The organism is Streptomyces sp. NPDC002958, from assembly GCF_055563255.1.
This window is the reverse complement of the sequence record NZ_JBVHDS010000006.1, coordinates 1-112,054: the sequence shown is the minus strand read 5'-3', so window position 1 is coordinate 112,054 and position 112,054 is coordinate 1. Positions and strand designations below refer to the sequence as shown.

General features: G+C 69.4%; 111 protein-coding genes and 3 pseudogenes (1 of these 114 cut by a window edge). 82 read left to right on the top strand and 32 right to left on the bottom strand.

The features are described from left to right. Together ACZ3IC_RS13270 and ACZ3IC_RS13265 are read right to left on the bottom strand one after the other, a co-directional pair. Positions 1 to 1,266, bottom strand: partial view of a poly(A) polymerase gene (locus ACZ3IC_RS13270; RefSeq protein WP_467415613.1) — the 5' portion only. 975 nt of this gene lie to the left of the window's left edge; the window shows 1,266 of its 2,241 coding nt (coding positions 1-1,266); its start codon is at positions 1,264 to 1,266; its stop codon lies beyond the left edge, outside the window. Further along, positions 1,267 to 2,937, bottom strand: coding sequence for an RNA ligase family protein (locus ACZ3IC_RS13265; RefSeq protein ID WP_467415610.1), 1,671 nt, complete (start codon positions 2,935 to 2,937; stop codon positions 1,267 to 1,269). 508 nt (positions 2,938 to 3,445) lie between these two features. Between ACZ3IC_RS13265 and rpsJ the strand changes: the two genes are divergently transcribed. The 31 genes from rpsJ (at position 3,446) to truA (ending at position 20,894) form a co-directional block, all read left to right on the top strand. Further along, positions 3,446 to 3,754, top strand: a complete 309-nt coding sequence (gene rpsJ, locus ACZ3IC_RS13260) for a 30S ribosomal protein S10 (RefSeq protein ID WP_003948644.1) — start codon at positions 3,446 to 3,448, stop codon at positions 3,752 to 3,754. A 13-nt stretch (positions 3,755 to 3,767) separates the two neighbouring features. Then, complete coding sequence (gene rplC, locus ACZ3IC_RS13255; RefSeq protein ID WP_093897290.1) at positions 3,768 to 4,412, top strand: 50S ribosomal protein L3; 645 nt, start codon at positions 3,768 to 3,770, stop codon at positions 4,410 to 4,412. A gap of 4 nt (positions 4,413 to 4,416) precedes the next feature. Further along, positions 4,417 to 5,067 (top strand): 50S ribosomal protein L4, encoded by a 651-nt coding sequence (gene rplD, locus ACZ3IC_RS13250; RefSeq protein ID WP_467415608.1) that lies wholly within the window; start codon positions 4,417 to 4,419, stop codon positions 5,065 to 5,067. Further along, positions 5,067 to 5,390: a 50S ribosomal protein L23 gene (rplW, locus tag ACZ3IC_RS13245; protein WP_093897250.1), complete on the top strand. Its 324-nt coding sequence runs from the start codon at positions 5,067 to 5,069 to the stop codon at positions 5,388 to 5,390. The genes rplD and rplW overlap by 1 nt, the downstream gene beginning before the upstream one ends. Positions 5,391 to 5,430: 40 nt before the next feature. Further along, entirely contained in the window at positions 5,431 to 6,267 is an 837-nt protein-coding gene (gene rplB, locus ACZ3IC_RS13240; RefSeq protein WP_093773282.1) for a 50S ribosomal protein L2, read from the top strand. A 12-nt stretch (positions 6,268 to 6,279) separates the two neighbouring features. Then, entirely contained in the window at positions 6,280 to 6,561 is a 282-nt protein-coding gene (gene rpsS / locus ACZ3IC_RS13235) for a 30S ribosomal protein S19 (protein WP_003966956.1), read from the top strand. A 43-nt stretch (positions 6,562 to 6,604) separates the two neighbouring features. After that, positions 6,605 to 6,952 carry a 50S ribosomal protein L22 gene (gene rplV / locus ACZ3IC_RS13230; RefSeq protein WP_004571827.1) on the top strand — a complete coding sequence of 116 codons (348 nt, stop codon included), beginning with the start codon at positions 6,605 to 6,607 and terminating at the stop codon, positions 6,950 to 6,952. Beyond that, positions 6,952 to 7,794: a 30S ribosomal protein S3 gene (rpsC, locus tag ACZ3IC_RS13225; RefSeq protein ID WP_093540760.1), complete on the top strand. Its 843-nt coding sequence runs from the start codon at positions 6,952 to 6,954 to the stop codon at positions 7,792 to 7,794. The genes rplV and rpsC overlap by 1 nt, the downstream gene beginning before the upstream one ends. 5 nt (positions 7,795 to 7,799) lie before the next feature. Then, positions 7,800 to 8,219, top strand: coding sequence for a 50S ribosomal protein L16 (gene rplP, locus ACZ3IC_RS13220; protein ID WP_072485538.1), 420 nt, complete (start codon positions 7,800 to 7,802; stop codon positions 8,217 to 8,219). Next, positions 8,219 to 8,443: a 50S ribosomal protein L29 gene (gene rpmC, locus ACZ3IC_RS13215; protein WP_014047786.1), complete on the top strand. Its 225-nt coding sequence runs from the start codon at positions 8,219 to 8,221 to the stop codon at positions 8,441 to 8,443. Before rplP ends, rpmC begins: the two co-directional genes overlap by 1 nt. Then, entirely contained in the window at positions 8,443 to 8,727 is a 285-nt protein-coding gene (gene rpsQ / locus ACZ3IC_RS13210) for a 30S ribosomal protein S17 (RefSeq protein WP_030977953.1), read from the top strand. Before rpmC ends, rpsQ begins: the two co-directional genes overlap by 1 nt. A 107-nt stretch (positions 8,728 to 8,834) precedes the next feature. Continuing rightward, positions 8,835 to 9,203: a 50S ribosomal protein L14 gene (rplN, locus tag ACZ3IC_RS13205; protein ID WP_003966950.1), complete on the top strand. Its 369-nt coding sequence runs from the start codon at positions 8,835 to 8,837 to the stop codon at positions 9,201 to 9,203. A 2-nt stretch (positions 9,204 to 9,205) separates the two neighbouring features. Continuing rightward, entirely contained in the window at positions 9,206 to 9,529 is a 324-nt protein-coding gene (rplX, locus tag ACZ3IC_RS13200; protein ID WP_467415602.1) for a 50S ribosomal protein L24, read from the top strand. After that, positions 9,529 to 10,086 carry a 50S ribosomal protein L5 gene (rplE, locus tag ACZ3IC_RS13195; protein ID WP_189544134.1) on the top strand — a complete coding sequence of 186 codons (558 nt, stop codon included), beginning with the start codon at positions 9,529 to 9,531 and terminating at the stop codon, positions 10,084 to 10,086. The genes rplX and rplE overlap by 1 nt, the downstream gene beginning before the upstream one ends. 2 nt (positions 10,087 to 10,088) lie before the next feature. Continuing rightward, complete coding sequence (locus tag ACZ3IC_RS13190) at positions 10,089 to 10,274, top strand: type Z 30S ribosomal protein S14 (protein ID WP_003948630.1); 186 nt, start codon at positions 10,089 to 10,091, stop codon at positions 10,272 to 10,274. A 224-nt stretch (positions 10,275 to 10,498) separates the two neighbouring features. Continuing rightward, positions 10,499 to 10,897: a 30S ribosomal protein S8 gene (gene rpsH / locus ACZ3IC_RS13185; protein WP_037688013.1), complete on the top strand. Its 399-nt coding sequence runs from the start codon at positions 10,499 to 10,501 to the stop codon at positions 10,895 to 10,897. Between the two features lie 21 nt (positions 10,898 to 10,918). Next, positions 10,919 to 11,458, top strand: a complete 540-nt coding sequence (gene rplF / locus ACZ3IC_RS13180) for a 50S ribosomal protein L6 (RefSeq protein ID WP_467415598.1) — start codon at positions 10,919 to 10,921, stop codon at positions 11,456 to 11,458. Between the two features lie 2 nt (positions 11,459 to 11,460). Then, complete coding sequence (rplR, locus tag ACZ3IC_RS13175) at positions 11,461 to 11,844, top strand: 50S ribosomal protein L18 (protein ID WP_467415596.1); 384 nt, start codon at positions 11,461 to 11,463, stop codon at positions 11,842 to 11,844. Positions 11,845 to 11,891: 47 nt separating this feature from the next. Beyond that, positions 11,892 to 12,497, top strand: coding sequence for a 30S ribosomal protein S5 (gene rpsE, locus ACZ3IC_RS13170; protein WP_030914151.1), 606 nt, complete (start codon positions 11,892 to 11,894; stop codon positions 12,495 to 12,497). Beyond that, positions 12,497 to 12,679 carry a 50S ribosomal protein L30 gene (gene rpmD, locus ACZ3IC_RS13165; protein ID WP_030914154.1) on the top strand — a complete coding sequence of 61 codons (183 nt, stop codon included), beginning with the start codon at positions 12,497 to 12,499 and terminating at the stop codon, positions 12,677 to 12,679. The genes rpsE and rpmD overlap by 1 nt, the downstream gene beginning before the upstream one ends. Before the next feature lies 1 nt (position 12,680). After that, positions 12,681 to 13,136 (top strand): 50S ribosomal protein L15, encoded by a 456-nt coding sequence (gene rplO, locus ACZ3IC_RS13160; RefSeq protein WP_018550610.1) that lies wholly within the window; start codon positions 12,681 to 12,683, stop codon positions 13,134 to 13,136. Positions 13,137 to 13,351: 215 nt separating this feature from the next. Further along, entirely contained in the window at positions 13,352 to 14,671 is a 1,320-nt protein-coding gene (gene secY / locus ACZ3IC_RS13155) for a preprotein translocase subunit SecY (protein ID WP_467415592.1), read from the top strand. Continuing rightward, entirely contained in the window at positions 14,671 to 15,327 is a 657-nt protein-coding gene (locus ACZ3IC_RS13150; protein WP_467415590.1) for an adenylate kinase, read from the top strand. Before secY ends, ACZ3IC_RS13150 begins: the two co-directional genes overlap by 1 nt. Positions 15,328 to 15,450: 123 nt before the next feature. Further along, complete coding sequence (gene map / locus ACZ3IC_RS13145; RefSeq protein ID WP_467415588.1) at positions 15,451 to 16,287, top strand: type I methionyl aminopeptidase; 837 nt, start codon at positions 15,451 to 15,453, stop codon at positions 16,285 to 16,287. Positions 16,288 to 16,544: 257 nt separating this feature from the next. Beyond that, a complete protein-coding gene (infA, locus tag ACZ3IC_RS13140; protein ID WP_003956442.1) occupies positions 16,545 to 16,766 on the top strand; it encodes a translation initiation factor IF-1 in 222 nt (73 codons plus the stop codon). A gap of 60 nt (positions 16,767 to 16,826) precedes the next feature. Continuing rightward, entirely contained in the window at positions 16,827 to 16,940 is a 114-nt protein-coding gene (gene rpmJ, locus ACZ3IC_RS13135; RefSeq protein ID WP_003956441.1) for a 50S ribosomal protein L36, read from the top strand. 194 nt (positions 16,941 to 17,134) lie between these two features. Continuing rightward, complete coding sequence (gene rpsM / locus ACZ3IC_RS13130; RefSeq protein ID WP_018519286.1) at positions 17,135 to 17,515, top strand: 30S ribosomal protein S13; 381 nt, start codon at positions 17,135 to 17,137, stop codon at positions 17,513 to 17,515. 105 nt (positions 17,516 to 17,620) lie between these two features. After that, on the top strand, positions 17,621 to 18,025 hold the full coding sequence (gene rpsK, locus ACZ3IC_RS13125; protein ID WP_003956432.1) for a 30S ribosomal protein S11: 405 nt from the start codon (positions 17,621 to 17,623) through the stop codon (positions 18,023 to 18,025). 192 nt (positions 18,026 to 18,217) lie between these two features. Continuing rightward, positions 18,218 to 19,240, top strand: a complete 1,023-nt coding sequence (locus ACZ3IC_RS13120; RefSeq protein WP_003966937.1) for a DNA-directed RNA polymerase subunit alpha — start codon at positions 18,218 to 18,220, stop codon at positions 19,238 to 19,240. Positions 19,241 to 19,429: 189 nt separating this feature from the next. Next, positions 19,430 to 19,942 (top strand): 50S ribosomal protein L17, encoded by a 513-nt coding sequence (rplQ, locus tag ACZ3IC_RS13115; RefSeq protein WP_467415585.1) that lies wholly within the window; start codon positions 19,430 to 19,432, stop codon positions 19,940 to 19,942. Between the two features lie 97 nt (positions 19,943 to 20,039). Then, a complete protein-coding gene (gene truA / locus ACZ3IC_RS13110) occupies positions 20,040 to 20,894 on the top strand; it encodes a tRNA pseudouridine(38-40) synthase TruA (protein ID WP_467415583.1) in 855 nt (284 codons plus the stop codon). Between the two features lie 12 nt (positions 20,895 to 20,906). Here truA and ACZ3IC_RS13105 read toward each other — a convergent pair whose 3' ends face one another. Continuing rightward, on the bottom strand, positions 20,907 to 24,002 hold the full coding sequence (locus ACZ3IC_RS13105; protein WP_467415580.1) for a glycosyltransferase family 2 protein: 3,096 nt from the start codon (positions 24,000 to 24,002) through the stop codon (positions 20,907 to 20,909). A 137-nt stretch (positions 24,003 to 24,139) separates the two neighbouring features. Then, positions 24,140 to 24,994 (bottom strand): hypothetical protein, encoded by an 855-nt coding sequence (locus ACZ3IC_RS13100; RefSeq protein WP_467415578.1) that lies wholly within the window; start codon positions 24,992 to 24,994, stop codon positions 24,140 to 24,142. Between the two features lie 58 nt (positions 24,995 to 25,052). On the opposite strand from ACZ3IC_RS13100, the gene ACZ3IC_RS13095 reads away from it, so the two are divergent. The 4 genes from ACZ3IC_RS13095 to glmM all read left to right on the top strand — a co-directional run bounded on the left by ACZ3IC_RS13095 (position 25,053) and on the right by glmM (position 29,743). Next, a complete protein-coding gene (locus tag ACZ3IC_RS13095) occupies positions 25,053 to 26,681 on the top strand; it encodes an ABC-F family ATP-binding cassette domain-containing protein (protein ID WP_467416081.1) in 1,629 nt (542 codons plus the stop codon). Between the two features lie 442 nt (positions 26,682 to 27,123). Further along, on the top strand, positions 27,124 to 27,567 hold the full coding sequence (rplM, locus tag ACZ3IC_RS13090; RefSeq protein ID WP_072486702.1) for a 50S ribosomal protein L13: 444 nt from the start codon (positions 27,124 to 27,126) through the stop codon (positions 27,565 to 27,567). 44 nt (positions 27,568 to 27,611) lie between these two features. After that, positions 27,612 to 28,139: a 30S ribosomal protein S9 gene (gene rpsI / locus ACZ3IC_RS13085; protein ID WP_030914197.1), complete on the top strand. Its 528-nt coding sequence runs from the start codon at positions 27,612 to 27,614 to the stop codon at positions 28,137 to 28,139. Positions 28,140 to 28,384: 245 nt separating this feature from the next. Then, positions 28,385 to 29,743 carry a phosphoglucosamine mutase gene (glmM, locus tag ACZ3IC_RS13080; RefSeq protein ID WP_467415574.1) on the top strand — a complete coding sequence of 453 codons (1,359 nt, stop codon included), beginning with the start codon at positions 28,385 to 28,387 and terminating at the stop codon, positions 29,741 to 29,743. Between the two features lie 401 nt (positions 29,744 to 30,144). Here glmM and ACZ3IC_RS13075 read toward each other — a convergent pair whose 3' ends face one another. Together ACZ3IC_RS13075 and coaA are read right to left on the bottom strand one after the other, a co-directional pair. Continuing rightward, complete coding sequence (locus ACZ3IC_RS13075; protein WP_467415572.1) at positions 30,145 to 31,101, bottom strand: DUF389 domain-containing protein; 957 nt, start codon at positions 31,099 to 31,101, stop codon at positions 30,145 to 30,147. A gap of 43 nt (positions 31,102 to 31,144) precedes the next feature. Then, on the bottom strand, positions 31,145 to 32,140 hold the full coding sequence (gene coaA / locus ACZ3IC_RS13070) for a type I pantothenate kinase (RefSeq protein WP_467415570.1): 996 nt from the start codon (positions 32,138 to 32,140) through the stop codon (positions 31,145 to 31,147). 443 nt (positions 32,141 to 32,583) lie between these two features. Between coaA and ACZ3IC_RS13065 the strand changes: the two genes are divergently transcribed. Both ACZ3IC_RS13065 and ACZ3IC_RS13060 read left to right on the top strand, forming a co-directional pair. Beyond that, a complete protein-coding gene (locus ACZ3IC_RS13065; protein ID WP_467415568.1) occupies positions 32,584 to 33,471 on the top strand; it encodes a Bax inhibitor-1/YccA family protein in 888 nt (295 codons plus the stop codon). A 221-nt stretch (positions 33,472 to 33,692) separates the two neighbouring features. Beyond that, positions 33,693 to 34,010: a hypothetical protein gene (locus tag ACZ3IC_RS13060; RefSeq protein WP_467415566.1), complete on the top strand. Its 318-nt coding sequence runs from the start codon at positions 33,693 to 33,695 to the stop codon at positions 34,008 to 34,010. A gap of 88 nt (positions 34,011 to 34,098) precedes the next feature. Here the strand turns inward: ACZ3IC_RS13060 and ACZ3IC_RS13055 are convergent, their stop codons facing one another. The 3 genes and pseudogenes from ACZ3IC_RS13055 to ACZ3IC_RS13045 form a co-directional block, all read right to left on the bottom strand. Beyond that, positions 34,099 to 34,938: a hypothetical protein gene (locus tag ACZ3IC_RS13055; protein WP_467416079.1), complete on the bottom strand. Its 840-nt coding sequence runs from the start codon at positions 34,936 to 34,938 to the stop codon at positions 34,099 to 34,101. Positions 34,939 to 35,360: 422 nt separating this feature from the next. After that, positions 35,361 to 36,581 (bottom strand): acetyl-CoA C-acetyltransferase, encoded by a 1,221-nt coding sequence (locus tag ACZ3IC_RS13050; protein WP_467415564.1) that lies wholly within the window; start codon positions 36,579 to 36,581, stop codon positions 35,361 to 35,363. A gap of 325 nt (positions 36,582 to 36,906) precedes the next feature. Beyond that, a pseudogene (locus tag ACZ3IC_RS13045) lies at positions 36,907 to 37,914 on the bottom strand (SGNH/GDSL hydrolase family protein); the annotation flags it as partial. A gap of 155 nt (positions 37,915 to 38,069) precedes the next feature. Between ACZ3IC_RS13045 and ACZ3IC_RS13040 the strand changes: the two are divergent. From ACZ3IC_RS13040 to ACZ3IC_RS13030, 3 genes are all read left to right on the top strand, one after another. Then, the gene (locus ACZ3IC_RS13040) at positions 38,070 to 39,476 is read left to right on the top strand and encodes a cystathionine beta-synthase (protein ID WP_467415561.1); all 1,407 of its coding nucleotides are present in this window, start codon (positions 38,070 to 38,072) and stop codon (positions 39,474 to 39,476) included. Positions 39,477 to 39,877: 401 nt separating this feature from the next. Beyond that, a complete protein-coding gene (locus tag ACZ3IC_RS13035) occupies positions 39,878 to 40,723 on the top strand; it encodes a MurR/RpiR family transcriptional regulator (RefSeq protein ID WP_467415559.1) in 846 nt (281 codons plus the stop codon). Positions 40,724 to 40,927: 204 nt separating this feature from the next. Then, positions 40,928 to 41,464 carry a hypothetical protein gene (locus tag ACZ3IC_RS13030; protein ID WP_467416077.1) on the top strand — a complete coding sequence of 179 codons (537 nt, stop codon included), beginning with the start codon at positions 40,928 to 40,930 and terminating at the stop codon, positions 41,462 to 41,464. A gap of 12 nt (positions 41,465 to 41,476) precedes the next feature. Here the strand turns inward: ACZ3IC_RS13030 and ACZ3IC_RS13025 are convergent, their stop codons facing one another. The 4 genes from ACZ3IC_RS13025 to ACZ3IC_RS13010 form a co-directional block, all read right to left on the bottom strand. Beyond that, on the bottom strand, positions 41,477 to 41,851 hold the full coding sequence (locus ACZ3IC_RS13025) for a hypothetical protein (protein WP_467415557.1): 375 nt from the start codon (positions 41,849 to 41,851) through the stop codon (positions 41,477 to 41,479). 69 nt (positions 41,852 to 41,920) lie between these two features. Continuing rightward, the gene (locus ACZ3IC_RS13020) at positions 41,921 to 42,385 is read right to left on the bottom strand and encodes a roadblock/LC7 domain-containing protein (protein WP_467415556.1); all 465 of its coding nucleotides are present in this window, start codon (positions 42,383 to 42,385) and stop codon (positions 41,921 to 41,923) included. Between the two features lie 38 nt (positions 42,386 to 42,423). Beyond that, positions 42,424 to 43,203 carry a transcriptional regulator gene (locus ACZ3IC_RS13015; RefSeq protein ID WP_467415555.1) on the bottom strand — a complete coding sequence of 260 codons (780 nt, stop codon included), beginning with the start codon at positions 43,201 to 43,203 and terminating at the stop codon, positions 42,424 to 42,426. Beyond that, positions 43,200 to 43,622 (bottom strand): hypothetical protein, encoded by a 423-nt coding sequence (locus ACZ3IC_RS13010; protein WP_467415552.1) that lies wholly within the window; start codon positions 43,620 to 43,622, stop codon positions 43,200 to 43,202. Before ACZ3IC_RS13010 ends, ACZ3IC_RS13015 begins: the two co-directional genes overlap by 4 nt. Positions 43,623 to 43,881: 259 nt before the next feature. Here ACZ3IC_RS13010 and hutU point away from each other — a divergent pair, with 259 nt between their 5' ends. From hutU to hutI, 4 genes are all read left to right on the top strand, one after another. Next, complete coding sequence (gene hutU, locus ACZ3IC_RS13005) at positions 43,882 to 45,540, top strand: urocanate hydratase (protein ID WP_467415550.1); 1,659 nt, start codon at positions 43,882 to 43,884, stop codon at positions 45,538 to 45,540. Positions 45,541 to 45,587: 47 nt separating this feature from the next. Next, on the top strand, positions 45,588 to 46,802 hold the full coding sequence (locus tag ACZ3IC_RS13000; RefSeq protein WP_467416076.1) for an allantoate amidohydrolase: 1,215 nt from the start codon (positions 45,588 to 45,590) through the stop codon (positions 46,800 to 46,802). Beyond that, positions 46,793 to 48,178, top strand: a complete 1,386-nt coding sequence (locus ACZ3IC_RS12995; protein WP_467415549.1) for a formimidoylglutamate deiminase — start codon at positions 46,793 to 46,795, stop codon at positions 48,176 to 48,178. Before ACZ3IC_RS13000 ends, ACZ3IC_RS12995 begins: the two co-directional genes overlap by 10 nt. A 104-nt stretch (positions 48,179 to 48,282) precedes the next feature. Then, positions 48,283 to 49,482 carry an imidazolonepropionase gene (hutI, locus tag ACZ3IC_RS12990; protein ID WP_467415546.1) on the top strand — a complete coding sequence of 400 codons (1,200 nt, stop codon included), beginning with the start codon at positions 48,283 to 48,285 and terminating at the stop codon, positions 49,480 to 49,482. Positions 49,483 to 49,593: 111 nt separating this feature from the next. Here hutI and ACZ3IC_RS12985 read toward each other — a convergent pair whose 3' ends face one another. Continuing rightward, positions 49,594 to 50,583, bottom strand: coding sequence for an RNA polymerase sigma factor SigF (locus ACZ3IC_RS12985; protein ID WP_467415544.1), 990 nt, complete (start codon positions 50,581 to 50,583; stop codon positions 49,594 to 49,596). Positions 50,584 to 50,865: 282 nt separating this feature from the next. Between ACZ3IC_RS12985 and ACZ3IC_RS12980 the strand changes: the two genes are divergently transcribed. From ACZ3IC_RS12980 to ACZ3IC_RS12955, 6 genes are all read left to right on the top strand, one after another. After that, positions 50,866 to 51,234 (top strand): STAS domain-containing protein, encoded by a 369-nt coding sequence (locus ACZ3IC_RS12980; RefSeq protein ID WP_467415541.1) that lies wholly within the window; start codon positions 50,866 to 50,868, stop codon positions 51,232 to 51,234. A gap of 193 nt (positions 51,235 to 51,427) precedes the next feature. Further along, positions 51,428 to 51,949, top strand: a complete 522-nt coding sequence (locus ACZ3IC_RS12975) for an ATP-binding protein (RefSeq protein WP_467415539.1) — start codon at positions 51,428 to 51,430, stop codon at positions 51,947 to 51,949. Between the two features lie 305 nt (positions 51,950 to 52,254). Continuing rightward, a complete protein-coding gene (locus tag ACZ3IC_RS12970) occupies positions 52,255 to 52,923 on the top strand; it encodes a peptidase (protein WP_467415536.1) in 669 nt (222 codons plus the stop codon). 83 nt (positions 52,924 to 53,006) lie between these two features. Next, positions 53,007 to 54,014, top strand: coding sequence for a COG1470 family protein (locus tag ACZ3IC_RS12965; protein ID WP_467415535.1), 1,008 nt, complete (start codon positions 53,007 to 53,009; stop codon positions 54,012 to 54,014). Then, on the top strand, positions 54,011 to 55,111 hold the full coding sequence (locus ACZ3IC_RS12960) for a hypothetical protein (RefSeq protein ID WP_467415534.1): 1,101 nt from the start codon (positions 54,011 to 54,013) through the stop codon (positions 55,109 to 55,111). The genes ACZ3IC_RS12965 and ACZ3IC_RS12960 overlap by 4 nt, the downstream gene beginning before the upstream one ends. A gap of 38 nt (positions 55,112 to 55,149) precedes the next feature. Beyond that, positions 55,150 to 56,523 (top strand): hypothetical protein, encoded by a 1,374-nt coding sequence (locus tag ACZ3IC_RS12955; RefSeq protein ID WP_467416074.1) that lies wholly within the window; start codon positions 55,150 to 55,152, stop codon positions 56,521 to 56,523. Between the two features lie 102 nt (positions 56,524 to 56,625). Here ACZ3IC_RS12955 and ACZ3IC_RS12950 read toward each other — a convergent pair whose 3' ends face one another. Then, positions 56,626 to 58,116: a peptide MFS transporter gene (locus tag ACZ3IC_RS12950; RefSeq protein WP_467415531.1), complete on the bottom strand. Its 1,491-nt coding sequence runs from the start codon at positions 58,114 to 58,116 to the stop codon at positions 56,626 to 56,628. Between the two features lie 489 nt (positions 58,117 to 58,605). Here ACZ3IC_RS12950 and ACZ3IC_RS12945 point away from each other — a divergent pair, with 489 nt between their 5' ends. Both ACZ3IC_RS12945 and ACZ3IC_RS12940 read left to right on the top strand, forming a co-directional pair. After that, a complete protein-coding gene (locus tag ACZ3IC_RS12945) occupies positions 58,606 to 59,283 on the top strand; it encodes a response regulator transcription factor (RefSeq protein WP_467415529.1) in 678 nt (225 codons plus the stop codon). A 15-nt stretch (positions 59,284 to 59,298) separates the two neighbouring features. Continuing rightward, positions 59,299 to 60,564 (top strand): ATP-binding protein, encoded by a 1,266-nt coding sequence (locus tag ACZ3IC_RS12940; protein ID WP_467415526.1) that lies wholly within the window; start codon positions 59,299 to 59,301, stop codon positions 60,562 to 60,564. A gap of 22 nt (positions 60,565 to 60,586) precedes the next feature. Here ACZ3IC_RS12940 and ACZ3IC_RS12935 read toward each other — a convergent pair whose 3' ends face one another. Then, on the bottom strand, positions 60,587 to 61,111 hold the full coding sequence (locus tag ACZ3IC_RS12935; RefSeq protein WP_467415524.1) for a GtrA family protein: 525 nt from the start codon (positions 61,109 to 61,111) through the stop codon (positions 60,587 to 60,589). A 175-nt stretch (positions 61,112 to 61,286) separates the two neighbouring features. Here ACZ3IC_RS12935 and ACZ3IC_RS12930 point away from each other — a divergent pair, with 175 nt between their 5' ends. From ACZ3IC_RS12930 to ACZ3IC_RS12915, 4 genes and pseudogenes are all read left to right on the top strand, one after another. Beyond that, entirely contained in the window at positions 61,287 to 62,438 is a 1,152-nt protein-coding gene (locus tag ACZ3IC_RS12930) for a 5-(carboxyamino)imidazole ribonucleotide synthase (protein WP_467415521.1), read from the top strand. Beyond that, positions 62,435 to 62,974: a 5-(carboxyamino)imidazole ribonucleotide mutase gene (gene purE / locus ACZ3IC_RS12925; protein ID WP_467415520.1), complete on the top strand. Its 540-nt coding sequence runs from the start codon at positions 62,435 to 62,437 to the stop codon at positions 62,972 to 62,974. The genes ACZ3IC_RS12930 and purE overlap by 4 nt, the downstream gene beginning before the upstream one ends. A 7-nt stretch (positions 62,975 to 62,981) precedes the next feature. Next, the gene (locus ACZ3IC_RS12920) at positions 62,982 to 64,175 is read left to right on the top strand and encodes a dipeptidase (protein ID WP_467415519.1); all 1,194 of its coding nucleotides are present in this window, start codon (positions 62,982 to 62,984) and stop codon (positions 64,173 to 64,175) included. Between the two features lie 89 nt (positions 64,176 to 64,264). Next, positions 64,265 to 64,354, top strand: a pseudogene (locus ACZ3IC_RS12915) (CGNR zinc finger domain-containing protein); the annotation flags it as partial. Positions 64,355 to 64,377: 23 nt separating this feature from the next. Here the strand turns inward: ACZ3IC_RS12915 and ACZ3IC_RS12910 are convergent. Then, on the bottom strand, positions 64,378 to 65,721 hold the full coding sequence (locus ACZ3IC_RS12910; RefSeq protein WP_467415517.1) for a UDP-glucose dehydrogenase family protein: 1,344 nt from the start codon (positions 65,719 to 65,721) through the stop codon (positions 64,378 to 64,380). A 199-nt stretch (positions 65,722 to 65,920) separates the two neighbouring features. Between ACZ3IC_RS12910 and ACZ3IC_RS12905 the strand changes: the two genes are divergently transcribed. Then, the gene (locus ACZ3IC_RS12905) at positions 65,921 to 67,078 is read left to right on the top strand and encodes an acyl-CoA dehydrogenase (RefSeq protein WP_467415515.1); all 1,158 of its coding nucleotides are present in this window, start codon (positions 65,921 to 65,923) and stop codon (positions 67,076 to 67,078) included. 121 nt (positions 67,079 to 67,199) lie between these two features. On the opposite strand, the gene ACZ3IC_RS12900 is transcribed toward ACZ3IC_RS12905, so the two are convergent. Next, a complete protein-coding gene (locus ACZ3IC_RS12900) occupies positions 67,200 to 67,484 on the bottom strand; it encodes an SHOCT domain-containing protein (RefSeq protein ID WP_467415513.1) in 285 nt (94 codons plus the stop codon). Between the two features lie 309 nt (positions 67,485 to 67,793). Between ACZ3IC_RS12900 and ACZ3IC_RS12895 the strand changes: the two genes are divergently transcribed. The 5 genes and pseudogenes from ACZ3IC_RS12895 to ACZ3IC_RS12875 all read left to right on the top strand — a co-directional run bounded on the left by ACZ3IC_RS12895 (position 67,794) and on the right by ACZ3IC_RS12875 (position 70,835). Next, the gene (locus ACZ3IC_RS12895) at positions 67,794 to 68,159 is read left to right on the top strand and encodes a nuclear transport factor 2 family protein (protein WP_467415510.1); all 366 of its coding nucleotides are present in this window, start codon (positions 67,794 to 67,796) and stop codon (positions 68,157 to 68,159) included. A 131-nt stretch (positions 68,160 to 68,290) separates the two neighbouring features. Beyond that, on the top strand, positions 68,291 to 68,767 hold the full coding sequence (locus ACZ3IC_RS12890; RefSeq protein ID WP_467415508.1) for a hypothetical protein: 477 nt from the start codon (positions 68,291 to 68,293) through the stop codon (positions 68,765 to 68,767). Next, positions 68,764 to 69,561, top strand: a pseudogene (locus tag ACZ3IC_RS12885) (class I SAM-dependent methyltransferase); the annotation flags it as partial. The gene ACZ3IC_RS12890 and the pseudogene ACZ3IC_RS12885, both read left to right, overlap by 4 nt. A gap of 381 nt (positions 69,562 to 69,942) precedes the next feature. Continuing rightward, a complete protein-coding gene (locus ACZ3IC_RS12880; RefSeq protein WP_467415506.1) occupies positions 69,943 to 70,395 on the top strand; it encodes a Panacea domain-containing protein in 453 nt (150 codons plus the stop codon). Further along, positions 70,395 to 70,835 (top strand): hypothetical protein, encoded by a 441-nt coding sequence (locus tag ACZ3IC_RS12875; RefSeq protein ID WP_467415504.1) that lies wholly within the window; start codon positions 70,395 to 70,397, stop codon positions 70,833 to 70,835. Before ACZ3IC_RS12880 ends, ACZ3IC_RS12875 begins: the two co-directional genes overlap by 1 nt. A gap of 364 nt (positions 70,836 to 71,199) precedes the next feature. Here the strand turns inward: ACZ3IC_RS12875 and ACZ3IC_RS12870 are convergent, their stop codons facing one another. From ACZ3IC_RS12870 to ACZ3IC_RS12860, 3 genes are all read right to left on the bottom strand, one after another. Then, on the bottom strand, positions 71,200 to 72,084 hold the full coding sequence (locus ACZ3IC_RS12870) for an RpnC/YadD family protein (RefSeq protein WP_467415502.1): 885 nt from the start codon (positions 72,082 to 72,084) through the stop codon (positions 71,200 to 71,202). Between the two features lie 33 nt (positions 72,085 to 72,117). After that, positions 72,118 to 73,155, bottom strand: coding sequence for a helix-turn-helix domain-containing protein (locus tag ACZ3IC_RS12865; RefSeq protein ID WP_467415500.1), 1,038 nt, complete (start codon positions 73,153 to 73,155; stop codon positions 72,118 to 72,120). Between the two features lie 214 nt (positions 73,156 to 73,369). Continuing rightward, positions 73,370 to 73,873: an ATP-binding protein gene (locus ACZ3IC_RS12860; RefSeq protein WP_467415498.1), complete on the bottom strand. Its 504-nt coding sequence runs from the start codon at positions 73,871 to 73,873 to the stop codon at positions 73,370 to 73,372. Between the two features lie 162 nt (positions 73,874 to 74,035). Between ACZ3IC_RS12860 and ACZ3IC_RS12855 the strand changes: the two genes are divergently transcribed. Further along, the gene (locus ACZ3IC_RS12855; RefSeq protein WP_467416073.1) at positions 74,036 to 74,914 is read left to right on the top strand and encodes a helix-turn-helix domain-containing protein; all 879 of its coding nucleotides are present in this window, start codon (positions 74,036 to 74,038) and stop codon (positions 74,912 to 74,914) included. Continuing rightward, complete coding sequence (locus ACZ3IC_RS12850; protein ID WP_467415497.1) at positions 74,911 to 75,120, top strand: DUF397 domain-containing protein; 210 nt, start codon at positions 74,911 to 74,913, stop codon at positions 75,118 to 75,120. Before ACZ3IC_RS12855 ends, ACZ3IC_RS12850 begins: the two co-directional genes overlap by 4 nt. A 208-nt stretch (positions 75,121 to 75,328) precedes the next feature. Here the strand turns inward: ACZ3IC_RS12850 and ACZ3IC_RS12845 are convergent, their stop codons facing one another. Continuing rightward, positions 75,329 to 76,654 carry an LCP family protein gene (locus ACZ3IC_RS12845; RefSeq protein WP_467415494.1) on the bottom strand — a complete coding sequence of 442 codons (1,326 nt, stop codon included), beginning with the start codon at positions 76,652 to 76,654 and terminating at the stop codon, positions 75,329 to 75,331. A 119-nt stretch (positions 76,655 to 76,773) separates the two neighbouring features. Here ACZ3IC_RS12845 and ACZ3IC_RS12840 point away from each other — a divergent pair, with 119 nt between their 5' ends. Next, positions 76,774 to 77,322 carry an acyl-CoA thioesterase gene (locus ACZ3IC_RS12840; protein WP_467415493.1) on the top strand — a complete coding sequence of 183 codons (549 nt, stop codon included), beginning with the start codon at positions 76,774 to 76,776 and terminating at the stop codon, positions 77,320 to 77,322. 18 nt (positions 77,323 to 77,340) lie between these two features. Here ACZ3IC_RS12840 and ACZ3IC_RS12835 read toward each other — a convergent pair whose 3' ends face one another. Further along, entirely contained in the window at positions 77,341 to 78,801 is a 1,461-nt protein-coding gene (locus tag ACZ3IC_RS12835; protein WP_467415492.1) for an LCP family protein, read from the bottom strand. 180 nt (positions 78,802 to 78,981) lie between these two features. On the opposite strand from ACZ3IC_RS12835, the gene ACZ3IC_RS12830 reads away from it, so the two are divergent. Next, entirely contained in the window at positions 78,982 to 79,995 is a 1,014-nt protein-coding gene (locus tag ACZ3IC_RS12830) for a glycosyltransferase family 2 protein (RefSeq protein ID WP_467415490.1), read from the top strand. Positions 79,996 to 80,104: 109 nt separating this feature from the next. On the opposite strand, the gene ACZ3IC_RS12825 is transcribed toward ACZ3IC_RS12830, so the two are convergent. From ACZ3IC_RS12825 to ACZ3IC_RS12810, 4 genes are all read right to left on the bottom strand, one after another. Beyond that, positions 80,105 to 81,772 (bottom strand): LCP family protein, encoded by a 1,668-nt coding sequence (locus ACZ3IC_RS12825; protein ID WP_467415489.1) that lies wholly within the window; start codon positions 81,770 to 81,772, stop codon positions 80,105 to 80,107. Between the two features lie 49 nt (positions 81,773 to 81,821). Further along, entirely contained in the window at positions 81,822 to 83,708 is a 1,887-nt protein-coding gene (locus tag ACZ3IC_RS12820; protein ID WP_467415488.1) for an LCP family protein, read from the bottom strand. Positions 83,709 to 83,931: 223 nt separating this feature from the next. Further along, complete coding sequence (locus ACZ3IC_RS12815) at positions 83,932 to 85,305, bottom strand: LCP family protein (protein WP_467416071.1); 1,374 nt, start codon at positions 85,303 to 85,305, stop codon at positions 83,932 to 83,934. Between the two features lie 57 nt (positions 85,306 to 85,362). Continuing rightward, entirely contained in the window at positions 85,363 to 86,115 is a 753-nt protein-coding gene (locus tag ACZ3IC_RS12810) for a TIGR03089 family protein (protein WP_467415485.1), read from the bottom strand. 137 nt (positions 86,116 to 86,252) lie between these two features. Here ACZ3IC_RS12810 and ACZ3IC_RS12805 point away from each other — a divergent pair, with 137 nt between their 5' ends. The 3 genes from ACZ3IC_RS12805 (at position 86,253) to ACZ3IC_RS12795 (ending at position 90,031) form a co-directional block, all read left to right on the top strand. After that, positions 86,253 to 87,704, top strand: coding sequence for a peptidoglycan recognition protein family protein (locus ACZ3IC_RS12805; RefSeq protein ID WP_467415483.1), 1,452 nt, complete (start codon positions 86,253 to 86,255; stop codon positions 87,702 to 87,704). Between the two features lie 123 nt (positions 87,705 to 87,827). Next, complete coding sequence (gene manB, locus ACZ3IC_RS12800) at positions 87,828 to 88,919, top strand: mannose-1-phosphate guanylyltransferase (RefSeq protein WP_467415480.1); 1,092 nt, start codon at positions 87,828 to 87,830, stop codon at positions 88,917 to 88,919. 110 nt (positions 88,920 to 89,029) lie between these two features. Continuing rightward, entirely contained in the window at positions 89,030 to 90,031 is a 1,002-nt protein-coding gene (locus ACZ3IC_RS12795; protein WP_467415479.1) for a DNA-3-methyladenine glycosylase family protein, read from the top strand. A gap of 72 nt (positions 90,032 to 90,103) precedes the next feature. On the opposite strand, the gene ACZ3IC_RS12790 is transcribed toward ACZ3IC_RS12795, so the two are convergent. From ACZ3IC_RS12790 to ACZ3IC_RS12780, 3 genes are all read right to left on the bottom strand, one after another. Further along, complete coding sequence (locus ACZ3IC_RS12790; RefSeq protein ID WP_467415476.1) at positions 90,104 to 91,402, bottom strand: coenzyme F420-0:L-glutamate ligase; 1,299 nt, start codon at positions 91,400 to 91,402, stop codon at positions 90,104 to 90,106. Between the two features lie 98 nt (positions 91,403 to 91,500). Continuing rightward, positions 91,501 to 92,457, bottom strand: coding sequence for a 2-phospho-L-lactate transferase (gene cofD / locus ACZ3IC_RS12785; RefSeq protein ID WP_467415474.1), 957 nt, complete (start codon positions 92,455 to 92,457; stop codon positions 91,501 to 91,503). Between the two features lie 13 nt (positions 92,458 to 92,470). Beyond that, positions 92,471 to 93,010: a cysteine dioxygenase gene (locus ACZ3IC_RS12780; RefSeq protein WP_467415471.1), complete on the bottom strand. Its 540-nt coding sequence runs from the start codon at positions 93,008 to 93,010 to the stop codon at positions 92,471 to 92,473. A 698-nt stretch (positions 93,011 to 93,708) separates the two neighbouring features. Here ACZ3IC_RS12780 and ACZ3IC_RS12775 point away from each other — a divergent pair. The 3 genes from ACZ3IC_RS12775 (at position 93,709) to ACZ3IC_RS12765 (ending at position 99,753) form a co-directional block, all read left to right on the top strand. Next, positions 93,709 to 93,972, top strand: a complete 264-nt coding sequence (locus tag ACZ3IC_RS12775) for a WhiB family transcriptional regulator (RefSeq protein ID WP_030927001.1) — start codon at positions 93,709 to 93,711, stop codon at positions 93,970 to 93,972. A 409-nt stretch (positions 93,973 to 94,381) separates the two neighbouring features. After that, the gene (locus tag ACZ3IC_RS12770) at positions 94,382 to 98,218 is read left to right on the top strand and encodes a glycosyltransferase (protein WP_467415464.1); all 3,837 of its coding nucleotides are present in this window, start codon (positions 94,382 to 94,384) and stop codon (positions 98,216 to 98,218) included. After that, positions 98,215 to 99,753: a DUF5719 family protein gene (locus tag ACZ3IC_RS12765; RefSeq protein ID WP_467415463.1), complete on the top strand. Its 1,539-nt coding sequence runs from the start codon at positions 98,215 to 98,217 to the stop codon at positions 99,751 to 99,753. Before ACZ3IC_RS12770 ends, ACZ3IC_RS12765 begins: the two co-directional genes overlap by 4 nt. Positions 99,754 to 99,804: 51 nt before the next feature. Here ACZ3IC_RS12765 and ACZ3IC_RS12760 read toward each other — a convergent pair whose 3' ends face one another. Further along, the gene (locus tag ACZ3IC_RS12760; RefSeq protein ID WP_467416069.1) at positions 99,805 to 100,233 is read right to left on the bottom strand and encodes a metallopeptidase family protein; all 429 of its coding nucleotides are present in this window, start codon (positions 100,231 to 100,233) and stop codon (positions 99,805 to 99,807) included. Positions 100,234 to 100,555: 322 nt separating this feature from the next. Here ACZ3IC_RS12760 and ACZ3IC_RS12755 point away from each other — a divergent pair, with 322 nt between their 5' ends. The 9 genes from ACZ3IC_RS12755 (at position 100,556) to ACZ3IC_RS12715 (ending at position 109,497) form a co-directional block, all read left to right on the top strand. Next, a complete protein-coding gene (locus ACZ3IC_RS12755) occupies positions 100,556 to 100,933 on the top strand; it encodes a DUF3499 domain-containing protein (RefSeq protein WP_467415461.1) in 378 nt (125 codons plus the stop codon). Between the two features lie 180 nt (positions 100,934 to 101,113). Then, entirely contained in the window at positions 101,114 to 101,239 is a 126-nt protein-coding gene (locus ACZ3IC_RS12750) for a hypothetical protein (protein WP_467416109.1), read from the top strand. A 150-nt stretch (positions 101,240 to 101,389) separates the two neighbouring features. Next, entirely contained in the window at positions 101,390 to 102,763 is a 1,374-nt protein-coding gene (locus tag ACZ3IC_RS12745) for a phosphomannomutase/phosphoglucomutase (protein ID WP_467415459.1), read from the top strand. Between the two features lie 439 nt (positions 102,764 to 103,202). Next, positions 103,203 to 103,385 (top strand): Trm112 family protein, encoded by a 183-nt coding sequence (locus ACZ3IC_RS12740; protein ID WP_328894320.1) that lies wholly within the window; start codon positions 103,203 to 103,205, stop codon positions 103,383 to 103,385. A gap of 63 nt (positions 103,386 to 103,448) precedes the next feature. After that, a complete protein-coding gene (locus tag ACZ3IC_RS12735; protein ID WP_467415455.1) occupies positions 103,449 to 104,585 on the top strand; it encodes an SIS domain-containing protein in 1,137 nt (378 codons plus the stop codon). Between the two features lie 72 nt (positions 104,586 to 104,657). After that, positions 104,658 to 105,839: a mannose-6-phosphate isomerase, class I gene (manA, locus tag ACZ3IC_RS12730; protein WP_467415453.1), complete on the top strand. Its 1,182-nt coding sequence runs from the start codon at positions 104,658 to 104,660 to the stop codon at positions 105,837 to 105,839. An 87-nt stretch (positions 105,840 to 105,926) separates the two neighbouring features. Continuing rightward, a complete protein-coding gene (locus tag ACZ3IC_RS12725) occupies positions 105,927 to 106,937 on the top strand; it encodes a cation diffusion facilitator family transporter (RefSeq protein WP_467415451.1) in 1,011 nt (336 codons plus the stop codon). Between the two features lie 313 nt (positions 106,938 to 107,250). Next, positions 107,251 to 108,708: an adenosylhomocysteinase gene (gene ahcY, locus ACZ3IC_RS12720; RefSeq protein WP_467415449.1), complete on the top strand. Its 1,458-nt coding sequence runs from the start codon at positions 107,251 to 107,253 to the stop codon at positions 108,706 to 108,708. A 177-nt stretch (positions 108,709 to 108,885) separates the two neighbouring features. Further along, positions 108,886 to 109,497, top strand: a complete 612-nt coding sequence (locus ACZ3IC_RS12715) for a hypothetical protein (RefSeq protein ID WP_467415447.1) — start codon at positions 108,886 to 108,888, stop codon at positions 109,495 to 109,497. On the opposite strand, the gene ACZ3IC_RS12710 is transcribed toward ACZ3IC_RS12715, so the two are convergent. After that, on the bottom strand, positions 109,494 to 110,468 hold the full coding sequence (locus tag ACZ3IC_RS12710) for an RDD family protein (protein WP_467415446.1): 975 nt from the start codon (positions 110,466 to 110,468) through the stop codon (positions 109,494 to 109,496). The genes ACZ3IC_RS12715 and ACZ3IC_RS12710 overlap by 4 nt on opposite strands. A gap of 120 nt (positions 110,469 to 110,588) precedes the next feature. Between ACZ3IC_RS12710 and ACZ3IC_RS12705 the strand changes: the two genes are divergently transcribed. Beyond that, positions 110,589 to 111,596: a stage II sporulation protein M gene (locus ACZ3IC_RS12705; RefSeq protein ID WP_467415444.1), complete on the top strand. Its 1,008-nt coding sequence runs from the start codon at positions 110,589 to 110,591 to the stop codon at positions 111,594 to 111,596. Positions 111,597 to 112,054: the final 458 nt, after the last annotated feature.

Here is a 112,054-nt window from a genome sequence, read left to right as displayed (position 1 = left end):
GAGATCCCCGTCACCGGGCAGCGCCGCGACCAGATCCACATCGGCGCCGGGCAGCGCACAGCCCATCCGCCGCGAGCCGACCGGATGAACGCGGCCCTCGGGCAGGGCGGCGGCCACCCGGCGGACGATCTCCGCCGCGTCGGCGGCCGATCCGTCCTCCGCCGCCCCGGTCAGCTCCACCCGTACCCCGAAGTGGTCCGATACGTACAGCCCATCCGGCGTCGGTACGTCGCCCAGCAGCTCCGCCGACACGGGTCGCAGCCGCTCCGAGCGGACCAGCACCCGGTCCAGCCGGGACGCCCGCCCGCTGAGGGAGGAGACGGCGGCCAGCGGGTTGACCGACGGGTCGAACGTCGGCGTGCGGTCGTCCGCGCCGTGCACCCGGCTCCAGGCATCCGGCATCCCCAGCCGGTCCTGCGGAGTGTCCCCACCGTCGTTGAAGTCGCCGAGCAGCGCCACATCGCCCTCGACAGCGGCCAACCCCGTTGCCAGATCGGTCAGCTCGGCGTCGCGTCGACCCGCACCGTCCGCCGAGTGGTCGCTGCTGAGGTGGGTGACGGCGACCGTGACCGGTCCTTCCGCGGTTTCCACGACGACGGCCGCGACCGCCTTGTGCGGGCCGAGGGCATGCAGGCCCGCCTCCCGCATGGGGAGTCTGCTGAGCAGCAGCAGACCGCAGTCCCCGACGTCCCGGCCGGCGGGGTCGGCCCAGAGGGTGTAGCTCTCGCGGACCCAGGGCGTGGCCAACAGCAGGCCGAGCAGGGCGGGTTCGGCCTCCTGGAGGGCGATGACATCGGCGTCCGCCGCGCGCAGGGCGTCGAGGAGGAGGGGCCGTCGCCGGGCGGTGTCGATGCGGTCGCTGTCGTAGCGGTCCCAGAGGGTGTTCCAGGTCAGCAGGGTCAGAGGGCCGGAGGGGCCGGGCGAGGGCACGTCCCCCTCCACCGGCATCCAGGCGCCCTGCGGTGCGGAGAACGCGTGCGGCGTACGGGAGGTGAAGTACGGGGACGGCAACCGGCGCGGGGCGCGTATCCGTCCGGCGTCCGTCGCGTCGATCCGGTCCACGCCCGAGGACCGGTCCCACACCACCTCACCGTCCGCCTCGAAGAACAGCACCCGGTGCCAGGGGATGTCCCCGCCGGGCGTGAACCGGGGCAGCGGCACCCGCTTCGGCACCGTCCCGCGCTGCGCCACGCCCATCACGAAGCGCGCCGGGTCGAACCGGGCGTCCCAGCGGACCCGGTGGTAGATCTCCTCGCTGGTACGCATTTACGCGCTGTCCTCCACGGTTCCGCTCGCGCCGATGTACCAGGTCCGGTGCGCCTGGCCGGGGTACGGGGGCGCGAACCGGTGCAGTTGTGAGGTCAGCACCTCCGGGGGCACTGGATGGCTCCGGCGGCCGTTGCGGCGGATCAGTTCGGCCTCGTCGACCAGGGCCACGGCGTGGGTGAGCAGCGCGTCCCTGCGCCGGGCGACCGCGTGCACCAGGGAGCGCTGGTGCACGTTGAGCGAGGTGGCGTCCCAGACGACCGTGCCACCCGCGGAGAGTGCGACGTCCAGCCGGTCGAGCCCCTCGCGCAGCACGTCCCCGTTGGCCTTCTGATCGGCGCGCGACCCCCGGGCCAGGCGCAGATCGTCCAGCGACAGGTACGTGTCGACGCCGGGCAGCCCGCGCGCGAAGGTGCTTTTGCCGCTGCCGGAGGGGCCGACCAGATGGACCAGGCGCGGAAAGTCCCCGGTCCGCCACCGCCAAGTCGCGGCGACGGCCTCCTCGGCGGTGGTGACCCGGCCCAGGGCGTACGCCTCCCGGGCCTGCGCCCAGCAGCGGTCCGCGGCTTCGGGCTCCAGGGCGGCGAAGGCCTCCCGCAGCCCGGCCGGTTCCGCCACGTCCTCCGCGTGCAGCGCCGACCACTCCACCTGCTCGCGCGCCTCGGCGGTGTCCGCGACCGTGGCGGCCAGTGCGTGCAGCAGCGGCAGATCGGCGGCGAACGACATCCGGACCAGTCCGGTGCGGCGCTCCTCGTCCGGGTACGGGCGGTGCAGCCCGGGGTACAGCCCGACGAGGTCCGCGACGCGGCGGGCAAGCGGCATCCCGAGCGCGGGGGCCAGCGAGGGCGCGAGTGCGGGGCGGCGGGACCGGTGCAGCAGCGCGGCCAGCACCCCGGTCAGCCGGTCCTCGCCCGTCCGGCCCAGCGCGTCGAGGGCGTCGCCCATCGCTGCGGCAGCCCCGGCGTCCCCCGGTGCCGTGCCTGCCGCGTCGGCCAGTGCCGCCGCGTCGACCGGCGCCCCCGACCGTACGGCCCACAGGACGGCGGCCGGGCCGAGCCCGTTCTCCACGACGGCGGCGTGCATCCAGTGCGTATCGGTCCGTACGTGGCCGGGCCGCACCCACTTGGCCACCAGTCGCCCGAAGTCCCCCGCCCCGAAGCCGTCCGCGGGCCGTACGACGTACCCCTCCTGCCGTCCGGTGTCCAACTTCAGTGCCCGCAGCGCCCTTTCGGCGCGGGCGTCGAGGACCCCGCGCCACAGCACGGGCGGCACGGGTATCCCCAGCCCCCGCAGGAACTCCACGGTCCGGTCCCAGTCCAGGCAGCGCTCCCCGTCCCAGACGGAGAATCCGTAGAAGAAGCTCTCCAGGCCGTCGTACGGGATCGAGTGGCGCGCGAACATGTTCTCGCCGCAGACCCGCCACCCGTCGGGGATGCGCGCCCCGACCCGGCCCTGGAGCGCCTTCACCCAGCCCCGCGAGGGGTGGTGGGCGGAGTCGAGGGAGCGGGCGTGGAGCCCGTCGGCGTAGAGAGTGGTGTTCTCGCCGTCCAGCTTCTCGGTGACGACGATCTCGCGGCCGGTCAGCGCGGCGAGATCGGAGATCCGCACGTCGTCCGAGGTGGCCCCGGGGGACCAGGGCAGATGGGCGGTGCGCGGATAGTGCGTACGCATGATCGATGCCCCTGGTGACGACGGCCGGCCCGGCCGGTCACTGTAGGCACGGCGGTGCGCACCGCTCGACCCAATTACGATGGGGGCGCCCGGCACGGCTCCCGCTGAGCGTCCGCGTTTGACCGAGCGACCACGGCGGGTAAGATCCTCCGCCCGATTGGCCAGGCTCACGCCCCGTATGGCACACTGACCAGGTTGCTCGGTTGAGTGTCAATGCTGCGCGCCTCCCGCCGGGAGGACCGGAAGCGAGTCCCACAGTACTCGTCGACCCCCTGCGGGTCGGACGTACGGGAATCTTCCGGGAAGCGTCAGTGGGGCACCGACCAGGCACCCGGTGGGTGTTCCGCCCCCGGTCTCGCGGTCCTCGGGCCCGCACCCCCTTGGTTGGGAAATCCTTCGGGAGATCTGCGTAGAGGGGATGCGACACGCCCGACCGCGTGGGTCGGAGATGGAGTCCTTAGAACCCCCGGGTTCCAGAGCGTTACGAGAGACAGGACTACTAGTAGCCATGGCGGGACAGAAGATCCGCATCCGGCTCAAGGCCTACGACCACGAGGTCATCGACTCCTCGGCGAAGAAGATCGTCGAGACGGTGACCCGCACTGGTGCGTCGGTCGCGGGCCCGGTGCCGCTGCCCACTGAGAAGAACGTGTACTGCGTCATCAAGTCGCCGCACAAGTACAAGGACTCGCGCGAGCACTTCGAGATGCGCACGCACAAGCGCCTCATCGACATCCTCGACCCCACGCCGAAGACGGTTGACTCGCTGATGCGTCTCGACCTGCCGGCGGGCGTCGACATCGAGATCAAGCTCTGAGGTGACGCGCGAGATGGCTAAGAACATTAAGGGCGTCCTGGGCGAGAAGCTCGGCATGACCCAGGTCTGGGACGAGAACAACCGGGTCGTCCCGGTGACCGTCGTCAAGGCCGGGCCCTGCGTCGTCACCCAGGTCCGCACCAACGACAGCGACGGCTACGAGGCGGTCCAGATCGCCTTCGGCGAGATCGACCCGCGCAAGGTGAACAAGCCCCTCAAGGGCCACTTCGCCAAGGCCGACGTGACCCCGCGCCGCCACCTGGTGGAGCTCCGCACCCCTGACGCCAGCGAGTACACGCTGGGCCAGGAGGTCACTGCCGAGGTGTTCGAGTCCGGCGTCAAGGTTGACGTCACGGGCAAGAGTAAGGGCAAGGGCTTCGCCGGTGTGATGAAGCGTCACAACTTCAAGGGTGGCAAGGCGTCCCACGGTGCCCACCGTGTGCACCGCATGCCCGGCTCCATCGGTGGCTGTGCCACCCCCGGCCGTGTCTTCAAGGGCATGCGTATGGCGGGTCGCATGGGCAACGAGCGTGTCACCACCCAGAACCTGACCATCCACGCGGTTGACGCGGAGAAGGGTCTGCTCCTCATCAAGGGCGCAGTCCCCGGTCCGAACGGCGGCCTCGTCCTGGTCCGTACCGCGGCCAAGGGGGCTTGAGGTAATGAGCACCATTGACATCCTTTCGCCGGCAGGCGACAAGGCCGGTACCGTCGAGCTCCCCTCGGAGATCTTCGACGCGAAGACCAGCGTTCCGCTGATCCACCAGGTCGTTGTCGCGCAGCTGGCAGCTGCCCGTCAGGGCACGCACAAGACCAAGACCCGCGGCGAGGTCCGTGGCGGTGGCCGCAAGCCGTACCGCCAGAAGGGCACCGGCCGCGCGCGCCAGGGTTCGACCCGTGCGCCGCAGTTCGCCGGCGGTGGCGTCGTCCACGGCCCGCAGCCGCGTGACTACTCGCAGCGGACCCCGAAGAAGATGAAGGCCGCCGCCCTGCGCGGTGCCCTCTCGGACCGGGCCCGTCACTCCCGCATCCACGTCGTCACCGGCGTGGTCGAGGGTGCCGTCTCCACCAAGGCCGCCAAGACGCTGTTCGGCAAGATCTCGGAGCGCAAGAACCTGCTCCTGGTCGTCGACCGCGCCGACGAGGCCGCGTGGCTGTCCGCCCGCAACCTGCCCCAGGTGCACATCCTGGAGCCGGGCCAGCTGAACACGTACGACGTGATCGTCTCTGACGACGTGGTCTTCACCCAGGCCGCCTTCGAGTCCTTCGTGTCTGGCCCCCAGACCGCTGAGACCGAAGGGAGCGACGCCTGATGAGCGAGGCGACCGTTACCAGCAAGACCTACTCGGACCCGCGTGACGTTCTCGTCAAGCCGGTCGTTTCCGAGAAGAGCTACGCGCTGCTCGACGAGAACAAGTACACGTTCATCGTCGCGCCCGGCTCCAACAAGACCCAGATCAAGCAGGCCGTGGAAGCGGTCTTCTCGGTCAAGGTCACCGGGGTCAACACGATCAACCGGCAGGGTAAGCGCAAGCGCACCAAGACCGGTTTCGGCAAGCGCGCTGACACCAAGCGCGCCATCGTGACCCTCGCCGAGGGCGACCGTATCGACATCTTCGGCGGTCCGACCGCCTAAGGGCGGTCTGGATCGTCCGAAATCGGACGAGGACTGAGAAATGGGTATCCGCAAGTACAAGCCGACGACCCCGGGCCGTCGTGGCTCCAGCGTCGCCGACTTTGTCGAGATCACGCGGTCCACGCCGGAGAAGTCGCTGGTCCGCCCCCTGCACAGCAAGGGCGGCCGTAACAACGCCGGTCGTGTGACCGTTCGCCACCAGGGCGGTGGCCACAAGCGCGCCTACCGAGTGATCGACTTCCGTCGTCACGACAAGGACGGCGTGCCGGCCAAGGTCGCGCACATCGAGTACGACCCGAACCGCACCGCGCGCATCGCGCTCCTGCACTACGCGGACGGCGAGAAGCGCTACATCATCGCGCCGCGTGGCCTGACGCAGGGCGACCGTGTCGAGAACGGCCCGGCCGCCGACATCAAGCCCGGCAACAACCTGGCGCTGCGCAACATCCCGGTCGGTACGACCATCCACGCCATCGAGCTGCGGCCCGGCGGCGGCGCGAAGTTCGCCCGTTCCGCGGGTGCCTCCGTGCAGCTGCTGGCGAAGGAGGGCACCATGGCCCACCTTCGTATGCCGTCGGGTGAGATCCGCCTGGTCGACGCCCGCTGCCGCGCCACGATCGGCGAGGTCGGCAACGCCGAGCAGTCGAACATCAACTGGGGCAAGGCCGGCCGCATGCGCTGGAAGGGCGTCCGCCCGACCGTCCGCGGTGTCGCGATGAACCCGGTTGACCACCCGCACGGTGGTGGTGAGGGCAAGACCTCCGGTGGTCGCCACCCGGTCTCGCCGTGGGGTCAGAAGGAGGGTCGTACTCGCTCGCCGAAGAAGGCATCGAGCAAGTACATCGTCCGCCGCCGCAAGACGAACAAGAAGCGCTAGGAGCGGGTTTAGATGCCGCGCAGTCTCAAGAAGGGGCCCTTCGTCGACGGCCACCTCATCAAGAAGGTGGACGTTCAGAACGAGGCAGGCACCAAGAACGTCATCAAGACCTGGTCCCGTCGCTCGATGATCGTCCCGGCCATGCTGGGTCACACCATCGCGGTGCACAACGGCAAGATCCACGTCCCGGTGTTCGTCACCGAGTCGATGGTCGGCCACAAGCTCGGCGAGTTCTCGCCGACTCGCACCTTCCGCGGCCACGTCAAGGACGACCGGAAGTCGAAGCGCCGCTAACCGCGGGGTGGAAACGACTATGACTTACACCGAAGGGACAACCATGGAAGCCAGGGCCCAGGCGCGGTACATCCGCGTCACGCCCATGAAGGCCCGCCGCGTGGTGGACCTCATCCGTGGCATGGACGCCACGGAGGCTCAGGCGGTCCTGCGTTTCGCCCCGCAGGCCGCGAGCGTGCCGGTTGGCAAGGTGCTGGACAGCGCCATCGCCAACGCCGCACACAACTACGACCACACCGACGCCTCTTCGCTGGTCATCAGCGAGGCGTACGTGGACGAGGGCCCGACCCTGAAGCGGTTCCGTCCGCGTGCTCAGGGCCGTGCCTACCGGATCCGTAAGCGGACCAGCCACATCACCGTGGTCGTCAGCAGCAAGGAAGGAACCCGGTAATGGGCCAGAAGGTAAACCCGCACGGGTTCCGGCTCGGCATTACCACGGACTTCAAGTCCCGTTGGTACGCCGACAAGCTGTACAAGGACTACGTCAAGGAAGACGTCGCCATTCGTCGCATGATGACGAAGGGCATGGAGCGGGCCGGCATCTCGAAGGTCGAGATCGAGCGCACCCGCGACCGCGTCCGCGTTGACATCCACACCGCCCGCCCGGGCATCGTCATCGGTCGCCGTGGCGCCGAGGCCGACCGCATCCGTGGCGAGCTGGAGAAGCTGACCGGCAAGCAGGTCCAGCTGAACATCCTCGAGGTCAAGAACCCCGAGGTGGACGCTCAGCTGGTGGCCCAGGCCGTCGCCGAGCAGCTCTCCTCCCGCGTCTCCTTCCGTCGTGCGATGCGCAAGAGCATGCAGAGCTCGATGAAGGCCGGCGCCAAGGGCATCAAGATCCAGTGCGGTGGCCGCCTCGGCGGCGCCGAGATGTCCCGCTCGGAGTTCTACCGCGAGGGCCGTGTGCCCCTGCACACGCTCCGCGCGAACGTCGACTACGGCTTCTTCGAGGCCAAGACGACCTTCGGCCGCATCGGTGTGAAGGTCTGGATCTACAAGGGCGACGTCAAGAACATCGCCGAGGTCCGCGCCGAGAACGCCGCTGCCCGCGCAGGCAACCGCCCGGCCCGTGGCGGCGCTGACCGCCCGGCCGGCCGTGGTGGCCGCGGTGGCGAGCGTGGCGGTCGCGGTCGCAAGCCGCAGCAGCAGTCGGCTCCGGCTGCCGAGGCCCCCAAGGCCGAGGCTCCCGCCGCTGCCGCTCCGGCTGCCGAGAGCACCGGAACGGAGGCCTGACCGAAATGCTGATCCCCCGTAGGGTCAAGCACCGCAAGCAGCACCACCCGAAGCGCAGCGGTATGTCCAAGGGTGGCACGCAGGTTGCGTTCGGCGAGTACGGCATCCAGGCGCTGACCCCGGCGTACGTGACGAACCGCCAGATCGAGGCAGCTCGTATCGCGATGACCCGCCACATCAAGCGTGGCGGCAAGGTCTGGATCAACATCTACCCGGACCGTCCCCTGACGAAGAAGCCGGCCGAGACCCGCATGGGTTCCGGTAAGGGTTCTCCCGAGTGGTGGATCGCGAACGTCAAGCCGGGTCGGGTGATGTTCGAGCTGTCCTACCCGAACGAGAAGATTGCTCGTGAGGCGCTTACCCGCGCTGCTCACAAGCTTCCGATGAAGTGCCGCATCGTTCGGCGCGAGGCAGGTGAGGCGTGATGTCGGCCGGAACCAAGGCGTCCGAGCTGCGCGAGCTGGGCAACGAGGAGCTGCTCAACAAGCTCCGCGAGGCCAAGGAAGAGCTGTTCAACCTCCGCTTCCAGGCGGCGACTGGGCAGCTCGAGAACCACGGTCGGCTCAAGTCCGTCCGTAAGGACATCGCCCGGATCTACACCCTGATGCGCGAGCGCGAGCTGGGCATCGAGACGGTGGAGAGCGTCTGATGAGCGAGAAGACTGTGACTGAGACCAACACCGACCGCGGTTTCCGCAAGACCCGTGAGGGTCTGGTCGTCAGCGACAAGATGGACAAGACCGTCGTCGTCGCTGTCGAGGACCGTGTCAAGCACGCGCTGTACGGCAAGGTCATCCGCCGTACGAACAAGCTCAAGGCGCACGACGAGCAGAACGCCGCAGGCGTCGGCGACCGCGTCCTCCTGATGGAGACCCGGCCGCTGTCCGCCACGAAGCGGTGGCGCGTCGTCGAGATCCTCGAGAAGGCCAAGTAATTCCTGAGGGGCATTCCCCTCAGGCAGGTTCCGCCAGGCTCGGTGGGGGTCCGCTCCGGTAACGGAGTGGCCCCCGCCGGGAACCGGCAGACGATCAGGAGATAGACGTGATCCAGCAGGAGTCGCGACTTCGCGTCGCCGACAACACGGGTGCGAAGGAAATCCTCACCATCCGTGTTCTCGGTGGTTCGGGTCGCCGCTACGCGGGCATCGGTGACGTCATCGTCGCCACCGTCAAGGACGCGATCCCCGGTGGCAACGTGAAGAAGGGTGACGTCGTCAAGGCCGTCATCGTTCGCACCGTCAAGGAGCGTCGTCGTCAGGATGGCTCGTACATCCGCTTCGACGAGAACGCCGCCGTCATTCTGAAGAACGACGGCGACCCCCGCGGCACCCGTATCTTCGGCCCGGTGGGCCGTGAGCTGCGCGAGAAGAAGTTCATGAAGATCATCTCGCTCGCGCCGGAGGTGCTGTAAGCATGAAGATCAAGAAGGGCGACCTGGTTCAGGTCATCACCGGTAAGGACAAGGGCAAGCAGGGCAAGGTCATCGTGGCCTACCCCGCTCAGGACCGCGTCCTCGTCGAGGGTGTCAACCGGGTCAAGAAGCACACCAAGGCCGGTCAGACCGCTCGCGGTTCGCAGACCGGTGGCATCGTCACGACCGAGGCCCCCATCCACGTGAGCAACGTTCAGCTCGTCGTGGAGAAGGACGGCACCAAGGTCGTCACGCGCGTCGGTTACCGCTTCGACGACGAAGGCAACAAGATCCGCGTTGCCAAGCGGACGGGTGAGGACATCTGATGGCTACCACCACCACTCCGCGTCTGAAGACGAAGTACCGCGAGGAAATCGCCGGCAAGCTGCGTGAGGAGTTCTCGTACGAGAACGTCATGCAGATTCCCGGCCTGGTCAAGATCGTGGTCAACATGGGTGTGGGCGACGCCGCCCGCGACTCCAAGCTGATCGACGGCGCCGTGCGCGACCTCACCACGATCACCGGCCAGAAGCCGGCTGTCACCAAGGCCCGCAAGTCCATCGCGCAGTTCAAGCTGCGTGAGGGTCAGCCGATCGGCTGCCACGTCACCCTTCGTGGTGACCGGATGTGGGAGTTCCTGGACCGTACGCTGTCGCTCGCGCTGCCGCGTATCCGTGACTTCCGTGGCCTGTCGCCGAAGCAGTTCGACGGCCGTGGCAACTACACCTTCGGTCTCACGGAGCAGGTCATGTTCCACGAGATCGACCAGGACAAGATCGACCGGGTCCGGGGCATGGACATCACCGTGGTCACCACGGCGACCAACGACGACGAGGGTCGTGCCCTCCTTCGTCACCTCGGCTTCCCGTTCAAGGAGAACTGACCGTGGCGAAGAAGGCTCTGATCGCTAAGGCCGCCCGTAAGCCGAAGTTCGGCGTTCGCGGGTACACCCGCTGCCAGCGCTGCGGCCGGCCCCACTCCGTCTACCGCAAGTTCGGCCTGTGCCGCGTGTGCCTTCGTGAGATGGCTCACCGTGGCGAGCTGCCGGGCGTGACCAAGAGCTCCTGGTAATTCTTCTTCGCCCTTTGGGCGTTGGGAATTGACGGAAGCTCTCGGTAAGCATCTGGTCGGCAGGAGCCCGCCCTCGCATGCCGTAGGCTTGCGGGGTTGGGCGCCTGCCGCCCAAGACCGACTTACTACGCCGTAGGTCCCCGCACCGCACCCGTCCCGCCTCTGAGTGGGGAGAGGGATGGCGCATACAGGAAACCCCGGCGAGAGAGGCCGAAGGCCAATTCATGACCATGACTGATCCCATCGCAGACATGCTCACGCGTCTGCGTAACGCGAACTCGGCGTACCACGACTCCGTCGTGATGCCGCACAGCAAGATCAAGTCGCACATCGCGGAGATCCTCCAGCAGGAGGGCTTCATCACCGGCTGGAAGGTCGAGGACGCCGAGGTCGGCAAGAACCTCGTCCTCGAGCTGAAGTTCGGCCCGAACCGCGAGCGCTCGATCGCCGGCATCAAGCGAATCTCGAAGCCGGGTCTGCGTGTATACGCAAAGTCCACCAACCTGCCGAAGGTCCTCGGCGGCCTGGGCGTGGCGATCATCTCCACGTCCCACGGTCTCCTGACCGGCCAGCAGGCCAGCAAGAAGGGCGTAGGTGGGGAAGTCCTCGCCTACGTCTGGTAGTCGGGAACGGAGGAATAGCTCATGTCGCGAATCGGCAAGCTCCCCATCCAGGTTCCCGCCGGTGTGGACGTCACCATCGATGGCCGCACGGTCGCGGTGAAGGGCCCCAAGGGCACCCTCACGCACACCGTCGCGTCGCCGATCGAGGTCACCAAGGGTGAGGACGGCTTCCTCAGCGTCACCCGCCCGAACGACGAGCGTCAGAACAAGGCCCTTCACGGCCTGTCCCGCACGCTGGTGGCGAACATGATCACCGGTGTGACCCAGGGATACACCAAGGCGCTCGAGATCAGTGGTGTCGGTTACCGCGTCCAGGCGAAGGGCTCCAACCTGGAGTTCGCCCTGGGCTACAGCCACCCGATCCTGATCGAGGCCCCGGAGGGCGTCACCTTCAAGGTGGAGTCCCCCACGAAGTTCTCCGTCGAGGGCATCGACAAGCAGAAGGTCGGCGAGACCGCGGCCAAGATCCGCAAGCTGCGGAAGCCTGACCCGTACAAGGCCAAGGGCATCAAGTACGCCGGCGAGGTCATCCGCCGCAAGGTCGGAAAGGCTGGTAAGTAGCCATGGCATACGGCGTGAAGATCGCCAAGGGCGACGCCTACAAGCGTGCCGCCCTCAAGCGTCGTCACATCCGCATCCGCAAGCACATCTCCGGTTCGCCGGAGCGTCCGCGCTTGGTCGTGACGCGGTCCAACCGCCACATGGTCGCTCAGGTCATCGACGACATCGCGGGCCACACGCTCGCGTCGGCGTCGACCCTGGACGCTTCCATCCGTGGTGGCGAGGGCGACAAGAGCACCCAGGCCAAGCAGGTCGGCGCCCTGGTCGCTGAGCGTGCCAAGGCCGCAGGCGTCGAGGCCGTCGTGTTTGACCGCGGTGGTAACCAGTACGCCGGGCGGATTGCCGCTCTGGCTGACGCCGCCCGTGAAGCCGGGCTGAAGTTCTAAGCCCCGGTTCCTACGCACAGCGGACGTAACAGAGAGAGGTAAATCCAATGGCTGGACCCCAGCGCCGCGGAAGCGGTGCCGGTGGCGGCGAGCGGCGGGACCGGAAGGGCCGTGACGGCGGCGCAGCCGCCGCCGAGAAGACCGCGTACGTTGAGCGCGTTGTCGCGATCAACCGCGTCGCCAAGGTTGTGAAGGGTGGTCGTCGCTTCAGCTTCACCGCGCTGGTCGTGGTGGGCGATGGTGACGGCACCGTCGGTGTCGGTTACGGCAAGGCCAAGGAAGTTCCCGCGGCCATCGCCAAGGGCGTGGAAGAAGCCAAGAAGAACTTCTTCAAGGTTCCGCGTATCCAGGGCACCATTCCTCACCCGATCCAGGGCGAGAAGGCTGCGGGCGTCGTCCTGCTGAAGCCTGCTTCCCCCGGTACCGGTGTTATCGCCGGTGGCCCGGTGCGCGCCGTTCTGGAGTGCGCCGGCGTTCACGACATCCTGTCGAAGTCGCTGGGCTCCGACAACGCGATCAACATCGTGCACGCGACCGTGGCGGCCCTCAAGGGCCTGCAGCGTCCCGAGGAGATCGCGGCTCGCCGTGGTCTGCCCCTCGAGGACGTCGCCCCCGCGGCTCTGCTTCGTGCACGTGCGGGAGCGGGTGCGTAATGGCTCGCCTCAAGATCACGCAGACGAAGTCGTACATCGGCAGCAAGCAGAACCACCGCGACACCCTGCGTTCGCTCGGGCTCAAGCGCCTGAACGACGTGGTTGTCAAGGAGGACCGTCCCGAGTTCCGCGGCATGGCTCACACCGTCCGCCACCTCGTGACGGTTGAGGAGGTCGACTGACATGGCGGAGAACAAGCCGCTGAAGGCCCATGACCTCCGGCCCGCCCCGGGCGCCAAGACCGCCAAGACCCGTGTGGGTCGTGGTGAGGCGTCCAAGGGTAAGACCGCCGGTCGTGGCACCAAGGGCACCAAGGCCCGTTACCAGGTTCCGGAGCGCTTCGAGGGTGGGCAGATGCCCCTCCACATGCGTCTCCCGAAGCTCAAGGGCTTCAAGAACCCGTTCCGCACCGAGTACCAGGTCGTGAACCTGGACAAGCTCGCGACGCTCTACCCCGAGGGTGGAGAGGTCACCGTGGCCGACCTGGTCGCCAAGGGTGCGGTGCGCAACAACCACCTCGTCAAGGTCCTCGGACAGGGCGAGATCTCCGTGGCGCTGCAGGTTTCGGTTGACGCCGTTTCCGGCTCCGCCAAGGAGAAGATTGCCGCCGCCGGCGGCACCGTCACCGAGCTCGTCTGAGACAACTCGATGGCCTGAACACCCGACCGGGGATGCCTCTCATATGGGGCATCCCCGGTTGGTCGTTCCTAGGGGGGCATGGTCGCCGGTAAGGTGGCGTGCGTTGTTGTGTGGTACCCCCCTGGGCGCCTGCCCGGGGACCTTTGACTGTTTCGTATTTGTCGATCCTCAAGACCGTCACCTCTACGCATTGCGCGGGGGTCGCAGGAGGCACCGTGCTCACCGCGTTCGCCCGGGCGTTCAAGACGCCCGACCTGCGCAAGAAGCTGCTCTTCACGCTCGGCATCATCGTGCTCTACCGGCTCGGGGCACACGTCCCTGTACCGGGAGTGAGCTACGAGAACGTCCAGACCTGTGTTGATCAGGCCAGCAAGGGCAACAACAGCCTCTTCGGCCTGGTCAACATGTTCAGCGGTGGTGCACTGCTGCAGATCACGATCTTCGCGCTCGGCATCATGCCGTACATCACGGCCAGCATCATTCTTCAGCTGCTGACCGTGGTGATTCCCCGACTCGAGGCGCTCAAGAAGGAGGGGCAGTCCGGCCAGGCCAAGATCACGCAGTACACGCGTTATCTGACCGTCGCGCTCGCCATCCTCCAGGGCACCGGCCTGGTGGCCACCGCCACCAGTGGCGCGCTGTTCAGCGGCTGCCCGGTCGCCGACCAGATCGTGCCGGACCAGTCGATCTTCACGACCGTCGTCATGGTGATCACGATGACCGCGGGCACCGCGGCCGTCATGTGGCTCGGTGAGCTCATCACCGACCGCGGCATCGGCAACGGCATGTCGATCCTGATGTTCATCTCGATCGCCGCCAGCTTCCCCGGCTCCCTGTGGGCCATCAAGACCAGCGGCAAGCTGGCCGACGGCTGGATCGAGTTCGGCACCGTCATCCTGATCGGCTTCGTGATGGTGGCCCTCGTCGTCTTCGTCGAGCAGGCCCAGCGCCGTATCCCGGTGCAGTACGCGAAGCGCATGATCGGCCGCAGGTCGTACGGCGGTACGTCGACCTACATTCCGCTGAAGGTGAATCAGGCGGGTGTGATTCCCGTCATCTTCGCTTCTTCGCTGCTCTACATCCCCGCCCTGATCGTCCAGTTCTCCAACTCCACTGCGGCCTGGGCGACCTGGATCACGGACCACTTCGTCACGGGCGACCACCCGTACTACATCACGGCGTACTTCCTGTTGATCGTCTTCTTCGCCTTCTTCTATGTGGCGATTTCGTTCAACCCCGAGGAAGTCGCCGACAACATGAAGAAGTATGGTGGCTTCATCCCGGGTATCCGGGCTGGTCGACCTACTGCCGAGTACCTGAGCTACGTGCTCAACAGGATCACTTGGCCGGGCTCGCTGTACCTGGGTCTGATCGCTCTGGTGCCGACGATGGCGTTGGCAGGCTTCGGTGGCGCCAACCAGAACTTCCCGTTCGGCGGGACGAGCATCCTCATCATCGTGGGTGTGGGTCTGGAGACCGTGAAGCAGATCGAGAGTCAGCTCCAGCAGCGCAATTACGAAGGGTTCCTCCGCTGATGCGAATCGTCCTCGTCGGGCCGCCCGGTGCCGGCAAGGGAACGCAGGCTGCGTACCTTGCCAAGAACCTGTCGATTCCGCAGATCTCCACGGGCGATCTCTTCCGCGCCAACATCAGTCAGGGCACCGACCTTGGCAAGCGGGCCCGCGCCTACATGGACGCAGGCCAGTTGGTGCCGGACGAGGTCACCATCGGGATGGCCAAGGACCGCATGTCGCAGCCGGACGCCGAGAACGGCTTCCTGCTGGACGGCTTCCCACGCAATGTGGGTCAGGCCGAGGCCCTTGACGCCATGCTCAAGGACGAGGGCACCAAGCTGGACGCGGTCCTGGACCTGGAGGTCCCCGAGGACGAGGTGGTCAAGCGCATCGCCGGCCGCCGGATCTGCCGGAACGACGGCTCGCACGTCTTCCATGTGACGTACAACCCGCCGGAGACCGAGGGCGTCTGCGACACCTGCGGCGGCGAGCTGTTCCAGCGCGATGATGACACCGAGGACACGGTTCGTACCCGGCTGGAGGTCTACCACACGCAGACCGAGCCGATCATCGACTACTACAGGGCCCAGAACCTGGTGGTCACCATCTCCGCGCTCGGCAAGGTCACCGATGTGACCGAGCGGGCGATGGAGGCTCTCAAGTCCGACCAGGGCTGAGGGAAACACTCGCAGTACCGGTGCAGTCGGCCGCGGCGTCCATGGGCGCCGCGGCCGACTGCTTGCGCCGTATCGTTGAGTACGCCGTACCCGTCACCGTTCGATGCAGAGAGGCGCCGCGCAATGGTGCAGATCAAGACCCCCGAGCAGATCGCGAAGATGCGTGAGGCGGGGCTGGTGGTCGCCGCCATCCACGCGGCCACCCGTGAGGCGGCGGTGCCCGGCGCCACCACGCTGGACCTGGACCAGGTTGCCCGCAAAGTGATCGCCGACCACGGCGCGAAGTCCAACTTCCTCGGATACGGCGGGTTCCCCGCGACCATCTGCACCTCGGTCAACGAGGTCGTCGTCCATGGCATCCCGGACGACAAGACCGTCCTCAAGGACGGCGACATCATCTCCATCGATGCCGGCGCGATCGTCGACGGCTGGCACGGCGACGCCGCTTACACGGCCTTCGTCGGCACCGGTCACGCTCCGGAGCTGATCGAGCTCTCCCGGGTGACCGAGGAGTCCATGTGGGCCGGTATCGCCGCGATGAAGGTGAACAACCGCCTCGTCGACGTCTCGAAGGCGATCGAGTCCTACATCCGCCGCCAGCCCCGCCCCGCCACCGGCAAGTACGGGATCATCGAGGACTACGGCGGCCACGGCATCGGCACCGAGATGCACATGGACCCGCACCTGCTGAACTACGTCGCCCGTAAGCGCGGCAAGGGCATCAAGCTCGTGCCCGGCGTCTGCCTGGCCATCGAGCCGATGGTCTCGCTCGGTACGGCGCAGACCGAGGTGCTCCGGGACGACTGGACCGTCATCACGACGGACGGCACCTGGTCCTCCCACTGGGAGCACTCGATCGCCCTCACCGAGCAGGGCCCCCTGGTCCTGACCGCCCCCGACTGCGGCAGGGCGAAGCTGGCACAGTACGGCATCGAGGCGGCACCGGACCCGCTGGGCTGATCACCCGCGAGGCGGCACCGGACCCGCTGGGCTGATCACCCGCGAGGCGGCACCCGACCCGCTGGGCTGAGTCGGTGCGGGTTGATTTGACCCGCTTGTGGAGGTCTAAGGATCTCCCCGAGTGGGCAAACTTGACGGATTCGTCTTTTGGGGTCTGCTGGCGTAGACTGACGCGTCGGCTCTCGTGCATCCGTGTGTCCACATGTCCACATGTGATGCCGAAAGTCGATCAAGGTAGCCGATTCGAAAGGCGAAGCGTGGCCAAGAAGCAAGGTGCCATCGAAATTGAGGGCACCGTGATCGAGTCCCTCCCGAACGCCATGTTCAAGGTGGAACTCCAGAACGGTCACAAGGTCCTCGCGCACATCAGCGGCAAGATGCGGATGCACTACATCCGAATCCTTCCGGATGACCGGGTCGTCGTGGAGCTCTCTCCGTACGACCTGACGCGTGGCCGGATCGTCTACCGCTACAAGTAGATCTTGCCCGCACCCCGCTTCGGCGCGGTGATGGCACTGACCCGGAGAACCTGACATCCCATGAAGGTCAAGCCGAGCGTCAAGAAGATCTGCGACAAGTGCAAGGTGATCCGCCGTCACGGTCGGGTCATGGTCATCTGCGACAACCTGCGCCACAAGCAGCGCCAGGGCTGACGCACGACCCCCTGCATCTCGCAGCACTTCGCGCGACGCACGTAAAACGTACATACGCAGAGTCCGTCCAAGCTTCGGCTGACGACACCTCCGGCGGGGGCCGGGGACCCGGGCGTACCACCTCTCGTCACGAGAGGTCGGCGATCGGGAGTGGCACTGTGGAAGACCCCCGAAATAACAACTGGAGCCATTGAATGGCACGCGTTTCAGGTGTTGACATCCCGCGCGAAAAGCGCGTGGAGGTTGCCCTCACCTACGTCTTCGGTATCGGGCGTACCCGGTCCAAGGAGATTCTCGCCACCACTGGCGTGAACCCGAACACCCGCGTTCGCGACCTGGCCGAAGAGGACCTGGTCAAGATCCGCGAGTACGTGGACGCCAACCTCCGCACCGAGGGTGACCTCCGTCGCGAGATCCAGGCCGACATCCGCCGCAAGGTCGAGATCGGCTGCTACCAGGGCCTGCGTCACCGCCGCGGCCTGCCGGTCCACGGCCAGCGCACCAGCACGAACGCTCGTACCCGCAAGGGCCCGCGTCGCGCGATCGCCGGCAAGAAGAAGCCGGGCAAGAAGTAGTCCTCAGCGGACGCACTGCGGTCGTCCGGGCCCCCGGTCATCCGCAGAAACCAGCGGTCTTCGCTGTAGGACCGATCACCTCCCCTCTCCATCTGGAGTCAAGACATGCCCCCCAAGGGACGTCAGGGCGCAGCCAAGAAGGTGCGTCGCAAGGAAAAGAAGAACGTCGCTCACGGCCACGCGCACATCAAGAGCACGTTCAACAACACGATCGTCTCGATCACGGACCCCTCGGGCAACGTGATCTCCTGGGCCTCCGCCGGCCACGTCGGCTTCAAGGGCTCGCGCAAGTCCACCCCCTTCGCCGCGCAGATGGCCGCCGAGTCGGCCGCCCGCCGCGCGCAGGAGCACGGCATGCGCAAGGTTGACGTCTTCGTCAAGGGTCCGGGCTCCGGCCGCGAGACCGCGATCCGTTCGCTCCAGGCCACGGGCCTGGAGGTCGGTTCGATCCAGGACGTCACCCCCACCCCGCACAACGGATGCCGGCCGCCCAAGCGTCGCCGCGTCTGATTCCGTCTCGTGCACTCCCTGCCCGAGCGCCAGGTGATCGACACCCAGGTGCAGAGCAGCTGATTGTCGAGCTCTACTCCAAGTAGTAGCTCGTGGGTCCGGGCGGTACGGCTCTTTCGGGTCGTGCCGCCCGTACCCTTGTCAGTATCTGGGGCGTCAAATAGTGGGCGCCCACGACTGAAGGAACACAACATGCTTATCGCTCAGCGTCCGTCGCTGACCGAAGAGGTCGTTGACGAGTTCCGCTCCCGGTTCGTCATCGAGCCGCTGGAGCCGGGCTTCGGCTACACCCTCGGCAACTCTCTCCGTCGCACGCTCCTCTCCTCGATCCCCGGCGCTGCTGTCACCAGCATCCGGATCGACGGTGTCCTGCACGAGTTCACCACCGTGCCGGGCGTCAAGGAGGACGTCACCGACCTCATCCTCAACATCAAGCAGCTGGTCGTCTCCTCGGAGCACGACGAGCCGGTCGTGATGTACCTGCGCAAGCAGGGCCCCGGCCTGGTCACCGCTGCTGACATCGCCCCGCCGGCCGGTGTCGAGGTCCACAACCCGGACCTGGTCCTGGCCACGCTGAACGGCAAGGGCAAGCTGGAGATGGAGCTGACCGTCGAGCGCGGTCGCGGCTACGTCTCCGCCGTCCAGAACAAGCAGGTGGGCCAGGAGATCGGCCGTATCCCGGTCGACTCCATCTACTCGCCGGTGCTCAAGGTCACGTACAAGGTCGAGGCGACCCGTGTCGAGCAGCGCACCGACTTCGACAAGCTGATCGTCGACGTCGAGACCAAGCAGGCCATGCGTCCGCGTGACGCCATGGCGTCGGCCGGTAAGACCCTGGTCGAGCTGTTCGGTCTGGCGCGCGAGCTCAACATCGACGCCGAGGGCATCGACATGGGCCCGTCCCCGACGGACGCCGCGCTCGCCGCCGATCTGGCGCTGCCGATCGAGGAGCTCGAGCTCACGGTCCGTTCGTACAACTGCCTCAAGCGTGAGGGCATCCACTCCGTGGGTGAGCTCGTGGCTCGTTCCGAGGCCGACCTGCTCGACATCCGCAACTTCGGTGCGAAGTCGATCGACGAGGTCAAGGCGAAGCTGGCCGGTATGGGCCTGGCGCTCAAGGACAGCCCGCCCGGATTCGACCCGACGGCCGCGGCGGACGCCTTTGGCGCCGACGACGACGCGGATGCCGGTTTCGTGGAGACCGAGCAGTACTGATTCGCCTCCGGCTGGGGTGCCCGGGTTCTCCGGGTGCCCCGGGTCGGGGTGAGGCTTTGTCCTCGAACGCCGGCGGGCTTGATTTCGATCGATGGCCCGGTCGGCTCTTGATCTTCCGTGTGGCGTCCGCTGCACGGGAACTGACACCGGTACCTGATACGGCCGGTGCAGCACACAAGGAGAAAAACCATGCCGAAGCCCGCCAAGGGTGCCCGTCTGGGCGGCAGCGCTGCGCACGAGAAGCTTCTTCTCATCAACCTTGCGAAGTCGCTGTTCGAGCACGGCCGCATCACCACGACCGAGGCCAAGGCCCGCCGCCTGCGTCCGGTCGCCGAGCGCTTCATCACCAAGGCGAAGAAGGGCGACATTCACAACCGTCGCCTGGTGCTGCAGTCGATCACGGACAAGAGCATCGTGCACACGCTCTTCACCGAGATCGCCCCGCGGTACGAGAACCGCCCCGGTGGTTACACCCGCATCACCAAGATCGGCAACCGTCGTGGCGACAACGCCCCGATGGCCGTCATCGAGCTGGTCGAGGCGCTGACCGTGGCCCAGCAGGCCACCGGTGAGGCCGAGGCCGCGACCAAGCGTGCGGTCAAGGAAGACGCCCTCAAGAAGGACGAGGCCCCGGCCGAGTCCGCCGAGGTCGTTGAGGACGCCAAGCCGGCCGAGGCCGAGGCGGAGTCCAAGGACGCCTGAGCGTTCTGAGACCACTGGGCGGGCCCGCATCACCCTTCGGGGCGGTGCGGGCCCGTTCCGTATGTACCTGCATGTACCTGCAGAAAAGGACCCTTGGGTGAGTGACGAAGTAGAGCCCGGCTTCGTACGGGTGCGATTGGACCTGGCGTACGACGGCAAGGACTTCTCCGGCTGGGCCAAGCAGACCGGCAGGCGGACCGTCCAGGGGGAGATCGAGGACGCGCTGCGGACCGTGACGCGGTCCTCGCGGACGTACGACCTGACCGTCGCCGGGCGCACGGACGCTGGGGTGCACGCCCGGGGTCAGGTCGCCCATGTCGATCTGCCGGACGAGGTGTGGGCCGAGCACGCGGACAAGCTGCTGCGGCGGATGGCCGGACGCATGGCGCCCGACGTACGGATCTGGCGGATCGCTCAGGCGCCGGCCGGGTTCAACGCGCGGTTCTCGGCGCTGTGGCGTCGATACGCGTACCGCGTCTGCGATCGTTCCGGTGGGGTGGATCCGCTGTTGCGCGGTCATGTGCTGTGGCACGACCGGCCGTTGGACGGCGACGCCATGAACGAGGCGGCGGCCCGGATGGTCGGGGAGCACGACTTCGCCGCGTACTGCAGGAAACGCGAGGGTGCGACGACCATCCGTACGCTGCAGAAGCTGAGTTGGGTACGGGACGAGGTGTCCGGGATCCTGACGGCCACCGTGCAGGCCGACGCGTTCTGCCACAACATGGTGCGGGCGCTGATCGGCGCGGCGCTGTTCGTCGGGGACGGGCGCCGTCCGGCCGAGTGGCCCGCACGGGTGTTGGCGGCACGGGTGCGGGATCCCGGAGTGCACGTGGTGCGTCCCCACGGTCTGACGCTGGAGGAAGTGGCCTACCCGGCCGACGAATTGCTGGCCGCCCGTTCCAGGGAGGCGCGCAATGTGCGCACGCTCCCCGGAGGCGGCTGCTGCTGAGAGATCCGGCCGTCAGCGCTTGCTTATGATCCGGGCGACCCGGCGGATCAGGCCCGGCTTGCGGGTCGGGGCCGCGGGGGCGGCCGGCTTCGGCGGCTTGGGCACTTCGACGCGCAGCGACAGGTCGCGGTGCGGATTGGTCCAGTACGGGGTGATGCGGAGCTTCTGCTCGGTGGGGTGCGGTACGGCGGTGAGCTGCTCGGAGACCTCGGGTGCGCGCACCCTGCCGAGGCGGGCGGACTTGGCCCAGCCGAACGCGTTGAGGCGTACGGACAGGTCCCAGACGCCTTCGCCGAGCGGTGAGCCGGCCACCGCGCGGGCGGGATCCAGTCCGGCGGAGCCGGTCACCGTCAGACCGCCGTTGGCACGGACCACATTGCTCTGCGTGACCAGGCGGTACTCGGCGCCACTGCTGCGTTCCCGCAGGACCAGGACCGCGGATGCCTTGTCCGGGGCGGCGCCGCCGGTGAGCGGTTCGGCGGCGAAGCGGTCGAGGAGGGGCTGGGGGAGGCCGGTCGGGGCGAGGGCGTGCCGGTCGCCGTCGGCGGCCGTGATTCCGACCGGGCCGTCGGCGGCGTGCAGCCGGGCGCCGAAGGCGATGTGCATCGTGCCGTCGTCCTGCCACGACAGCTCGGTGAGAGTGGCGTGGCAGGCGATGGAGTTCTCCCACTCGATGAGCCGCACCAGGGAGTCCTGGTCCTCGTCCTCGATCAGGCCGAAGGCCACGCGGCGGGAGACCGGAAGACCTGCCACCGCGGTCTCGGACACCCGGCCGCTCAGCGCCTTGCGGATCTCGTGGAGGAGCTCGGTGCGGGCCTCGTCGTCCAGCCCCGGGATCTGCTTGCCGCCGATCCGGTCGAGCACCTCGACGCGCAGCCAGCGCCGGTGCAGTCGGTCGCGCGCCGCGCCGGGACCGGCCAGGGTGTCGGCGGTCTCCAGGAGCACGGGCAGCACCGCGTAGAACTCGGCGGCCGGCACGGGGGGCGTGGGCCGCTTCGGGCCGTAGTGGTAGCAGACGTGGCTGCCGAGTACGGCGGCGTGGCCCGCCCGTAGATAGGCCTGTGCGGTGAACAGCTGCTCGGACAGCGGGTGCTGGTCCGCCGGGAAGCGGAGGGCGTGTTCGGCGAGGAAGGCCCGGTCGAAGAGCTTGTTGGCGGTGAGGCTGTCGGCGAGGGGATCCTTGGCGAGCGTTGCCCGGGGCCGGTCCCGGACGAAGAGTTCGCGCGGCAGGGCACGGTCCTTGCCCGCGAGCTTGCCGACGACGATGTCGGCGTCGTGCTCCCAGCCGTAGTCGTACATCCGCCGCAGTGCCTCGGGGGCGAGGCGGTCGCCGGGCTCCATGAACAGCACGTACTGGCCGGTGGCCGCGTCGATTCCGGCGTTACGGGGCGCGGCGCCGCTCGCGGGGCGCACCTCTGCGTCACCGCTGCCGACGAGGACGACGTCGACGTCATGGGCGGGGAGTGTCTGGGCGGTGAGCGAGTCGAGGGTCTCCCGGAGGGACTCCGGCGCGGCCCCATCGGTGGGGATGACGACGCTGACCTTGGGCGGGCGAGGCGTGGGGGGATCGTCGGTGGCGCGTACCACGAGGGTGAGGCCGGTGCCGGTGTGGGCGGGGGTGATCTCGTGGCCGGTGAGGATCTGCGGGGCGGGGACGAGGAGTTCGGCGACCGGGCTCGCTTCGCCGAGTTCCGCGTACCGGTCGAGACCGGCTCCGGACAGCCGGACCTGGACCTGCCAGGTGCCCTCCCCGAGCGGTCCGCCGCCGGCGGCATGCCGCGGGTCGATCGTCACGGTCCCCGTGACGAGGGGGCGTACGAGCGTGACGCCGTCGGTACCGCGCTCCTCCTCGAGCACCAGGGACGTCCGGTGCGGGAGGACCCACACATGTGCGGTCTCCGAGTGGCGCAGCAGCACGTCGACCTTGAAGGTCTTCAACTCGCTTGTCACATCGACGGGTTCGTCGAGGATGCCGTCCGTCAGATAGGGCGCGAGGAAGTGCCGGTCGCCGTCGCGGGCGAGTACGAGCCCCGAGCCGCCCGGCTGTTCCTCGAAGCGCGCGGTGAACGCGACCTTGAGCCGGTCGCGGTTCCAGGTCGCGGATGTCGCCGTGCAGCGGGCCCTGAGGTCCGTCTGGCGGAGGGTGAACTCGCCCAGTGCCTCGGGCCGGTTCTGCCGCAGCAGCGTGGAACGGACCCGCTGGAGCGCGGCCAGACCGTCGTGCATGCCGTCGGTGACGAACTCCTCGGCCAGTTCGCGTACCGCCTCGAACGGGTCGTCCTCGAACCTCGGGTCCATGAGAGCGCCACGCGCCGGTACGCCGAGCCTGGACAGCATCTCCACCCGGTAGAAACGGCGGAGAAGACGGTCGCGGTCGGGTCCGGGCCCTGTGCCCTCGACCACGGTGGCCATGATCTGGCGCAGATTTCCGTAGTACCAGCGCGGGTCCATGAGCGCGGTGCCGGCGTTCTCCTCGTCCTCGCGCGCCCAGTACGAGTACGTGACGTAGTCGCCGACCACCGAGACGACGGACGCCTTGAGATAGGAGCGGACCATGAAGAGCTGGTCCTCCAGAATCCAGGGACCTTCGGGGTGCACGATGCCGTACTCCCGCAGGAATGCGGTGCGGAACATCTTGTGCGGCGTCAGGCTGTCGATCAGCGGCGCGTTCCAGACGGTGCAGGACTCACGGGTCCGGCTCATCAGCCCGTAGGGAATCCCGCGGCTGCGGAAGTTGCTCGCGACCTTTCCGATGACGATGTCGGAGCCGTTGCGCTCCGCCATGGCGTAGAGCCGCTCAAGGGCTTCGGGCGCCAGGCGGTCGTCGTGGTCGGCGAACTGGACATACTCACCGTTGGCCTGATCGACGCCGATGTTGCGGGGCCTGCCCGGCCACCCCGAGTTCGGGATGCGGGTCATCCGGAAGTGGTCGTGCTCGGCGACCAGGGCCTCCAGGCGCGAGGGCGTGTCGTCGGTCGAGCCGTCGTCGACGAAGAGCACCTCGAACTCGTCCGCCGGCAGCGTCTGCCGCAGCATCGAATCGACCAGTGCTTCGATGTGGCTTCCCGAGTTGTACGTCGGGACCACCACCGTGACCTTGACCGCCATGCCACCCACGCCTTCAGTCGCGCGCAATTCCGTCACATCGGACTCGCAGACCCTACACAGGTGGGCTCGGAGGCGTCGACGAAATCATTCCGGGGCCGCTGCCGCTCCGCCGTGCGCCCGGCGTCGCCAGGACCCGGTCAGCTGCTGGGGGCGGTGGCCGCCGCCGAGGCCTGGAGTTCGCCGCGGTGGCGGATCTGGCGGAACGTGAAGTTCGTCAGGTCGTCACCGGTGGCGTAGACGTTCTTGTCGGCCGCGGTGACGTTCTTGCCGCTGGTGAACCCGCTGATGGTGAAGTAGGCGTAGCGGCCGTAGGAGTTGGCGGTAAGGCGGCACACCGATCCGGCGGGGCAGAAGGCCGGCACGCCCGCACCGCTCAGTGTGGCGATGCTGCCGCTCGACTGCTGGGCCGCCTTCTTGGCCTGCGCCTCCGTCCCGAAGACCGCGAGGCCGATGGTGACGGCGACGCCGTCCTTGCTGTACGTGGCCCGGATGACCTGGTCGCAGCCGTTGCCGGTGAGGATCGAGCCGAGTGCGCCCTTGGTGGTCGCGGCGCAGTTCTTCGTCTGCTGCGTCGCGCCCTTGCTGTAGACGCGGTCGCCCATCGTCAGCTGCTTGCCGGGGAAGAACGCGTCGACGGTGATCGGCGCTTTGTCCTTCTGCGCGTCGGATATGTAGTCCTTCGGGTCCGGCGGCGGTGGTGGTGCCACCGAGGAGAAGGACGGCTCGGGCTCGGCGGTGTTGTCCGGCAGGTCGGTGGGTGCCGGCAGCTCGCTCGCGTTCTTGCCGGAGCCGGTGGAGCTGTTGCTGTTGGTGGTCGAGATGACCGCCGTGGCCACGATCGCGCCGACCGCCGCGGTGGCGAGCACGCCGCCGCCGATCAGCAGCCACTTCTTGCGGCGGCTGCGCGCGGCGGACTCGTCGGCCAGTGCTGCCCAGTCCGGAGTCTGTGTGCCCCCGGGCCCCCAGGAGGGTTCCCCTTGCCCAAAGCTCATGCGGCGAATCCTAGACGGAACGTAAACCGGTTGGGCCAGGGCTTCGTGGCCCGTGACAATGCTGTGCATGGGACATCTTGAAGCGGGCCATCTGGAGTACTACCTACCGGATGGGCGGGTGCTGCTCGGCGATGCTTCGTTCCGGGTCGCGGACGGGGCCGTGGTCGCCCTCGTGGGGGCGAACGGTGCCGGTAAGACGACGTTGCTGAGGCTGCTCGCCGGGGAGCTCCAGCCGCACGGCGGTTCCGTGTCGGTGAGCGGCGGGCTCGGGGTGATGCGGCAGTTCGTGGGCTCCGTGCGGGACGAACGTACGGTCCGGGACCTGCTGGTCTCCGTGGCCCAGCCCCGTATCCGGGAGGCGGCTCTGGCGGTCGACAGGGCTGAGGAGCTGATCCTCACCGTTGACGACGAGGCCGCGCAGATGAAGTACGCGCAGGCCCTGAGCGACTGGGCGGAGGCCCGCGGGTACGAGGCCGAGACCGTGTGGGACATGTGCACCATGGCCGCGCTCGGCGTCCCGTACGAGAAGGCGCAGTGGCGCGAGGTGCGCACGCTGTCCGGTGGTGAGCAGAAGCGGCTGGTGCTGGAGGCGCTGCTGCGTGGGCCCGACGAGGTGTTGCTGCTCGACGAGCCGGACAACTATCTGGACGTCCCCGGCAAGCGGTGGCTGGAGGAGAGGCTGAAGGAGACCCGTAAGACGGTGCTCTTCGTCTCCCACGACCGGGAGCTGCTGTCCAGGGCCGCCGAGAAGATCGTCAGCGTGGAGCCGAGTCCGGCGGGCAGCGATGTGTGGGTGCACGGCGCCGGCTTCGATACGTACCACCAGGCCCGCAAGGACCGGTTCGCCCGGTTCGAGGAACTGCTGCGGCGCTGGGAGGAGGAGCACGCCCGGCTGAAGGCGCTGGTGCACCGGCTGCGGCAGCAGGCCGCGATCAGCCCCGACATGGCGTCCCGCTACCGGGCGATGCAGACCCGCTTCAAGAGGTTCGAGGACGCGGGACCGCCGCCGGAGCCGCCGCGCGAGCAGGACATCACGATGCGGCTGCGTGGCGGCCGGACCGGCGTGCGGGCGGTGACCTGCGAGAATCTTGAGCTGACCGGGCTGATGAAGCCGTTCGACCTGGAGATCTTCTACGGGGAGCGGGTCGCCGTCCTCGGCTCGAACGGCTCCGGGAAGTCGCACTTCCTGCGGCTGCTCGCGGGCGAGCCGGTGGCGCACACGGGGGAGTGGAAGCTCGGGGCGCGCGTCGTACCGGGGCACTTCGCGCAGACGCACGCCCATCCCGAGCTGCTGGGACACACGCTCGTCGAGATCCTGTGGACCGAGTACGCCAAGGACCGGGGCGGGGCGATGTCCGTACTGCGGCGGTACGAGCTGGAGCGGCAGGGCGATCAGCCGTTCGAGAAGCTGTCCGGCGGGCAGCAGGCGCGGTTCCAGATCCTGCTCCTGGAGCTGGCTGGCACGACCGCGCTGCTGCTGGACGAGCCGACGGACAACCTGGACCTGGAGTCGGCGGAGGCCCTGCAGGATGGGCTGGAGGCGTATGACGGCACGGTGATGGCCGTCACGCACGACCGGTGGTTCGCGAAGTCCTTCGACCGGTATCTGGTGTTCGGCTCGGACGGTTTCGTACGGGAGACGACGGAGCCGGTGTGGGACGAGCGGAGGGTGGAACGGGCCCGGTGACGCGGTTGCTCCACGGTCCGGGGTGCGCCTTGTCCGTGTGGGTGGGGGTGGTGCCCCTCCGGGGAGTCTTCCCGGAGGGACCCCGGACCCCCGCACGACGGCCCAAGGCGCACCCCAGCGGGGAACCCGCACCAACCAGCCCGTCTGGCGATTGAGGACGGAACCCCCGGCAGCGGGGCCGGCCAGGCCGGGGAACCCCGCTGCCGCCCGCCCGAGGGCCACGCGTTTTGACCCGTCCGGGGCGGGGCGGGTAGTCTCGTCGATTGTTATGCGTATTGGCTTCGTCGTTCTCACGCGTAGGGCCCTTACGTAGGTTCTCTGGAGCAGTCACCAGTGGCTCGCATACGGGCAGCGTCCCCGGCATTGTGAGCCCCAGCTGCATGATCGCTTCAGAGGTGCCATGTGTCTGGACCCCATCCACTGAAGAAGCGAAGGCTACGAAGTGCGTACGTACAGCCCCAAGCCCGGCGATGTGACGCGCCAGTGGCACATCATTGACGCGCAGGACATCGTCCTGGGTCGTCTGGCCACCACGGCCGCGAACCTCCTCCGCGGCAAGCACAAGGCGATCTACGCCCCCCACATGGACATGGGCGACTTCGTCATCATCATCAACGCCGAGAAGGTTCACCTCTCCGGCAACAAGAAGACCCAGAAGATGGCGTACCGCCACTCCGGGTTCCCGGGTGGTCTCCGCTCCGTCCGTTACGACGAGCTGCTCGCCAAGAGCCCCGAGAAGGCTGTCGAGAAGGCCATCAAGGGCATGATCCCCAAGAACAGCCTGGGCCGTCAGATGCTCTCGAAGCTCAAGGTCTACGCGGGCGACCAGCACCCGCACGCTGCTCAGCAGCCGGTCCCGTTCGAGATCACCCAGGTCGCGCAGTAGTTCCGGCCTCCCCCTAAGACCAAAAGAAAGATCTGAGGAGAATCGTGGCCGAGACCACTGTTGAGAACCCCGTCGAGGGCACCGAGGGCGAAGAGGTCTTCGCCGAGGTGACCACCTTCGAGTCCGAGGTTCCCGTCGAGGGCGAGTACACCAGCGAGTCGCTGGCTTCCCGCTTCGGCGACCCGCAGCCCGCCGCCGGCCTTGGCCGTCGGAAGAACGCCATCGCCCGCGTCCGGATCGTTCCGGGCACCGGCAAGTGGAAGATCAACGGTCGCACCCTTGAGGACTACTTCCCCAACAAGGTGCACCAGCAGGAAGTCAACGAGCCCTTCAAGGTGCTCGAGCTCGACAACCGCTACGACGTCATCGCCCGCATCTCGGGTGGCGGCGTCTCCGGTCAGGCCGGCGCCCTGCGCCTCGGTGTGGCCCGTGCGCTGAACGAGGCGGACGTGGACAACAACCGCGCCCCGCTGAAGAAGGCCGGCTTCCTCTCCCGCGACGACCGTGCGGTCGAGCGCAAGAAGGCCGGTCTCAAGAAGGCCCGTAAGGCCCCGCAGTACAGCAAGCGCTAAACCGCCTGCTCATCTGCTTTACACGTTCGCCCCGGCGGCACATCTTGTGCTGGCCGGGGCGTTCGTATATCGGCACCCCCGGGCGTATAACGGCATAAGGCGTTCATACGCTTGCGTTGCGTCGCGTTGCGTCGACTGGCGCCGCGTTGTGCCACGTTGTGCGCACCGTATTGCTGTATCGCTTTGCTTTGGTTTGCTTTGTGTTGGTTTGGTTTGCGGTTTCGGAGCATCTTCGGAGGACACCAGTGGGACGACTCTTCGGCACGGACGGTGTGCGTGGTGTCGCCAATGCGGATCTGACGGCTGAGCTCGCGCTCGGTCTGTCGGTCGCTGCGGCGCATGTGCTTGCCGAGGCGGGCACCTTTGAGGGGCATCGGCCGACAGCCGTGGTGGGGCGCGACCCACGTGCGTCCGGAGAGTTCCTGGAGGCCGCCGTCGTGGCAGGCCTCGCCAGCGCGGGCGTGGACGTCCTGCGGGTCGGTGTGCTGCCCACCCCCGCGGTGGCGTACCTCACCGGCGCGCTGGGCGCCGACCTCGGCGTGATGCTCTCCGCCAGCCACAACGCCATGCCGGACAACGGCATCAAGTTCGTCGCCCGCGGCGGACACAAGCTCGCCGACGAGCTGGAGGACCGGATCGAGACGGTCTACGAGCAGCACCGCACCGGTGAGCCCTGGGCGCGTCCGACAGGCGCCGGGGTGGGCCGGGTCACCGACTACGCCGAGGGCTTCGACCGGTACGTCGCCCACCTCGTCGCCGTCCTCCCGAACCGGCTCGACGGGCTGAAGGTCGTCCTCGACGAGGCACACGGCGCGGCCTCCCGGGTCTCGCCCGAGGCCTTCGCGCGGGCCGGCGCCGAGGTGATCACGATCGGTGCCGATCCGGACGGTCTGAACATCAACGACGGCTGCGGCTCCACCCACCTGGATCTGCTGAAGGCCGCAGTCGTCGAGCACGGCGCCGACTTCGGCATCGCGCACGACGGCGACGCCGACCGCTGCCTCGCTGTGGACGCCGCGGGCGCGGAGGTCGACGGCGACCAGATCCTGGCCGTACTCGCCCTCGCCATGCGCGAGGCCGGGCAGTTGCGCAAGGACACCGTGGTCGGCACGGTCATGTCCAACCTCGGCTTCAAGATCGCGATGGAGCGGGAGGGCATCCAGCTCGTCCAGACCGCCGTCGGCGACCGTTACGTACTGGAGTCGATGAAGGCCGAGGGCTACGCGCTGGGCGGCGAGCAGTCCGGCCATGTCATCGTCCTGGACCACGCCACGACCGGCGACGGCACGCTGACCGGCCTGCTGCTGGCGGCCCGGGTCGCCGCCACCGGCCGTACGCTCGCCGAGCTGGCCGGAGTCATGCAGCGGCTGCCCCAGCTGCTGATCAACGTCCCCGACGTCGACAAGTCCCGGGTCGGGACCTCCCCGGAGCTGGCCGCTGCGGTTGCCGAGGCCGAGCGCGAGCTGGGCTCCACCGGGCGCGTGCTGCTGCGCCAGTCGGGCACGGAGCCCCTGGTACGGGTCATGGTCGAGGCGGCCGACATCGAGCAGGCACGGGCGGTCGCCGAGCGGCTGGCCGATGTGGTGAAGTCCGCGCTCGGCTAGTGCCGTGACCGGCGGCGTCCGCCCGGAAGGAGCGTCGTCCAGTGCGGGCGTGCTGGACGACGCGACGGGGCAAAGCGTGCCGGGCGAGGGACCAGGGCGTCTTTCGAAGGCCCCGCCCGCCCTCTGGGTGGACGGCGACTTTTGAAACACGCCCCGGAGCGTGACAGCCGGATCACGTTGTTCCTGGGCGAGGTACCCGCACCGGCCGGGTACCGGCCGGTCTCGGTCAGTGGGCTGGTGCTGACCGTCGATATCGCACCGGCAGACGACAGGGCGACGTGGAGCTCGCTGGAATCGGCTGAGAGCGCAAGCCCCGTGGCTCCGTTCTCGGCCGTGCTGTGCCGAGGCGGCACAGCTCCGCACCAGGGTGCGCCTCCCCGTTCGCACCGAGCCTGTCGGCGCTATTCGCCGGCCGGGCTCGCAACACGGCCCGTCCGGCGGTGGTGTGCCGCCCACAGGGCCTTCTGGACCAGCAGCGTCAGCGTCCCCGCGACCACGATCCCGCCGAGGTTCGCGAGCAGTTGGGCCGTGGAGCCCGACATCTGCCCGTAGTCGCTGTAGCTGAACGCGACCGCCGCATTGGCCGCGGCCGGTACCGTCGTCACCGAGATGGCGACCCCGATCAGTGCCCCGGACTTCGCCGAGGTGAGCGAGAGCGTCCCGCCGATCCCGGCCAGGAACGCCACCACGAACGACATCCAGTCCGGCTGCCAGATGAACGCCGTGTTGGGCCGGGCGGCCTCGATCATCGAGCGGTTGAACAGCCCGAAGGCGTCCATCAGCCAGGCGAACCCCGCCGTCAGTAACATCGCGACGGCGAAGCCGCCGATCAGGGCCACCAGCGACCGCCACACCAGACGCGGAGCGCGCTGCACCAGGGCCGTGGAGATCCCGGCCAGCGGTCCGAACTCCGGGCCGACCGCCATCGCGCCCACGATAAGGATCGCGTTGTCGAGCATCACACCGCAGGCGGCGAGCATCGTCGCGACCGCGAGGAACGCCACATAGGTGACGCTGAACGTCGACTCCTCGTGGGTCGCGTCCGTCAGCTCCTCCCACAGCACCGCGTCCGCGCCCTCGCCCGGCGCCTCGTCCTCGGCTCTGTCGGCGTGCACGGAGAGCATGAGGTCCATGTTCTCGACGGTGATCGAACCGGACTTGTCGATACCGAGCCTGCGCAGCGCGGAGATCAGCTCGTCGCCCGCCTCGCGGGCCACATCGCACAGCACCACGTCACCCGCCGGGTTACGGGCGACTCCGGACATCACCACGAGATGCGTCGTACCGACGGTGTCTTCCATCAGGCGCACCACCTCGTCCGTACGGTCGGCGGGGACGATCAGGCGCAGATGCAGCAAGCGACGGGCTCCTCGGTGAAGGGCTACGGCAGGCGTCAGAGGTTCAGAGCTTGCGCAGGGACAGCCGCTGGACCTTGTGGTCCGGCCCCTTGCGCAGCACCAGAGTGGCACGGCCCCGGGTAGGAGCGACGTTCTCCACCAGATTGGGCTTGTTGATGGTCCGCCACATCGTCGCCGCGTACTCCATCGCCTCCTCCTCGGAGACCTGGGTGTAGGTGCGGAAGTACGAGAACGGGTTCTGGAACGCCGTCTCGCGCAGTGTGCGGAACCGGTTGAGATACCAGGTCTCGATGTCCTCGGTCCGCGCGTCCACGTACACACTGAAGTCGAAGTAGTCGGCGAGCCCGACCCTGGTCCGCCCGTCCTTGCCCGGCAGCGCGGGCTGCAGCACGTTGAGCCCCTCGACGATCAGGATGTCGGGGCGGCGTACGGTGAGCCGCTCGCCCGGCACGATGTCGTAGATCAGATGCGAGTAGACGGGCGCCGTCACCTCGTCCTTGCCCGCCTTGATGTCGGCGACGAAACGGGTCAGGGCCCGCCGGTCGTACGACTCGGGGAACCCCTTGCGCGACATCAGCCCGCGCGCCCGGAGTTCCTTCATCGGCAGCAGGAACCCGTCCGTGGTGACGAGCTCCACCCGGGGATGCTCGGGCCAGCGGGCCAGCAGCGCCTGGAGGATACGGGCAGTGGTGGACTTGCCGACCGCGACACTGCCCGCGACCCCTATGACGAACGGGGTGCCGCGCTGCGCGCCGTGCCCGTTGCCCGCGTCCCCGAGGAAGGTGTTCAGAGCGCCGCGCAGACCCGAGGTGGCCTGGACATAGAGGTTGAGGAGCCGGGAGAGCGGCAGGTAGACGTCCCGTACCTCGTCGAGGTCGATGACGTCCCCGAGCCCGCGCAGTTGCTCCACCTCGTCGGCGGTCAGCGGCAACGGCGTCTTGTCGCGCAGAGCGCTCCACTCGGCGCGCGACAGGTCGACGTACGGCGTCGCTGCGTGCTCGGCGCGGCGGTGGGTGCTCCGTAGCGGCGAAGTGATCACGTGTTCATTGTCGCGGGAGTTCCGACGGCGTGGGGGGTGGGCTCGGTCACGTGGGGGGACGGCGGGGCTCGGGCCGGCCCACTGCTCCAGTGGGCCGCCCTCGACGGACCCGTTCCGGCAGAGCCGGCTGTTCTGATCCGTCCGGTACGAGCCGAGTGTTCATGGCCAAGGACCTGACGCAGCCCGCGTAGCCATGACGCCGTCACCGCCATGCCGCGAGCACGTCTTCAGGACCCCAGAGGGCAGTCAGTCCCTACCACCCCGGCCGGTAATCACTCGTTCGGGTGTGTGCATGGGGAGTGTGGGCGACCGGCTCGGGCTTTCGGGCGGGCGGTGCTTCGGGTATCGGTTTCGAAAAGATCCTCCCCAAGCACGAGTCTGATTCTTTTGCCTACCCATTACTCTTGTGGGAAGGCCACGCAGGGTGGCCATGGAGGAGTGAGATGAGGAGCAGCAACCCGGTCTTCTCGCGACGGGGCTTCAGCCGCGACAACGGATATGCGGGCTTCAACGCGGCGCCGCAGGCCGGGGCCCCCGCAGCGGGCGCCAACCCGTACGCGCAGGGCACCGCCGCCAACCCGTACGCCACCAACCCCTACGCCCAGCAGGACACCCAGTACGGCGTTCCACAGGCCCCGGCGCGTTCCGGTGCGATGACGATCGACGATGTCGTCACGCGCACGGCGATCACGCTGGGCACCGTGGTGCTCGGCGCCGTGCTCTCCTGGGCCCTGCTGCCGGTCGACGAGGCCAACCTCGGCAAGTCCTACGGCATCGCGATCGGCGCCGCCCTGGTGGCGTTCGTCCTGTCGCTCGTCCAGTCCTTCAAGCGCAAGCCGGTTCCGGCGCTGATCGTCTCGTACGCGGCCTTCGAGGGTGTCTTCCTCGGAGTGATCTCCAGCGCGGTCAGCACGTACATCGCGCCGGGCGTCGTGATGCAGGCGGTGATGGGCACCATGTGTGTCTTCGCCGGCGTGCTCCTCGCATACAAGATGCGCTGGATCCGTGTCACCCGCCGCTTCTACGGCTTCGTGATGGCCGCCGCCATTGGCTTCATGCTCCTGATGATGGTCAACCTGCTGTTCGCCGTCTTCGGCGGCGGTGACGGGCTGGGCCTCCGCAGCGGTGGCCTCGGCATTCTCTTCGGCGTCATCGGGGTCATCCTCGGTGCGTGCTTCCTGGCCCTGGACTTCAAGCAGGTCGAGGACGGCATCGCGTTCGGCGCCCCGCGCGAGGAGTCTTGGCTGGCGGCCTTCGGCCTCACCATGACCCTGGTGTGGATCTACCTGGAGATGCTGCGTCTGTTCTCGCTCCTCAGCGGCGACGACTGACGCACAGACCCGCAACGGGTGACGGAACGGGCCCGCAGGCACTGCCTGCGGGCCCGTTCGTTTCTCACGCGTGCCTGGAGCAGCTTGCGCGCGGCCCTTCTGAGGCCGTACTCAGCGCCTTCGGCGCCTCCGACGCATAGCGCGTTGCTGGTCCTTCCCGACACCGTGCCTGGGCATCGGCCCATTGGTAACCATCCCGGGAGGGCGCGTAGGGTCGCGGAGTGCTCGATACGACCCCGCTGATCACCGCCGTGGACCGATTCGCCGACCGGCTGCGCGCCGCCCCACAGAGCCGTCTCCAGCGTGGAGCGGCTGCCGAAGGGCTGGCGACGGCCAGGGAATTGGCCCTGCGGGCCCAGCGCATCGAGGCGCCGGACCGGGAGCCGCGGATCATGTCGGACGCCGGTATCTTCGCGATCGGCGACCAACTCGCCGTGGCGGGTCGTGACTTGGCGGTGGCACTGGAAACGGCCCCGTCGGCTGAGCTGGACGAGGCCGTGCAATTCGTGGCGGAGGCGGCTGCGCGGGCGTTCGCGTAGCGGCGGGGTGGCGGGGTGGCGGGGTGGGCTGTGGTGCGTCCCGGGGGCGGCGGCCGGCGGGAGCCGCTCTGCCCGGATGCCCCGGGGGCTAGAACGAGGCGATGACGCGGTCGGCGAGGATGTAGACGCTCTCCTTGCCGCAGGAGAAGGTCAGGGCGTACGCGCCGGAGACACCGGAGCCGCCCAGCAGGACCGGGTGCTCCCCCGCGAGCAGCGCCTCGGCCAGGCGCTCGGCCGTCTCGCGGTGACCGGGGGTCATGCAGAGCGTGGTGCCGTCGGCGAAGACATAGACGTCGAGGGTGCCGAGCGGGCCGGGGCGCACATCGGCGAGTTCCGTACGGCTGTCGGCGAGCTCTTCGAGGCGGTTCACGGTGCGCTCGTGGTCGGTGACGACCGGGGTCTGCACCGGTACGAAGTCGGGGTGCGAGGGGTGACGGCGGCGGGCCGCGGCCAGCTCGGGGGAGTCCTCGGTGAACTCGGCCGCCTCGGGCGGCTCGGTCATGTCCGCCAGCTCCGCCAGCTCCGTCAGCTCCGTCAGCTCTTCGAGCGCCTCGGTGGCGTCGAGGTCCATCGCCTCCAGACCCGCGAAGTCGGCCTGGCGCGGCATGAAGAACGGCGCGTCCTCGCCGATCCCGGCCAGACCGCCCAGCAAGGACGGGGCGTCGGCGGCATCGCGCGCTTCCTGGGAGGCCCAGAAGGCGCGGGCCTCGGCGAGCTCGCGCTCCCGCTCCTCGGCCAGCGCTTCGGCCACGGCCGCGCGTATCTCCGCGGCTGGGGTGAGGTCGTTGCGGCTCTGGGCGGGCACGGCGGCACCATGGACACGGACCGCGGTCAGCTCCGCACGAAGGGCCGTGATCTGCTTGCGCAGCCCGTGAGCAGCGTGCAGAGCAGCGGCGCCGACGGCCGTGGCGGCGACGGTGGTCAGCAACAGGGCAAGAGGCATGGCGCTCACTGACATACTCCCGGTTTCAATCGATCCCCCGACTTCCTACCTCAGCTTGTCCTCCGCCTGCGCCCGGTGTCAGTGCATTACGTCACGAATTGGACAGGTAATTGGGCCTGGGGTTTAACCCTGGTATGGGTGTGACCTGCGGGAATGGCTCTCCCCCAGGAGATAGGTCACATCCTGGGGGAGATTCGGTCACGGTCGGGGCTCGGAACCGGCCTGGGACGTGGCCGTTCCCGGCCACGTTCCAGGCCGGTTACTGGGCTGACGCCTCAGGCGACTCCTACCCTCCGCTACAGCTCAGCTCAGCTCAGCCGCTCGGGTTTGTGGTCGCGTTCGCTTCGCTTTCGCTGCGGGCAGGTGCCGCCTTCGTACCTCAGGCGGCCCCTACCCTCCGCTACAGCTCAGCTCAGCCGCTCGATGACCATTGCCATGCCCTGACCGCCGCCCACGCACATGGTCTCCAGGCCGAACTGCTTGTCGTGGAACTGGAGGCTGTTGATCAGCGTGCCGGTGATCCGGGCGCCGGTCATGCCGAAGGGGTGGCCGACGGCGATGGCGCCGCCGTTGACGTTGACCTTCTCCAGGGGGAGGCCGAGGTCGCGGTAGGAGGGGATCACCTGGGCGGCGAACGCCTCGTTGATCTCGGCCAGGTCGATGTCGTTGATGGTCAGCCCGGCACGCTTCAGCGCCTGCTTGCTGGCCTCCACCGGTCCGTACCCCATGATCTCGGGGGAGAGGCCGGAGACACCGGTCGAGACGATCCGGGCCAGCGGGGTCAGGCCCAGCTCGCGCGCCTTGGTGTCGGACATGATCACGAGCGCGGCGGCGCCGTCGTTGAGCGGGCAGCAGTTGCCCGCGGTGACCAGGCCGTCGGGGCGGAAGACCGGCTTCAGGCCCTGCACGCCCTCCAGGGTGACGCCCGCGCGCGGGCCGTCGTCCTTCGAGACGACCGTGCCGTCCGGGGTGGTGACCGGGGTGATCTCGCGCTCCCAGAAGCCGTTCTTGATGGCTTCCTCGGCGAGGTTCTGCGAGCGGACGCCGAACTCGTCCATGTCCTGGCGGGTGACGCCCTTGAACCGGGCCAGGTTCTCCGCGGTCTGCCCCATCGCGATGTACGCGTCCGGGACCAGGCCGTCCTCGCGCGGGTCGTGCCAGTCGGCGCCCTCCTGCTCGGCGCGGGCCGCGGTGCGGGCCTCGGCGTCGGCGAACAGCGGGTTGTGCGTGTCCGGCAGGCTGTCGGAGTTGCCCTTCACGAAGCGGGACACCATCTCGACACCGGCCGAGATGAAGACGTCGCCCTCGCCTGCCTTGATGGCGTGCAGCGCCATCCGGCTGGTCTGGAGGGAGGACGAGCAGTAGCGGGTGACCGTACAGCCGGGAAGGTGGTCCATGCCCATCCGTACGGCGATGATGCGGCCCAGGTTGTTGCCCTGCTCGCCGCCGGGGAGGCCGCAGCCGAGCATCAGGTCGTCGATGTCCTTCGGGTCCAGCTCGGGAACCTTGGCCAGTGCGGTCTGGATGATCGTGGCGGTCAGGTCGTCCGCGCGCAGGTCCTTCAGCGAACCCTTGAAGGCCCGGCCGATGGGGGAACGGGCAGCAGAGACGATCACGGCTTCGGGCATCACGCGGCTCCATGAGGGCTGGAAGGCGGGTTCTGGCAGGTGCTGAATGGGAAGTTACCTGTACGTAGGTGCTGGGTCACCGGGCAGCGCATGTGACGCCGACCTCTTTTCTAAGCGACCGCTCAGTCGATCAATTGGCGGGGAGGTTGCGCGACTCCCCGTAGGACTCTCCGTACGGATCCCCGTGCGAGTCCCCCAGTAGCTCCTTGCGTGGCTCCTCGTGCGCGGCCCCCTGCGGTTCCTCGTGCGCGACCCTCTGCGGTTCCTCGTGCGCGACCCCCCGCGAATCCCCCTGCGTCTCCGGGTGCGCCTGCGGCTCCTCGTGCGTCTCCGGGTGCGCCTGCGGCTCCTCGTGCGTCTCCGGGTGCGGATGGGGCTCCGTGGCCGCGGGAAGACGCCGCCGCCTGCGGTGCTTGAGGAGCGCCCAGGGTGCCCGGGCCCCCGTGACCTCCGTACCGGCCTCCCTGGCCGCCTGGGAGGCTGCCTTGGCCACCGGCAGCATGTCCTCGCGCCGGGCCCCGTCCAGACGGTCGGACTCCGGCCACAGCCCCAGCACCGCACAGAGCGTGGGCAGGACCGCCATCGCCGCCGTGGCGTACCCCTCCGCCGACGGGTGGTAGTTGTCAGGCCCGAACAGCTCCCGCGGATTCGCTTCGAACTCCGGTCCCAGCAGGTCGCCCAGCGACACCGTGCGCCCGCCCTGCTCCACCGAACCGATCGTCTGTGCCGCTGCCAGCTGCCGGCTCACCCGCCGGGCCAGCCAGCGCAGTGGCTGGTAGACCGGCTCGATCGTGCCGAGATCCGGGCATGTGCCGACCACCACCTCCGCACCCGCCGTACGCAGCCTGCGCACCGCGGTGGTCAGGCAGCGCACCGACTGGGTGGCGGGCATCCGGTGCGTCACATCGTTCGCCCCGATCATGATCACGCAGACGTCGGGCGTACATGACGTGTCGGCGAGCAGCAGCGAGACCTGCCGTTCCAGATCGTCCGACCGGGCGCCCGGCTGCGCCACATTGCGCAGATCCACCGGCCGCTCGGACACCGCCGCGAGCCCCGAGGCGAGCAGCGCCCCCGGTGTCTGCCCGGCCCGGCGCACCCCCTGCCCGGCCGCCGTCGAGTCACCCAGCAACCCCAGTCGCAACGGTTCCGCAGGACCGGTGAACGCCACCCCGTACCGCCCGTCCGCGCTCGGCGGAACCGGTGCGATACCGCCGCCCACCTGCCGTTTCGCCAGCTGGACCTCCGCCAGCAGTACGCCTACCGCCGCTGCGCCGAGCAGCCCGATGCTGCCGCCGCCGTAGGCCGCGCCCGCCGCGATCCGCCGTGCCACCCTTGCCCTCGACACAGTCCGGTCCACCTCCTCGTTGCCGTACCGCCGTACATACAGCTAACTGCCCCGCAGTGACCGTCGCTCAATCGCTTCGCCCAATCTCGCGCCCGTACGCATACGCTTGCCGCACCATCTCGGAGACTCCGGAGTACACGGTGCAATTCCACGATTCGATGATCAGTCTCGTAGGCAATACCCCGCTGGTGAGGCTGCACAGTGTGACGGCCGGCATCCAGGCGACGGTCCTGGCCAAGGTCGAGTACTTCAACCCCGGTGGTTCGGTCAAGGACCGCATCGCCCTGCGCATGATCGAGGCCGCCGAACAGAGCGGCGAGCTGCAGCCCGGCGGCACAATCGTCGAGCCGACCAGTGGAAACACGGGCGTCGGCCTGGCGATCGTCGCCCAGCAGAAGGGGTACAAGTGCATCTTCGTCTGCCCGGACAAGGTGTCCACGGACAAGATCAATGTGCTGCGCGCCTACGGTGCCGAGGTCGTCGTCTGCCCGACGGCCGTTGACCCCGAGCACCCCGACTCGTACTACAACGTCTCCGACCGGCTGGTCCGCGAGACACCGGGAGCCTGGAAGCCCGACCAGTACTCCAACCCGAACAACCCGCGCTCCCACTACGAGACCACCGGTCCCGAGCTGTGGGAGCAGACGGACGGGAAGATCACCCACTTCGTCGCGGGCGTCGGCACCGGCGGCACGATCAGCGGCACCGGCCGCTATCTGAAGGAGATCAGCGGCGGCGAGGTCAAGGTCGTCGGCGCGGACCCGGAGGGCTCGGTCTACTCCGGCGGCTCCGGGCGTCCGTATCTCGTCGAGGGCGTCGGCGAGGACTTCTGGCCGAGCGCGTACGACCGTACGGTCACGGACGAGATCGTCGCCGTGTCCGACAAGGACTCCTTCCAGATGACCCGGCGCCTCGCCAAGGAGGAGGGCCTGCTGGTCGGCGGCTCCTGCGGCATGGCGGTCGTCGCCGCCCTGGAGGTCGCGAAACGCCTGGGCCCAAACGACGTGGTCGTCGTCCTGCTGCCCGACAGCGGCCGCGGCTATCTGAGCAAGATCTTCAACGATGAGTGGATGGCCGACTACGGCTTCCTGGAGGGCACCGGCCCGTCCGCGCGCGTCGGGGACGTGCTCGACCACAAGGACGGCCCGATCCCGACGCTCGTCCACATGCACCCCGAGGAGACCGTCGGCGAGGCGATCGACGTCCTGCGCGAGTACGGCGTCTCGCAGATGCCGATCGTGAAGCCGGGCGCGGGCCACCCGGACGTGATGGCCGCCGAGGTCATCGGTTCGGTCGTGGAGCGGGAGCTGCTGAACGCCCTGTTCGCTCAGCGCGCCTCGCTCTCCGATCCGCTGGAGAAGCACATGTCGCCGCCGCTGCCGCAGGTCGGCTCCGGCGAACCGGTCGAGGACCTGATGGCGGTGCTCGGCGGCACGAACGCGGCGGACGCGGCGATCGTGCTGGTGGAGGGCAAGCCGAAGGGCGTGGTGAGCAGGCAGGACCTGCTGGCGTTCCTCGCCAGGGACGCGGCGGCCGGCAAGCCGTAACGGGTCCGGGAGGCCGGGCTTCGCGAAAACGGTACGGGCGCGACACGTACGCGCAGCACCGGCTTAGACCGACCGGCAAATGGGGGGTGGGAGAAGGAGCGGGACCGCCGTCGTCCCGCCCCCTGGGCAACCGGGGGTGCGGCGGTCCCCGCGATACATCCATGCGCGAGGGCACCGAAGAGCAGTGTGGCCGGTCGCAGCCTTCAGTTCATCGGGGTGCGGCCCTCAGCCCTGCCGGGCGGACCCCGTGCGTCCGGGGCGGTGCCGGAACCAGGGCCCGAGCAGTGGCGCCATCCCCCTCCTCGGTGCGCCGCCGCTGCATATGGACATGCAGGCGCCTTGCTGGCTGAATGGATTTGTCGGGCCGGACCATGGTGCGACGGATCTACCGAGGGGACAGCATGAGCGGGAGCAGCCCGGCCGCACGGTTGCAGCAGCTCTTCGAGGGGCGTCGGCTCACACCCACCCAGCGGCGCATCGCGCACTCGATGGTGCGCAGGGCCGGGGACGTTCCGTTTCTGTCGAGTGTGGAGCTGGCCGAGTTCGCCGGGGTCAGCCAGCCGTCCGTCACCCGGTTCGCCGTGGCGCTCGGGTTCGACGGCTATCCGGCGCTCCGCAAGCACCTGCGGGAGGTCGCCCCGGCCGAGCCCGCGCGGGGAGGCCGGGACGAGGCGTACAACGAGTACCAGCAGGCCGTCCTGGGCGAGATCGAGAATCTGCGGCATCTGGCCGAGCTGCTCGCCGACCCCGGGCCCGTCGAGCGGGCGGGCAGGCTGCTGGCGGCCTCGCGGCCGTTGCCGGTGCTCGGGCTGCGGGCCGCCTCCTCGCAGGCGCGCGGGTTCGGGTACTTCGCGGCCAAGGTCCACCCCGATGTCCGGGTGCTCGACGAGGGCGGCAGCATGCTGCACGACCGGATCGACGCCGCGCGGCGGGCGGGTGCCACCGCTCTGATCTGCTTTGCGCTGCCCCGGTATCCGAAGGAGGTCGTGGACGCCCTCGCGTACGCGCAGGAGCAGGGGCTGACCGTCGTGTCGGTCGCGGACTCCGCTTTCGCACCCGTCGCCAAGTGCAGCGACTTGCTGATCCCGGCCGCCGTCGGCACCGGGCTCGCCTTCGACACCGCGTGCGCGCCCATGCTGCTGGGGCGGGTGCTGCTGGAGGCGATGTGCGACGATTTGCCCGATGCGCAGGCCCGGCTGGAGGAGTTCGACGCGAGGGCTGCGGCGCGGGGGCTGTTCGTCGAGTGACGGGTGGCGGCGACGCCCTGGCAGGATCACGTATTGAGAGCAGGACCACGTACTGAGGGCGACCCCTGCAACCTCGTCGATTCTCAGGCATTGCTCATGTGAGGCTATTAATCTCCCGGCCCAGAAGGATGGGAAGGCGCTGCGGAGAAGGGCGCTGTGGAGAGGGGTACGGACGTGGGGCGCGGAGCGCAGTCGTTGGCGAGGGTGGCCGTGATCGTACGGGCCGGAGCCGCGCCGCTGTGGTGGCCCGGGCTGCTTGCCGCGCTGATCGGTGCACTGGTGCCGGGGCTCACCGGACCCCGGATCGGGCTGCTGGCCGGAGCGGCGCTGTTCCTGATCACCGCGGCCGTGGTGGCGCTCGTACGCGGCAGGCGGTACGCGGAACTGGCCAGGGGTGCCACCCGCGCCGGGCGGTCCGACTTTCTCCAGGACCGGGCCGTGACCGTACGCAACTGGCGGCGCAAGCACCGGTGGTGGCTGCTCGGGGCCTTCCTGGCAGCGGTGGCGAGCGCGTTCCTGCTGCCCGGGGCCGGCGGTCTGATGCTCGCGGGCGCGGGGGCCGGGCTCTGGATCAAGGCCGTCAGGATCGGGCAGCGCGAGCGCCAGGACGACGCCCTGTACTGGGTGCGGACCGACTGGGTGACCCGCGGGCGGCCCGCGGGCAAGAAGGTGAAGGGGTATCGGACGACCGGCCCGATGGCGGGTGACGCCGCGCCCGGCGGGGCGCGGCGTCAGCGCTGAGGCCGCGCCCGGTCAGACCTCCAGCTCGGCCTCGATCCGCTTCAGCCGGTGACGGGCCATAGCCAGGTTGGCGCGGCTCGAGTCCAGCACCAGGTAGAGGAACAGACCGCTGTTGCCGCGGGTCCTGAGCAGCCGGATCAGGTGGTACTGGGTGCCGAGCGTGATCAGGATGTCCTCGATCTCGTCCTGGAGGCCGAGGTGTTCCATGGTGCGGAGCTTGGCGCGTACGACGTCGGTGTTGCCCGCGGCCGCGACCTCCAGATTGAACTCCTTGCCGCCGCCGACGGTGCCCAGCGCCATTCCGCTGGTGTAGTCGACGAGGGCGGCACCGAGGGTGCCCTCGATGGACGTCATCGCTTCCTTCAGTGACGCTTCGGTGTTCGCCATGAGTGCTCGTTTCCTTTCCTGGCCGGCCGAGGTGACCGGATCCGTCGGTTGTCTCCGGGGCATGTGGTGTTACGTGCGGTGCGGCAGCGGGCCGGGCTGCCCGGGGCGCTGCGCGGGGGCGCGGGCCGGGGGCGCCGGGTGTGCGGCGCGTTCCAGTGCGGTGTCGACCAGTTCGCCGATACGGGTGCCGGCCCGGCGGCCCTCCAGATGGAGCCTGCCGACGTTGATCCGGTCCTCGGCCAGCAGGGTGAGGACGGCCGAGGAGCCTGCGGCGTACGTGGCGATGTAGCCGGCCTCGCCCCGTACGAGAAGTTCACGGAAGCGGCCCCGGGCGGTCGCCTCCGCCATCCGGATCGCGACGCCGAGCGCGGCCGCGGTCAGTGCGGCGACGCCCTCCGCCTCCACGCCCGGGGTGTCATGGGCCAGGACGAGGCCGTCGGTGCTGGCCGCCAGGGCGCCGGAGAGGAGCGGGACCCGGGCCCGTAACCGCTGGAGCTCGGCCAGGACATCCTGCACTTCGGCCTCGGGCACCATCAGCTGTCTCCTCCCGGCACGCTGTCTGAGCGCGCGTATCACAAGGCCTCCAATGCGTCTCGGAGCCGGCGCAGCAGGGCGACGTCGGGGTCGGTCGTGACCTCGGGAAGCGCGATCCGGCCGGCGGCGGACGCGGTCGGCGTCTCCCGTACCGCTTCGACCAGTCCGGTCGCGGCCAGGCGCCGCAGATCGACCAGGACGTGGAACGCCGGCCTGCCCAGCTCCTGGGCGATGTCCGATGCGGTACGCACCCCGTCCACGAGAGCGAGCACCCGGCGCCGGCCCGGCGGAACGGGTGCGTCGACTCGATGGGCCGTCCGTACGAGCGGTGCGCTGTCGGTCACCGCGTCGGGCCAGATTCGCTCCAGCAGCTCCCGGCGCCGGAGCGTCTCGCGCTGCACGGCATCGACGGGGACGGGACGGACGGGGCCGATCCAGTGGGAGACCCCGTAGCGGAAGCGGGCCGGGGTCCGGGTTGGGGACAGCGCGAAGAACGCCGCGTCGTACAGCGCGCCCAGGTGGCACAGCTCCAGCGCCCCGCCCGGCACCCGCCCGCTGTCCACCAGATAGCGGCCGACCCGCTGTCCGGCGCCCGCCCTGGCGACCGCCTCCCACCAGCCGTCGCGGTGCAGGGCGCCGCCCGTGGTGAGCAGGACGTCGATACCGGGCGTCGCCGGGCTCTCGGCGTGCACCACCTGGCCGTCGGCGAGATAGAGCGTGCCGCGGTCGCGTATCAGGGCGCCGGTGGCGCGCTCGGCGGCGAGGCGCTGCAGCATGGGGGAGGGCGCCGTGACCGGGGCGGGGGCGGTCGCTCTCATGCCAGGACCAGCCGCTCGGCCATCTCGCCCAGCCGTATTCGGGCGAGGGCCAGGTTGCCCTCCGCGCGGTCGAGCCACAGATGGACGAAGACGCTGCTGTCGAAGGCCGTCTCGACGAAATGGAGGATGTGGTATCCGGTGCGGGTGGTGACGATGACGTCCTCGACCGGGGGCGACGCTCCTGTAACGGCCTCTTCGGGTAACTCGGTCGACGGTCCGGTGGCCTCCCGCGCGAAGGCGGGCTGCTCGGCCGCCATCCTCGCGACCTCGGCCGTCTCCGCGGCGGTGGCCTCGTGATCACCGTTGGGTGACTCTCCGATGGCGCCGAGGGCGAGGCCGCTCGTCCAGTCGACCACCGCGGCGCCGCGGGCGCCGGGCAGCCTCATGACTTCGAGCAGGCACTCGTCGATTCCGGGCACGCGCACTTCCCTCCCGACGTGGCGTACGGCTGTGACCCCGAGGCTACGCAACGTGCCCGCCCCGGGTGGCAGTTCTGGCATTTTCCACAGGTACATGCGCGAGGAGTGTATGGAGGGTGCGCGGGAAGCCCGCCGGGGCGCCCTCTGCGGGGACGGCCGGGCGTCGTTTCCTCCTGGCGTCGGCGAGGGGCTGTTGACTACGAGTATTCAGGCCATCAGGATGTGAATAGAAGTTTTACAGTCTCGAGGAGGCATCGCCATGTCAGGACCTCGCCCCGTAAGGGCGCCGCGCGGTACGGAACTGAGCACCCTGGGATGGCAGCAAGAAGCCGCCCTGCGCATGCTGCAGAACAACCTCGACCCCGAGGTCGCCGAGCACCCCGACAAGCTCGTCGTCTACGGCGGCACGGGCAAGGCGGCCCGCGACTGGCGCTCGTTCGACGCGATGGTGCGCACGCTGCGGACGCTCAAGCAGGACGAGACGATGCTCGTCCAGTCCGGGCGTCCGGTCGGCGTCATGCAGACCCACGAGTGGGCGCCGCGGGTACTGATCGCCAACTCCAACCTGGTGGGCGACTGGGCGAACTGGGAGGAGTTCCGCCGTCTGGAGGCGCTCGGGCTCACCATGTACGGCCAGATGACCGCCGGATCGTGGATCTACATCGGTACGCAGGGCATCCTGCAGGGCACGTACGAGACGTTCGCCGCCGTCGCGGCGAAGAAGTTCAACGGGACGCTGGCCGGCACGATCACCCTGACCGCCGGACTCGGCGGCATGGGCGGCGCCCAGCCGCTCGCCGTGACCATGAACGACGGCGTCGCGATCTGTATCGACTGCGACCCGCGCGCCATCGAGCGCCGGATCGAGCACCGCTACCTGGATGTGCGCGCCGACTCCCTGGAGCACGCGCTCCAGCTGGCCACCGAGGCCCGGGACGCACGCAAGCCGCTCTCCATCGGCCTGCTGGGCAACGCGGCGGAACTGCTGCCGCGGATGCTCGCCGAGGGTGCGCCGATCGACATCGTCACCGACCAGACCAGTGCGCACGACCCGCTCTCGTACCTCCCGCTCGGTGTCGACTTCGACGACATGGCCGCGTACGCCGCGGAGAAGCCCGCCGACTTCACACAGCGCGCACGGGAGTCGATGGCCAAGCACGTCGAGGCGATGGTCGGCTTCATGGACGCCGGGGCCGAGGTCTTCGACTACGGCAACTCGATCCGCGGCGAGGCCCGACTCGCGGGTTACGACCGTGCGTTCGACTTCCCCGGGTTCGTGCCCGCTTACATCCGGCCGCTCTTCTGCGAGGGCAAGGGTCCGTTCCGCTGGGCCGCGCTCTCCGGCGAGGCGTCCGACATCCACAAGACCGACAAGGCGATGCTCGAACTCTTCCCGGAGAACGAGTCGCTGCACCGCTGGATCAAGATGGCCGGTGAACGCGTCCACTTCCAGGGACTGCCCGCCCGGATCTGCTGGCTCGGCTACGGCGAGCGCGACCGGGCCGGCGAGCGCTTCAACGACATGGTGGCCTCCGGCGAACTGGCCGCCCCGCTGGCCATCGGGCGCGACCACCTGGACTGCGGCTCCGTGGCCTCCCCGTACCGGGAGACCGAGGCGATGCTCGACGGGTCCGACGCGATCGCCGACTGGCCGCTGCTGAACGCCATGGTCAATGTGGCGTCCGGGGCCTCCTGGGTCTCCCTCCACCACGGCGGCGGCGTCGGGATGGGGCGCTCCATCCACGCCGGGCAGGTGACCGTCGCCGACGGCACGAAGTTGGCGGGCGAGAAGATCCGGCGGGTGCTCACCAACGACCCGGGCATGGGCGTCATCCGCCATGTCGACGCCGGGTACGACATCGCGGAGTCGGTCGCCGCGGACAAGGGCGTGCGCGTGCCGATGACGGAGGGGCCGTGACCCGGAAAAGCGCTGGGGCGGGGGATGGTTCATCGTCCTTCCAGGCCATGTGGCGGGAGCTCTTGCCGGTCGGTCGGCACCGGGACAGCGGCGGCTACCGCCGCTACGCCTGGACCGGGGCCGACGCCGACTGCCGCGCCTGGTTCCGGACGCAGGCCGAGGCGCGCGGGCTCACCTACGAGGTCGACCGGAACGGCAATCAGTGGGCCTGGCTGGGTGACCCCCTCGCCGGGGACGCCGTCGTCACCGGATCGCATCTCGACTCCGTACCGGACGGCGGCGCCTTCGACGGGCCGCTCGGTGTGGTCTCCTCCTTCGCCGCGCTCGACGAACTCCGCCACAGGGGAGTGGTGTTCACCCGACCCCTGGCCATCAGCAACTTCGGTGACGAGGAAGGGGCCCGGTTCGGGCTCGCCTGCGTGGGCTCCCGGCTCGCCGCCGGGCAGCTGACCGTCGAGGCGGCGCACCGGCTCCGCGACAGCGACGGCATCACGCTGCCGCAGGCCATGGAGGCGGCCGGATACGACCCCGAGGCCATCGGCCCCGACCCCGAACGGCTCGCCCGTATCGGCGCGTTCGTCGAGCTCCATGTCGAGCAGGGGCGCTCCCTCGACCTCACCGGCGACCCGGTCGGCATCGCCTCCGCGATCTGGCCGCACGGGCGCTGGAGGTTCGACTTCCGGGGTGAGGCCAACCACGCGGGCACCACCCGGCTGGCCGACCGGCGCGACCCGATGCTCACATACGCCGAGACCGTGCTGGCCGCCCGCCGCGAGGCGGAGCTGGTCGGCGCCCTCGCCACCTTCGGCAAGATCACCGTCGAACCGAACGGCGTCAACGCCATTCCCTCCCTTGTCCGCGGCTGGCTCGACTCCCGCGCCGCCGACCAGGACCGCCTCGACGCCGTGGTCACCGGCATCGAGCGGGCCGCCCGGGAACACGCCGAGCGGGCCGGGATCGACCTCGATGTCGTACGGGAGTCCTTCACGCCCGTCGTGGAGTTCGAGCACGCCCTGCGCGACGAACTCGGCAAGATACTGATCGGCCGGGGCGGCGACGACGCGGGACGGCCCGTACCCGTCCTCGGTACCGGCGCCGGACACGATGCGGGTATTTTGTCCGCTTCGGTCCCCACCGCCATGCTGTTCGTACGGAACCCCACCGGGATCTCGCACTCGCCGGCCGAGCACGCCGCCGAGGACGACTGCGTGGCCGGGGTGACCGCGCTCGCCGACGTACTGGAAGGTCTCGCGTGCAGCTGACAACGGAGCCGACGGGCAGGCCCGTCACCGCGACGTACTGGTTGTCCCACGCCTGGCTCGGCACCCATGCCGAGCCGGGCGTCGCCCTGGACGTCTCCGACGGGCTGATCGCAGGCGTCCGCACCGGCGTCGCCATCCCACCGCCGGGCGCCACCGTGCTGCACGGGCTCACTCTTCCCGGGCTCGCCAACACCCACTCGCACGCCTTCCACCGCGCCCTTCGCTCCACCGTTCAGGTCGGCTCCGGCACTTTCTGGACCTGGCGCGAGACCATGTACCAGATCGCCTCCCGGCTCACCCCCGATTCGTACTACGACCTCGCCCGTGCCGTGTATGCCGAAATGGCCCTGGCCGGCATCACCGCGGTCGGCGAATTCCACTATCTGCACCACGCGCCGGGCGGCACCCCGTACAGCAACCCGAACGCGATGGGCGAGGCCCTGATCGCGGCGGCAGGCGAGGCCGGTATCCGGATCACGTTGCTGGACACCGCCTATCTCTCCGCCGGATTCGGCCGGCGCCCCACCCAGTACCAGGAGCTCGACCAGCACCAGCTGCGCTTCTCCGACACCACCGCGGACGCCTGGGCCGAACGCGCCTGTCTCCTCAAGGGCGGCGACCACGCCCTGATCGGCGCGGCCATCCACTCCGTGCGCGCCGTCCCCGCCACGCAGCTCGCCACCGTGGCCGCCTGGGCGAAGGAGCGGCAGGCCCCGCTCCATGTCCACCTCTCCGAGCAGACCGCGGAGAACGACGCCTGCCTCGCCGCCCACGGCTGCACGCCCACCCGGCTCCTCGCCGACCACGGCGTCCTCGGCCCGCGCACCACCGGCGTCCACAACACCCATCTCACCGGCGAGGACATCGCGCTCCTCGGCTCCTCGGCGACCGGCACCTGCATGTGCCCCACCACGGAACGCGATCTCGCCGACGGAATCGGTCCCGCCGTCGCCCTCCAGCGCGCCGGCTCGCCGCTCTCCCTCGGCAGCGACAGCCATGCCGTGATCGACCTCTTCGAAGAGGCCCGTGCGATGGAGCTCAACGAACGCCTGCGCACCCGATCCCGCGGCCACTGGACGGCGGCCGCCCTGCTGCGCGCCGCGACCGTCGACGGACATGCCGCGCTCGGCCGACCCCGGGCGGGCACCATCGAACCCGGTGCACCCGCCGACCTGGCGACCGTCGCCCTGGATTCCGTCAGAACAGTGGGGCCGGTGCCACGGCTGGCTGCCGAAGCAGCCGTATTCGCCGCCTCCGCGGCTGATGTGCGGCACACAGTCGTGGCAGGCCGGCACATCGTCCGCGACGGGCACCACACGCTGGTCGAGGACGTCCCCGCAGCGCTGGCCTCGGCCATCGCCGCACTCCACCGCTGAGCACGCCGACCCGGAGACCGCCGTGCGGGGCGCCCCCACCGGCGCCCCGCAGGCCCACCGACAGGCTGCCCCGCAAGCCGATACACAAGGAGAGCAGTCTCCCGATGACGACGACCGCCATCACCAACATCGCCAGCCTGGTCACCAACGACCCCTCCCTCTCCCCGGATTCCCCCCTGGGCCTGATCCGGGACGCGGCCGTCGTCATCGAGGGCGACCGGGTCGTCTGGACCGGTGAGTCAAGCAAAGCACCCGCCACTGACAACGCCGTCGACGCGGGCGGCCGGGCGGCGATCCCCGGCTTCGTCGACTCCCACTCCCACCTCTTGTTCGCGGGCGACCGCACCGAGGAGTTCAACGCCCGGATGTCCGGCCGCCCCTACAGCGCGGGCGGCATCAGGACCACGGTCGCCGCCACCCGCGCCGCCACCGACGACGAACTCTCCGCCAACGTCACCCGCTACCTCGCCGAGGCGCTGCACCAGGGCACCACCACCTTCGAGACCAAGTCCGGCTACGGCCTCACCGTCGAGGACGAGGCCCGTGCCCTGCGCATCGCCGCCCAGCACACCGAAGAGGTCACCTACCTCGGCGCCCACATCGTCTCCCCGGACTACACCGACGACCCGGCCGGCTACGTGGACCTGGTCACCGGAGCGATGCTCGATGCCTGTGCCCCGTACGCCCGTTGGATCGACGTCTTCTGCGAGAAGGGCGCCTTCGACGGCGACCAGGCCCGCGCCATCCTCACCGCCGGCCGGGCCAAGGGCCTGCACCCCCGCGTCCACGCCAACCAACTCGGCCACGGCCCCGGCGTCCAGCTCGCCGTCGAACTCGACGCCGCGTCGGCCGACCACTGCACCCACCTCACGGACGCGGACGTCGACGCCCTGGCCCAGGGCAACACCGTCGCCACCCTGCTCCCCGGCGCCGAGTTCTCCACCCGCGCCACCTGGCCGGACGCCCGCCGCATCCTCGACGCGGGCGCCACCGTCGCGCTCTCCACGGACTGCAACCCGGGCTCGTCGTTCACATCCTCCATGCCCTTCTGCATCGCCCTCGCCGTACGCGACATGGGCATGACCCCGGACGAAGCCCTCTGGTCCGCCACCGCGGGCGGCGCGGCGGCTCTGCGTCGTACGGACATCGGCCGCATCGCCCCCGGCGCCCGCGCCGACCTGGTCCTGCTCGACGCGCCCAGCCATGTGCACCTCGCCTACCGGCCGGGCGTCCCACTGGTCCACGCGGTCTGGCAGCACGGCCAACGTGTCGTCCGGGCGTCGGCCGACACAGCCGGACGTTGATGACGCGTCGTCACACATGCGGAAGGACCCGCCCTTTGTTCGGGCAGGTCCTTCCGCAAGGGGCTCGCGTCGCGCGGCGCGGGGTCTTCCGTGTGCACGCGACGGTCCCGTTCACTCCTCCAGCGTCAGGCCCTTCCGGAGCTTGACCAGCGTGCGGGAGAGCAGTCGCGAGACATGCATCTGGGAGATGCCCAGCTCCTCACCGATCTCCGACTGCGTCATATTGGCGACGAACCGGAGCGAGAGGATCGTGCGGTCGCGGCCCGGCAGCGAGGCGATCAGCGGCTTCAGGGACTCGATGTACTCGATGCCTTCGAGTCCGTGGTCCTCGTAGCCGATACGGTCCGCCAGCGCGCTCTCGTGCTCGTCCTCCTCGGGCTTGGCGTCCAGCGAACTCGCGGTGTACGCATTGCTCGCGGCCATGCCCTCGACGACCTCGTCCTCGGTGATGCCGAGGCGGTGGGCGAGCTCGCCCACGGTGGGTGAACGGTCCAGCTTCTGGGCGAGCTCGTCGCCCGCCTTGGCCAGGTCGAGCCGCAGCTCCTGCAGTCGGCGCGGGACGCGCACGGACCAGCTGGTGTCGCGGAAGAAGCGCTTGATCTCACCGACGATGGTCGGCATCGCGAACGTCGGGAACTCCACGCCCCGGCTGAGCTCGAAGCGGTCGATCGCCTTGATCAGGCCGATGGTGCCGACCTGGATGATGTCCTCCATCGGCTCGCTGCGGGAGCGGAACCGGGAGGCGGCGAACTTGACCAGGGCCAGGTTCAGTTCGACGAGCGTGTTGCGGACGTACGAGTACTCGTGGGTGCCCTCTTCGAGGGAATCGAGCCGCGCGAAGAGTGTCTTCGACAGGGCCCGGGCGTCCAGTGGCCCCACTTCGTCGTAGGGCGGGATCTCGGGAAGTCCTTCGAGACCGTCGGTGAGGCCGTAGTCGTCGACCCTTTCGACGCATTCGACGGCCGTGCTGCTGGTGCTGCTGGTGTTGCCGTTGCGCGTGCCGTCTCCGGCGTTCGCGGCAGGGGAGTCTGAGTGGGTCAGTCCCTGTGGACATGCTGACGTCGCGTTGTGGGGACGCGGTCCGTCGAGCCGGGGTGACATGTCTCCTCCATCGTTCTCGGCATATGGCTGCCGATGCCCATACGTGTTCCTGCGGTGAAGCGGCGCCTCCAAAGCCGACCGTGTTTTGGGTGTCCCCCTACCCTTACCCGGTCCGGACGGGCAGTGACAAGTGTCAATTGATGCTATATGTCCGGTTTGTTGAGTTCTTTGGGTACCATGTGTCGCGCGGAACGCGTACTGTTTCGAGGACGTCAGCGACGGCTACAACGAATCTGCGCACGCAGAGACGCAGGCAGTGACGAACGGCGAAGAGGGACGGGCATGGACCGCGGGACGGTCGGCAATGCGAACCAGGGTCGGCTTCAGGTCGAATCCCGTACCGAGGGGCGCAGCGAGGTCGTGACGCCGGTGGGTGAGCTGGATCACCACACGGCGGATCTCCTGCGGGAGCCCCTGGAGAGCGCGGTCGAGCAAGGGCGAGTACGCCTGGTGGTTGATTGTTCGCGACTCGAATTCTGTGATTCCACCGGGCTCAATGTGCTGCTCGGTGCCCGCCTCAAGGCGGAGGCGGCCGGCGGAGGGGTCCATTTGGCCGGAATGCTGCCGGTGGTGGCGCGGGTCTTCGAGATCACCGGGGCCGAGGCGGTCTTCACCGTCCACGAAACCCTCGAAGCGGCCCTGGATATGTGATTGTGGCGCGTTTCGCGACCACGAATTCCTCATGTGTTGCCCGTGTCACGCGATCCGCGTGGACGAAGCGGGTGTTGTCACGATTCGGCCGGGCAGAAGAACATCCGGCGGAGCCGTGGGCGATCCGCGCACTCTGTGTCTGTACTTGTAACTGTTCGATGGCGACATGGTGAATCGGTGAGGTGAAGCGCTGATGAGCACCACCCGGCAGCATCCGCCGGGCGACCTCGGCCGCGAGCCGGAGGGCGCCGGTGTGGACGCACACGCGGACGCGGGCGCCGGCGCGGCCTCCCCCGAGCCGGCCGAGCGGCAGTGGCGCACGTTGTCGCTGCGGGGAATCGGCGGCATCGTTCCGACGGCCCGCGACTTCGCCCGTCAGGCGCTTCACGATTGGGGCTGGCTGCCCGCGACGAGCGCCGACGGCCGGGCCGCCGCCGAGGACGTCCTGCTGGTTGTCTCCGAACTGGTCACCAACGCCTGTCTGCACGCGGACGGCCCCGAGGAACTGCGTATCGCCTGCACGGCGAAGGTGTTGCGGGTGGAGGTCGTCGACGCAGGATCGGGTCAGCCCGCGCCGCGCACCCCGCACCGGGCCGGCCGGCCCGGCGGGCACGGCATGTTCATCGTGCAGCGGCTCTGTCTGGACTGGGGTGTCCTGCGGGTGGCGGGCCGGGCCGGCAAAACCGTCTGGGCGGAGCTGGCCGCCCCCGCATAGCACCTCGTCAGGGCCCACGGAAGCGTACGGCCCCGCATGGCACCTCGTCCGGGCCACGGGGCATGCGGCCCCGCATAGCACCTCGTCCGGCCCACGGGGCATGCGGCCCCGCATAGCACCTCGTCCGGCCCACGGAAGCGTACGGCCCGCATGTGCACCTTTGAAGAGCGCGCCGGATCGGCGCGCTCTTTGTCTTCCCTCCACAAGGCCCCAGGCGTACCTTGAGCGCCCAATCTGATATGTCGTCAGTAACTTGCGTCGGTGAGAGACGGTGCGCGGCGACTTCCGGAATGAGGGGAACTCAGGTGTCCTACCAGAAGCGAACAGCTTTCGCGCTGGCGTCCGCGCTGGCGGGCACGGTGGTGCTGATGGCCGCGCCCGCCGCCCACGCCACGGTCGTGGACGTCGACTACCAGTGCAAGACCCCGATCGGCGACAAGAGCGCCGTGTCTCCCATCGACATCAAGAGCGTCAAGAACGGCAGCGGCTACAAACTCACGATGTCCTTCCAGAAGGGAGTCTCGTCCAGCCCCGTCGAACTGGGCAAGGGCGCGATGAGTCCCAGCGCGGTCATCGAGGTGGGGGGCGCCGACCCGGGCCGGGTCCAGGTCTCCGGCGCGCCGAACTCCGCGGCCATACCCGCCAACACCCCCATCAAAATCGGCGACCTGTCGGGTACGTACACCCCGAAGAAGAGCGGCAAGGTCGACTTCACCGCCGGGGTGCTCACCATCAAGGCGCTCGGTACGACCACGACCTGCACCCCCTCCAACCATCCGGGGCCGTCGCTCCAGCTCGATGTGACGGCCGCGGGCAGCGCGCCGAGCGACCCGGACGACGGCGGGCAGCTGCCGAAGACCGGTCCGCTCGACTCGGCCGTGGCGCTCGGCACGCTCGGCGGCACGGTGCTGCTGACCGGCGCGGCCGGGGTGCTCTGGCTGACCCGGCGCGGGCAGGGGGTCGTGGGCCGATAGGGCGTCACTTCCGGACCGGGCCGGATTCGGAAGAAAGGCCCCGCTCCACGATCCCGCCGCCGTCACGCACCAGGGAGCCGCCCATGCCGTCGCCGACCGGTCGCATTGCCCGACTCGCCCTCGCCGTACTGCTGTTCACCTTCGCCATGACCCCGGTGGCCGGTGCCGCGGACCGGAAGCCGACGCCCGCGAGCACCGCGTGGACGGCGCGGCCGGCGGTGAGCGGTTCCGGCACGGACGACGCCAGACCGTACTTCTACCTGGAGGGCCCGCCCGGCACCGTCCTGCAGGACCGGCTCTCCGTCACCAACTCCGGTACGGCCCCGGTCACCGTACGGTTGCGCGGCGCCGACGCGTACAACGCCGAGGACGGCGAATTCGCGGTACGCGACGGCAAGGGCTCCACCGGGACCGGCGCCTGGCTGCGGACCGCCGCAGCCGAAGTGACCGTGCCGGCCCGTACCCGCGCCGATGTGCCGTTCTCTGTCACGGTGCCGACGGGTGCCACGCCCGGCGACCACCCCGGCGCGATCGTCGTACGGAGTGGCGACCGCTCGGTGGGCGTACGGGTCCAACTGCGGGTCGGCGGGCCGACGCTGGCCGCACTCACCGTCGAGGACGTCACCGTGTCCGGGCGGACCATCCACTACACGCTGGTCAACCGCGGCAACACGGCACTGGCCCCGCGGATCGCCGTCGGCGCCGACGGGGTGTTCGGGGCGCTGCTGCGGCGCGAGGCGCGCACGCTGCCGGTGGAACTGCTGCCCGGACAGCGCGTCAGGCTCAGCGAACCGTGGCGGGACGCCCCGGCCCTCGACTCGGCGACCGTCCGGCTGCGCGTCACGGCGGCGGGCGGCGCACACAGCGAGGCGACGGCCCGCGCGGTCTACGTCCCATGGGCGCCGGTGACCGGTGGCGCACTGCTGCTCCTGGTCGCCGTCACCGCAGGCGTGTACGCGTACCGGCTCCGGTGCTCACGCAGACGGCCACCGGACGACGAAGACGGTGACGACGGCCGGTCCGGACCGTCGGCGGGAGTCCAACGGCACCCCGAGAGATGGTACTTGGTGAAGGCGGGAGCGGAATCGTGACTGGACAGGCCGGACCGGCACCACTCCGGAGCGGCAGCCACCGGTGGGCAGCCGTGCTGCTCGGCGCACTGCTGGCCGTCCTGCTGATGCTCTTTGTGACCGGCGTCGACGCGGCGGGTGCGAGGGCCGCGGACGCGAAGCCCGTGGTCACCCTCTCCGAGCAGCAGGCGGGCAAGGGCGGTGAGATCACCGTCAAGGGCAGCGGCTGGCGGCCGAACACGCTGCTGATGATGCTGATCTGCGGACGGTCCACGCCGGAGCGCGGCGTGATCGGCGGCACCAACTCCTGCGCCAACGCCGAGGGCCGTGCCGTCACCACCGGCGCCGAGGGCGACTTCAGCAAGAAGATGCCGGTCGCCGAGCCGCCCACACCCTGCCCCTGCGTGGTGCACGTCGCCACCGTCACCGGGGAACACTCCACCGCCGACGCCGTGTTCGTCGTCGCGGGCCACCCGGTCGCCGCGCTGCCGAAGGAGACCGACGGTGGCAGGCTCGCCGTGCTGGCCACCACACGGCTGGAGGGCGACAGCGGAATCCTCACGTGGTTCGGTGCCCCGCCCTCCCGGCACCTGGTCTTCACCGTGGGCAATCTGGGCTCCGCTCCCGTCAAGGACCCGGTCTTCCAGGTCGGCACCGCGCACGGCGTCTTCGCCCCGCAGTGGGAGGAGCGGCAGTGGCGCGGCACCATCGAGTCCGGCCGCAAGGCGCAGATCAAGCTGCCGGTCGAACTGACGGCGGGCGCCCACGGCGACTACCAGATCTCGCTGAAGTACGGCAGCAAGGTTCTGGCCGAGCAGCCGTGGGGGGTCGGCCGCCCCTGGGGAGTCACGCTCTTCTGGATCCTGCTGTGCGTCGTCGTGCCGGCCGCCGTGTTCCGGATCGGCATGGCGATCGTCGACAAGGTACGACCCCGCACCTCACGCACTTCGGTCCACAACGGGCGCCACCGCCACCCGCAGCCGGCCGATGCGACCGCCGGACTCCCGGAGGCGCGCCGCGCACCGGGACCCGCCGAGAGCCCCACGGCCGCGCTGCCGTGGTTCACACCGGATTCCGCACCGTCAGAGAACAGACCGACGACGAAGGGGCATTCGTGAGTACGCAACAAAGGACGGTCGCGGCGGGAGTCGCGATGATGCTCGGCGGCGCGGGCATGCTGCTGGCCGCGAGCCCGGCCCAGGCCGCCGACATCTCGTACAGGACGGAGTGCATACCCCCGCCCATCTCCGGACTGCCGGCCGTGCAGGGCACCACGGTGGTGCGGCTGACCGTGCCCGCCGAGGCCAAGGTCGGGGACACCGTCGAGGTGGTGTGGAAGACGGTCGAGGCCGCTTCCAAGAACCCCGACATACTCGATCTGGGGAAGGACACGGTCAAGCCGACCGGCACGATCAAGGTGGGTGGCGCGGCCACGGGCACGCTCCAGATGGAAGGGCCGCGGCAGAACCCGCCGATCCCCAAGGGCGGCGCCATGGTGCTGCCCGACATGAAGGGCTCGCTGAAGCTGGAGAAGGCGGGTGAGATCACGCTGACGCCGGACGCGTACAACATCAACGTCTCCAAGCCGATCTCCACGGACACCAAGTGCTCCCCGAAGGAGGCGGTGCAGCCGGGCGCGACGATCAAGGTCACGGACGGCGGCGGAGCCACGACCACGGGCGGTACGACGACCGGCTCCACCACCGGCTCCACCACCGGTTCCAGCACCGCGGGCGGTACGACCTCCGGTTCCACGACGACCGGCGGTACGACCTCCGGCTCCACGACCGCGGGCGGTACCGACGCGGGCGGCACCACCTCGGGCTCCGGCGGCGGCAGCGGCCAGACCGACTTCCCCGGCAAGGAGGTCTCGGTCAGCTTCGCCTGTACGTCCCCGGGACCGGCCGGCATCGCCTCCAAGGTGACGATCAACGCCAAGAAGAGCGGCGGGAGTTACGCGCTCACGGTCAAGACGGCCAAGGGCGTGATGGACAGCCCCGCCGCACTGCCCGCCGGTGCGCTCAAGCCGTCCATGGACGTCGTCGTCGGCGGCGCCGACAAGGGCTCGGTGAAGGTCACCGGCCCCGCCAACACCGAACCGCTGGAGCAGGGCAAGCCGGTCGACCTGGCCGACATGACCGGCACCTACAAGCCGGGCGCGACCGGGAAGTCCACGCTCAGCCCCGGCACTCTGACGATCGATGTCACCCTGGGCACCTCGAAGATCAACATCCCCTGCAAGGTCAAGGGCTCGGCGACCCCGTCGCTGGAGCTCGACACCACCGCCCAGGAGGGCGGCGCCTCCGGTGGCACCACCACGGGCTCCACGGGCTCCACGGGCTCCACGGGCTCCACGGGCTCCACCGGCTCCACGGCCGGCGGCACGGACTCCGGCGGCGGACTGGCCGCCACCGGGGCCGAGGACCACGGCACCCTGCGCGCACTCGGCCTGGTCGCGGGGACGGCGATCCTGCTGGGCGGCGCCGTGTTCACCTTCACCCCGTGGCGCAGGCTGCGCGGCACCGGGTGAGCTGAGCCCACGTAGCGACGGCACAGGGGGACGGCACGAAGGCCGCCGCACCGGATCAGCGGTGCGGCGGCCCTCGTCGTCGGACGGTGCGGGATCAGGGCGTCAGCGCACGTTGCCCATGAGCTCGGTGACCTTCTTGCGGTACATCCAGATCGCGAACGCCGCGATGATCGCGAGCGTCGCCTCCATGCCCACCACGCCGGTCTTGTTCAGATCGACACCCGCCAGCGACAACAGGCTGGTGATGCAGTCGCCGGCGGTGACGGCGAGGAACCAGACGCCCATCATCTGGCTGCCGTACTTCGCCGGAGCCATCTTCGTGGTGACCGACAGGCCGACGGGGGACAGGCAGAGCTCACCGACGGTCTGCAGGAAGTAGATGGACACCAGCCACATCGGGCTGACCTTGTCGCCGTCCGTGGCCATGGTCAGCGGCATCATGAAGACGAGGAAGGAGACGCCGACCAGGAAGAGACCCGAGCCGAACTTGACGACCGAGCTCGGCTCCTTGCCGCGGCGGTTCAGCGCCAGCCAGATCCAGGCGACGACCGGGGCCAGCGCCATGATGAAGACCGGGTTGATCGACTGGTACCAGGACGTCGGGAATTCCATACCGAACAGGGTGTTCGTGGTGGAGGACTCACCGAAGAGCGACAGCGTGGAGCCGCCCTGGTCGTAGATCATCCAGAACATGGCCGCGGCGACGAAGAACCAGATGTAGCCGGACATCTTCGACTGCTCGGTCTGCGAGAGATCCCGGTCGCGCTTGATCCGCACCAGTACGGCGACCGGAATGACCAGGCCGGCGATGGTGATCGGAACGAGCGCCCAGTTCAGCGTGTACACATCGGTGGCGACGAGCACACCGTAGAAGACGACGGCGACGATCAGCCACAGCAGACCCTTGCGCAGGGTCGAACGCCGCTCCTCGGCCGACAGCGGCATCGGGACAACGCTGCTGCGGGCGCTGAGGTGGCGCGTACCGATGAGGAACTGGGCCAGACCCAACGCCATGCCGACCGCGGCGATGGCGAAGCCGAGGTGCCAGTCCACCTTCTCGCCGATCGTGCCGATGATCAGCGGAGCGGCGAAGGCACCGAGGTTGATGCCCATGTAGAAGATGGTGAAGCCACCGTCGCGGCGCGGGTCCTCCGGACCGTCGTAGAGATGGCCGACCATCGTCGACAGGTTGGCCTTCAGCAGACCTGAGCCGAGCGCGACCAGTGCCAGACCGGCGAAGAAGGTGCCGGAGCTGGGCAGGGCCAGAGTGAGATGGCCCAGCATGATGATCGCGGCCGAAATGGCGACCGTCTTGCGCGGCCCCCAGACCCGGTCGCCGAACCAGCCGCCGGGCATGGCGAGCAGGTACACCATCGCCAGGTAGATGGAGTAGATCGCGGTGGCCGTGCCCGCGTCCATGTTCAGGCCGGAACTGGAGACCAGGTAAAGCGGAAGCAGGGCCCGCATGCCGTAGAAGCTGAAGCGCTCCCACATCTCGGTCATGAAGAGAGTGGCCAGGCCGCGGGGGTGGCCGAAGAAGGTCTTCCCGGATCCAGATGTACTGGCCGGGTCCTTCGTCAGGCTGGACGCCATGGTCGATCCTTGGGTGCTCGGGACGCGGCGCTCGTGAGCGTGACGCGCCCGGTGGGGGGAGGCCGGCACCGAAACGGCTACGCCCCACCCCCACGCCTGAGAGGGGATTCGTCCCGACCGCCGGGCTCGCCGAGGAGCCGACCGAAGGGGACGGGGACCGACCGCATCGGGATCCACGCCCGGTGCGCATCATCGCGCTCCGGGCCCGGCCGCAGGTCATTCACTGAATTCACGACTGGCGGGTACCAGTCGGCAAAACAAAAGAGACCCTAGGTACTAAAAGATGTCCAAGGGTCCTTGAGTAGTGCAACAGGCGTCGAGAAACCATACGACACGACACAGTCCGATTTGAATGGACTTGAGAGATGGATCACAGGTGACGATGGGGCCACGCCCCCTATTCGAAGGTCCCTCTCCGCCTTCCTCGCAGACCCGCAGGGCTCTTCCATCACCTCCCAGCGCCCGCCCTGCGCGGACTACCATCACTCCATGACCCGTGTACTGCTCGCCGAGGACGACGCGTCCATCTCGGAGCCGCTGGCCCGCGCCCTGCGTCGGGAGGGTTACGAGGTCGAGGTCCGCGAAGACGGTCCGACCGCACTCGACGCCGGCCTCCAGGGCGGAATCGACCTGGTCGTACTCGACCTGGGCCTGCCCGGGATGGACGGTCTCGAAGTCGCCCGCAGACTCCGTGCCGAGGGTCACACCATCCCGATCCTGGTGCTGACCGCACGCGCCGACGAGGTGGACACCGTTGTCGGCCTGGACGCGGGCGCGGACGACTACGTCACCAAGCCCTTCCGCCTGGCCGAACTGCTCGCCCGCGTCCGGGCCCTGCTGCGACGCGGCGCCACCGAGCCCGCCCCGCAGCCCGCCACTCACGGCGTCAGGATCGACGTCGAGTCGCACCGGGCCTGGATGGGCGACGAGGAACTCCAGCTCACTGCCAAGGAGTTCGACCTGCTGCGGGTCCTGGTCCGCGACGCCGGCCGGGTCGTCACCCGTGACCAGCTGATGCGCGAGGTCTGGGACACCACCTGGTGGTCGTCGACCAAGACCCTCGACATGCACATTTCCTGGCTCCGCAAGAAGCTCGGAGACGACGCGGCCAACCCCCGCTACATCGCGACCGTGCGGGGCGTCGGCTTCCGCTTCGAGAAGAGCTGACGTGCGGAAGCACCCATGCGCCGCAGACTGATCAACTCCACGCTCGCCGTGGTGCTCGTGGTGATCGCCGTCTTCGGCGTCTCCCTCGTCATCGTCGAGAGCCGCACCATCAGCAACAGCGCCCAGGAGAGCGTCGACTCCGAGGCGGTGCGGCTGCTCAGCGTCGTCGAGAGCCGGCTCCTGGAGAACGAGCGGATCAACCCCGAGCTGCTGGCCGAGCAGATCTACAGCAAACGCTACGCGCTGGTCGAGATCCCCGGACGCGCCCCCGTCGAAGTCGGTACGCGCCCCTCTGGCAGCGTGATCAGCAGTACGGCCGAGGGGGAGCACGGTGAACGGGTCACCGTGAAGGAGTCCCGCTCCGCCGTCACCCGTGAGGTCGGCCGCACCCTGACGATCATCGGCGCGGTGGCGCTGCTGGCCATCATCTCGGCCGTTCTCCTCGCCGTACGCCAGGCCAACAAACTGACCTCGCCGCTGACCGACCTCGCGGAGACCGCCGAACGCCTGGGTTCCGGCGACCCGCGCCCGCGCCACAAGCGGTACGGAGTACCGGAGCTGGACCGGGTCGCCGACGTCCTGGACTCCTCCGCCGAACGGATCGCCCGGATGCTGACCGCGGAACGACGGCTGGCCGCCGACGCCTCGCACCAGCTCCGCACGCCGCTGACCGCGCTCTCCATGCGCATCGAGGAGATCTCGGTCACCGACGACCCGGACACGGTGAAGGAGGAGGCGAACATCGCCCTCACCCAGGTCGAGCGGCTCACCGATGTGGTGGAGCGGCTGCTGACCAACGCCCGCGACCCGCGTACCGGCTCCGCCGTCGTCTTCGACCTCGACGAGGTCGTCAAGCAGCAGATCGAGGAATGGCGCCCGGCCTACCGGGGCGAGGGCCGCGCCGTCGTCCACTCCGGGAAGCAGGGGCTGCAGGCCGTCGGTACGCCGGGCGCGGTCGCCCAGGTGCTGGCCGCACTGATCGAGAACTCGCTGATGCACGGCGGCGGCACGGTCGCGCTGCGCACCCGGGTCACGGGCAATCAGGTGGTGATCGAGGTCACGGACGAGGGCTCGGGTGTTGCCCCCGACCTCGGCGCCCGGATCTTCGAGCGGACGATCAGCGGCCGCAACTCCACCGGCATCGGCCTCGCGGTGGCCAGGGACCTCGCGGAGGCGGACGGCGGCCGTCTCGAACTGCTCCAGCAGCAGCCGGCGGTCTTCGCCCTGTTCCTCAGCCGGGTGACCCCGAGCAGAAAGGAACCGGAGCGCCCGGTGAGGTGAGCGGCAAGGACCGAGCCCCCGGCTACCGCCGTACCGAGTCCGCCTCGACCCGCGGCGCCTGCCCCGTACGCCCCTGCTTCAGGAACTTCTCCGCGCCCAGCACAGCCTCCTTCGCGGGCAGCGCCTTGAACACCCACGTCCGGTAGGACCAGAAACGGAACAGCGTCGCGATGCCGATCCCGAGCATCTTGAAGACATTGCTCTGGGCCGTGCTGTCCCACCCGAACCCGTACGTCGCCACGTACAGCACACCGTTCTCGATGACCGCGCCCACCGCGCTGAACAGCAGGAACAGCGTCAGCTCCCGGGTCCGCCCGGTCTTGTCACGGTCCCGGTACGTCCAGTAACGGAAGCCGACGTAATTGAAGAGGATGGCGACGAACGTCGCCAGCAGACCGGCCCGTACCACCTGGAGGTCCGTGGTGCGCCAGAGCAGGTTGGATACGGCCATATTGACCACCAGACCGAACGCGCCGACCGTGCCGAACTTGGCGACTTCCCGGGCCAGCAGATCCAGCCGGCTCCGCAGTGCGCCCCGTTCGCTCATGGTGATCGCTCAGCCCGTCTGTCGGTTTCGTCAACCCAGTCATGCTATCCAGCCCTTCCACGGGTTGCCTGTGTATGCCCAAGCAGGTGTGGCAATGCTGTGACGTGCCGACCCCGCCGGGGCGGGCACGAGGGCGTCGTCGGTCGACCCCCGGGGCGGCGGATACCCTGGAGAGGTGACGTTCCCGGTAGTCGGCATGGTCGGTGGCGGTCAGCTCGCCCGTATGACCCACGAGGCGGGCATCCCCCTCGGCATCAGATTCAAGCTCCTCAGTGACACCCCCCAGGACTCGGCGGCCCAGGTGGTGAGCGAAGTCGTCGTCGGCGACTATCGCGACCTGGACACGCTGCGTGCCTTCGCGCGCGGCTGTGACGTGATCACCTTCGATCACGAGCACGTACCGACCGAACACCTGCGGGCCCTGGAGGCGGACGGCATTCCCGTGCGCCCGGGCCCCGACGCGCTGGTGCACGCCCAGGACAAGGGGGTGATGCGCGCGAAACTCACCGAGGCCGGCGCGCCCTGCCCCCGCCACCGCATCGTGAAGGACCCGGCCGACGTCGCGGCCTTCGCGCAGGAGGTCGGCGGCTTTCCCGTCATCCTCAAGACGGTCCGCGGCGGCTACGACGGCAAGGGCGTCTGGGTGGTCCGCTCCGAGGCGGACGCGACCGACCCCTTCCGGGCAGGTGTCCAGGTCCTCGCCGAGGAGAAGGTCGACTTCGTACGGGAGCTGGCGGCCAATATCGTCCGCTCGCCGCACGGCCAGGCCGTCGCGTACCCGGTCGTCGAGTCGATCCAGGTCGACGGGGTCTGCGACACGGTCATCGCCCCGGCCCCCGAGCTGGACGAGGAACTCGCCGGCGAGGCCCAGCAGCTCGCCCTCCGTCTCGCCTCCGAGCTCGGCGTCGTCGGCCACCTCGCCGTCGAACTCTTCGAGACCCGTGGGCCCGACGGGAAGCCCGGCATCCTGGTCAACGAGCTGGCCATGCGCCCGCACAACTCCGGGCACTGGACCCAGGACGGCGCGATCACCTCGCAGTTCGCCAACCACGTCCGGGCCATCCTGGACCTCCCGCTCGGCGACCCGCGCCCGCGCGCCACCTGGACGGTCATGTCCAACGTCCTGGGCGGCGACTACCCGGACATGTACCAGGCGTATCTGCACTGCATGGCCCGCGACCCGCAGCTCAAGATCCACATGTACGGCAAGGACGTGAAGCCCGGCCGCAAGGTCGGACATGTCAACACCTACGGCGACGATCTGGCGGACGTGCGCGAGCGCGCTCGGCACGCGGCCGACTACCTGCGAGGAACGATCACCGAATGACTTCCCCCGCCTCCGCCGCGCCGGTCGTCGGCATCGTCATGGGCTCCGACTCGGACTGGCCCGTCATGGAAGCAGCGGCCAAGGCCCTCGACGAGTTCGAGATCCCCTACGAGGTCGACGTCGTCTCCGCCCACCGCATGCCGCGCGAAATGATCGCGTACGGCGAGCGCGCGGCGGACCGCGGCCTCAAGGCGATCATCGCGGGCGCGGGCGGCGCCGCCCACCTGCCCGGCATGCTCGCCTCCGTCACCCCGCTGCCGGTCATCGGCGTCCCGGTCCCGCTGAAGTACCTGGACGGCATGGACAGCCTGCTCTCCATCGTGCAGATGCCGGCCGGTGTCCCCGTCGCGACCGTCTCGGTCGGCGGCGCACGCAACGCGGGTCTGCTCGCCGCACGCATCCTCGCCGCCCACGACGGCGACCTGCTGGCCCGCATGCGGGAGTTCCAGCAGGAGCTGAACGAGCAGGCGACGGAGAAGGGCAAGCGGCTGCGCAGCAAGGTCGAGGGCAGCGACTCCTTCGGCTTCGGGAAGTAGGGCACCCGTGGACCAGCTGAAGCGTGCCGCGGAACTCCTCGCCGAATACCCCGTCGTCGACGGCCACAACGACCTGCCGTGGGCGCTGCGCGAACAGGTCGGCTACGACCTGGACGCCCGCGACATCGCCACCGACCAGTCCGCCCATCTGCATACCGACATCCCGCGGCTGCGCGCGGGCGGTGTCGGCGCCCAGTTCTGGTCCGTCTATGTACGGACCGACATGGCGGGCGACGAGGCCGTCAGCGCCACCCTCGAACAGATCGACGTGGTCGCCGAGCTGATCGGGCGCTACCCCGCCGACCTGCGGCGCGCCCTGACGGCCGACGACATGGAGACGGCGCGCACCGAGGGCCGTATCGCCTCCCTGATGGGCGCCGAGGGCGGCCACTCCATCAACAACTCGCTGGGCACCCTGCGCGCCCTGCACACCCTGGGTGTCCGCTACATGACGCTCACCCACAACGACAACATCGCGTGGGCGGACTCGGCGACCGACGAGCCGGGCGTCGGCGGTCTCTCGCCCTTCGGCCACGAGGTCGTACGGGAGATGAACCGCACCGGCATGCTGGTCGACCTCTCCCACGTGGCGGCCACCACGATGCGCGACGCGCTCGACACCTCCACCGCGCCCGTGATCTTCTCGCACTCCTCGTCGCGCGCGATCTGCGACCACCCGCGCAACATCCCCGACGACGTCCTCGGCCGGCTCCCCGCCAACGGCGGCATCGCCATGGCGACCTTCGTGCCGAAGTTCGTCCTCCCGGCGGCCGTCGCCTGGACCCGGGCCGCGGACGAGAACCTGCGCGCCCACGGCCTGCACCACCTCGACACCACCGCGCAGGCCATGAAGATCCACGCAGCCTTCGAGGCGGCCAACCCGCGCCCGATGGCCACCGTGGCGACGATCGCCGACCACCTCGACCACATGCGCGAGGTCGCCGGGATCGACCACATCGGCATCGGCGGCGACTACGACGGCACGGCCTTCCTCCCGGAGGGCCTCAGGGACGTCGCGGGCTACCCGAACCTGATCGCGGAGCTGCTCGGCCGGAGCTGGTCCACCGCCGATCTCGCCAAGCTCACCTGGCAGAACGCGGTACGGGTGCTGCGCGACGCCGAGGACGTGGCGCGCGAGCTGAGCACGCGCCGGGCCCCGTCGCACGCCACGATCGAACAGTTGGACGCCCAGGCCTGCTGAGCAGCCGGAACTGAAAGAGTGCGGGGCGCCTCCAGGGGCGCGCCCCGCACTCTTTCAGTTCGCCGCAGGCAGTGCTTCAGCCCGCACACCGCAGCCCGGCGAGGCGCCGCCGCTGGTGCTCCATGTCGGTGTGCGGCGCCCGCGCCAAAATGCGCACCTACCGCGCGAAGCGCGGCTGAGACCGGCCCGAAGGCCGGATGCGTCAGGCCTTCGGGCGCCCCATCGCCCGGTACGTCCAGCCGGCCTCGCGCCACTGCTCGCTGTCGAGCGCGTTGCGGCCGTCCAGGATTATCCGACGGGACGTGACCTCGCCGAGCGCCGCCGGGTCCAGCTCGCGGAACTCACGCCACTCCGTCAGATGCAGCACCACATCCGCGCCGCGCACCGCGTCCAGCGCCGAGTCCGCGTAACCGAGGGTCGGGAAGAGCCGACGGGCGTTGTCCATGCCCTTCGGGTCGAAGACCGTGACCTGGCCGCCCTGCAGATGGATCTGCCCGGCCACGTTCAGCGCCGGCGAGTCCCGTACGTCGTCCGAGTCCGGCTTGAACGTCGCACCCAGGACCGCGACCCGCTTGCCGAGGAACGAATCGCCGCCCACGGCCTCCCGGGCCAGCTCCACCATGTGGCCGCGGCGCCGCATATTGATCGAGTCGACCTCGCGGAGGAAGGTCAGCGCCTGGTCCGCGCCCAGTTCACCGGCGCGCGCCATGAAGGCCCGGATGTCCTTCGGCAGACAGCCGCCGCCGAAGCCGATCCCGGCCCGCAGGAACTTGGACCCGATCCGCTCGTCGTGCCCGATCGCCTCGGCCAGCTTCTTCACATCGCCGTCGGCGGCCTCGCAGACCTCCGCCATGGCGTTGATGAACGAGATCTTCGTGGCCAGGAAGGAATTGGCCGCGGTCTTCACCAACTCGGCGGTCGGGAAGTCCGTCGCCACGAACGGCGACCCCTCGGCGACCGGCACCGCGTACACCTCGCGCAACAGCTTCTCGGCCCGCTCGCTCGCCACGCCGACGACGATCCGGTCCGGGTGCAGGGTGTCCTTCACGGCGAAGCCCTCGCGCAGGAACTCCGGGTTCCAGGCCAGCTCCGCGTCCGCGCCCACCGGCGCCAGCACCGCCAGCCGCGCCGCGAGCCGGGCCGCCGAACCCACCGGCACGGTCGACTTCCCGACAACCAGGGTGGGCCGGGTCAGATGCGGTGCCAGCGACTCGAAGGCGCTGTCGACGTAGCTCATGTCGCAGGCGTACTCGCCGTGCTTCTGCGGAGTGTTCACACAGACGAAGTGCACATCGCCGAAGGCCGCCACCTCTTCCCACGAGGCGGTGAACCGCAGCCGCCCGGTGGACCCCTCAATGCCCTCCACATGCCTGCGGAGCAGCTCTTCGAGGCCCGGCTCGTACATCGGGACCTTGCCTGCGCCCAGCATCTCGATCTTCTCGGGCACGACATCGAGGCCGAGCACTTCGAAGCCCAGCTCCGCCATGGCCGCGGCGTGGGTGGCGCCGAGGTAGCCGGTGCCGATCACAGTGATCCTGAGGGCCATGTAGTGCTCCTGGGAGATGCGGACAGACGTGCGGTGAACGAGCATAGTCGTGCCCCCGAAGGCCCGGTTTCCGGCTGCCTGCGCAGCTTCTCCCACCCCTGTCGCGAAGCTCACGCACGCATGGCATAGGCCATCGCGGGAGCCGCCCTCTAAAATTGGGTTACTTAACGGTAGTTAGCGTCTTTGGGGAGTGAGCGTCTTGGCGGGTTCGACCGATTTCGACCTGTACCGTCCGGCCGAAGAGCACGAGATGCTCCGCGAGACGGTGCGTGCTCTCGCCGAGGCGAAGATCGCCCCGCACGCGGCGGCGGTCGACGAGGAGGCGCGCTTCCCACAGGAGGCGCTCGACGCCCTGACGGCCGCGGACCTGCACGCGGTGCACGTACCGGAGGAGTACGGCGGCGCGGGCGCCGACGCCCTCGCCACGGTCATCGTGATCGAGGAGGTGGCCCGCGTCTGCGCCTCCTCCTCCCTCATCCCGGCCGTGAACAAGCTCGGCTCGCTCCCCGTGATCCTCTCCGGCTCCGAGGACCTGAAGAAGAAGTACCTGGGCCCGCTCGCCAAGGGCGACGGCATGTTCTCGTACTGCCTCTCCGAGCCCGATGCGGGTTCCGACGCGGCAGGCATGAAGACCAGGGCCGTGCGCGACGGCGACTTCTGGGTGCTCAACGGTGTGAAGCGCTGGATCACCAACGCGGGCGTCTCCGAGTACTACACGGTCATGGCCGTCACCGACCCGACCAAGCGCTCCAAGGGCATCTCCGCCTTCGTCGTCGAGAAGTCGGACGAGGGTGTCTCCTTCGGCGCCCCGGAGAAGAAGCTCGGCATCAAGGGTTCCCCGACCCGCGAGGTCTACTTCGACAACGTCCGTATCCCCGCCGACCGGATCATCGGCGAGGAGGGCACCGGCTTCGCCACCGCGATGAAGACCCTGGACCACACCCGCGTCACGATCGCGGCCCAGGCCCTCGGCATCGCCCAGGGTGCCCTCGACTACGCCAAGGGCTACGTCCAGGAGCGCAAGCAGTTCGGCAAGCCGATCGGCGACTTCCAGGGCGTCCAGTTCATGCTCGCCGACATGGCCATGAAGCTGGAGGCGGCCCGCCAGCTCACCTACTCGGCCGCCGCCAAGTCCGAGCGCCTCGACGGCGACCTCACCTTCTTCGGCGCCGCGGCCAAGTGCTTCGCCTCCGACGTCGCGATGGAGGTCACCACGGACGCGGTCCAGCTGCTCGGCGGCTACGGCTACACGCGGGACTACCCGGTGGAGCGGATGATGCGCGACGCGAAGATCACGCAGATCTACGAGGGCACGAACCAGGTCCAGCGCATCGTCATGGCGAGGAACCTGCCGTAACGGTTGAGGAACCTGCCGTAACGGTTATTGCATAAACACGTCCGGCCCCCGACAGCACCGGGGGCCGGGCGTGTGCGGGGCGGCCAGGAGACCAGCCACATCCGGCGTCGGCGGTTCGCGTTCACCGCTGTTCCCGCAGCAGCGCGAGGCGGCGTTTGTATTCGTCCTCGTCGATTTCCCCACGGGCGAACCGCTCGGCGAGCAGGTCCTCGGCTCGCCTGCCTCCCCACCCTTGCTCGCCGGAGGGAGGAGGCGCGCCAAGCTGGTTACCACGGCGGGCGCCGGTCAGGTAATGGACAAGGGCAACGACGCCGGCGATCAGCAGTGCCCAGAACAGCAGAATGACCATGGCCATGACGAGCCAGTCTCCCCAGTCCCAGCCCCAGCCGCCGTCGTACGACATCATGCCGATCACTTCCTCTGGCTGGTTCCCCCTATTCCAGCGTGGGTGAGGAACGGCTTCGACGGAAATCGGGAGCATGGCTCCGGCGCTGGGCCGAAGGGGCCCATGCCCGCGACCTGAAGGTTGACCCGCAGCGGCGAGGCCGCCGTATCGCCGCTCGTCCCCGGGCAGACTCAGCGCATGCGGTCGCCCGGCGCGAGCAGGCTGATGAGCTCCGTGATCGCCTCCGGGGAGGGCTTCGCCGGTGTTGCTGCTTGCGTTGCGTGAACAATTCGCTGTGACGTGACGAGGAACGTCCCTAGGGTTTCGTGCATGACAGACGAGAGTGAGCGGGCCGTTCAAGCGGCCATTGAGGCAGAGATGCGGCTTCTCGACCCTGACGTGCGTGCTTCGCCGGCCCTGGTCTCGGAGCTCCTGGACCCGGAGTTCCGCGAGATCGGAGCGTCGGGGCGGCGCTGGGACGCGACATCGATTCTCACGGTGACGAGTGACGGTTCGGTGACCCCCGAAGCTCCGGTCGAGGTCAGCGACATGTCGGGGGCCGTACTCGCTCCCGGCATCGTTCATCTCACGTACTTCGCCAACCACAGTGGGCGCCGAGCATGGCGGAGCTCCGTGTGGCGTCTGACGGAAGTGGGCTGGCGCATGTATTTCCACCAGGGCACTTTGACGAGCTGAGCGATCAGTGGCCGCCGCAGTCGGGGACGGCCTCCGGGCCGGGCGCAGGCAGGATGACCACTTCTCGCCGGCCGGAGTCCGGCTGCGCTACTACCGCAGCGTCGCGGCCCTGTGGCGTACCTTCCCCTTCCATGACCGACATCACCGCACTCACCGGCCTGTTCACCGCGCTCGGTGCCGACGACGCCCGGGGCTGGGCCGACTCCGAAGCCGAAGAGAACATTCCGCAGCTCGCCCGTTACCGGTTCCTGCGCATGGTCTGGCAGGACATCGACGGCTGGAGTTCGGCGGCCCCCGACTGGGTCGAGGCCTACCGGAAGGACGGGCTCGCAGGCGGCGCCGTCGAGCGGGCGCTGACCCTCGGTCTGACCGCCGCCGACCTGGGGGAGATAGCCCGCGAGGTGGCGAAGGAGACCGCGTTCGGCCTTCTCTACGGACTGGCCGACCCGGCCGACGGAGACCTGCCGCCCGAGGTGGAGCAGCAGCTGCCCGGCTGGTGCCTGGCCGAGTTGTCGCCGGGGGGCGAGCCCACCGGGCGGATTCTGGACGCGCTGTACGAGGACCTGGACGAGGTCGAGCCGCAGGGGCCCGCGGGAGGCGTGCGATGACCGCATTCGACGTGAGCGAGCGGCGGATCTGGGAAGGGCGGGCCGAGAGCTACGCCGGGACCTTCGCGCGGCTGTGCTCCCATACGGTGCCCGCACTGCTGGACGCCGCCGCGGTCGGGCCGGGCACGCGGATGCTCGACGTGGGGTGCGGCAGCGGCGGCGTGACGGTGGCGGCCGTCCGGCGCGGTGCGGCCGTACGAGCCGTGGACGCCGAACCCGGAATGGTGGGGATGACCCGGCGCGCCGCGCCCGAGGTCGATGTCCGCTGCGGGTCGCTTCCGCAACTCCCGTATGAAGACGGTGAGTTCGATGCCGTCGTGGCAAACTTTGTGCTCAATCATGTCGGTCGGCCGCTGGACGCCCTGGCCGAGATGCGCCGGATCACCCGTCCCGGCGGCCGAGTCGCCGTCACCATCTGGCGGGTGCCTGGCGCCCCCGGTCAGGCGCTGATCGGGCGGGCCGCCGAGGCGGCGGGGCTGACCCGGCCGCAGTGGCTGGCCACCGTAGACCCCGAACGCAACTTCCCGCGCACCCGGGAAGGGCTGGGCGCGCTGCTGGAGGCGGCCGACCTCGGGGACGTACGGAGCGAGGTCATGGCCTGGGACCACCGCGTCGGGGCGGAGGACTGGTGGGCCGGGCCGGCCGCCGGTGTGGCCGCGATCGGGCAGCTGGTCAACAGTCGGGGGCCGGCGGGGGTGGCCGCGGCCAAGCGGGAGTACGACGAGCTGTGCACCGAATTCGCGTCGGACGACGGCCGGTTGGCGCTCCCGCATGTGGCCTTGCTGGCCCGGGGGAGCAAGGCCGGGAGGGTGACGGCGCGGACGGGCCGGACCCCCCGGCCCGTCCCCGGCATGACGCAGGGCCCGGACGGTGAGCCGTCCGGGCTCGCGCTTTTGCTGCCGGGTTCGAGAGAGGAAACGAGGACGCCGCCGGGCTGGGCGGTCAGCTGAGCGTCGGCGTTACCTCTCCCTGTTTCTGGGACAAGAAGTCGGTGTCCGATTCTCTCGGCTACCCGGCACCCCGGACCGAGGCCCGCGGCGTTCCTGTTGTCGGACCCCGCCCGTAGGCTGGACCGACAGGGGGATCCTCTCCTGCCCGAGAGCTCCGAGGATGCCGGTGGCGGGCATGCGGCTCTAGGGTGGCGGGAGGACCAGAGGGGACCGACCATGGCAAACGTGCACGATGTAGCCGCGTACATCCTGGTGAAGGCCGCACCGATGTCGGCTATGAAGCTGCAGAAGCTCTGCTATTTCGCTTACGGCTACCACCTGGCCTGGGAGGATCGGCCGCTTTTCGTCGAACGCTTCGAGGCGTGGGCGAACGGGCCGGTCGCTCCGGAGTTGTACAGCAAGCACCGGGGCCGCTTCGAGCTGCGGCGGGGGGACATCGAGGGTGACCCGGCCGAGCTGGATGACGCCGAGCGGGAATCGATCGACATCGTTCTGGAGAACATGCGTGTGTACTCCGCCCATGAGCTCTCGGAGATGACCCATCGGACTGGCCCCTGGGTGCAGGCTCGCGAACGCGCACAGGTGCCCGACCTGGAGCGGAGCAGCGAGCCGCTGCTCGATGAGGAGATCGCGGACTTCTTTGGTGCCCTCGCCGACCACGACGAGCTCGACGGCTGATGTCCAAGGGGGGACGCGCCAAGAAGAAGTTGGCCCTGCCGCCCACAGGGGCTGCGCAGGGGAAGCGGGTCGGTGACGTCCGCTCCCTGCTCCCTGGGTTGGCGCTCTCGGACGACAAGGTGTGCTGGCGTTTCACCTATGTCGATCACGACGGCCGCTGGGGGTTCGACCGCATGGCAGCGGCCACCCTGTGCGAGGTGTTGACCAAACTTGCCGCCTGCGAGTCGATGACGCTCAACGAACTGCGCACCACGCGCCGGTTCTTCAAGGAGGCCGTGGTGAGGCTGGGCGAGCTCGGTTTCGGCGACGCGACGGCGCTTCATCGCCTTGAGTTCACTGGGAAGCAGCGGCTGTACGGCTTCCTCCTGGGCAACGTCTTCCATGTCCTGTGGTGGGACCCGGAGCATGAGGTGTACCCGTCGAAGCTCAAGCACACCTGACCCGATCAGGGCTGGACGAGGGGAATTCGAAGGTGTCCGAAACCGGGCCGCCGGTTCCCTGATAGCGGATGCGGTGGCGTCCCCGACGTGACCGGCGATGTCGGCGCCTCCCCTCGCGGGTGATCACGGGGAAATGCTGGGGGAGCACCCCCTGAGGGGCGCGTTCGCACAAGTCACAGTGGAGGAGTCACGTTGTTGTAGGCGAGGGCGCGGCCGGCGGTCATCCAGGTCCTCGAATGATCCGGCGACGGTGGCGGCCCCGACGCACCGCGGCCCGCGTCCTGCTCTGGTCCCTCGGGCGTGCGGGGAGCCGTGAACGGGATGCGGGCCTGTGGTTGGGAGGGGTGCAGCCACCGGGGCGAGGTTACTCCTCGGCGAAGACTTCCTCTGCGGTGGCGGCGGTGGTGGCGCGGTGGAGCCACTGGTGCAGGAGCTGAGGGTCGTCGCAGCCGGTGATCTTCTCGCGGATCTCGTCGGTGATGGCGATACCGCGCACGTCGAGGATGAGCAGGAGTCCTTCGGCTCGTCCTTCGGCTCGTCCTTCGTCCCGTCCTTCGTCCCGGATTTCTTCCGAGAGGGGTGACTTGTAGAAAGAGAGGTCCACGGCCACCAGGTTCCTCCACTGTTGTGCGGCCGGGCGGTTGCCCAGGCCTTGTGCGATCAGTTCGACGATGGGGTTGGCGATTGTTTCCGGTGTGTCCCGCAGTGCGGTGGACAGGGTTTTCAGTATGGCACCGACGTCCGGATTGTCTGCGTGTGTGATGGCGGCCAGGGTGGCGAGTGCGAAGTCTTTGCGGGCTTCGGCCACCTCGGTGATGACGGGCATGTTGTGGGGGCCCGCGACGAGAGGGTTCAGGGTGAGCGTCTGCCACTGGCGGAGGCCGATGGTGATGGGGCGTGCGGCCCATTCGGCGGTGGCGTGGTCCTGGCAGACGACCAGGAGCAGGATGGGCAGCCGGTATCTGTTGTGGAGGTAGGTGACGTAGTACGGCCAACTGGCGGTCTTGGCCGGGTCCTTCTTGCCCTGGGCTTCGATGGCGAGGAGGAAGGGTCCGTCGTGCTCTGTTTCGATGCGTAGGAGGGTGTCCACTCGGCGTTCGAGGGGCCGGTTTTCGGTGAGGTCGGTGGGCAGGGCGGTGGCTGAGGTGGGTGGTGGGATGTCGACTCCGAGCACTTCGGAGACGCGGGAGAAGAGGCTGGGGTACTCCTGGAAGATGCGGTGCATTGCCTCGTGGGGCGAGCTGACCATGCAGATCCGTTCGGGTTGTGGGTGATGTTCCGGTCAGGCGGCTGTGTGCAGGTTTGCCCGGCAGTCGTGGCAGTGGCCGGGGTGGTGGGAGCGGAAGGCGCGGTCACAGCGGTCGCAGTTCTGGAGCGGGATGACGAGGGCGTTGCGGCGTGGGGGTGCGAGCTCCTCGGCGCCTGGCAGCGGAGGCGGCAGAAGCGTCGTGATCCGGTGCCGGAGGAGCCTTGCCGGGTGCTTCAGGGGGTTGGGGAGATCGGTGGTGAGGGCGTGGCGGATGGTGTCGGGGTGGGCGTCGCGTTCGAGCCAGGTGGCAACGCCCGGTGCGAGGGTGTGGATGTCGTTCTCGGAGAGGACGAGCTGGGGTGCGTGGCGGCGCAGGTCGGCGAGGAGTGTGGCGGCTGCGTGGTGCAGTTTCGGGGTGAGTTCATGGGGCTGGGGGAGTGGCGGGGGCAGTGTCCTGGGGGCGGGGTGCGGTGCGGGTGCTGAGGGTGATGCGGGCGTTGGCTGTGGTGCGGGTGCTGGGGGCGACGCGGGGGCGGGGGTTGGTTCGGGCGTTCGTTGCGGCGCGGGCGGTTGCGGCGCCTTGGCGGGGGCCGGGTGCGATTCGGGGGCGGTCGTGCGTAGTGGCGGCTGTGGTGTGGGCAGCGGGGCTGCCGGTTTGGTGCGCCTGGTCTGCGGCTTGGGTGCTGGGGCGGTGGACGCGGTGGCACCCGGCTGGTTGTACGAGACGGTGCGGGTGGCGATGCGGCCGTCGGGGAGGCGTACGCGGCTGCGGTGGAGGTAGCCGGTGGCTTCGAGTTCGCGCAGGGCGGCGGCGATGCGGGTCTCGCTCTCGGGGAAGCGTTCGGCGAGGTGCTTGATGCCGATCCTGGCTCCTGCGGGGAGCGACTGGATGTGGGTGGCGAGCCCGATCGCGGTGAGGGAGAGTTCGCGGTGCTGGGCGAGGTGGTTGCCGATGACGGTGAAGCCTGCGGCGTGCCGGAGGTTGGCGTGGATGACGCCGGATGACGGTGTGGCGTCCCCGGTTACGGGGGACGGGGCGCACGGGGGCGCGGTAATCTGCTGGGTATCCATCGGGAAGCCCTAACTTCCTCGGTGGTCAGGCCCTCGGTCGAGATTGGCGTCTCGTCGGGGGCCGTCGCATGTCTGTAGTTGTCGCGGCGAGCATATGCCTGGTAACCCACGTGAAATCCAGCCCAGTTGCCTTATGTCACCCGCGCGAGTGATGGGAGCGGGGCGGGGTCGGGTTTGGGTGGGGAGGGTGATTTCCCCAGGTTCTTTAAAAGCCTTATGTGTCGTGGAGCGCGGCGACGTGGCTCACCAAGTCGTGGGTTTCCGCGACCCGGTGGAGCGGTCGCGGTACGAGGTCGATCTCGGCCCAGATCGTCTTGCGCGGGACGGGCCCGAGCTCGATGCCCCAGCGGTCGGCGAGTGCCTCGACGATGAGGAGGCCGCGCCCTGATTCCGCGTCGTCGGCGGGGGCGGACGTGGTGCCGGGCGTGGGAGGTAGTTGCTCGTCCCGGGTGTCGGTCACCTCGATCCGCAGGAGTGCGTCGCGGTGGACGGCGAGGCTCAGTTGGAAGTTCCGGCCCGGTACGTGGCCGTGGACCGCGGCATTGGTGGCCAGCTCGGCGACGATGTGCGCGGCGTGCTCCGTGGGCAGGCCCCAGTCGCCCAGATGCGCCGTGGTGAGCAGACGGGCGAGTCTGGCGCCGCGGCGGGTGGGGGAGAGCAGCACGGTGAACTGCCGGGTGGGAGTGGAATGTTCGATTCGGGTGATTTCTTGGGTCACGGCACTCAGCCTGGACTGGTCTACGTACGGTGAAGAGCGACGAGGCAGTTACGTACGGCGGTTGTCCCGTGCTTGTCCAGTGCTGTCCCGGCTGTCCGGGGTGACGTGCTGCGGACGACCAGGGTTGAGCAGGAACGCATGCACGTCGGAAGTGGGGCACGGATGAGCGTGGATGAGACCGGTACGGAGCGCGGTGACGGCGGGGCGGACGAGCCTGGCTGGGATGTCGATCCCGATGACGAGTCGGGGGTTGCGGTGGTCGCTGCGGTGGGCCGCCAGATCAAGGCGTGGCGGGAGTCGGCGGGGCTGCGGGCCGGCGAGTTCGGGGCGGCGATCGGGTACGGCGAGGACCTGGTCTACAAGGTGGAGGGCGGCCGCCGCATCCCCCGGCCGGAGTTCCTGGACAGGGCGGACGAGGTGCTGGGAGCGGGCGGGAAACTCGCCGCGATGAAGCGGGACGTGGCGGAGGCCCGGTACCCGAAGAAGGTGAGGGAGCTGGCGAAGCTGGAGGGGCGGGCGGTCGAAATGGGGTTGTACAGCAACCACAACATCCACGGCTTGTTGCAGACGCCGGAGTACGCGCGGGCATTGTTCGAGATGCGGCGGCCGGCGTATTCGGAGGACGAGGTGGAACGGGTACTGGCCGCGCGCATGGCAAGACGGTGCATCTTCGAAAGGTCACCTGCTCCTGCGCTCAGTTTCGTTCAAGAAGAGGTGACCCTGTGTCGTCCAGTAGGAGGCACAATGGTGTTGCGTCGACAACTCGAACATCTGCTGGAGGTAGGGCGGTTGCGGAACGTCGAGATCCAGGTGATGCCGACCAACCGCGAGGACCACGCAGGGATGGGTGGAGGGATCGAGGTGTTGAAGTTCGACGACGGCGCGGCGGTGGGGCGCTCGGAGGGAGCCTTCGCTGGCCGACCGGTGTCCGAACCGAAGCAGCTCAGGATCCTTGAGCTGCGCTATGGAATGATCCGGGCCCAGGCTCTCACCCCTCGTGAGTCGCTGGCCTTTATCGAGCAAGTGCTGGGAGAGACATGATCCGCGAGACCTCTGCCGGGGACGCTTCCGAGCTGGAGTGGTTCAAGAGCAGCTACAGCAGCAGCAGTGAGGGCGATTCTTGCGTTGAGGTGGCGACGGCTCCCAGCATGGTTCACGTCCGTGACTCAAAGAATGTGCAGGGAGCCCGGCTCGCTTTCGCCTCAGGTGCTTGGGCGGGCTTCGTCTCGTACGCCGCAGGGCATTGATCCCACCCGCACCCGTGCCCCCGAGCCCGGTTGATGCCCCCGCAGGGTGACAGTGCGAACGGGCCGGGTCGCATGGGCCCGACGCCGGTCCGTTCGTATGGCGAACCTCCCGTGCCCGACGCAGGCCCACTCGTACGGCGAACTGCCCGTGCCCGACGTGAAACGGGGCCCGGACGGCGAACCGTCCGGGCCCCGCGTCCGCCTGTCGTCAGTTGTCGGAGACGGTGACCTTCTCGTCGTTGTTGAGCTGGTTCACCAACTGCTCGACCTTGGCCTTGTCCCAGACCAGATTGCCGTTGATGGAGCCCGAGATCGGCATGTTCATCGACGTGCCGTCACCGCCCGTGACGTCCTTCATGGCGAAGAACATCTGCCCCAGGGACCAGAGCGACATGTCCTCGTCCACGATCAGGGTGTCCAGGCCGGCGCTCATCGTCGGGTACAGCTTGAACGGGTTGAGGATCGTGGACGGCGTCGCCGCCTGACTCGCCAGCGCCGCGAGGAACTTCTGCTGGTTCTTCGTGCGGTCCAGGTCGCTGCCCGCGAACGCGTACCGGGTGCGGACGAAGGCCAGCGACTCCTCGCCGTTCAGCGTCTGCTTGCCCGCCTCGAAGTCGGCGCCGGACTTCTCGTCCTTGAATGCCTTGGGGATGTCCAGCTCCACCCCGCCGATCGCGTCCACGATCTGGGCGAAGCCGCCGAAGCCGATTTCGACGTAGTGGTCGATGTGCAGCCCGGTGTTGAACTCGACGGTACGGACGAGGAGTTCGGGCCCGTCCTCCGCATAGGCGGCGTTCAGCTTCACCGTGCGGCCGGTGCCCTTGAAGGTCTTGCCGGATTCCGAGCCGACGAACGTGGGGATCTCCACGTTCGAGTCGCGGGGCAGGGAGATCAGCGTCGGGCCATTGGAGCCGTCGTGCAGGATCATCATCGAGTCGGTCCGCTTGCCCTCGGCGGAGCCGGTGTGCAGCTTCTTCTTGTCCTCGGCCGTCAAGCCCTCGCGGCTGTCGGAGCCGACGATCAGGTAGTTCGTGCCGTCGCCCTCGCTGGGGCGCTCGATGACCTTGGAGAGGTCCACCTCGCGCTTGAGCTTGGAGTCGGCCCAGAAGTACGTGCCTATGGAGACCGTGAGCATCACGACGACCAGGGACAGCGAGCCTATCTTTATCCGGCGGCGCCAGTCGGGCGCCGGGCGTCCCTGGACGTAACCGCCGTCGCCCCGGCCGCCGCCACCGTGGTTGTTGCCCCGGCCGCCGCCGTTGCCACCGCCGCCGTAGACCTGGCCCGTGTTGTAACCGCTGTCGTACCCTGCGCTGTCGCCGTAGCCGCCGGAGTAGTGCTGCGGCTCCGCCTGGCGCTGCCGGGGCGGCGCGGGGCGCTGCTGCGGCGGTGCCGGACGCTGCTGCGGCGGTGCGGGACGCCGCTGGACGTGCCGCATCACGCGGGCGCTCTCGGGCTGGTCACTGTCGCTGCCCTGCCCGTAGCGGTTTCCGCTGCGGTTGTCGTCGGTCCAGCCTTCGGGCCAATCGTTCATGCGGTCCAGTGTGCAGGCCTGGCGCCCTGCTATTACAGGGGGTTCGGAAATTCGCATCGGGGCTGTTGCGAAGCTGATGCATTGCAGCCGGGCGGAAGTCCCCGCATAAGGTGGACGGTATGACAGATCAGGCCCTGCGCCCGGAGGGCGACATTCCGGGCAAGCCGACCGCCGCGTCCCGAACCACCCTCAGCCACATCATGACCGGCAGCGACACCAATCTGCTGGGTACGGTGCACGGCGGCGTGATCATGAAACTGGTCGACGACGCGGCGGGCGCCGTGGCCGGCCGGCACTCCGGCGGACCCGCGGTGACGGCCTCGATGGACGAGATGGTCTTCCTGGAGCCGGTCCGCGTGGGTGACCTTGTTCACGTCCGCGCCCAGGTGAACTGGACCGGCCGCTCCTCGATGGAGGTCGGCGTCCGGGTCATGGCCGAGAGGTGGAACGAATCCATACCCGCCCAGCAGGTCGGCAGCGCGTACCTGGTGTTTGCCGCGGTCGACGCGGACGGCAGGCCGCGCGCCGTACCGCAGGTGATCCCCGAGACGGAGCGCGACAAGCGGCGCTACCAGGAGGCGCAGATCCGGCGCACCCACCGCCTCGCCCGCCGCCGCGCGATCAAGGAACTGCGCGAGAAGCGCGTGGCGGAAGGCATCGAGGACTGAGCCCCGGCGTACCCGCGGTCACAGGCAGGCCATCTGGTCGCCCGTGACCGTGCCGAACTCGCCCCGGCTCGTCTCCTCGGCCCGCACCCGTTGCACCTTCTCGAAGTCCGCGCCCGCCGTCACCTTCATCGTGGGGCCCTGCCCCTTCACCGCCCGCAGCTCGGCGCCGGGCAACGCGCCGACCAGGGACTTCGCGGACGGTTCCCAGCGCGGGTCGTAGGTGATCAGGGTGCGCTTGAGATCCTGCGGCTCCGCGTTCAGCGGGACCCGCGTGGTGTCGAAGCCGGTGGCACGCAGTGCGTCGTCGACCTTCTTGCCGAGCCCGTCCTTCGGGGTCCCGTTGTAGACCTGGACCCGGATCTGCTGCGGGGCGACAGCGACCTTCACGGCCTTCGGCTGCTCGGGCCGCTCCGGGGCGAGCGGCTTGTCGTCGCGCAGCGCCTGGAAGAGCTTCTTCGACTTCCGCTCATCCCAGGTGACCGTGGAGCCGATGCCCTTGACCGGATGGGCGACGTTCCCCAGCGGGACGGAGGTGAACTCCGACGAGGCGGGGGAGAGGCCGCGCATCGCCCGGCCGAGCTCCAGCATCTGCTCCGTATCGAACCCCTTGTCGGCCAGGACCGAGCTCAGCATCGTCGAGGCGACATCCTGGAGCTTCACCGGGTTCAGCAGCACACCGCTATGGGTCGCCTGTTTGATCAGCGAGGCGAGGAACTTCTGCTGGCGCTGCATCCGGCCCAGGTCGGCGGCCCCGTCGATATGCCGGGAGCGCACGTACTGGAGCGCCTGCCCTCCGTCCAGATCGTGGCTGCCTGCCGGGAGATCGAGACCGGTGTACGAGTCCTTCAGCGGCCGGGACGTGCAGATCTGCACCCCGCCCAGGGTGTCCACCGTCTTCATGAAACTGGTGAAGTCGACCTCCAGGTAGTGGTCGATCTTGACGCCCGTCATGTGCTCGACGGTCCGCACGGTCAGACCGGGCCCGCCCTCGGCATAGGCGGCGTTCAGCTTCACCGGGTGGGTGGAGTGCGTCTTGCCGGTCGTCCGGTACTTGTGCTTGGGGATCTCGGCGTAGCTGTCCCTCGGCAGCGAGACGATGCTCGCGCGCTCCTTGTCCGCCGACAGATGCACCAGCATGATCGTGTCGGTGCAGTTGCAGGGCGCACCGCCCAGCCGGTACTTCCTCTTCTCGTCCTGGGTGATCCTGTCGCGGCCATCGGTGCCCACGAGCAGCAGATTCATCCCGTGTCCGGCCCGGGGCCGGTTCTTCATGTCCTTGAACGGGTCGACCCGGTCGATCCCGGTCTCCAGGCTGGTCACCACCGCATGGCCGATGCCGCCGGCCCCGAGCACCAGCACGGAAAGCCCCGTCACCACCCGCATGCCCCAGCGCGGCCGTTCGTCCTGCCTTCTGGACCTGCGTTGCGGCGGAACCGGGCGCGAGCGCGGCGAACGGGGGGAGGGGTGCGGCGTGGGCACGGGGGGAACCTCCGCGGTGCAAGGGGGACCGTTCGCACAGTAGGCCCATACGATCTTCAGTCCGCGGAGCGACCCTGCGGCGCGCGCCGGTGTCCCCCATTCGCGGTAACGTGGCGGCCGAATATGCCGCCTGGTGGGGCGCGAACCCCCGGCGCCCCCGAGGACCACCCGAGGACCACCATGTCTGCCGCGCAGCCCCCCGCCGTCTCCGTGATCATGCCGGTGCTCGATGAGGAACGCCATCTCAGGAACTCCGTCCGGCACATCCTGGAGCAGGAGTACGCGGGTGAGATGGAAGTGGTGATCGCGCTGGGCCCCTCCACGGACCGTACGGACGAGATCGCCGCGGAGCTGGTACGCGAGGACCCCCGGGTCCACACCGTCCCGAACCCGACCGGCCGCACCCCCGCCGCCCTCAACGCCGCGATCAAGGCTTCCCGCCACCCCGTAGTCGTGCGGGTCGACGGCCACGGCATGCTCTCGCCGAACTACATCGCGACGGCCGTCCGTCTGCTGGAGGAGACCGGTGCGCAGAACGTCGGCGGCATCATGCACGCCGAGGGCGAGAACGCCTGGGAGGACGCCGTGGCCGCGGCCATGACGTCGAAGATCGGCGTCGGCAACGCGGCCTTCCACACCGGCGGCCAGGCGGGCCCGGCGGAGACCGTGTATCTCGGTGTCTTCCGCCGCGAGGCCCTGGAGAAGGCGGACGGCTACAACGTGGAGTTCATCCGCGCCCAGGACTGGGAGCTGAACTTCCGCATCCGCGAGGCGGGCGGCCTGATCTGGTTCTCGCCGGAGCTGAAGGTGCAGTACCGGCCGAGGCCCTCCGTCAGGGCGCTCGCCAAGCAGTACAAGGACTATGGCCGCTGGCGGCACGTCGTCGCCCGCTACCACTCCGGCTCGATCAATCTGCGCTACCTTGCGCCGCCCACCGCCGTCTGCGCGATCGCGGCGGGCATCGTGATCGGTGCGGCCGTCACCCCGTGGGCGTTCGTCGTCCCCGCCGGGTATGCCGCGGCGATCGTGGCCGGGTCCGTCCCGGCGGGCAAGGGCCTGTCGCTGAAGGCGCGGGCACAGATCCCGGTGGCCCTCGCGACCATGCACATGTCGTGGGGGTACGGCTTCCTGACCAGCCCGCGCTCGCTGGCGAAGAAGGTCATCGCCAGCCGGCGCCCGGCCGTCACCGTGTAGGTGCCGACGACACGGTGTGGGGGCCCTCCGACGTGTCCGGAGGGCCCCGACACCGTGCGTGGTGCCCGGTCCGGAAGGCCCGACACCGTGCGTGGTGCCCGGTCCGGAGTTACCAGCCGAAGCCCGGCTGGATGTCCATGCAGGCCTTGTCGTCGTTGCCGTTCAGGGCGCGCGCGCTCTCCGGGGTCTTCTCCTTGGTGCTGGACGCGGGATAGTTGCCGCTCTCGCGCCAGTCGGCCCCCACGGTCAGGGTGATGCCCGAGACGGCCGTCGACTTCTTCACCGCTGACAGCGGGATACCGAGCGCCTTGGCGACGGCCTGGGCATCGCCCTCCATGTCCACGCTGGGGAAGAGCACCCCGGTCCGAGCCGTCGCGTCGGTGTTCTGCGCGTCGACCGTGGCCTGGGTGAAGCCCTTCCCGGCCAGCAGCTCCTTGACTGCCGAGGCCCGGCCCTTGACCGGGTAATCGGATTCGGTGCGGGTTCCGTTGCGGACGCTCACCGGGATCTCGGCGACGGGCGACGTGGGTTCCTTGGTGGCCGGGGCCTTGCGCTTGGATGCCTTGCCGTCGAGCGGGACGTCGTCGCGGACCATCTGGAACAGCTGATCGGCTTCGGCGATGGGGAGCACCCGGCCCTCGTTCACGCCCGTTCCGAGGACGTTCGGCATCGTCGTCATCGTGATGCGCCCGGTGGGTGCCTTCTTGAGCTCCTCCGCGAGGTCGTACAGCTTCTTGACCGTGTTGAGGCCCTTGTCGACCGTCAGCGCCTTGGTCGCCGCATTGGCGAGGCCCGTCAGCTTGCCCGGGTCGGTGAGCTTGGTGCCCTTGCGCAGCTCACGGACCATCGAGTTCATGTACATGTGCTGGGCGTGCGTACGGCCGAGGTCGGTGCCGTTCTCGAAGCCGTAGCGGGTCCGCAGCCACTGGAGGGCCTGCTTGCCCTTGATGGGCGTGGTGCCTTCCTCCAGCTTCAGCCCGGAGCCCTTGCCGTCGCTCGTGTGGGAGTAGACGTTGCCCTTGACGCAGACCGGGACGCCGCCGATCGCGTCGGCCATCGAGACCACACCGGCAAAGTCGATCATCATGAAGTGGTCGATGGTGATGCCGGTGAGCTCGTACCAGGTGGCCACGGTGCATCCGGGACCGCCGCGGCCGAGCGTCTCGTTGGTCTGATCCAGGCCCGTGCTCGCGGGGTAGACGCGCTTCGTCTTCGGGTCGGTGCACTTCGGGATCTTCAGCAGGGTGTCGCGCGGCATGCTGATCACCGACATGTTGCTGCGGTCGGCGGAGAGATGGACCAGCATCTGCACATCGGCCAGGGGCGGCGCTCCGAAGGTGTCCTTGGCCCCACCGAGCTTCTGATTCGCCTTGGTGTTCCGCGCGTCCGAGCCGATGAGCAGGATGTTCAGCGGGGTCTGACCGGCGGCATTGGCCTTGTGGTCGACCATCTTCTTGTCGCCGAGTGTCAGGTCGGCCTTCTTGATGTTGCTGTTGAGGTGCTCGTAATAGAGGTATCCGGCGCCTGCGCCGCCGACTATGAGCAGCGCGAAAACCGCAGCGCCCCAGCGCAGCGCCCGGCGCTTGCCCTTCTTGCCGTGCTGCTTCGGGCTGCTGCGCCGATGGCCGCTGGCCGCCGGGGCTGCCTGTCGGCCGTCGGCGCCGGAGTCCGGCCCCTCCTTGGGCGCGTCCTCGTAGAGCCCGTCGTCCCAGCCGAGTTGGCCGGCGTGCCGGACGCGTGGTCGCGTGCCCTCCCCGGGCGTACTGCTCCGTCCCATCAGGACCCCCCTGTTGCTCAGACTCGTGGTATGGCGCAGTGACCCGGTGTCACTTGGCGCACACTGCCTTGTCGGCGTTTGCCTGCTGAATACCTTCCGGCGCCTTCGCCGGTGCGGTGATAGGAATGCCCGCGCCCTCGAAGTCGGCGCCGAGTGTCAGCACCATCGCCTCGAGACCCTCGGCGTCCGCGGTGCCCTTCTTCATGGCGGAGGCGGGCAGGCCCATCATGGCGGCCAGGGCGCGGGCCTGGTCCGCCTGGTTCGGCGCGTACTCCAGCGTCGTCTTGTCGATCTTCGCCGGGGCGTTGGCCTTGTTCGTGGACTTGAGCACGCCCTGCTCGTTCTGCAGCCAGGCGACGGTCGTCTGCGCGGCACCGGGGATCTTGCCGCCGTTGAAGACATCGACACGTACGTCGGCCGCGTCGGCCTTGGGGCCCTTGAGGAGCGCGTCCTGCTTGCTCTTCTTGGCCTTCTTCTGCGCCTCCACCTCGGTCAGCGAGATGTCGTCGCGCATCATGGCGAACAGCGGGTCGGCCTTGGCCTTGTCCGGTACGACGGTGGCCTTGACCGTCTCGGCCGGGTTGTCGAGGACCGGCACCGTCGTGAAGGTGATGTTCTTGGGGTCGACCTTGCCGAGTTCCTGGGCCAGCGACACCAGCTTCGTCCCCGAGCCGATGCCGGGGTCCACGGTGAGCGCCTTGGTCGCCGCGTTCGCCAGGTCGTACATCTTGGTCGGGCTGGTCAGGGTGTCGCTCGACTGCATCTGCCGGATCATCGAGGCGAGGAACTGCTGCTGGACCTTGATCCGGTCCAGGTCGCTCTCGTTGCCGAAGCTGTGCCGGGTCCGTACGAACGCCAGGGCGTCCTCGCCCTGGATCCGGTGCTCACCTTCCGGCAGGTCCAGATGCGAGTCCGGGTCCTTGACCGGCTTGTCCAGACAGACCTTGACGCCGCCGATCGCGGTGGACAGCTCCTTCACCGCGTTGAAGTCGACCATCATGAAGTGGTCGGGCTTCAGGCCGGTGACCTCCTCGACCGTTTTCATGGTGCAGCCCGGGTGGCGGCCCTCCTGGCCGAGGCTTTCGTTGAAGCGGACGTTCTGTGTCCCCGGAATGACCTTCTCCGAGCCGTCCGGCTGCTTGGCGGTGCAGTCCGGGATGTCGGTGATCATGTCGCGGGGGATGCTGAGCGCCGTCGCGTTGGTGCGGTCCTCGGAGACATGGAAGAGGATGTTGGTGTCGGCGTGGCCGGTGCTGCCCTTGTCGCCGTATCCCTCGTTGCCCTTGCCGGTGCGCTTGTCGGTACCGATGATCAGGATGTTGATCGGGGCGTCGGCGTTGACGACGTTCTTGCTGCCGGCGTCGCCGATGTCGACGGTGTTCAGGTTGCCGTTGAAGTGCTGGTAGAGCGCGTAGCCGCCCACCGACAGGCCGACCAGTACGAAGGCCATCACGCCGCCCGTCCACAGCAGCGCCTTCTTGCGGCGCGCCTTGGGGGCCTTGGGGGCCTTGCGGCTGCGGCGGCCGGGCGTCTCGCCGCGGCCGGAACCCTCTTGGCCGCGCGGGCCGTTGGCCGAACGGCGGCTGCGCTGCCCCGGCACCTCGCGGCGCGGAGCGGACCTGCGCCCGTCACGGGCCGGGCCCTGGCGCTCGCCACCGCTGTCGCGATTCGTGTCTCCGCGCTCGCTGCCGCTGTCGCGATTCGTGTCTCCGCGCTCGCTGCCGCTGTCGCGATTCGTGTCTCCGCGCTCGCTGCCGCCGCCGTCGCGGACCGGTTCTCTGCGCCGGGGGACTCGCGGGCCGGACGCCTGGGAAGAGCTGCCTGAATCCCCTCCGGAATGATTCAGTCGCAGTTCGTAATCGCCGGTGTGCGGGTTGAGAACCCACTGGTCTGCGGGGTCGAATCCATCCGCCCGCCCACGGCTTTGCGCATCCACGGTTGCTTGAGTCCTCCGTCGGTGCCACGCGAGGCGCCTCCCCCGATCAGGCGCTCGATCTTTCGCTCCATAAGTGCGCGGCCTGGCGGCCGAAAGCACCGGATCGCGTCACACTATCGGCCCGGTTCGGCGTCGAGCGACGAGCGTGACAAATTCCACGGTCCTTACAACTGGTCATTCTGCTCATTCCACGCCGATCACCGGCCTACGCTTGGGAATTGCTTTACCGCTTGCACAGGTTGGCCGCCGCGTTGTTGCCCGAATAGGTCGGTGTGGGACTCGGGCCCGCGATGCCTGGGGTGTCGGCCGCCGCATTGTTTTTCCCGTTGTTCTTCTCGTTGTCATCCTTGAGCCGGTCCGCCGGGACCACGGCGACCGGAGTGTCCTCACGCAGCCGCTTGAAAAGCCTTTCCGCATCGGGCTGGACGAGTTCGTCCCGGTTCGGGTTGGCGGCGTACGGCTGCCGGGGCACTGTCAGGAACTGCACCTTGTCGGTCGGTACGTTGCGCATGCTGCGCACCAGCTCGTACAGGTCCTTGAGGGTGTCCAGGCCCGGGTCCGTGGTCAGCGCTTTGGTGGCCGCGTCCAGCACCGGGTAGAGGCGGGTCGGATTGAGCAGTACGCCGTTGCTCTGCACCTTGTTCACCAGCGCGCCCAGGAACTGTTGCTGGCGGTCCATCCGTTCGGTGTCGCTGCCGTTGCCGATGGACTTGCGGGCCCGTACGAAACCCAATGCCTCCTCGCCGTTGAGCTTCTGGCGTCCGGCGGGAAGCTTCAGATGGGCGTCGGTGTCGTTGATCGGCTCCTTGAGGCAGACCTCGACACCGTGCACCGCGTCGACCATGTCCTTGAAGCCGTTGAAGTCGACGACCATATGGTGGTCGATCCGGATACCGGTCATCTTCTCGACCGTACGGATCGTGCAGGCGGTGTTGCCGAACTCGAAGGCCCAGTTGAATTGGGCGAATTGTTTCTTGGTGGCCGTACCGTCCGCTTTGTGGCAGACCGGGATCTGCACCATTAGATCGCGTGGCAAGGACATCGCGGTGGCGCTCTTCCGGTTTGCGGCGAGGTGCAGCAGGATCGTGGTGTCCGAGCGCTGTCTGCCGCCGTCGTCCTGACCGTACTTGCGGTTGTCACCGGCCCGGCTGTCGGAGCCGATGAGCAGGATGTTCTCCGCGTCGTGCACCACGGAGGCGGGCCGCTCCCGCTCGTACGCCTTGAGTTCGGCGACCGCCGAGGTGTCGGTCTTGATGTTGCCGTCGAGCTTCCGGTACAGCCACCAGCCGCCGCCCGCCGCGACCAGGACGACGAACGAGGCGCCGAGCGCGGTCCAGCGCAGAAGGTGGCGCCTGCGTTCGGCGGGGGACTCCGGGGCGGTGCCCGAGTTGTCCCCGGACTGCGACGTGCCCTCGCCCGCAGTCGATTCGTCGGAGTCGTCGCGGTCGCCCGGCGGGCCGGCGCTTTCGCTCACGTCTGCGTCCATCCTTCGCGTTCGGCGGCGTGCTGGGCCGCCGGTCGCAGGAGTAGACGGCTGAACCTCACGCTTGGTTGTGTCCCGAGTGGTCTGTACCGCCGATGATGTACCGGAGTTGATGCGCAGCCTTGAGGACTCGACCCGGTATGGGCCGGACGAGTGGCGTCAGGGCGCTTGTCATACCGCGGTGTTGGTGACCCGTTCACTCTCGACGCGCTTCGCCAGACCGTCCTCGCCCAACTGTCCCAGGTGCCGGCACAGGACCACGGACGCCCCGGCGGCCAGTGGCGCGAACAGCCCGGCGCTCAGGCCCTCCCAGGTGTTGTACGTACGTCCCGTCAGCAGCCGCGATCCGGTGGCCAGGCCGAGGCCCGCCGCATCCTCGCGGGCCCGCGCCACCAGCTGCGCCGAAGTCAGCTCGACACCGCCCACCGCCAACGCGGGAGCGTCCGGGTCCACGGGGGCGAACGGGGTGAACCGGTCGCCCTGGCTCGGCACCTCGACCGCGTAGTCCGCGAAGCCCTCGGGTGCCTGCGGGAACCTGCCGCCCAGCGGGCGCAGCGCCAGGGCGACCCGCTCGCCGCGGCAGGCGCGCGCGGCCTCCAGCGTGTCCGGGCCGCTGACGACGAGGTCGGCGGAGGACGGGTCGCCCTGCACATCGGCGATCACGCCGACCGAGGAACAGGCGAGCAGCCAGACCGCGGACTGCCAGTGCGCGGGCAGCAGAACGGCGAGCCGGTCGCCGGGTTCCGCGGCGAGGTCGCCCTGGAGAAGGTTGGCGGTCTTGGCCACCCAATTGGCGAAGGTGGCCACCGACAGTTCGACGCGTTCTCCGGTGGCGTCGTCGTAGAAAGTGACCAAGGGGCGGGCCGGGTCCGCGGCGAGAGCGGAACGCAGCAGGTCGGCGGGGGTGCGGTCGGTGGCGTTCATCCGCGCAAGGGTACGCGGCGGCGCCGGGCCCGGTGGGGTCAACAGGCGCCGGGTACACCGGTTCGGCAGATGGCTCGTCAATTGTGTGGAGATACCCCGGTAGCCGGAGTTGTCAGAATGTGCCCAGGATCATTCGTATGCGTCCCATCATCGCTTCCTCGATCGGTGTCACCTGTGCGGCGGTTCTCATACTGTCGTCGGCCGTGCCCGCGGGCGCCGCCCCCGGCACCCCCACCGCCCCCGCCGAGTCCGCCGAGCCCTCCGACGTGCCGGGTTCGACGCAGTCCCTGCCGATCCCGCCCTTGACGGCACCGCCCGGCCGGACCACCGGCGAACCCACAGCGCCCGTCGAACAGGGACTGTCCGAACGCGAGGTCCGCCCCTTCTCCCTGGTCGGCGTCGTCTGGGACGACGTGAACACCGAACTCCACGGCGCCGTCCAGGTACGCACCCGCGCCACCGGCGCCACCCGCTGGTCGGACTGGCAGGACCTGGAGACGCACAACGCCGAGCACGCCGCCGACCCCGGCACCGCCGAGCGCGAATCCGGCGCCGTCCGTGGCTCCACCGCCCCGCTTTGGGTCGGCGACTCGGACGGCGTCGCGGTCCGCGTACGCCCGGAGACCCCCGACCCGCAGGACCGGACGGCCCCCGCCGTACCGCTGCCCACCGGTCTGCGCCTCGAACTCGTCAACCCCGGCGGGGGCCCGCAGGCGCTCCCCGCAGCGGGCGCCGAGTTCAGCGGGGGCGCCGGGAACGCCGAGTCCGCCGAGTCCGCTGGGGACGTCGGGGACGTCGGGGACACCGAGCCCGCCGAGCCCGCCGAGCCCGCTGGGGACGCCGGGAACGCCGGGAACACCGAGTCCGCCGGGGACGACCTCACCGCGCCGTTCGACGCGAGCGTGCTTCCCGCCCTGAGCAAGGCGGAGACCGAGGTCCGCGGAGAGGCGGAGGCCCAAATCGCGCCCGGCGCCGCCCAGCCGTACATCGGACCCCGGCCGCGCGTCATCACCCGCAAGGGCTGGGGCGCGGACGAGAAGCTCAGGGAGCGCGCCTTCGTGTACACCAAGAGCGTCAAGGCCGCATTCATCCACCACAGCGCCACGGGCAACAACTACAAGTGCTCCCAGGCGTCCTCGGTCCTGCGCGGCATCTACCGCTATCACGTCAAGAGCAGCGGCTGGCGCGACTTCGGCTACAACTTCGCCGTCGACAAGTGCGGAAACATCTACGAAGGACGTGCGGGGGGCGTGACGAAGGCCGTCCTCGGAGCGCACACGCTCGGCTTCAACAGCAACAGCATGGGCATCGCGGTTCTCGGTACCTTCACCAGATCGAACCCGCCCGCTGCCGCGGTGAACGCCATCGCGAAACTCACCGCCTGGAAGCTCGGCCTGTTCGGCGCCAATCCCCGCGGCAAGACGACGCTCGTTTCGGGCGGCGGGAACAAGTACAAGAAGGGCAAGAAGGTCAAACTCAACGTCATCTCCGGCCATCGGGACGGCTTTGCAACCGAATGTCCGGGGGCACGTCTTTACAAGAAGCTCGGCTCGGCACGGACCAGCTCCGCCCGCCTGCAGGGCCGCTGACCAGAACACCGCGACAGGCTGCCGCGCACCGCGGCGGGCTGCTGACCGGGACGATTGAACCGGTTTGCATACACTGGCCAGCCGAAACCAGGGCAGGCCCCACCAGGAAGCAGAGTCAGTGCTGTGACAGAGGCAAGAGAAGCGATCCTCCTGGTCGGCGGCAAGGGAACCCGGCTGCGCCCGCTCACAGTGCACACACCCAAGCCCATGGTCCCGGCAGCGGGAGTCCCGTTCCTCACGCACCAGCTGGCGCGTGCCCGGGCCGCCGGGGTCGAGCACATCGTGCTCGCGACGTCCTATCTGGCGGAGGTCTTCGAACCGTACTTCGGGGACGGTTCGTCGCTCGGTCTCCACATCGAGTACGTCACCGAACGCGAACCGCTCGGCACCGGCGGAGCGATACGCAACGTCGCGTCCCGGCTCACCGCGGGCCCCGACGAGCCGGTGCTCATCTTCAACGGCGACATACTCACCGGCCTCGACATCCAGGCGCTGGTCGCCTCGCACACCACCTCCGGAGCGGATGTCTCCCTCCATCTCACCCGGGTCGAGGACCCGCGCGCCTTCGGTCTCGTACCGACGGACGGCAGCGGCAGGGTCACCGCGTTCCTGGAGAAGCCCGAGACGCCCGAGGAGATCGTCACCGACCAGATCAACGCGGGGGCGTACATCTTCCGCCGGTCGGTCATCGACACCATCCCGGCCGGCCGCCCGGTCTCCGTCGAGCGCGAGACCTTCCCCGGACTGCTCGCCTCCGGCGCCCACCTCCAGGGCATGGTCGACTCCACGTACTGGCTGGACCTCGGCACCCCACAGGCCTTCGTACGCGGCTCCGCCGACCTGGTCCTGGGCCGGGCCCCCTCTCCGGCCGTCCCCGGCCGATGCGGTGACCGGCTCGTCCTGCCGACGGCCTCCGTCGCCGCCGACGCCAAACTCACCGGCGGTACGGTCATCGGCGAGGGCGCCCTGATCGGCGCAGGAGCCCGGATCGACGGCTCCGCGGTGTTGGCCGGTGCGGTCGTCGAACCGGGAGCCGTGATCACGGACTCGCTGATCGGAGCCGGTGCCAGGATCGGCAGCCGTACGGTGATCGAGGACGCGGTCATCGGGGACGGGGCCCGGGTCGGCGCCGACAACGAACTGCGCGACGGCATCCGCGTCTGGTGCGGGGCGGTCCTGCCGGACGCGGCGATCCGCTTTTCGTCCGACGAGTAGCGGTCCGCTTTCCGTCCGACGAGTAGACGAATGGGCGAATGGACGAATAACCGGGCATCGGCCGCTGCGCTTACCCTCGACAGGCACCCCCGACGACCGAGGACCTCACCGTGGCAGGACGATTCGCACCCCGCAGCAGCGCCCCTCGCGCCACTGTTCCGCACCAGGCGGCGGCCCCCGCGACGGACGCGCTGACCCGCGACTGGACCCCGCCCGGCCCGCTCGACCTGCGCCTGGTCCTCGGACCGCTGCGCCGCGGCCCCGCCGACCCCACCTTCCGGATGACCCGGGACGGCGCGGTCTGGCGGGCCGGCCGCACACCCGCGGGCCCCGGCACCCTACGTGTCACGGCCCGCGACGGCCGGATCGAGGCCATGGCCTGGGGGCCGGGCGCACCCTGGCTGCTGGACCAGCTGCCGACGCTGCTCGGCGCGACGGACGATCCGGATGCCTTCCGTCCGCGCCACCGGCTGCTTGCCCTGACCCGGCACGGCCGCCCCGGCCTGCGCCTGTTGCGCACCGGCCTGGTCATGGAGTCCCTGATCCCATCGATCCTCGAACAGAAGGTCACCACGGACGAGGCCTACAGCGCTTGGCGCTACCTGGTCCGTAACCACGGCACCCCGGCACCCGGCCCCGCGGACCGCACCGCGTTCACAGCCCTCGGCCTGCACGTCATGCCGGACAATCGCACCTGGTCGCTGATCCCGTCCTGGGAATGGCACCGCGCAGGCGTCGACGTCAAACGCTCGGCCACGATCCTGCGCGCGGTGCGCGTGGCCCGCCGCCTGGAGGAAGCGGCCGCCATGGAACTCCCGCAGGCCATGGCCCGCCTGGAACTGATCCCGGGCATCGGCCCCTGGACCTCGGCCGAGACCCTCCAGCGGTCGAACGGCGCGGCGGACGCGGTCACGGTCGGCGATCTCCACCTCCCAGGCATCGTCGGCCACGCTCTGGCAGGCAACAGAAACGCCGACGACGAGGAAATGCTGGCCCTTCTCGCCCCCTACGAGGGCCAACGCCACCGAGCCACCCGCCTCATCCTGCTGTCGGGCCGCACCCCACCCCGTCGGGCTCCTCGCATGACCCGCGGCGACATCGCCCGCCTGTAACTCCACCGCGCCCCGCAACCCCGGCCCGTCCGGGCGGAGCCCCGAGTGCACCCCACCCCCACCCCCACCACCTCACCGCACCGCGACAAACCCCTCCGCACCCCGCTCCACCCGCGCCACAGGCGCAACCGCCGCATGCCCCACCGCCACAGCCCCCAACGGATCCCACGACTCCGGCAGCTCCAGCACCTCACGCACCACATCGCGGCAGAACATCGTCGACGACACCCACGCCGAGCCGAGCCGCTCGCCCGCCAGCGCCACCAGGAAGTTCTGGATGCCGGCCCCCGCGGCGACCACGAACATCTCGCGCTCCGCGGTGTCCCGCCGCTCGTCCCCGTATGTGTGAGAGCCGTCCATCACCAGGCACGGCACCACCAGATACGGCGCCCGACGCAGCACATCGCCCCGCCGTACCCGTTTGGCGACCGACTCCTCGCTCCTGCCGTCTCGGCGCAGATCCGCGATCCAGACATCCCGCATCGCGTCGAGCAGCCGGGTCCGCGACTCCTCGGACTCCAGCAGGACGAACCGCCATGGCGTCGTGTGATGCGGCGCGGGCGCCGTCACCGCCGCGGCCACAGCCCGCCGCACCGCCCCCGGGTCCACCGGATCGTCGGTGAACTCGCGCACCGTACGCCGCAGGGTCACCGCTTCCCGTATTGCCTCCGACGTACCGAGCCGGAACATGTCGTCGGCCGCGACCCGCACCATCGCCCGGGCACCGCCCGCGGAATCCGTCGGGTCCACGACATGGCCGAGCCCCCGCACCACCGCGACCGGCAGCCCCGAGGTTTTGCCCTTGACCAGATCACCGGCCGAGGCCAGCTCATCGGCGGTGGCGACCACGGTCGCGCTCAACGGATTGCCGTGCGCATCCGTGCCGCCGCGCAGATCGTCCAGCACCAGGACCCCGGCCGCCCCGATCGCGACATCGGTCAGCCCGTTGCGCCACGGACGCCCGAAGGTGTCCGTGATGACGACCCCGACCTCGACACCGAGCGTGTCCCGCAGCCCGTCCCGGATCACACGCGCCGATTTGTCCGGGTCCTGCGGTAGCAACAGCACCGTTCCGGCAGGGGTGTTCGAGGCATCGACCCCGGCCGCCGCCATGACGAGGCCTTGCTGGGTCTCGACGATCCGCAGCGTGCCGCGTCGCGCCACCACCCGTACCGTCTCGGCGTCTATCGCCGCTTCCCGGTCGGTGGCCTCGACGATCCGGCCCTCCGCCTTGGAGACGATCTTCGAGGTGACCAGCAGGACGTCGCCGTCGACCAGGCCCGGCTCGGTGGCGGCGATCAGCTTCGCCAGGTCGTCCCCGGCCCGCACCTCGGGTATTCCGGGCAGTGCCCAGACGCGGTAGGACGGCACCGGGGAAGAAGGGGAAGTGAGCGAGGAAGCGGAAGTGAGCGAAGAAGCGGAGGCGTGCGAAGAAGCGGAAGAAAGATGGGGACCGGAGGACTCCGCGCTCACGCCCGTACCTCCTCGGCCAGCACCAACGCCTGCCGGGCCATCTCCGCCGTCGCGTCGACATCCGTCATCATCAGCGGTACGGAACGGCAGCGGATGCCCGCGGCCTCCACCTCCTCGACCGCCCCGGCGTCCACCGTGTCGACGAGCCACCCGTCGAGCAGCCCGGAGCCGTAGTGCGTGGCCACGGCCGACGCCGTCGACTCGACGCCCACCGCGGCGAGCACCTTGTCCGCCATGCCGCGCACGGGTGCGTCCCCGACGATGGGGGAGAGGCCGATGACCGGCACCCCGGCCTCGGCGATCGCCTCCCGGATCCCGGGCACGGCAAGAATCGTCCCGACCGAGACGACGGGGTTGGACGGCGGGAAGATGATGACATCGGCCTCGGCGATGGCCTCCAGCACGCCCGGTGCCGGCTTGGCCTGCTCGGCGCCGACCGGCACGATCGCCTGAGCCTCGACCGAGGCGCGCAGCTTCACCCAGTACTCCTGGAAGTGGATCGCCCTGCGCTCGCCGTCCATGTCGACCGCGACATGCGTCTCGACCCGGTCGTCGGACATCGGCAGCAGCCGGACCCCCGGCTTCCAGCGGGCGCAGAGCGCCTCGGTGACGGCGCTCAGCGGATAGCCCGCGCCCAGCATCTGCGTGCGGACGATGTGCGTCGCGAAGTCACGGTCGCCGAGCCCGAACCATTCGGGCCCCACGCCGTACGCCGCGAGCTCCTCCTTGACGTGGAAGCTCTCGTCCGTACGCCCCCAGCCCTGCTCCTCGTCGATGCCGCCGCCGAGGGTGTACATCACGGTGTCGAGGTCGGGGCAGACCTTCAGCCCGAACAGATGGATGTCGTCACCGGTGTTGCCGATCACCGTGATGTCCGCGTCGGGCGCGGCCTGCTTGAGGCCACGCAGAAAACGAGCACCACCGATACCGCCGGCCAGAACCACAATGCGCATGTACAGCAGTTTGTCAGGCGGGTACGACATCCACGGCCGCCGGGGCACATTGCGCCGAGTGCATCGGCATCTCGGTCAGCCCCGGGTAGTAGATGTGCAGACTGACGGCTGGTTCGAGGGAGTCGTTGACCACTTCGTGCACATAGCCGGGCGCGAAGACGCGCTGTGCGCCGGAGTCCAGTGCTTGCGTGCCGCGTTCGGTGTGCTCGGTCAACTGGCCGTCCAGGATGGTCAGTACGCCGGAGGATGGGCCGTGGTCGTGGCGCCCGCTGCCCTGGCCGGGCACCCAGCTGAGCAGCCAGACCTCGTAACCAACTGGGGCCTCCCCTGCTCGAGCGGAGCCGGGAGTTTGGGGAACGGCGCGCAGCCGGTGATACCAGCGGGTGGTGGTGTCGTATCGGACGAGCGACGCCCACTGTGCGCGGTCGTCGGCGATGCTGCGGGCGAGTCCGACGAACTCGGCCACGGTGGAAGGGTGCTCGCGGGCCGGCCGGAGGAGGTGCTGGACCTCGAGGATGTCGCCGGCGATCTGAAGGTCGCTGTCGCTGTTCATGGAAGCGGTGGTTCCTCGGCATGGGGGTGCATGTGACGGGGTGTCGCGGAGACCGGAGAGCCGCAAAAGCGCAGAGAGGAAGCTCTACGGAGACGCTTTGCGAGAGGCCCTGCGAAGGGGAGCTGGATCAGAGCCGGTGCCCTACGGCATCAACAGCTGTGACAGCTGGAACAGCAACAGCGGGCCTGGACAGCGGTGCGGAACCCACGGACGTGGGTGGCGTACATCGCTGCGGTCGCTGGCATGCAATCAAGGAGACCGGCTCGATCCTCCACTGTCAACCCAATGCCCGATTTGGGGGTAATGCTTCACCTCATCCGGTTACTGGGGAGGGGGAAAGGTTTGTGTAGTCATCGCGACGGAGATGTGGCGCATCAGCCGTTTCCGCAAACGTCGTTGGGGTCTTGTGATCCGACTGTGATCTTGATCGCTCCGGTGATCGAATCGAAACATGAAGGTGATCCCGGTCGTCTCACCTGGTGAGAGGAGGCGCGTGATGGGGCCGTGGCATATGTCAGGTTTTTGGCGATTTGCACACTTTCCGCATATCCTTGGTTCCGCAGAGTGAATACCGGGGCCAATAGCAGATCTTCGCTTGACTGCCCCGGAGCTACACACTTGTAATTTCACTCGTGTCGTTCGGCCGCAATCAGTAACGGCTGCATCACGGGGACGCGAGAGACAGACGAGGGGCGCACATGACCGAGCTGTTCCAGCAACTGCTGGTCGAGGACGCGGACGAGGAACTCGGCTGGCAGGAGCGCGCACTGTGCGCCCAGACCGATCCCGAGTCCTTCTTCCCCGAGAAGGGCGGATCCACCCGCGAGGCCAAGAAGGTCTGTCTCGCCTGTGAAGTCCGGTCCGAATGCCTTGAGTACGCGCTTTCCAACGATGAGCGGTTCGGTATCTGGGGCGGCCTTTCGGAACGTGAACGGCGCCGCCTGAAGAAGGCCGCAGTCTGACCACGGGCGACCGCGCCAACAGGCCGCCGTGCCAACGGGCGGCCGCGCCAACAGGCCGCCGCGTCAACGGGCGACCCCGCCAACAGGCGGCCGCGCCAACGGACCACCACGATCCACGCACCGGACCGCACACGACCCGCGCATCAGCCGCGCACGCACCGCGACCGAGCATGGCCCGGCGCCTGCACCCCCGCAGGCGCCGGGCCATCGCTGTGCCCGCCACCGCTCCGTCGCTCCGCCGCCGCCCCCTCGCGGCCCCCCGTTCAAGCGCTCGGCGCCACCGCGGTGATCCGTACCGTTAGTGTGGGGCCCCGTCCGAGACGCGCCAACGCCCCGACGGAGCGCGCGTGTACACCGATGCAGCCCCCGGGGGACGTCCCCCGGACCCGGCCGGAGGGCCCGTACCTCGATGTCCGTGCACAGCCAATCGACGGCGCCGTACGCGGCTGCCGCCGCCCCAGAGTTCCCCCGGCATGTCGTCACCGCCGTGCTCGTCTCCCACGACGGCGCCCGCTGGCTGCCCGACGCGCTCGCCGGGCTGCTCGGGCAGGAACGCCCCGTACAGAGCGTCGTCGCCGCCGATACCGGTAGCGCCGACGACTCCGCGCGGCTGGTCACCGAGGCGCTCGGCGCCGAACGCGTCCTGCACCTCGCGCGCCGTACGAGCTTCGGCACCGCCGTCGACGAGGCGACCCGCACGGCTGGCGTCCTCACCCCCGATGACCTGCCGTACCTGAAGCGCCCCAGCAGCTGGGACCCCGTCAGCAGGACCTGGCGCGACGACGCGTACGACCTGCCCGAACTGCCGCACGGCGAACCGGTGCAGTGGCTCTGGCTGCTCCACGACGACTGCGCACCCGAGCCCGACGCGCTCGCCGAGCTGCTGCGCGTCGTCGACACCGACCCGCACGCCGCGATCGTCGGCCCGAAGCTCCGTGGCTGGTACGACCGCAAGCAGCTGCTCGAAGTCGGCGTCTCCATCGCCAACAGCGGTCGCCGCTGGACCGGACTCGACCGGCGTGAGCAGGACCAGGGCCAGCACGACCAGGTCCGTACCGTGCTCTCCGTCTCCACCGCGGGCATGCTGATCCGCCGTGACATCTGGGAGGAGCTCGGTGGGTTCGACCGCGGGCTCCCGCTGATGCGTGACGACGTCGACCTGTGCTGGCGCGCGCACACCGCGGGGCACCGGGTGCTCGTCGCCCCCGACGCCGTCCTCAGGCACGCCGAGGCCTCCGCCCGCGAGCGCCGCCCCATCGACTGCGCAGGACGCTCGGTCGCCTCCCCGCACCGCGTCGACAAGGCCGGCGCCGTCTACACGATGCTGGTCAACGCACGTGCCAAGGCCCTGCCCTGGGTGATGCTCAGGCTCGTCGTCGGCACATTGCTGCGTACCCTCGCCTATCTCGTCGGCAAGGTGCCCGGCCAGGCCCTCGACGAGGTCGCCGGGCTCTTCGGCACCCTGCTGCGCCCCGGACGGATCCTCGCGGCCCGGCGCAGCCGCGGCAGCGGCGCCGTCGACCAGGCTGAACTGCGCGGCCTCTTCCCGCCGCCCGGCGCCACCGTCCGCGCCACCGTCGAGCAGGTCGCCGGAAACTTCGGCAGCGGTTCCGACGCCGACTCGGGCGGCTCCCGGCACGGCGCCGTCGAGTCCGGTCCCGGTGGCGACGACGCCGACTTCCTGGAGATCGAACAGTTCGCGCGGCTGAAGCGGATCGGGCGCAAGCCGGGCCCGGTACTCTTCGCCGTCCTGCTCCTCGTCTCGCTCGTCGCCTGCCGCGGCCTGCTCGGCGGCGGTGCACTGGCGGGTGGCGCGCTGCTGCCCGCGCCCGCCGATGCATCCGATCTGTGGGGCAGATACGCGGACGGCTGGCACACGGTCGGTACCGGCGGCACACAGGCCGCACCGCCGTACCTCGCCGTGATCTCGGCCCTGTCCGCACTGTTCCTCGGCTCGACGAGCTTCGCGCTCACGCTGCTGCTGGTCTGCTCGGTCCCGCTCGCCGGACTCACCGCGTACTTCGCCTCCCGGCCGCTGCTCGAATCAAGGCTGCTGCGGGCCTGGGCGAGTGTCGCGTACGCCTTCCTGCCCGCGGCGACCGGAGCTCTGGCGACAGGCCGCCTCGGCACCGCCGTACTGGCCATCCTGCTCCCGCTGATCGCCCGCGCCGCCGTCTCCGCACACGGCATGCGCGCCGGCGGCGACGCCCGCGGCAGCTGGCGCGCCACCTGGGCGTACACCCTGCTCCTCACCCTCGCGATGGCCTTCACGCCCATCGTCTGGCCGATCGCCGTGGTCCTCGGCATCGGTGTGCTCGTACTGCGCCGCGGCGACATCGCCGCGTACGGACTCCGCTTCCTTGCCGCGATCGGCACCCCGCTGCTCGTTCTCGCGCCTTGGTCGCTCTCGCTCCTCACCAGCCCGTCGAACTTCCTGAAGGAGGCGGGCCTGGACATCGATACGGGCACAGCCTCCGCACTCGATCTGCTCGGCATCAGCCCCGGCGGTCCCAAGGCCGCAGGCGGTGTGCTGCTGTTCGGCATCGTGCTTGCCGCGCTGGCCGCGCTGCTTCGCGGGGAGCGGCAGTTCGCGGTGCGCACCGCGTGGGCCGTCGCACTCGTGGCGCTGGTCTTCGCCGCGCTCGCCAACGGCTCGGGCTGGGCGGGCCCCGCCACCCTCGTCTACGGCATCGCGCTGATCGCCGCTGCGCTGGTCGGCGCGGACGGCGCCCGAGTGCGCGTCGCCGAGCTCAGCTTCGGCTGGCGCCAGCCCGTCGCCGCACTGATCGCCCTCACCGCGGGGCTCGCCCCGGTGGTGGCCGCCGCCGGCTGGATGATCGGCGGCGCCGCGGGGCCGCTGGAGCGCCGCGACCCGGTGCAGGTGCCCGCGTTCGTCGCGGAGGAGAGTGCCACCCGCGACCAGCCGCGCACCCTGGTCCTCGACGGAACGTCGCCCGCCGCCGTCTCGTACGCCTTGGTACGCGGCTCCGGCGCGCGGCTCGGTGACGCCGAACTGGCCGAGGCGGGCGGCAGCAACAGCCACCTCGACAAGGTCGTCGCCAATCTGGTCGCGGGCTCCGGCGCCGACCAGGGCAGCCGGCTCAGCGAATTCGCGATCCGTTACGTACTCGTACGGGACGGTGCTCCGAAGGAGATGAGCCGGGTCCTCGACGCGACCCCGGGCCTCAGCCGACTGAGCCAGCTGGATGGCAGTGCGCTGTGGCGGGTCGACCAGCAGGTCGCCCGCGTCATGATCATCCCGTCCGGTGCCGATGAGGAACAGCTGCCCGTCGGCTCCCTCCCCGTCGAAGCGCACACCAAGATCCCGGCAGGCGACCCCGGCCGGGTGCTGCGGATCGCCGAGGCCGCCGACCCCGGCTGGGAGGCCACGCTCAACGGGCGGACGCTGCCCCGGAAGACCGTCGACGGCTGGGCCCAGGGCTTCGAGCTCCCCGCCGAGGGCGGCACGCTGGACCTCACGTACAACACCCCGCTCACCCATACCGCCTGGATCTGGACCCAGGTCGCGCTGGCCGTGGTCCTGCTGGTCCTCGCCCTGCCCGGCCGCCGCCGGGAGATCGACGACGACCTGCCCGAGGAGGCCATGCCGGTCTTCGCGGAGCCGGTCGCGGGCGAGGGGCGCAGGGCACGCAGGCTCCGTGCGGCCGCCCAGGCGGAAACGGAAGCGGAGCCGGCCGGGGGCGCCGAGGAGGCGGCGGGTGAGTACATCCCCGCACAGCAGACGGCGGAGCCGCAGTCGCAGCAGACCCCGCAGCAGACCGACGACCAGGACGTGTTCGCCCCGCAGGCCGACAGCGGTCAGTACGCGGCGGTGCCGCAGCAGCAGTACGGCGAATGGGACGCGCAGCAGTACCAGAGCGCCGACTACCAGAAGTACCAGGGCGAGCAGTACCAGCAGGGCGAGCAGTACCAGGAAGGCCAGTACGGCACGCAGCAGGAGCACCAGGCCCCCGCCGACCCGTACCAGCAGAACGCCTACGACCCGTACGGCTACGCGCAGCAGCAGCAGTACGACCCGCAGGCCTCGTACGCCCCGCAGGCCCCCCAGTACGATCCGCAGACCCCCCAGCACGACTCACAGGCCCCGTACGACTCACAGGCCCCGTACGACCCACAGGCTTACGGCCAACAGGGCCAGTACGATCCGCAGAACCCCGACGAGAACCCCGCCCCGGGCCAGAACCCGTGGCCGACCGGTAACGCATCGCGAGGCGAGTCCGAGTGAAGTCCACCAGCCTGTCCCTCATCGCGGGCACCGTCGCCCTCGCCGCCGTCACCGGATTTGCCGCGCTCACCGCGCCCGGCGACGGGGGCACGACGGAGGCGAAGGCCGCCGGCCGGCTGCCGGTGGAACGGTCCAGCCTGCTCTGCCCGGCGCCCGGTCTCTCGGACCTCGCGGAGACGACGTACACATCCTTCACCCCGACGGGCAGCGGCGGCGGCGAGGCCGGTACGGCCGAACTGAAGCAGTCCACGGACTCGACGGCCGGCGACACCACGGACAGCGACGAGAAGAACGCCGACAAGAAGGGCGAGGAAGGCAAGAAGGGGGCGGATTCCGGAAAGCCGGTCGTCTCCCTCAAGGAGCCCGGCAAACCGGCCACCGCCGAGGCGTCCGGCGCCGACGCACCCGCGCTGGTCGGTACCGCCACCGGCCGCCTGGCCCCCGGCTGGACCACCCAGCAGACCACTACGGTCGAGGCGGGCGGCGCCCGCGGCCTGCTCGGCGTCAGCTGCACCGCACCCGACACGGACTTCTGGTTCCCGGCCGCGAGCACCGCGAAGTCCCGCGAGGACTACGTCCACCTCACCAACCCGGACGACACCGCGGCCGTCGCCGACATCGAGCTGTACGGTCCGGACGGCACCCTCAAGTCCGATGTGGGCGAGGGCATCACGGTGCCCGCCCGGTCGAGCGTTCCGGTCCTGATCTCCACGCTGACCAGCGAGGTGGCCGAGGACGTGACCGTCCACGTCACCACCCGTACCGGACGCGTCGGCGCGGCCGTCAGGACCGCCGACGAAGAGACCGGTAGCGACTGGCTGGCCGCCTCGGCCGACCCGACGGGCACTTTGGTGCTCCCGGGCATCCCGGCGGACGCCACCTCGGTCCGCCTGGTCGCTTTCGCGCCCGGTGACGACGACGCCGATCTGAAGGTGAAACTGCTCGGCAAGAGCGGCGCGATCTCCCCGGTCGGGCACCAGGACCTCCACGTCAAGTCGGGGATGACCGCGGGCGTCGACCTGAAGGACATCACCAGAGGGGAAGCCGGCTCCCTGCTGCTGACCCCGGCCGAGGGCAAGAAGGACACCCCGGTGGTGGCCGCGCTGCGCGTGGTTCGAGGCAAGGGCGACGGCCAGGAGGTCGCCTACATCCCGGCGACCGGCCCGGTGGGCGCGCAGGCGACCGCGGCCGACAACCGGGCCGAGGGCTCCACCCTCTCCCTCACGGCTCCGGACGCCACCGCCACCGTGAAGGTCACCGCCTCCGCGGGCAGCGAGGGCGGCGAACAGGCCGTCAAGACGTACACGGTCAAGGGCGGTACGACGCTCGCGGTCACCCCGCCCGTACCGTCCGGACTCAAGGGCGGCTACGCACTGACGGTCGAGACGGAGTCGGGCGGCCCGGTCCACGCCGCACGCACGCTCGCCCTTCCGCAGGACGGCGTCCAGATGTTCACCGTGCAGACCCTGCGGGACGACGGCGGGACGGTAGAGGTGCCCGCGGCCGAGCAGGACCTGTCGGTCCTGGACGACTGAGCGGGGCGGTGGGGGTGGGCCGGAGACCCCGGCCCACCCCCACCCCCGCTGCTACTCCTGCCCGTACCGCGGATCCACCGATTCCGGCGAAAGGCCGAGCAGCTCCGCGACCTGCTCCACCACGACCTCGTGCACCAGCAGGGCGCGCTCGTCGCGGTTCTTGGTGCGGATCTCGACGGGCCGCCGGTAGACGACGATCTGCGCGGGCCGGTTCTTCTCCGCGGAGACCGCGCGCCCCAGCGGTACGGTCTCCTCCTGCGTCCTCGGCACATCGAGCACCATGAAGTCCACATCGGCCAGCTGTGGCCAGCGCCGTTCCAGCCGTTCCACCGAGTCCTGCACGAGATCACGGAAGTTCTCCGCCCTGCTGGCCGAGAGCGGCACCTGGGGCGGGGCGACGGGCCCGCGCATGCCGCGGCCATGGCGGTCACGACGGCGTGGGCGCGGATCGGACGGGTGGGGCGGTACGGGACTGTCCATCACTGACGCAGGGTAACTCTCTGCGGGGCAGGTGGATCGCTGTTCCCTGATGGAGCGTCGGCATGTCCAATCCTGAACAATTCGGCCGAACAGGAGCTTGTTTCAGGCCCGTCTCCTGACCGTTGATCTCTTGCTGAATGACAGCTTTTGTGCTGAGTGGTGACCGGAATCGTTGCCGGTACGACCTTCGCTCCTGTCTTTCTCCGCAGGTCAGAAGGGCTGCCTGGAAGGCGGTTGTGTCGGAGGGCGCAGGGCGACACGGTGGGGCGACCTGAGGGAGAGTCGTCGCAGCCCGCTCAAGAGTGCGGTACCGTCCAACGTCGTGAGCCCTGTACGTTGCTGTTCGCGCACCGCGTGCGGCCGCCCTGCCGTCGCGACACTGACGTACGTCTATGCCGACTCGACTGCGGTCCTCGGCCCGCTCGCCACCTATGCCGAGCCTCACTGCTACGACCTCTGTGCCGAGCACAGTGAGCGGCTGACCGCGCCACGCGGCTGGGAGGTCGTCAGGCTCTCCGACCCCTCCGCTCCCACGCGCCCCAGCGGCGACGACCTCGAAGCGCTCGCCAATGCCGTACGGGAAGCGGCGCGACCGCACGACCGCGGAGCCGACGGCAGGCGCGGCGGCCCGCAAGCCGCCGATCCGATGGAGGTCGCGCGCCGCGGTCATCTGCGGGTGCTGCGCTCACCGGACTCCTGAGTGGGGCGTGCCGCTGGGCGCGCCTCGAGATTCCCCTCTCCTCTCTCCTTTCCGATCCTCCGATCCTCCACTGCGCGGGGCGGTCCGGATGCGGGCGCACCGCGCCGGACTCGTCGGCCTCGCCGTCGCAATCGCTGCCCGCGCTCGTCTGCGGGGTCGCCTTCGATCGCGTGCGCGGCGGTGGGCCTGGCCGGACGCGAGGCCCTGTTGCGCAAGGTGCTGCCGTGGAGCCTGGGACTGCTGCTTGTGATGTGCTTGATCGTGCTGGGACAGATCACGGCGGCGCTGGGCTGGATGTTGCCGTGAGCACAACCGACCGAGCCCGCCCGGTGATCGAGGACAAAGCGGCAGCCACCGCTCCAGGTCACCGCACGCACGGCCGCAAGACCCCGCGGCCCGCCCGAGCCGCCGCCGGGTAGTTTGGGGGGTCCGAAGAAATCTCAGGAGGACCGGCCCGTGGCTGCTGATCTGTCGCAGATCGTGAAGGCGTACGACGTGCGCGGGGTGGTGCCCGATCAGTGGGACGAATCGCTGGCCGAACAGTTCGGGGCGGCGTTCGTCGAGGTGACGGACGCGGACGCGATCGTGATCGGCCACGACATGCGGCCCTCGTCGCCCGGCCTCTCGGGAGCCTTCGCACGCGGCGCCGCGGCGCGCGGTGCGGACGTCACACTGATCGGCCTCTGCTCGACCGACCAGCTGTACTTCGCCTCAGGCAGCCTCGGCCTCCCCGGCGCGATGTTCACCGCCTCGCACAACCCGGCGCAGTACAACGGCATCAAGCTCTGCCGGGCGGGCGCCGCACCCGTGGGCCGGGACACCGGGCTCTCCGAGATCCGCGCCCTGGTCGAGAAGTGGTCCGAGACCGGTGCGCTGCGACCGGTCGCCACCCCCGGCGTCATCACCGAACGCGAGACGCTCACCGACTACGCCGCGCACCTGCTGTCCCTGGTCGACCTCGCATCGGTCCGCCCGCTGAAGGTCGTCGTCGACGCGGGCAACGGCATGGGCGGCCACACCGTCCCCACTGTCTTCGCGAACCTGCCCGTCGACCTCGTACCGATGTACTTCGACCTCGACGGCACGTTCCCCAACCACGAGGCCAACCCCCTCGACCCGAAGAACCTCGTCGATCTCCAGGCCCGGGTCGTGGCCGAGGGCGCCGACCTGGGCCTTGCCTTCGACGGCGACGCCGACCGCTGCTTCGTCGTCGACGAGTGCGGCGCGTGCGTCTCCCCGTCCGCGATCACCGCCCTGGTCGCGGCCAGGGAACTCGCCCGCAATGGCGGCAAGGGCACCGTCATCCATAACCTGATCACGTCGCTCTCGGTCCCCGAGGTCGTCCGCGAGAACGGCGGCACCCCGGTCCGTACCCGCGTGGGCCACTCCTTCATCAAGGCGGAGATGGCCGAGCACGGCGCGATCTTCGGCGGCGAGCACTCCGCGCACTACTACTTCCGCGACTTCTGGAACGCCGATACGGGCATGCTCGCCGCGCTCCACGTCCTGGCCGCGCTGGGTGGCCAGCCCGGCACGCTGTCGGAACTGGTCGCCCAGTACGACCGCTACACCGGATCCGGCGAGATCAACTCCACGGTCGCCGACCAGCCGGGCCGCACGGCAGCGGTACGTGAATCCTTCGCACCCCGCGACGGCGTCACGACCGACGACCTGGACGGCCTGACGGTCACGGGACCGGACTGGTGGTTCAACCTGCGACCCTCCAACACGGAACCCCTGTTGCGTCTGAACGTCGAGGCCCGCGACGAGCGGACGATGACGGCGGTGCGTGATGAGGTACTGGCCCTGGTCCGGGCGGGGGCCTTGTAGGGCGAGCCCGGCCATCGGCCATCCCGCGTTGTCGGCAATTCCGCCCGTCCCGGCAGCGCCGGCCCGCCCCGGCGATGTTCAGCGCGCCCCGGCAACGCCATCCCGCGCCGACTGCCCCGGTCTGTCCGGCTTTTGAGGGGCGGGGTCCGGGGCGGAGCTCTGCGTGCAGCCCAGTCTGTCCGGTGCTTGCAGCCCAATCTGCCCGGTGTTTGCCAGTCTGTTCGGTTTTTGAGGGGCGGGGTCCGGGGGCGGAGCTCCGGTTTCGGGAGAGGGCGGGTAGGGGACAGGCCCGCCGCAGACGCCCCCCGCTTCCGGCCAGCGCACCGCACCCCCACACCCCACCCCGGCCAGGGCCGCGCCCCCCGCACCCCGGCGGTAGGCTGACGTCGCTCGATCCGCATGAACCCGAACCGCTTGTTCGAATGAAGGGACTCACCCCATGCCGCTCGAAGCCGGCCTTCTGGAGATCCTCGCCTGCCCGGCCTGTCACTCTCCGCTCGACGACCGGTCGGCAGCCGACAGCCCCGAGCTGATCTGCACCGGCAAGGACTGCGGCCTGGCCTACCCGGTACGGGACGGCATCCCCGTCCTCCTCGTCGACGAGGCCCGCCGCCCCGCGTAACGGCATCCGCGCCCCGAACCCCGCACGGTGATCAGCGATGCACGTGATCGGAGGACCGTCCCCATGCTCGACGAGTCGCTGCTCGACGCCCCGGAACCCCTGGCCCGAGCCGACCGCCGCGGCCTGCTCCGCGGCGCCGCCGAGGCCGGGGCCCGGGTCCGTACCGCTGCCCGGCACGCGGCGGAGGCCGGGATCGCCGCACTGAACCCGGAAGGCCGCCCCCGCGCCGTACTCGTCGCGGGCTCCGGCACCGCCGCTTCCGGCGTCGCCGACCTGATCACCGCCCTGGCAGGCGCCTCCGCGCCCGTCACCCGTATCCATCCCACCGGGGTCGCCCCCGCCGCGGGCGCGATGCGCTGGACGCTGCCCGGCTGGGCCGGCTCCGTGGACCTGCTGCTGATCGTCACGGCCGACGGTTCCGAGCCGGGCCTCTCCCTCCTCGCCGAACAGGCGGACCGCCGCGGCTGCAGCGTCGTCGCCGTCGCCCCTTGCCAGTCACCGCTGCGTGAGGCGATCGACCGGGCGCACGGACTCTTCGTACCGATGGCCTCCGCCCCGCACGGCGAGTACGACGCCGAGACGTCGGCGGCGGGCCCCGGCACGCTCTGGGCCCTGTTCACCCCGCTGCTCGCGCTGCTCGACCGGGTCGGCCTGGTCACCGCACCCGCCGAGGTGTTGCAGAGCGTCGCCGACCGCCTCGACCGCACCGCGGAACGCTGCGGTCCGGCCATCGCCACGTACAGCAACCCGGCGAAGACCCTCGCCGCCGAACTCGCCGACAGTCTGCCCCTCATCTGGACGGAGGGCGACGCGGCCGCACCCGTCGGTCGCAGATTCGCCGCGGTCCTGGCCGAGCTGTCCGGCCGCCCGGCCCTCGCCGCCGAGCTCCCCGAGGCGCTTCCCGCCCATGGCGCGCTGCTGGCGGGCATGTTTGCCGCCGGGGCCGACCCCGACGACTTCTTCCGCGACCGGGTCGAGGAGCCGGAGCCTCTGCACGCCCGCGTCGTACTGCTGCGCGACCGTCCCACCGGCGGCCTGAGTGCCGGCCCCGCAGCTCGCGAACTGGCCCTCGGCCACGACACGGCGATCAGCGAACTCGAACCGGACGAGGGCACCGAGCTCGAAGCCCTCGCCGAACTCCTCGCGGTCACCGACTTCGCCGCCGTCTACCTGGCACTCGCGTCAGCAGCCCGCGCCTGACGGCCCGAGCCGGCCCACACCACTTACCGCCCCAGCCATCCCCCGATCCACGCACCTCACAAGGACGAACTCATGGACCGGCTCTCCAACACCGTGCGCCCTTACGCCTGGGGCTCCACCACCGCCATCCCCGAGCTGCTCGGCATCGCCCCCACCGGCGAACCCCAGGCTGAGATGTGGATGGGCGCCCACCCCGGAGCCCCCTCCCGCCTCACCCGAATAACCGGCACCGGAGTGGCCGGCCCCGAGCAGCCCCTCACCGACGTCATCGCCGCCGACCCCGAGCGCGAACTGGGCCGGGCCACCGTCGAGAAGTTCGGCCCCCGCCTGCCCTTCCTCCTCAAACTGCTCGCCGCGGGCGCCCCGCTCTCCCTCCAGGTCCACCCCGACCTCGCACAGGCCAAGCAGGGGTACGAGGACGAGGAGCGCCGGTCCGTTCCGATCGACGCACCCCACCGCACGTACAAGGACACCAACCACAAGCCCGAGCTGATCTGCGCACTCACCCCCTTCGTCGGCCTGTGCGGCTTCCGCAGGCCCACCGAGGCGGCCGAGGCGATGGCGGCACTCGACGTCGACTCCCTCAAGCCGTACGTCGACCTTCTCGGCGCCCACCCCGAAGAGGCAGCCCTGCGCGAGGTTCTCACCGCGATCCTCAGCGCCGACCCGGCGGAGATGGCCAAAACGGTGAACCGGGCGGCGGCCGCCGCCGAACGCCTCGGCGGCGCCCACGCCCCGTACGCCCGGATTGCCCACCACTTCCCCGGCGACCCCGGTGTCATCGCGGCGATGCTGCTGAACCACGTGGAACTCCAGCCCGGCGAAGCCCTCTTCCTCGGTGCGGGCGTCCCGCACGCCTACCTCGACGGCCTCGGCGTCGAGATCATGGCAAACTCGGACAATGTGCTGCGCTGCGGACTCACGCCCAAGCACATCGACGTGCCCGAACTCCTGCGCATCGTCCGATTCGAGGCGACCGACCCCGGCGTGCTGCGTCCCGAGGCGTCCCCCTCCGGTGAGGAGCTGTACGAGACGCCCGTGGACGAATTCCGGCTCTCGCGCTTCGACCTGTCGCCCAGCGCCGATCCCGTCGACCTGACCAGGGACACCCCGCAGATCCTCCTCTGCACCGCGGGCGCCCCGAAGGCGGGCACGCTCGGTCTCACACCCGGCGCCTCGGTCTTCGTGCCCTCCGGTGAGCAGGTCGCAGTGTCCGGTGCGGGAACTCTGTTCCGTGCCACAGTGATGGCCTGACGTACGGTCCGTAGCAGCGACTGCAACAATGTCCGGCCGTACCGCGGCGCCAGGGCCGCAGCACCGAAGAAGGGACACCAGGCACCCATGAGTGCGTCAGGCGGAACCAAAGCGATCGTGGCGGCACTCGCCGCCAACCTCGCGATCGCAGTGGCCAAATTCGTGGCGTTCCTGTTCAGTGGTTCGTCGTCGATGCTCGCGGAGAGCGTCCACTCGCTCGCCGACTCGGGTAACCAGGGCCTGCTGCTGCTCGGCGGCAAGAAGGCCCAGCGCGAAGCCACCCCCCAGCATCCCTTCGGCTACGGCCGCGAGCGCTACATCTACGCCTTCCTCGTCTCCATCGTGCTGTTCTCGGTCGGTGGCATGTTCGCCGTGTACGAGGGCTACGAGAAGATCAAGCACCCGCACGAGATCGAGGCCTGGTACTGGCCGGTCGGCGTGCTCGTCTTCGCGATCATCGCCGAGAGCTTCTCCTTCCGTACGGCGATCAAGGAGTCCAATGCGACCCGCGGATCGCTCTCCTGGAAGGAGTTCGTCCGCCGGGCGAAGGCCCCCGAGCTCCCCGTCGTACTCCTGGAGGACCTCGGTGCGCTGATCGGCCTGATCCTCGCCCTCGCCGGTGTCGGCCTGGCCATCGGGACCGGCAACGGCGTCTGGGACGGCATCGGCACCCTCTGTATCGGCATCCTCCTGATCGCCATCGCGATTGTGCTCGCCGCCGAGACGAAGTCCCTGCTGCTCGGCGAGGCCGCCGGCGCCGACCAGGTCGAGAAGATCAAGGCCGCGGTCGTCGACGGCGACACGGTCACCCGCGTCATCCACATGCGTACGCTCCACCTCGGCCCGGAAGAGTTGCTGGTCGCAGCCAAGATCGCGGTGCAGCACGACAACACGGCCACCGAAGTGGCCCACGCCATCAACGCCGCCGAGACCCGTATCCGCGAGGCGGTCCCGATCGCACGGGTCATCTACCTGGAGCCGGACATCTACAGCGAGGCAGCCGCCGCATCCGGCACCAACCCCGGCAGGACGCCAGGCGGAGCCCCCGGCGCGACCCCCGACGGCCCCCCGGCCACGTCGGCGGATTCCGGCCACTGACCCACCCGGTACACCCCTCTCTACGGCCCCCGAACACCTCTCTCAACCGCCCCCGACGAGCCCTCCCGCCGACTCCCGGTACGCCCTCAGCCACTGCCCGTTCCGGGCGGACTGGGAGCGACTGGGCCGTTCGGTGTAGATTCGATGACAGTGTCAGACGTCGCTGCTGATGGCGGTCGATCGGTCCGTGCGGACCGGCCGAGGGAGAGAGGGCCTCCGACGGACTGCGCTGCGAGCGCCCGGGCATCCGTGTACCCGCCGCCGCAGAGCCAGCCGTGCCCACCTCGACACCCATTACGAGGAGCAGCCCGTTATGACGACGGTCGCCAATCGACAGGACTTCAAGGTCGCCGACCTCTCCCTCGCGGCGTTCGGCCGCAAGGAGATCACCCTCGCCGAGCACGAGATGCCCGGCCTGATGTCGATCCGCAAGGAGTACGCCGCCACGCAGCCGCTGGCCGGTGCCCGCATCACTGGGTCGCTGCACATGACCGTGCAGACGGCCGTGCTGATCGAGACCCTGGTCGCCCTCGGCGCCCAGGTCCGCTGGGCCTCCTGCAACATCTTCTCCACCCAGGACCACGCCGCCGCGGCCATCGCTGTCGGCCCGAACGGCACCCCGGACGCCCCGAGGGGCGTCCCGGTCTTTGCCTGGAAGGGCGAGACGCTCGAAGAGTACTGGTGGTGCACGGAGCAGGCCCTGACCTGGCCGAACACCCCGACCGGCGGCCCGAACATGATCCTCGACGACGGTGGTGACGCCACCCTCCTCGTCCACAAGGGCGTCGAGTTCGAGAAGGTCGGCGCGGCCCCGGACCCGTCGACCGCGGACAGCGAGGAGTACGCCCACATCCTCACTCTGCTGAACCGCACCCTCGGTGAGTCCCCGCAGAAGTGGACCCAGCTGGCGTCCGAGATCCGCGGTGTCACCGAAGAGACCACGACCGGTGTGCACCGGCTGTACGAGATGCACCGCGACGGCACCCTCCTCTTCCCGGCGATCAACGTCAACGACGCCGTCACCAAGTCCAAGTTCGACAACAAGTACGGCTGCCGCCACTCCCTGATCGACGGCATCAACCGCGCCACCGACGTCCTCATCGGCGGCAAGACCGCCGTCGTCTGCGGCTACGGCGACGTGGGCAAGGGCTGCGCGGAGTCCCTGCGCGGCCAGGGCGCCCGTGTGATCATCACCGAGATCGACCCGATCTGCGCCCTGCAGGCGGCGATGGACGGCTACCAGGTCGCCACCCTTGACGATGTCGTCGGCCAGGCCGACATCTTCGTCACCACGACGGGCAACAAGGACATCATCATGGCCGCCGACATGGCCAAGATGAAGCACCAGGCCATCGTCGGAAACATCGGCCACTTCGACAACGAGATCGACATGGCCGGCCTGGCGAAGATCGACGGCATCGTCAAGGACGAGGTCAAGCCGCAGGTCCACACCTGGACGTTCCCCGACGGCAAGGTCCTCATCGTGCTGTCCGAGGGCCGCCTGCTGAACCTGGGCAACGCCACCGGCCACCCCTCGTTCGTGATGTCCAACTCGTTCGCGGACCAGACCCTGGCCCAGATCGAGCTCTACACCAAGCCCGAGGAGTACCCGACCGACGTCTACGTGCTGCCCAAGCACCTGGACGAGAAGGTCGCCCGTCTCCACCTCGACGCGCTCGGAGTGAGGCTGACGACGCTCCGCCCCGAGCAGGCCGCCTACATCGGTGTCGAGGTCGAAGGCCCGTACAAGCCCGACCACTACCGCTACTGATCCGGCCCGTCAGCGACCGCGCACGTCACCACCGGCAGTGACGTCCTGGCCGCTGACAGACGGAACAGCCTCAGCAGCAGCCCTCGGCAGCAGCTACGAGCGCAGGCCCCCGCACCCCCGTGTCGGGGGCCTGCCCCGTACCGCACCCGCTCAGCCCGAGGAACCCCGAAGGACCCCATGCCCCGCGGCCGATATTCGCTCCACGATCTCCACGATCACACCCTCCTCGGCGAAGAACATTTCCAGTGCGCCCCCGGCCCCTCCGGCTGGCGCTACGTCTCCCTGACCACCACCCCTTCCGGCGATCACCTGGGCTCCGTCGACCTCACCCTCGACGAACTCGGTCGCCCCATCCGCCTCGAACTCCACGCCGCGAGCTGGCAGGTCCGCGGCGCTGCCCTGGAAGGCGTCACCTGGGTCCGTACCGACCCGACCGGAACTCATGCCACCGAAGGCAATGTGCGCGCCCATGCCTTCACCGGCACATCCCCCGCCTTCCTCATCGCGACCGCACGACTGCTGCGTCTCACCCCCGATTCCCCCGCGACCCGCGTCCGCCTGGTCGCTTTCACGGACCCGGTCCTCGCCCCCCGCACCGTCGACCAGTCCTGGGCCTTGGTGAACAGTGAAGCGCACGCCACTGACAACGGCCCTCTGACGGTGGACGAATACCAGGTCAGTGCCCTGGACACCGGCGAGCAGCACACCGTTCACATTGCCGGCGACGTGGTCCTCTCGGCCCCCGGGATCGAACTCGAAGACCTGGAGTCCCCACCCTCGCCGCGCTAGGCAGGCGGCGCGAACCCCGTCGCAGCGGGCCCCGCCCCGCCCTCCTCCGCCGGGACCACCGGAGCACCCGCCCCGGCACCCCCCACGGACGGCCCGGACCCCACCGACTCCGAAGCAACAGCCCCAGCCCCCAGAACCCCACTCCCCGCAGGCCCCCCGGAACCAACGCGCGCAACATCGCCCTGAGCAGCACCGCCCTGCTCAACCCCGACCCCAACCTGAGCAGCGACGAATATCCGCCGCGCATCCCGCGCCTGCCGCTCGTTCATCACCGCCGCCAGATACGCCCCGGCCGGCACCCCCTCGGGCACCGGAACCCCGGTCCGCGTCGCCAGCTCCTCGGCCAGCCGCTCCCCCATCGACCGGCCCACCTGCGCGTCGAGCTGATGCACCCTCGTCAGGTACTGGCGTATCGCCAGCCACAGACCGTCCGGCACCGCTGACAGATCCAGCCCCGCGAACCGCCCGACCAGCCACGGCGGCGGAGGCGGCACAGCAACCGCTCGCCCCGCAGGCACCCGCTCCCGTACGACAAGCGTCCCCGCGAACACATCCCCGAGCCGCCGCCCCCGCTCCGACACCAGCGAAGCGATACAGGCGACAACCCCGAGCGTCATCAGAACCTCGACGACCCCCATGGCCCCGCGCACCAGCGCATGCCGGAAACGGATCGGCCCCCCGTCGTCCCGGACCACTCGCAGCCCGCACGCCAGCTTCCCCAGCGAACGCCCATGGCTGAGCGTCTCGACCGCGATCGGCCCTCCCACCAGTACCAGCAGGAAGGCCGCGACGGATATTGCCGCGAGTGCCGCGTCATCCAGCGTCGCCGTGGCCACGGCCAGCCCGATCGACACCAGGACGAAGGCCGCCCCCACCACCACAAGATCGATGGCCAGCGCCAGCGCCCGACTCGGCAATTTCGCCGGCCGTAGCCCCAGCACGACCGCGTCCCCGGTCACGAGTTCACTCATCGCCGCCCCATCCTCCGCCGATCTTCCCTGCCCCTCGGGACCTCAGTCTGCCAAGCTGACCCGCAGCGCGCCGCCGTAGTACGAACCCGTACGCACCCATGCCTGGAGCAGCAGCCGACCATGGACCTCGACGTCTTCGTGACCGCCCACCGCACCGAATGGGACCGCCTGGACCATCTCCTGCACCGTGGGCGCCGGCTCACGGGCGCCCAAGCCGACGAACTCGTCGAGCTCTACCAGCGCACGGCCACCCATCTCTCCCTCCTCCAGTCCAGCGCTCCGGACCCGATGCTCACCGCGCGCCTCACCCAGCTCGTGGCCCGTGCCCGGTCCACGGTGACAGGCACCCGCCGGGCCTCCTGGCGCGACGCCACACGCTTTCTGACCGCCGGATTCCCCGCCGCGGTCTACCGATCCAGACACTGGTGGATACCCACGGCCGTCCTCTCCACGTTGCTGGCCGCAGTCATCGGCTGGTGGATCGGCACGCACCCGGAAGTCCAGTCGGCGATCGCGGCTCCGGACGACCTCCGGCGCCTGACCCGGCCGGGAGGGGAGTACGAGACCTACTACTCCAGCCACCCGGCCGCCTCGTTCGCCGCCCAGGTATGGACGAACAACGCCCAGGCCGCAGCCATGTGCCTGGTCCTGGGAGCGTTCCTCGGCATACCGGTGATCTGGATCCTCTTCGTGAACGTGCTCAACCTTGGTGTCGGCATCGGCCTGATGTCCTCAGCCGGCCGGCTCGACACTTTCCTGGGACTGGTCCTCCCTCACGGCCTGCTCGAACTCACCGCTGTCTTTGTCGCAGCGGGCACGGGCCTGCGCCTCGGATGGACGGTCATCGACCCGGGCCCGCACACCCGCCGCTCAGCCCTCGCACAACAGGGCCGAGCAGCGCTCGGCATGGCCATAGGCCTCGCCCTGGTCCTGTTCGTCTCGGGTGTCATCGAAGGTTTTGTCACCCCCTCCGGTCTCCCGACCTGGGGGCGCATCACCATCGGCATCGCAGCCGAGCTGGCCTTCCTCGCGTATGTCTACGTCCTGGGCGGCCGAGCAGCGCGAGCAGGCAACCGTGGTGACCTCGATCCTGCGGAGCGCAGCGCCGAGCTCCCGGTCGCCGCCTGATGTGCGTACGACCCCGCTGACCTGCTAGTCTCCTCTTCGCCCCGAAAGACCGTTGACATGGTCGACCAGGGGAGGTAGATTTTAACGGTTGCGTCGGACTGGACAGGTCCGATCCCAACGGTTAGCATCTTCCTCGCTCTCACCGGAAGTTGAATTTCCGCAGAGCCATTGATTCTCTTACTCCGAATCACGTAGCCGATTAGATCGGCTGAATGTTTCTGATAAAGTCGAGTCAGCCGAAAGGCAAGACCACTCCAAAGGTCACCGGATTTCAAATTCGAACCGGAAACGGTACGGAAAAGAGTCTGGTAAGGTTGGAACCGCCGGAAAGGGAAACGCGAAAGCGAAGAACTGGAAAGCAGACCCGCTTCGACCGGGAATCGGACACGAAAGAGTCTGATAGAGTCGGAAACGCAAGACCGAAGGGAAAAGCCCGGAGGAAAGCCCGAGAGGGTGAG

Excerpts from the sequence above, each read along its gene's own strand:
- ACZ3IC_RS13265 (WP_467415610.1), bottom strand. The coding sequence starts at position 2,937 with ATGCGTACGCACTATCCGCGCACCGCCCATCTGCCCTGGTCCCCCGGG.
- rpsJ (WP_003948644.1), top strand. The coding sequence starts at position 3,446 with ATGGCGGGACAGAAGATCCGCATCCGGCTCAAGGCCTACGACCACGAG.
- rplC (WP_093897290.1), top strand. The coding sequence starts at position 3,768 with ATGGCTAAGAACATTAAGGGCGTCCTGGGCGAGAAGCTCGGCATGACC.
- rplD (WP_467415608.1), top strand. The coding sequence starts at position 4,417 with ATGAGCACCATTGACATCCTTTCGCCGGCAGGCGACAAGGCCGGTACC.
- rplW (WP_093897250.1), top strand. The coding sequence starts at position 5,067 with ATGAGCGAGGCGACCGTTACCAGCAAGACCTACTCGGACCCGCGTGAC.
- rplB (WP_093773282.1), top strand. The coding sequence starts at position 5,431 with ATGGGTATCCGCAAGTACAAGCCGACGACCCCGGGCCGTCGTGGCTCC.
- rpsS (WP_003966956.1), top strand. The coding sequence starts at position 6,280 with ATGCCGCGCAGTCTCAAGAAGGGGCCCTTCGTCGACGGCCACCTCATC.
- rplV (WP_004571827.1), top strand. The coding sequence starts at position 6,605 with ATGGAAGCCAGGGCCCAGGCGCGGTACATCCGCGTCACGCCCATGAAG.
- rpsC (WP_093540760.1), top strand. The coding sequence starts at position 6,952 with ATGGGCCAGAAGGTAAACCCGCACGGGTTCCGGCTCGGCATTACCACG.
- rplP (WP_072485538.1), top strand. The coding sequence starts at position 7,800 with ATGCTGATCCCCCGTAGGGTCAAGCACCGCAAGCAGCACCACCCGAAG.
- rpmC (WP_014047786.1), top strand. The coding sequence starts at position 8,219 with ATGTCGGCCGGAACCAAGGCGTCCGAGCTGCGCGAGCTGGGCAACGAG.
- rpsQ (WP_030977953.1), top strand. The coding sequence starts at position 8,443 with ATGAGCGAGAAGACTGTGACTGAGACCAACACCGACCGCGGTTTCCGC.
- rplX (WP_467415602.1), top strand. The coding sequence starts at position 9,206 with ATGAAGATCAAGAAGGGCGACCTGGTTCAGGTCATCACCGGTAAGGAC.
- rplE (WP_189544134.1), top strand. The coding sequence starts at position 9,529 with ATGGCTACCACCACCACTCCGCGTCTGAAGACGAAGTACCGCGAGGAA.
- rpsH (WP_037688013.1), top strand. The coding sequence starts at position 10,499 with ATGACCATGACTGATCCCATCGCAGACATGCTCACGCGTCTGCGTAAC.
- rplF (WP_467415598.1), top strand. The coding sequence starts at position 10,919 with ATGTCGCGAATCGGCAAGCTCCCCATCCAGGTTCCCGCCGGTGTGGAC.
- rplR (WP_467415596.1), top strand. The coding sequence starts at position 11,461 with ATGGCATACGGCGTGAAGATCGCCAAGGGCGACGCCTACAAGCGTGCC.
- rpsE (WP_030914151.1), top strand. The coding sequence starts at position 11,892 with ATGGCTGGACCCCAGCGCCGCGGAAGCGGTGCCGGTGGCGGCGAGCGG.
- rpmD (WP_030914154.1), top strand. The coding sequence starts at position 12,497 with ATGGCTCGCCTCAAGATCACGCAGACGAAGTCGTACATCGGCAGCAAG.
- rplO (WP_018550610.1), top strand. The coding sequence starts at position 12,681 with ATGGCGGAGAACAAGCCGCTGAAGGCCCATGACCTCCGGCCCGCCCCG.
- ACZ3IC_RS13150 (WP_467415590.1), top strand. The coding sequence starts at position 14,671 with ATGCGAATCGTCCTCGTCGGGCCGCCCGGTGCCGGCAAGGGAACGCAG.
- map (WP_467415588.1), top strand. The coding sequence starts at position 15,451 with ATGGTGCAGATCAAGACCCCCGAGCAGATCGCGAAGATGCGTGAGGCG.
- rpmJ (WP_003956441.1), top strand. The coding sequence starts at position 16,827 with ATGAAGGTCAAGCCGAGCGTCAAGAAGATCTGCGACAAGTGCAAGGTG.
- rpsM (WP_018519286.1), top strand. The coding sequence starts at position 17,135 with ATGGCACGCGTTTCAGGTGTTGACATCCCGCGCGAAAAGCGCGTGGAG.
- rpsK (WP_003956432.1), top strand. The coding sequence starts at position 17,621 with ATGCCCCCCAAGGGACGTCAGGGCGCAGCCAAGAAGGTGCGTCGCAAG.
- ACZ3IC_RS13120 (WP_003966937.1), top strand. The coding sequence starts at position 18,218 with ATGCTTATCGCTCAGCGTCCGTCGCTGACCGAAGAGGTCGTTGACGAG.
- rplQ (WP_467415585.1), top strand. The coding sequence starts at position 19,430 with ATGCCGAAGCCCGCCAAGGGTGCCCGTCTGGGCGGCAGCGCTGCGCAC.
- ACZ3IC_RS13105 (WP_467415580.1), bottom strand. The coding sequence starts at position 24,002 with ATGGCGGTCAAGGTCACGGTGGTGGTCCCGACGTACAACTCGGGAAGC.
- ACZ3IC_RS13100 (WP_467415578.1), bottom strand. The coding sequence starts at position 24,994 with ATGAGCTTTGGGCAAGGGGAACCCTCCTGGGGGCCCGGGGGCACACAG.
- ACZ3IC_RS13095 (WP_467416081.1), top strand. The coding sequence starts at position 25,053 with ATGCTGTGCATGGGACATCTTGAAGCGGGCCATCTGGAGTACTACCTA.
- ACZ3IC_RS13065 (WP_467415568.1), top strand. The coding sequence starts at position 32,584 with ATGAGGAGCAGCAACCCGGTCTTCTCGCGACGGGGCTTCAGCCGCGAC.
- ACZ3IC_RS13050 (WP_467415564.1), bottom strand. The coding sequence starts at position 36,581 with ATGCCCGAAGCCGTGATCGTCTCTGCTGCCCGTTCCCCCATCGGCCGG.
- ACZ3IC_RS13035 (WP_467415559.1), top strand. The coding sequence starts at position 39,878 with ATGAGCGGGAGCAGCCCGGCCGCACGGTTGCAGCAGCTCTTCGAGGGG.
- ACZ3IC_RS13025 (WP_467415557.1), bottom strand. The coding sequence starts at position 41,851 with ATGGCGAACACCGAAGCGTCACTGAAGGAAGCGATGACGTCCATCGAG.
- ACZ3IC_RS13020 (WP_467415556.1), bottom strand. The coding sequence starts at position 42,385 with ATGGTGCCCGAGGCCGAAGTGCAGGATGTCCTGGCCGAGCTCCAGCGG.
- ACZ3IC_RS13015 (WP_467415555.1), bottom strand. The coding sequence starts at position 43,203 with ATGAGAGCGACCGCCCCCGCCCCGGTCACGGCGCCCTCCCCCATGCTG.
- hutU (WP_467415550.1), top strand. The coding sequence starts at position 43,882 with ATGTCAGGACCTCGCCCCGTAAGGGCGCCGCGCGGTACGGAACTGAGC.
- ACZ3IC_RS13000 (WP_467416076.1), top strand. The coding sequence starts at position 45,588 with ATGTGGCGGGAGCTCTTGCCGGTCGGTCGGCACCGGGACAGCGGCGGC.
- hutI (WP_467415546.1), top strand. The coding sequence starts at position 48,283 with ATGACGACGACCGCCATCACCAACATCGCCAGCCTGGTCACCAACGAC.
- ACZ3IC_RS12985 (WP_467415544.1), bottom strand. The coding sequence starts at position 50,583 with ATGTCACCCCGGCTCGACGGACCGCGTCCCCACAACGCGACGTCAGCA.
- ACZ3IC_RS12980 (WP_467415541.1), top strand. The coding sequence starts at position 50,866 with ATGGACCGCGGGACGGTCGGCAATGCGAACCAGGGTCGGCTTCAGGTC.
- ACZ3IC_RS12975 (WP_467415539.1), top strand. The coding sequence starts at position 51,428 with ATGAGCACCACCCGGCAGCATCCGCCGGGCGACCTCGGCCGCGAGCCG.
- ACZ3IC_RS12965 (WP_467415535.1), top strand. The coding sequence starts at position 53,007 with ATGCCGTCGCCGACCGGTCGCATTGCCCGACTCGCCCTCGCCGTACTG.
- ACZ3IC_RS12955 (WP_467416074.1), top strand. The coding sequence starts at position 55,150 with ATGCTCGGCGGCGCGGGCATGCTGCTGGCCGCGAGCCCGGCCCAGGCC.
- ACZ3IC_RS12950 (WP_467415531.1), bottom strand. The coding sequence starts at position 58,116 with ATGGCGTCCAGCCTGACGAAGGACCCGGCCAGTACATCTGGATCCGGG.
- ACZ3IC_RS12945 (WP_467415529.1), top strand. The coding sequence starts at position 58,606 with ATGACCCGTGTACTGCTCGCCGAGGACGACGCGTCCATCTCGGAGCCG.
- ACZ3IC_RS12940 (WP_467415526.1), top strand. The coding sequence starts at position 59,299 with ATGCGCCGCAGACTGATCAACTCCACGCTCGCCGTGGTGCTCGTGGTG.
- ACZ3IC_RS12935 (WP_467415524.1), bottom strand. The coding sequence starts at position 61,111 with ATGAGCGAACGGGGCGCACTGCGGAGCCGGCTGGATCTGCTGGCCCGG.
- purE (WP_467415520.1), top strand. The coding sequence starts at position 62,435 with ATGACTTCCCCCGCCTCCGCCGCGCCGGTCGTCGGCATCGTCATGGGC.
- ACZ3IC_RS12910 (WP_467415517.1), bottom strand. The coding sequence starts at position 65,721 with ATGGCCCTCAGGATCACTGTGATCGGCACCGGCTACCTCGGCGCCACC.
- ACZ3IC_RS12900 (WP_467415513.1), bottom strand. The coding sequence starts at position 67,484 with ATGATGTCGTACGACGGCGGCTGGGGCTGGGACTGGGGAGACTGGCTC.
- ACZ3IC_RS12895 (WP_467415510.1), top strand. The coding sequence starts at position 67,794 with ATGACAGACGAGAGTGAGCGGGCCGTTCAAGCGGCCATTGAGGCAGAG.
- ACZ3IC_RS12890 (WP_467415508.1), top strand. The coding sequence starts at position 68,291 with ATGACCGACATCACCGCACTCACCGGCCTGTTCACCGCGCTCGGTGCC.
- ACZ3IC_RS12875 (WP_467415504.1), top strand. The coding sequence starts at position 70,395 with ATGTCCAAGGGGGGACGCGCCAAGAAGAAGTTGGCCCTGCCGCCCACA.
- ACZ3IC_RS12870 (WP_467415502.1), bottom strand. The coding sequence starts at position 72,084 with ATGGTCAGCTCGCCCCACGAGGCAATGCACCGCATCTTCCAGGAGTAC.
- ACZ3IC_RS12865 (WP_467415500.1), bottom strand. The coding sequence starts at position 73,155 with ATGGATACCCAGCAGATTACCGCGCCCCCGTGCGCCCCGTCCCCCGTA.
- ACZ3IC_RS12855 (WP_467416073.1), top strand. The coding sequence starts at position 74,036 with ATGAGCGTGGATGAGACCGGTACGGAGCGCGGTGACGGCGGGGCGGAC.
- ACZ3IC_RS12850 (WP_467415497.1), top strand. The coding sequence starts at position 74,911 with ATGATCCGCGAGACCTCTGCCGGGGACGCTTCCGAGCTGGAGTGGTTC.
- ACZ3IC_RS12845 (WP_467415494.1), bottom strand. The coding sequence starts at position 76,654 with ATGAACGATTGGCCCGAAGGCTGGACCGACGACAACCGCAGCGGAAAC.
- ACZ3IC_RS12840 (WP_467415493.1), top strand. The coding sequence starts at position 76,774 with ATGACAGATCAGGCCCTGCGCCCGGAGGGCGACATTCCGGGCAAGCCG.
- ACZ3IC_RS12830 (WP_467415490.1), top strand. The coding sequence starts at position 78,982 with ATGTCTGCCGCGCAGCCCCCCGCCGTCTCCGTGATCATGCCGGTGCTC.
- ACZ3IC_RS12825 (WP_467415489.1), bottom strand. The coding sequence starts at position 81,772 with ATGGGACGGAGCAGTACGCCCGGGGAGGGCACGCGACCACGCGTCCGG.
- ACZ3IC_RS12810 (WP_467415485.1), bottom strand. The coding sequence starts at position 86,115 with ATGAACGCCACCGACCGCACCCCCGCCGACCTGCTGCGTTCCGCTCTC.
- ACZ3IC_RS12805 (WP_467415483.1), top strand. The coding sequence starts at position 86,253 with ATGCGTCCCATCATCGCTTCCTCGATCGGTGTCACCTGTGCGGCGGTT.
- cofD (WP_467415474.1), bottom strand. The coding sequence starts at position 92,457 with ATGCGCATTGTGGTTCTGGCCGGCGGTATCGGTGGTGCTCGTTTTCTG.
- ACZ3IC_RS12780 (WP_467415471.1), bottom strand. The coding sequence starts at position 93,010 with ATGAACAGCGACAGCGACCTTCAGATCGCCGGCGACATCCTCGAGGTC.
- ACZ3IC_RS12775 (WP_030927001.1), top strand. The coding sequence starts at position 93,709 with ATGACCGAGCTGTTCCAGCAACTGCTGGTCGAGGACGCGGACGAGGAA.
- ACZ3IC_RS12770 (WP_467415464.1), top strand. The coding sequence starts at position 94,382 with ATGTCCGTGCACAGCCAATCGACGGCGCCGTACGCGGCTGCCGCCGCC.
- ACZ3IC_RS12760 (WP_467416069.1), bottom strand. The coding sequence starts at position 100,233 with ATGGACAGTCCCGTACCGCCCCACCCGTCCGATCCGCGCCCACGCCGT.
- ACZ3IC_RS12740 (WP_328894320.1), top strand. The coding sequence starts at position 103,203 with ATGCCGCTCGAAGCCGGCCTTCTGGAGATCCTCGCCTGCCCGGCCTGT.
- ACZ3IC_RS12735 (WP_467415455.1), top strand. The coding sequence starts at position 103,449 with ATGCTCGACGAGTCGCTGCTCGACGCCCCGGAACCCCTGGCCCGAGCC.
- manA (WP_467415453.1), top strand. The coding sequence starts at position 104,658 with ATGGACCGGCTCTCCAACACCGTGCGCCCTTACGCCTGGGGCTCCACC.
- ACZ3IC_RS12725 (WP_467415451.1), top strand. The coding sequence starts at position 105,927 with ATGAGTGCGTCAGGCGGAACCAAAGCGATCGTGGCGGCACTCGCCGCC.
- ahcY (WP_467415449.1), top strand. The coding sequence starts at position 107,251 with ATGACGACGGTCGCCAATCGACAGGACTTCAAGGTCGCCGACCTCTCC.
- ACZ3IC_RS12715 (WP_467415447.1), top strand. The coding sequence starts at position 108,886 with ATGCCCCGCGGCCGATATTCGCTCCACGATCTCCACGATCACACCCTC.
- ACZ3IC_RS12710 (WP_467415446.1), bottom strand. The coding sequence starts at position 110,468 with ATGAGTGAACTCGTGACCGGGGACGCGGTCGTGCTGGGGCTACGGCCG.
- ACZ3IC_RS12705 (WP_467415444.1), top strand. The coding sequence starts at position 110,589 with ATGGACCTCGACGTCTTCGTGACCGCCCACCGCACCGAATGGGACCGC.